Source organism: Rouxiella badensis (assembly GCF_026967515.2).
Classification (GTDB): domain Bacteria; phylum Pseudomonadota; class Gammaproteobacteria; order Enterobacterales; family Enterobacteriaceae; genus Rouxiella; species Rouxiella badensis.
In genome coordinates, this window is record NZ_CP114062.1 from 1,946,119 (window position 1) to 2,061,461 (window position 115,343).

82 protein-coding genes and 2 tRNA genes (1 of these 84 running past the window's edge) are annotated in these 115,343 nt (G+C 52.6%); 42 read left to right on the forward strand and 42 right to left on the reverse strand.

Annotated features, from left to right (window positions below):
• Positions 1-59: 59 nt before the first annotated feature.
• The 6 genes from cmoA (at position 60) to O1V65_RS09140 (ending at position 7,689) form a co-directional block, all read left to right on the forward strand.
• The gene (gene cmoA / locus O1V65_RS09115; RefSeq protein WP_017491091.1) at positions 60-815 is read left to right on the forward strand and encodes a carboxy-S-adenosyl-L-methionine synthase CmoA; all 756 of its coding nucleotides are present in this window, start codon (positions 60-62) and stop codon (positions 813-815) included.
• A complete protein-coding gene (gene cmoB / locus O1V65_RS09120; RefSeq protein WP_017491090.1) occupies positions 812-1,783 on the forward strand; it encodes a tRNA 5-methoxyuridine(34)/uridine 5-oxyacetic acid(34) synthase CmoB in 972 nt (323 codons plus the stop codon). The genes cmoA and cmoB overlap by 4 nt, the downstream gene beginning before the upstream one ends.
• A 472-nt stretch (positions 1,784-2,255) precedes the next feature.
• Positions 2,256-3,686 (forward strand): PhoPQ-activated protein PqaA family protein, encoded by a 1,431-nt coding sequence (locus O1V65_RS09125; RefSeq protein WP_192504464.1) that lies wholly within the window; start codon positions 2,256-2,258, stop codon positions 3,684-3,686.
• A gap of 93 nt (positions 3,687-3,779) precedes the next feature.
• Positions 3,780-4,028 carry a CsbD family protein gene (locus O1V65_RS09130; protein WP_017491088.1) on the forward strand — a complete coding sequence of 83 codons (249 nt, stop codon included), beginning with the start codon at positions 3,780-3,782 and terminating at the stop codon, positions 4,026-4,028.
• 824 nt (positions 4,029-4,852) lie between these two features.
• Positions 4,853-6,178, forward strand: coding sequence for an APC family permease (locus O1V65_RS09135; RefSeq protein WP_084913020.1), 1,326 nt, complete (start codon positions 4,853-4,855; stop codon positions 6,176-6,178).
• Between the two features lie 74 nt (positions 6,179-6,252).
• A complete protein-coding gene (locus O1V65_RS09140; RefSeq protein ID WP_017491086.1) occupies positions 6,253-7,689 on the forward strand; it encodes an NAD(P)/FAD-dependent oxidoreductase in 1,437 nt (478 codons plus the stop codon).
• 36 nt (positions 7,690-7,725) lie between these two features.
• On the opposite strand, the gene O1V65_RS09145 is transcribed toward O1V65_RS09140, so the two are convergent.
• Both O1V65_RS09145 and O1V65_RS09150 read right to left on the reverse strand, forming a co-directional pair.
• Entirely contained in the window at positions 7,726-8,181 is a 456-nt protein-coding gene (locus tag O1V65_RS09145; RefSeq protein ID WP_017491085.1) for a hypothetical protein, read from the reverse strand.
• A 187-nt stretch (positions 8,182-8,368) separates the two neighbouring features.
• Complete coding sequence (locus O1V65_RS09150; protein WP_269130439.1) at positions 8,369-9,637, reverse strand: PhoPQ-activated protein PqaA family protein; 1,269 nt, start codon at positions 9,635-9,637, stop codon at positions 8,369-8,371.
• Positions 9,638-10,720: 1,083 nt separating this feature from the next.
• Between O1V65_RS09150 and O1V65_RS09155 the strand changes: the two genes are divergently transcribed.
• Together O1V65_RS09155 and O1V65_RS09160 are read left to right on the forward strand one after the other, a co-directional pair.
• A complete protein-coding gene (locus O1V65_RS09155) occupies positions 10,721-11,443 on the forward strand; it encodes a gluconate 2-dehydrogenase subunit 3 family protein (RefSeq protein ID WP_269130440.1) in 723 nt (240 codons plus the stop codon).
• Positions 11,444-11,480: 37 nt separating this feature from the next.
• A complete protein-coding gene (locus O1V65_RS09160; protein ID WP_017491082.1) occupies positions 11,481-13,250 on the forward strand; it encodes a GMC family oxidoreductase in 1,770 nt (589 codons plus the stop codon).
• Positions 13,251-13,317: 67 nt separating this feature from the next.
• On the opposite strand, the gene solL is transcribed toward O1V65_RS09160, so the two are convergent.
• The 13 genes from solL to O1V65_RS09225 all read right to left on the reverse strand — a co-directional run bounded on the left by solL (position 13,318) and on the right by O1V65_RS09225 (position 55,096).
• Positions 13,318-14,706 carry a solanimycin export family MATE transporter SolL gene (solL, locus tag O1V65_RS09165; RefSeq protein ID WP_017491081.1) on the reverse strand — a complete coding sequence of 463 codons (1,389 nt, stop codon included), beginning with the start codon at positions 14,704-14,706 and terminating at the stop codon, positions 13,318-13,320.
• Positions 14,707-14,752: 46 nt separating this feature from the next.
• Positions 14,753-15,295: a MaoC family dehydratase gene (locus O1V65_RS09170; protein ID WP_017491080.1), complete on the reverse strand. Its 543-nt coding sequence runs from the start codon at positions 15,293-15,295 to the stop codon at positions 14,753-14,755.
• Between the two features lie 85 nt (positions 15,296-15,380).
• Positions 15,381-16,079 (reverse strand): solanimycin biosynthesis MBL-fold hydrolase SolJ, encoded by a 699-nt coding sequence (gene solJ, locus O1V65_RS09175; protein WP_017491079.1) that lies wholly within the window; start codon positions 16,077-16,079, stop codon positions 15,381-15,383.
• Positions 16,076-17,341, reverse strand: coding sequence for a glycosyltransferase (locus O1V65_RS09180; RefSeq protein WP_017491078.1), 1,266 nt, complete (start codon positions 17,339-17,341; stop codon positions 16,076-16,078). The genes solJ and O1V65_RS09180 overlap by 4 nt, the downstream gene beginning before the upstream one ends.
• Before the next feature lie 69 nt (positions 17,342-17,410).
• On the reverse strand, positions 17,411-18,691 hold the full coding sequence (solI, locus tag O1V65_RS09185; protein ID WP_084913155.1) for a solanimycin biosynthesis cytochrome P450 SolI: 1,281 nt from the start codon (positions 18,689-18,691) through the stop codon (positions 17,411-17,413).
• A gap of 31 nt (positions 18,692-18,722) precedes the next feature.
• Positions 18,723-24,407, reverse strand: coding sequence for a non-ribosomal peptide synthetase (locus O1V65_RS09190; protein ID WP_269130441.1), 5,685 nt, complete (start codon positions 24,405-24,407; stop codon positions 18,723-18,725).
• Positions 24,404-27,895, reverse strand: coding sequence for a solanimycin non-ribosomal peptide synthetase SolG (solG, locus tag O1V65_RS09195; RefSeq protein WP_084913153.1), 3,492 nt, complete (start codon positions 27,893-27,895; stop codon positions 24,404-24,406). The genes O1V65_RS09190 and solG overlap by 4 nt, the downstream gene beginning before the upstream one ends.
• A gap of 103 nt (positions 27,896-27,998) precedes the next feature.
• The gene (locus tag O1V65_RS09200; protein ID WP_269130442.1) at positions 27,999-34,853 is read right to left on the reverse strand and encodes a non-ribosomal peptide synthetase; all 6,855 of its coding nucleotides are present in this window, start codon (positions 34,851-34,853) and stop codon (positions 27,999-28,001) included.
• Positions 34,854-34,856: 3 nt separating this feature from the next.
• On the reverse strand, positions 34,857-36,728 hold the full coding sequence (gene fabD / locus O1V65_RS09205) for an ACP S-malonyltransferase (protein WP_269130443.1): 1,872 nt from the start codon (positions 36,726-36,728) through the stop codon (positions 34,857-34,859).
• A 38-nt stretch (positions 36,729-36,766) separates the two neighbouring features.
• On the reverse strand, positions 36,767-37,033 hold the full coding sequence (locus O1V65_RS09210) for an acyl carrier protein (RefSeq protein WP_017494070.1): 267 nt from the start codon (positions 37,031-37,033) through the stop codon (positions 36,767-36,769).
• 25 nt (positions 37,034-37,058) lie between these two features.
• Entirely contained in the window at positions 37,059-38,303 is a 1,245-nt protein-coding gene (locus O1V65_RS09215) for an aminotransferase class I/II-fold pyridoxal phosphate-dependent enzyme (protein WP_084913150.1), read from the reverse strand.
• Positions 38,304-38,324: 21 nt separating this feature from the next.
• Positions 38,325-39,344 (reverse strand): NAD-dependent epimerase/dehydratase family protein, encoded by a 1,020-nt coding sequence (locus O1V65_RS09220; protein WP_017494073.1) that lies wholly within the window; start codon positions 39,342-39,344, stop codon positions 38,325-38,327.
• On the reverse strand, positions 39,341-55,096 hold the full coding sequence (locus tag O1V65_RS09225) for an SDR family NAD(P)-dependent oxidoreductase (protein ID WP_269130444.1): 15,756 nt from the start codon (positions 55,094-55,096) through the stop codon (positions 39,341-39,343). Before O1V65_RS09225 ends, O1V65_RS09220 begins: the two co-directional genes overlap by 4 nt.
• A gap of 799 nt (positions 55,097-55,895) precedes the next feature.
• On the opposite strand from O1V65_RS09225, the gene O1V65_RS09230 reads away from it, so the two are divergent.
• The 3 genes from O1V65_RS09230 (at position 55,896) to O1V65_RS09240 (ending at position 58,332) form a co-directional block, all read left to right on the forward strand.
• Positions 55,896-56,408 carry a hypothetical protein gene (locus O1V65_RS09230; protein ID WP_038328623.1) on the forward strand — a complete coding sequence of 171 codons (513 nt, stop codon included), beginning with the start codon at positions 55,896-55,898 and terminating at the stop codon, positions 56,406-56,408.
• 429 nt (positions 56,409-56,837) lie between these two features.
• The gene (locus O1V65_RS09235) at positions 56,838-57,521 is read left to right on the forward strand and encodes an oligogalacturonate-specific porin KdgM family protein (protein WP_227989918.1); all 684 of its coding nucleotides are present in this window, start codon (positions 56,838-56,840) and stop codon (positions 57,519-57,521) included.
• Positions 57,522-57,654: 133 nt separating this feature from the next.
• Entirely contained in the window at positions 57,655-58,332 is a 678-nt protein-coding gene (locus O1V65_RS09240; RefSeq protein ID WP_165429695.1) for an SDR family oxidoreductase, read from the forward strand.
• A gap of 8 nt (positions 58,333-58,340) precedes the next feature.
• Here the strand turns inward: O1V65_RS09240 and O1V65_RS09245 are convergent, their stop codons facing one another.
• Positions 58,341-59,171 (reverse strand): helix-turn-helix domain-containing protein, encoded by an 831-nt coding sequence (locus tag O1V65_RS09245; protein WP_026110839.1) that lies wholly within the window; start codon positions 59,169-59,171, stop codon positions 58,341-58,343.
• A gap of 215 nt (positions 59,172-59,386) precedes the next feature.
• Between O1V65_RS09245 and O1V65_RS09250 the strand changes: the two genes are divergently transcribed.
• From O1V65_RS09250 to O1V65_RS09275, 6 genes are all read left to right on the forward strand, one after another.
• A complete protein-coding gene (locus O1V65_RS09250) occupies positions 59,387-60,964 on the forward strand; it encodes an alpha-L-rhamnosidase-related protein (RefSeq protein ID WP_269130445.1) in 1,578 nt (525 codons plus the stop codon).
• A 35-nt stretch (positions 60,965-60,999) separates the two neighbouring features.
• The gene (locus O1V65_RS09255) at positions 61,000-62,391 is read left to right on the forward strand and encodes an MFS transporter (protein WP_051040102.1); all 1,392 of its coding nucleotides are present in this window, start codon (positions 61,000-61,002) and stop codon (positions 62,389-62,391) included.
• A 45-nt stretch (positions 62,392-62,436) separates the two neighbouring features.
• Positions 62,437-64,080, forward strand: coding sequence for a carbohydrate porin (locus O1V65_RS09260; RefSeq protein ID WP_269130446.1), 1,644 nt, complete (start codon positions 62,437-62,439; stop codon positions 64,078-64,080).
• Between the two features lie 192 nt (positions 64,081-64,272).
• Positions 64,273-64,515 carry a regulatory protein YcgZ gene (gene ycgZ, locus O1V65_RS09265; protein ID WP_017494421.1) on the forward strand — a complete coding sequence of 81 codons (243 nt, stop codon included), beginning with the start codon at positions 64,273-64,275 and terminating at the stop codon, positions 64,513-64,515.
• Positions 64,516-64,604: 89 nt separating this feature from the next.
• Positions 64,605-64,904: a hypothetical protein gene (locus tag O1V65_RS09270; RefSeq protein WP_017494422.1), complete on the forward strand. Its 300-nt coding sequence runs from the start codon at positions 64,605-64,607 to the stop codon at positions 64,902-64,904.
• Entirely contained in the window at positions 64,885-65,274 is a 390-nt protein-coding gene (locus O1V65_RS09275) for a biofilm development regulator YmgB/AriR family protein (protein ID WP_192503606.1), read from the forward strand. Before O1V65_RS09270 ends, O1V65_RS09275 begins: the two co-directional genes overlap by 20 nt.
• A 24-nt stretch (positions 65,275-65,298) precedes the next feature.
• On the opposite strand, the gene O1V65_RS09280 is transcribed toward O1V65_RS09275, so the two are convergent.
• A complete protein-coding gene (locus O1V65_RS09280) occupies positions 65,299-66,516 on the reverse strand; it encodes a diguanylate phosphodiesterase (RefSeq protein ID WP_269130447.1) in 1,218 nt (405 codons plus the stop codon).
• A gap of 641 nt (positions 66,517-67,157) precedes the next feature.
• Here O1V65_RS09280 and O1V65_RS09285 point away from each other — a divergent pair.
• Positions 67,158-67,409 carry a biofilm development regulator YmgB/AriR family protein gene (locus O1V65_RS09285; RefSeq protein ID WP_017494528.1) on the forward strand — a complete coding sequence of 84 codons (252 nt, stop codon included), beginning with the start codon at positions 67,158-67,160 and terminating at the stop codon, positions 67,407-67,409.
• A gap of 101 nt (positions 67,410-67,510) precedes the next feature.
• Here O1V65_RS09285 and O1V65_RS09290 read toward each other — a convergent pair whose 3' ends face one another.
• Complete coding sequence (locus O1V65_RS09290; RefSeq protein WP_269130448.1) at positions 67,511-68,209, reverse strand: S24 family peptidase; 699 nt, start codon at positions 68,207-68,209, stop codon at positions 67,511-67,513.
• 890 nt (positions 68,210-69,099) lie between these two features.
• Between O1V65_RS09290 and O1V65_RS09295 the strand changes: the two genes are divergently transcribed.
• The 6 genes from O1V65_RS09295 to O1V65_RS09320 all read left to right on the forward strand — a co-directional run bounded on the left by O1V65_RS09295 (position 69,100) and on the right by O1V65_RS09320 (position 75,334).
• Positions 69,100-69,984: a hypothetical protein gene (locus O1V65_RS09295; protein WP_269130449.1), complete on the forward strand. Its 885-nt coding sequence runs from the start codon at positions 69,100-69,102 to the stop codon at positions 69,982-69,984.
• Between the two features lie 876 nt (positions 69,985-70,860).
• The gene (locus O1V65_RS09300) at positions 70,861-71,355 is read left to right on the forward strand and encodes a helix-turn-helix domain-containing protein (protein WP_165429701.1); all 495 of its coding nucleotides are present in this window, start codon (positions 70,861-70,863) and stop codon (positions 71,353-71,355) included.
• A 183-nt stretch (positions 71,356-71,538) separates the two neighbouring features.
• The gene (locus O1V65_RS09305) at positions 71,539-71,811 is read left to right on the forward strand and encodes a YdgH/BhsA/McbA-like domain containing protein (protein WP_081601490.1); all 273 of its coding nucleotides are present in this window, start codon (positions 71,539-71,541) and stop codon (positions 71,809-71,811) included.
• A gap of 382 nt (positions 71,812-72,193) precedes the next feature.
• A complete protein-coding gene (locus tag O1V65_RS09310; protein ID WP_269130450.1) occupies positions 72,194-73,060 on the forward strand; it encodes a helix-turn-helix domain-containing protein in 867 nt (288 codons plus the stop codon).
• 237 nt (positions 73,061-73,297) lie between these two features.
• The gene (locus O1V65_RS09315; RefSeq protein ID WP_017494032.1) at positions 73,298-73,915 is read left to right on the forward strand and encodes a trimeric intracellular cation channel family protein; all 618 of its coding nucleotides are present in this window, start codon (positions 73,298-73,300) and stop codon (positions 73,913-73,915) included.
• A gap of 147 nt (positions 73,916-74,062) precedes the next feature.
• Positions 74,063-75,334 (forward strand): M20 family metallopeptidase, encoded by a 1,272-nt coding sequence (locus tag O1V65_RS09320; protein ID WP_206023961.1) that lies wholly within the window; start codon positions 74,063-74,065, stop codon positions 75,332-75,334.
• 157 nt (positions 75,335-75,491) lie between these two features.
• Here the strand turns inward: O1V65_RS09320 and O1V65_RS09325 are convergent, their stop codons facing one another.
• The 3 genes from O1V65_RS09325 to O1V65_RS09335 form a co-directional block, all read right to left on the reverse strand.
• Complete coding sequence (locus O1V65_RS09325; protein WP_026110814.1) at positions 75,492-76,100, reverse strand: dTMP kinase; 609 nt, start codon at positions 76,098-76,100, stop codon at positions 75,492-75,494.
• Between the two features lie 404 nt (positions 76,101-76,504).
• A complete protein-coding gene (locus O1V65_RS09330) occupies positions 76,505-76,999 on the reverse strand; it encodes a glutathione peroxidase (protein WP_269130451.1) in 495 nt (164 codons plus the stop codon).
• 401 nt (positions 77,000-77,400) lie between these two features.
• Positions 77,401-77,985, reverse strand: a complete 585-nt coding sequence (locus O1V65_RS09335) for a hypothetical protein (RefSeq protein WP_227989912.1) — start codon at positions 77,983-77,985, stop codon at positions 77,401-77,403.
• Between the two features lie 536 nt (positions 77,986-78,521).
• Here O1V65_RS09335 and O1V65_RS09340 point away from each other — a divergent pair.
• Complete coding sequence (locus O1V65_RS09340) at positions 78,522-78,617, forward strand: hypothetical protein (RefSeq protein ID WP_416362461.1); 96 nt, start codon at positions 78,522-78,524, stop codon at positions 78,615-78,617.
• 230 nt (positions 78,618-78,847) lie between these two features.
• Here O1V65_RS09340 and cutC read toward each other — a convergent pair whose 3' ends face one another.
• Positions 78,848-79,606 carry a copper homeostasis protein CutC gene (gene cutC, locus O1V65_RS09345; RefSeq protein ID WP_017494026.1) on the reverse strand — a complete coding sequence of 253 codons (759 nt, stop codon included), beginning with the start codon at positions 79,604-79,606 and terminating at the stop codon, positions 78,848-78,850.
• 110 nt (positions 79,607-79,716) lie between these two features.
• On the opposite strand from cutC, the gene O1V65_RS09350 reads away from it, so the two are divergent.
• Positions 79,717-80,859: a MalY/PatB family protein gene (locus O1V65_RS09350; RefSeq protein WP_017494025.1), complete on the forward strand. Its 1,143-nt coding sequence runs from the start codon at positions 79,717-79,719 to the stop codon at positions 80,857-80,859.
• A gap of 2 nt (positions 80,860-80,861) precedes the next feature.
• Here O1V65_RS09350 and O1V65_RS09355 read toward each other — a convergent pair whose 3' ends face one another.
• A complete protein-coding gene (locus tag O1V65_RS09355; RefSeq protein ID WP_084912952.1) occupies positions 80,862-81,431 on the reverse strand; it encodes a VOC family protein in 570 nt (189 codons plus the stop codon).
• Positions 81,432-81,686: 255 nt separating this feature from the next.
• Here O1V65_RS09355 and argS point away from each other — a divergent pair, with 255 nt between their 5' ends.
• Positions 81,687-83,417, forward strand: a complete 1,731-nt coding sequence (argS, locus tag O1V65_RS09360; RefSeq protein ID WP_269130452.1) for an arginine--tRNA ligase — start codon at positions 81,687-81,689, stop codon at positions 83,415-83,417.
• A gap of 116 nt (positions 83,418-83,533) precedes the next feature.
• Here the strand turns inward: argS and murJ are convergent, their stop codons facing one another.
• The 4 genes from murJ to rimJ all read right to left on the reverse strand — a co-directional run bounded on the left by murJ (position 83,534) and on the right by rimJ (position 87,400).
• On the reverse strand, positions 83,534-85,063 hold the full coding sequence (murJ, locus tag O1V65_RS09365) for a murein biosynthesis integral membrane protein MurJ (protein ID WP_017493867.1): 1,530 nt from the start codon (positions 85,061-85,063) through the stop codon (positions 83,534-83,536).
• Between the two features lie 144 nt (positions 85,064-85,207).
• Positions 85,208-86,128: a Gfo/Idh/MocA family protein gene (locus O1V65_RS09370; RefSeq protein ID WP_084912950.1), complete on the reverse strand. Its 921-nt coding sequence runs from the start codon at positions 86,126-86,128 to the stop codon at positions 85,208-85,210.
• An 11-nt stretch (positions 86,129-86,139) separates the two neighbouring features.
• A complete protein-coding gene (locus O1V65_RS09375; RefSeq protein WP_017493865.1) occupies positions 86,140-86,799 on the reverse strand; it encodes a YceH family protein in 660 nt (219 codons plus the stop codon).
• Between the two features lie 16 nt (positions 86,800-86,815).
• Complete coding sequence (gene rimJ / locus O1V65_RS09380) at positions 86,816-87,400, reverse strand: ribosomal protein S5-alanine N-acetyltransferase (protein WP_017493864.1); 585 nt, start codon at positions 87,398-87,400, stop codon at positions 86,816-86,818.
• A 319-nt stretch (positions 87,401-87,719) separates the two neighbouring features.
• Between rimJ and mdtH the strand changes: the two genes are divergently transcribed.
• The 3 genes from mdtH (at position 87,720) to O1V65_RS09395 (ending at position 90,417) form a co-directional block, all read left to right on the forward strand.
• Positions 87,720-88,925, forward strand: a complete 1,206-nt coding sequence (mdtH, locus tag O1V65_RS09385) for a multidrug efflux MFS transporter MdtH (protein ID WP_017493863.1) — start codon at positions 87,720-87,722, stop codon at positions 88,923-88,925.
• A gap of 157 nt (positions 88,926-89,082) precedes the next feature.
• The gene (gene grxB, locus O1V65_RS09390) at positions 89,083-89,730 is read left to right on the forward strand and encodes a glutaredoxin 2 (RefSeq protein ID WP_017493862.1); all 648 of its coding nucleotides are present in this window, start codon (positions 89,083-89,085) and stop codon (positions 89,728-89,730) included.
• Positions 89,731-89,853: 123 nt separating this feature from the next.
• Positions 89,854-90,417 (forward strand): lipoprotein, encoded by a 564-nt coding sequence (locus O1V65_RS09395; RefSeq protein ID WP_017493861.1) that lies wholly within the window; start codon positions 89,854-89,856, stop codon positions 90,415-90,417.
• 85 nt (positions 90,418-90,502) lie between these two features.
• On the opposite strand, the gene O1V65_RS09400 is transcribed toward O1V65_RS09395, so the two are convergent.
• The 4 genes from O1V65_RS09400 to O1V65_RS09415 form a co-directional block, all read right to left on the reverse strand.
• Positions 90,503-91,087 (reverse strand): TorD/DmsD family molecular chaperone, encoded by a 585-nt coding sequence (locus tag O1V65_RS09400; RefSeq protein ID WP_017493860.1) that lies wholly within the window; start codon positions 91,085-91,087, stop codon positions 90,503-90,505.
• A 48-nt stretch (positions 91,088-91,135) separates the two neighbouring features.
• Positions 91,136-91,873 carry a phosphatase gene (locus O1V65_RS09405; RefSeq protein WP_084912949.1) on the reverse strand — a complete coding sequence of 246 codons (738 nt, stop codon included), beginning with the start codon at positions 91,871-91,873 and terminating at the stop codon, positions 91,136-91,138.
• A gap of 87 nt (positions 91,874-91,960) precedes the next feature.
• On the reverse strand, positions 91,961-92,902 hold the full coding sequence (gene ghrA, locus O1V65_RS09410) for a glyoxylate/hydroxypyruvate reductase GhrA (protein ID WP_017493858.1): 942 nt from the start codon (positions 92,900-92,902) through the stop codon (positions 91,961-91,963).
• 114 nt (positions 92,903-93,016) lie between these two features.
• A complete protein-coding gene (locus O1V65_RS09415) occupies positions 93,017-94,486 on the reverse strand; it encodes a peptide MFS transporter (protein WP_017493857.1) in 1,470 nt (489 codons plus the stop codon).
• Positions 94,487-94,881: 395 nt separating this feature from the next.
• On the opposite strand from O1V65_RS09415, the gene O1V65_RS09420 reads away from it, so the two are divergent.
• A tRNA-Ser gene (locus tag O1V65_RS09420) sits at positions 94,882-94,971 on the forward strand.
• A 197-nt stretch (positions 94,972-95,168) separates the two neighbouring features.
• A tRNA-Ser gene (locus O1V65_RS09425) sits at positions 95,169-95,258 on the forward strand.
• Between the two features lie 94 nt (positions 95,259-95,352).
• On the opposite strand, the gene O1V65_RS09430 is transcribed toward O1V65_RS09425, so the two are convergent.
• The 7 genes from O1V65_RS09430 to hemA form a co-directional block, all read right to left on the reverse strand.
• Positions 95,353-95,922 (reverse strand): RBBP9/YdeN family alpha/beta hydrolase, encoded by a 570-nt coding sequence (locus O1V65_RS09430; RefSeq protein WP_017492148.1) that lies wholly within the window; start codon positions 95,920-95,922, stop codon positions 95,353-95,355.
• A gap of 89 nt (positions 95,923-96,011) precedes the next feature.
• Positions 96,012-96,866 (reverse strand): 3-deoxy-8-phosphooctulonate synthase, encoded by an 855-nt coding sequence (kdsA, locus tag O1V65_RS09435; RefSeq protein WP_009635433.1) that lies wholly within the window; start codon positions 96,864-96,866, stop codon positions 96,012-96,014.
• A gap of 68 nt (positions 96,867-96,934) precedes the next feature.
• On the reverse strand, positions 96,935-97,744 hold the full coding sequence (gene sirB1, locus O1V65_RS09440) for an invasion regulator SirB1 (RefSeq protein ID WP_017492149.1): 810 nt from the start codon (positions 97,742-97,744) through the stop codon (positions 96,935-96,937).
• Positions 97,745-97,746: 2 nt separating this feature from the next.
• A complete protein-coding gene (locus tag O1V65_RS09445; protein WP_017492150.1) occupies positions 97,747-98,148 on the reverse strand; it encodes a SirB2 family protein in 402 nt (133 codons plus the stop codon).
• Positions 98,149-98,267: 119 nt separating this feature from the next.
• The gene (prmC, locus tag O1V65_RS09450; RefSeq protein WP_269130453.1) at positions 98,268-99,122 is read right to left on the reverse strand and encodes a peptide chain release factor N(5)-glutamine methyltransferase; all 855 of its coding nucleotides are present in this window, start codon (positions 99,120-99,122) and stop codon (positions 98,268-98,270) included.
• Positions 99,122-100,204 (reverse strand): peptide chain release factor 1, encoded by a 1,083-nt coding sequence (prfA, locus tag O1V65_RS09455; RefSeq protein ID WP_017492152.1) that lies wholly within the window; start codon positions 100,202-100,204, stop codon positions 99,122-99,124. Before prfA ends, prmC begins: the two co-directional genes overlap by 1 nt.
• Positions 100,205-100,300: 96 nt before the next feature.
• Entirely contained in the window at positions 100,301-101,578 is a 1,278-nt protein-coding gene (gene hemA / locus O1V65_RS09460) for a glutamyl-tRNA reductase (RefSeq protein WP_017492153.1), read from the reverse strand.
• A 335-nt stretch (positions 101,579-101,913) separates the two neighbouring features.
• Between hemA and lolB the strand changes: the two genes are divergently transcribed.
• The 3 genes from lolB to prs all read left to right on the forward strand — a co-directional run bounded on the left by lolB (position 101,914) and on the right by prs (position 104,586).
• Entirely contained in the window at positions 101,914-102,540 is a 627-nt protein-coding gene (lolB, locus tag O1V65_RS09465; protein ID WP_017492154.1) for a lipoprotein insertase outer membrane protein LolB, read from the forward strand.
• A gap of 1 nt (position 102,541) precedes the next feature.
• Positions 102,542-103,417, forward strand: coding sequence for a 4-(cytidine 5'-diphospho)-2-C-methyl-D-erythritol kinase (gene ispE, locus O1V65_RS09470; RefSeq protein ID WP_017492155.1), 876 nt, complete (start codon positions 102,542-102,544; stop codon positions 103,415-103,417).
• 221 nt (positions 103,418-103,638) lie between these two features.
• Positions 103,639-104,586: a ribose-phosphate diphosphokinase gene (prs, locus tag O1V65_RS09475; RefSeq protein WP_026110560.1), complete on the forward strand. Its 948-nt coding sequence runs from the start codon at positions 103,639-103,641 to the stop codon at positions 104,584-104,586.
• Positions 104,587-104,699: 113 nt separating this feature from the next.
• On the opposite strand, the gene ychH is transcribed toward prs, so the two are convergent.
• Positions 104,700-104,972, reverse strand: a complete 273-nt coding sequence (gene ychH, locus O1V65_RS09480) for a stress-induced protein YchH (RefSeq protein WP_017492157.1) — start codon at positions 104,970-104,972, stop codon at positions 104,700-104,702.
• A gap of 299 nt (positions 104,973-105,271) precedes the next feature.
• Here ychH and pth point away from each other — a divergent pair, with 299 nt between their 5' ends.
• Positions 105,272-105,862, forward strand: coding sequence for an aminoacyl-tRNA hydrolase (gene pth, locus O1V65_RS09485; protein ID WP_017492158.1), 591 nt, complete (start codon positions 105,272-105,274; stop codon positions 105,860-105,862).
• A gap of 77 nt (positions 105,863-105,939) precedes the next feature.
• On the opposite strand, the gene O1V65_RS09490 is transcribed toward pth, so the two are convergent.
• Positions 105,940-107,469, reverse strand: coding sequence for a SulP family inorganic anion transporter (locus tag O1V65_RS09490; RefSeq protein WP_017492159.1), 1,530 nt, complete (start codon positions 107,467-107,469; stop codon positions 105,940-105,942).
• Between the two features lie 190 nt (positions 107,470-107,659).
• Between O1V65_RS09490 and ychF the strand changes: the two genes are divergently transcribed.
• The 5 genes from ychF (at position 107,660) to O1V65_RS09515 (ending at position 113,538) form a co-directional block, all read left to right on the forward strand.
• Positions 107,660-108,751: a redox-regulated ATPase YchF gene (gene ychF, locus O1V65_RS09495; protein WP_017492160.1), complete on the forward strand. Its 1,092-nt coding sequence runs from the start codon at positions 107,660-107,662 to the stop codon at positions 108,749-108,751.
• A gap of 420 nt (positions 108,752-109,171) precedes the next feature.
• A complete protein-coding gene (locus tag O1V65_RS09500; RefSeq protein WP_017492161.1) occupies positions 109,172-109,900 on the forward strand; it encodes a gluconate 2-dehydrogenase subunit 3 family protein in 729 nt (242 codons plus the stop codon).
• A gap of 2 nt (positions 109,901-109,902) precedes the next feature.
• The gene (locus O1V65_RS09505; RefSeq protein WP_269130454.1) at positions 109,903-111,678 is read left to right on the forward strand and encodes a GMC family oxidoreductase; all 1,776 of its coding nucleotides are present in this window, start codon (positions 109,903-109,905) and stop codon (positions 111,676-111,678) included.
• A 16-nt stretch (positions 111,679-111,694) separates the two neighbouring features.
• Positions 111,695-112,978 carry a c-type cytochrome gene (locus tag O1V65_RS09510; protein WP_084912945.1) on the forward strand — a complete coding sequence of 428 codons (1,284 nt, stop codon included), beginning with the start codon at positions 111,695-111,697 and terminating at the stop codon, positions 112,976-112,978.
• Between the two features lie 203 nt (positions 112,979-113,181).
• Positions 113,182-113,538 carry a cupin domain-containing protein gene (locus tag O1V65_RS09515; protein ID WP_017492164.1) on the forward strand — a complete coding sequence of 119 codons (357 nt, stop codon included), beginning with the start codon at positions 113,182-113,184 and terminating at the stop codon, positions 113,536-113,538.
• Positions 113,539-113,589: 51 nt separating this feature from the next.
• On the opposite strand, the gene O1V65_RS09520 is transcribed toward O1V65_RS09515, so the two are convergent.
• A complete protein-coding gene (locus tag O1V65_RS09520; RefSeq protein ID WP_269130455.1) occupies positions 113,590-114,498 on the reverse strand; it encodes a LysR family transcriptional regulator in 909 nt (302 codons plus the stop codon).
• 108 nt (positions 114,499-114,606) lie between these two features.
• Between O1V65_RS09520 and O1V65_RS09525 the strand changes: the two genes are divergently transcribed.
• Positions 114,607-115,020, forward strand: a complete 414-nt coding sequence (locus O1V65_RS09525; protein ID WP_084912944.1) for a DoxX family protein — start codon at positions 114,607-114,609, stop codon at positions 115,018-115,020.
• A 75-nt stretch (positions 115,021-115,095) separates the two neighbouring features.
• Here O1V65_RS09525 and O1V65_RS09530 read toward each other — a convergent pair whose 3' ends face one another.
• Positions 115,096-115,343: the 3' end of a Dyp-type peroxidase gene (locus O1V65_RS09530; RefSeq protein ID WP_241528252.1), read on the reverse strand. It continues 727 nt past the right edge of the window; the window shows 248 of its 975 coding nt (coding positions 728-975); its start codon lies beyond the right edge, outside the window; its stop codon occupies positions 115,096-115,098.

Consider the following 115,343-nt stretch of genomic DNA (forward strand, 5'->3'; position numbering starts at 1 on the left):
TAGCAGCAAACCGACGATTTTTGCTCCCCTTTTTACTTTTTTTGGTCTGATTCAGCACTATGACTAACCAAGATAAACTTTTTTCTGCACCGATTGAGAAACTCGGCGACTGGACTTTTGACGAGCGCGTAGCCGAAGTCTTCCCCGATATGATCCAACGCTCGGTACCTGGCTACTCCAACATCATTTCGATGATTGGCATGCTGGCCGAACGCTTCGTGAAACCCGACAGCAACGTCTACGATCTGGGCTGCTCTCTGGGTGCAGCGACGCTTTCAATGCGCCGTAATATTCACGTCTCTGGGTGTGAAATCATCGCCGTCGACAACTCTCCGGCCATGGTCGAGCGCTGCCGCCGCCACATCGACGCCTTCCGCGCCGAGACGCCGGTGCAGGTTATCGAAGCCGATATTCTTGACGTCGAGCTGAAAAATGCCTCGATGGTGGTGCTCAACTTTACCCTGCAATTCTTGCAGCCCGACGATCGCCAGCGCCTGTTAAATCAGGTTTATCAGGGCATGCGTCCGGGGGCCGCGCTGGTCTTGTCGGAGAAATTTAGCTTTGAAGATGTCAACGTCGGCGAACTGCTGTTCAACATGCATCACGACTTTAAGCGCGCCAACGGCTACAGCGAGCTGGAAATCAGCCAGAAACGCAGCATGCTCGAAAACGTGATGCTGACTGATTCGGTTGAGACCCACAAGGCACGCCTGCAACAGGCCGGTTTTGAACACGCCGAGGTCTGGTTCCAGTGCTTCAACTTTGGCTCACTGATTGCCATCAAGGCAGATGAGACAGCAGGGGACGCGGCGTGATTGAATTTGGGGATTTTTATCAGGCTATCGCCAAGGGTCCGCTAAGCCCGTGGCTCAATACTCTGCCTTCACAGCTGACGGCCTGGCAGAAAGAGTCGCTGCACGGTAAGTTCAAAATGTGGTTCAACGCCGTAGACAGGTTGCCGTTGCTGCAACCCGAACGCCTGGATCTGCTGCACAGCGTGACGGCCAATATGCTTGAGCCGCTGCCGAAGGGTCAGCGCGAAGGCATGGAAAACCTACTGCGTAACCTCATGCCGTGGCGCAAGGGTCCATTCTCACTGTATGACATTGAAATAGAAACAGAATGGCGTTCTGACTGGAAGTGGGACCGCGTACTGCCGCACATTTCTTCGTTGGCGGGTCGTACCGTCCTCGACGTCGGCTGCGGCAGCGGTTACCACATGTGGCGCATGCTTGGCGCAGGCGCGAATTTTGTGGTCGGAATCGACCCAATGCAGCTGTTTTTATGCCAGTTTGAGGCCGTTCGCAAGCTGTTGGGCGGCTGTCAGCGCGCTCACCTGTTGCCGTTGGGCATTGAGCAGCTCCCGGAACTGAACGCCTTTGACACTCTGTTCTCGATGGGCGTGCTTTACCATCGCCGCTCCCCGCTCGACCACCTTCTACAGCTTAAAAATCAGCTGGTTAGCGGCGGTGAGTTAGTGCTTGAAACGATTGTTATCGAAGGTGACAGCAATCAAGTGCTGGTCCCGGGCGACCGCTATGCGCAGATGAATAATATCTACTTCATTCCTTCCGCCGAGGCGCTAAAAGGATGGCTCATCAAATGCGGCTTCATCAATGTGCGCATTGCCGATGTTAGCCTGACTACGGTGGAAGAACAGCATCGAACCCCGTGGATGACCAGCGAATCTCTGGCAGAGTTCCTCGACCCTAATGACAGCAGCAAGACCGTTGAAGGCTACCCTGCCCCACGCCGCGCGCTGTTAATTGCCAACAAGCCTTAATCTTTACCCCGCCCCCCTAACGTCTCCGGGGGCGGGTTTATCACCAAACTCTTCCTCTCGTTATGCACGATGATAAAACCTCTCGGTTAGATTTAAAACATTGCACATCAATGTGTTAACCGCGTAAATTGTGCACACTTAAATTTTACAGTTGCCCTTTCTGTCATTAATATTTTTGAGTCATTCAAACAAAATCAAAAATTAACGCTAAAATAGCCTCTTAGAATTCAAATAATTCGAACAATTTCACTGAGTGTTATTTCTTTAGAAATCAGAAAATAACCCATATCTTTTTTAATTTAACAGCATTTGTGTAGCAATAATCTGATTTTAAGGACGCTGACAAAGAATGATTAAAAATCAGTTAGAATATAAGTAATAGTCAAGGAGTGAGAAAATCACCCACAGTAACAATAGCATTTATTGTTAATTCGAAGATGAAACCTGCCATTCATTATATTGAGGATGAATGATGAAAAAGATTCACTATTTGATTTCTTCCTTACTTTTTTTAACCAGTGAAATTTTTGCAGCTACAAATACTCCTGATAATGCGTGTAAAGATATGAAGGCTAATGATCCTTCAGCGGTTATTTCCTGCTATCGCCAAACGCTGGCATCGCAGCCGCTTAAATATTGGTTTTTGAGCAATCAGGTATATGGCGATGTCGAAGTTAACCGCTATCAGATGATTTCTCAGTCCTGGTCTCCTGAAAATCTGGTTTCGCCTTCACAGTGGCTTGAAAATGTGGCGATTGGTATTCCCAAACACCCTAAATCAACCCGTGCGCTTATCGCCGTCGATATGGACGAGGGAACCCTGTTAAAGGTGGTGCAGGAGACAAACACTATCGTCATTTCGCTCAAGACGATCCCGAACAATAATCTGGTGTATCAGAACGACAACAAAGTGCGCGTCGAGGATGACAGCATTGCACGCACCTGGAAATTATTCACCGAAGACCCGGCGCAGCGCCAACTTCTGCCATTGCATGTCCCGATGGCGGCCACAATATCCCAAACAATAAGGCTAGCAAAAAAGGAATTGGTGCGCTGGAATATTGATCAGTTCATCGTGACCGGTGCGTCGAAACGCGGCTGGGCAACCTGGCTAAGTGCCGTTTCAGATCCCAGCGTGGTGGCAATCGTTCCCTTTGTCATTGACGTACTGGACACCGATTCGGTGATGAAGAATATCTATCGCTCGTACGGTGGAAACTGGCCTGTGGCTTTTACACCCTATTATAACCAAGGCATCGATAAGCTGGTTAATTCCTCGAACTTTATCAAATTGATGAAAATAGAGGATCCATTGCAATATATGGATACCCCCTCCGAATCACGCCTGGCTATTCCAAAGTATATCGTTAACGCCAGCGGTGATGATTTCTTTGTTCCTGATAATACAAGATATTATTACGACAAGCTGCCGGGAACCAAATCATTACGTATTGCGCCAAATACCGGCCACATCGGCATTCAGGATGATTTCGAAAAATCACTGGTGCCGTTTATCAATCGAATTCAAAACAACAAAGCATTGCCAACGCTAGCCATTGCTCCCTACCGTCAAAATAAAAGTAACAGCCTGAATATCACATTTTCCGAAAAACCGCTGAAGGTATTACGTTGGACCGCCACTAATCCTGCGGCACGTGATTTCCGCTTTGCATGCGGCATCAAATATATTGCTAGCGACATTACCATGAACGGTGGAAATAATGTCTCTGTGCCGCTGAGCTATCCAGGCCCGGGTTGGCAGGCCACCTTTGTGGAGGCGACGTTTAGCGACGGCTATATCGCCACCTCGCAGGTTTATATTACGCCTGACGATAAATACCCTACCACCCCACCGCCAGCCAACGGCGATGCATGCACTACTCTGGCAGGACGTGGTTTATAAGATGTGTCTGATAACACGCGTATTTTGTGGCAGAGGATAACAATTCTGGTTTTCTCTGCTAACCTTATCTAACCAATCAAAAGGAGATAGCGTATGTTTAATCAAGCACAAGACAAAGTAAAAGAAGTTGCGGGCGCTGCACAGGAAGCTTACGGCGATCTCACTGATTCACCCGAGCATCAGGCCAAAGGCGCAGCACGTAAATATGCCTCTCAAGCTAGCTATGTGGCTAAAGATGCAGTATCGACTGCCGTCGATCAGGTTAAAGAAAATCCTTTCGCAGGCGTTGCAGTTGCAGGCGCGGTAGGTATTCTCATCGGTTATCTGCTCGGCCGAAAATAAAAAAACGTCATGAGTTATGCTAGCCACCCTAATTAGTGTGTGGCAGAGGTTCGGAAGGCTGTGTGAAATTTCTTCAGCGGGCTTGACCTAGTGCTTATTAGGTATAGAATTTTGTCCGCATAATATTTACACACAGCACGTTCTACCCATAACTATATAGAAGTCGTTTTTATTGAGCCATCAGCGCAAGCTGATGGCTCTTTTACTCATTATGTAAAACTTTTTTCCCGCCCTTATAACCCCTCCAACAACCTGACAACCTTAAACTATTGCGAAATGTGCAGTCAGTTGAGTACGCTGATAATCACAGGGATAGAGAGAGGTGTGATATGACACATGAAATAGCAGCGTTACACGTAGCGGCCTCAAGCATTACAAATAATCTTAAGTCGGCTGACGGCATCTTCGCGCCCTGATTGCCAAGCCTGAGAGGCTAAGCGCAATCAATGCCGCCTCAGGGAGGCATTGTCATTTAAGACGCCCACCCTCCGTTTTCTCGTTTTATTCTCTGATTCAAAATCATAAGAAAAAGACATCCACCCTCCTCTCCCTCGCCCCATAAACATCAGAAAATCTCATCTTTATAGTGCATTGCTATCTTTTGGTGCGCACAGTCTCAGAAACCGCTTGTTCATTCTAATTAATGATTTAACTATAAAATTTCATATTTTTTATTTAATAAAAAATATGAGTTCGATTTAAATCCGCGTCGGATAAGGATTTAAGTCAAACATACATAAGATTATGGAATGTTTTATTTTTGGGGTGGCATGCGTTTTGCTTATATAAAATCTCCCATACAATGATGAGGCAGTATTACCACTATGAATGATTCTAGACTTCGTTCCGGGCTTTCCCTGTGGCAGGTTGTGATAATCGGCATCGCCTACATGACCCCAATGACCGTGTTTGACACCTTCGGCATCGTCTCCGGCGTGACTGAAGGACGCGTGCCGATGGCCTATTTGCTGGCGCTGGTGGCGGTTCTGCTCACCGCACTAAGCTATGGTCGCCTGGTCAAGCTTTATCCTGAGGCCGGTTCGGCCTATACCTACGCCCGAGGCACCTGCGGCAGCCAATTTGGGTTCCTGGTGGGCTGGTCCTCTCTGCTCGACTATATTCTGCTGCCGATGATCAACTCCCTGCTCTCGGGGATTTATCTGAGGTCGCTGTTTCCGCACATTCCCCCCGCCCTGTTTATCATGGCTTTTACCCTTCTGGTGGCCTTCATTAACTGCCGCAACATCAAACTGCTGGCGAATCTGAACGTTATTTTTGTCGGATTGCCGGTGATATTGATGGGCATCTTTATTTATCTGGTGATTCAGGGGGTGAGCCATCATGCAGGCAGCGGCCACGTCTGGACGTTAGCCCCACTGCTCAACGGCAACGCCAGTGTTCTTCCGCTGATAGGCGGCGCGGCGATGCTCTGTTTCTCGTTCCTGGGCTTTGATGCCGTGACCACCCTGTCTGGCGACACGCGTAATCCTGGCAAGGTTATCCCCCGCGCTATCTTCATTACCGCACTGAGCGGTGGACTGATTTTCTTCGTCGCCGCCTGGTTTATTCAGCTTTACTACCCCAACAATGCGCAGTTCAAGAATCCGGACGAAGCCATGCCGGAAATCGTACTTTACGTCGGCGGAAAATTCTTCCAGTCGGTATTTCTGGTGGCAATTCTGGTGAATACCTTTGCCTCTGCGTTGGCCTCCCACGCAAGCGCCGCGCGACTGCTCAACATCATGGGGCGAGACAACATCTTCCCGCAGAAATTCTTTGGCTATAACCATCCGCAAACCCACAGCCCTCTTTACTGCATTCTGTTCGTCAGTGGAATCTCGATGACCGCAGTTTTCTTCAATCTCGATACCGCTGTGTCATTGATTAGCTTCGGTGCGCTGGTGGCCTTTAGCTCAGTGAATATCTCGGTATTAATGCATTTTGCCGTACTGAAAAAGCAGATCAACTCGCTGCGTGAGGGAATCAATAACGTCGTCATGCCACTGTTGGGGCTACTCACCGTCGCCGTAATGTGGTTCAACCTGGATAAAGACGCGCTGGAGCTGGGCCTGACGTGGGCAGCGCTGGGTGCAGCTTATCTGGTCTATTGCAAACTGACTAACAAGGTGGTGGTGCTTTCCGAAGTGTAACCGGTAGTCATTCCCTGAAGGTGTCCTCAGCGTGTCTTCCTGAAGGACTGTGATTAACTTATTGAGAAAATGCCATGTCCCTAAAAACGGCTATTAAGAAGCCTGCGTTAACCCATGACGCAATCTGTATCCAGACCCAGAACGAGATAACTCACGGTGACTGGAACTGGGTCAACGACAAAAAACAGACCGAAAACCTGGACCCTGGAAATCCCGCTAATTACTACGAGTCGACACTTTCCCCCTGGGAAAACTTCCCACCGCTTATCGAGGACAAAGAGTGTGAACTGGTAGTGATTGGAGGAGGTCTGCTGGGCGCATCTGCCGCTCTTCACCTTTCAGAATCGGGCGTTGATACCGTACTGCTTGAAAAAGACAGGATTGGTTCTGCCGCCTCGGGGCGCAATGGCGGACAGCTCACGCCCGGGCTGGCGCGTTGGGAGGCAGAATCAATGTTGGAAAATCTCAGCTTTGAGGAAGCACGCCGCCTGTGGACCTTTACCTCGTCGGAGTCGATGTCGCTGATTGACGAGATAACGGCACGCTATGGCCTTGAGGTCGATCGCGGACGCGGCCATCTAACGGCGGCTGTTCATCCCGGGCACCTCAACTCGCTGGTCAGAGAAGCCGATGCAAGGAAGTTTCTCGGTGACGAAAACGTGACCATCCTCGGAGCTTACGAAATCAAGAGTCATATTCAGTCCGATATCTACCACGGTGGCGCGCTGGACATGCTTGGAGGACAGGTTCATTCACTGGCCCTGACGCGAGGCCTTATTTATGGTTTTGTCACCAACGGGGGTACCGTGCACGAGCAGAGCGAGGTGATTCGCCTCGAGGAAACGGACAAGGGCGTGAGAGTACACACCTCACAGGGATCGATTCTTGCCCGCCGAGGCGTGATCCTCGCCGTGCACAGTGCCACATACACTCTGCTGGCGCAGGACAACTCAACGACAATCCCTTTCTATACTTACGTCGGCACCACCTGCCCGGTCGAAGGCGGTACGCGTTCTCTGCTGCCTACCGGCAAAGCGGTCTACGATACACAGTTCCAGATAGACTATTATCGCCCGGTGAGGAACGAACGCCTGCTGTTTGGCGGTCAGGGAACCGGGATGCGCTGGCATGACGATAAAACCGTAGATTACCTTACCTCTCGCCTGCGCGCCGTATTTCCTGACCGGGATGACCTTGAGCTCGAATTTGCCTGGAGCGGTACCACCGATTTAACGCTAAATGGCGCAACCGACTGCCGAAAACTGGGAAAACGTGCGCCCATTTATGCCGTACACGGCTGGAGTGGACACGGCATTGCGCAGACGGTGAGGATAGGCAAGGCTATCCGTGATGACGTTTTGCGACTCAATAATGACTTCAACATGTTGACCACCATCAAACATCGCTCGTTGATGATAGGCCGTCAACTTGCCCCGGTGGCTATCCCGATAGCCAAAACCCTGATGGGCATTGGGACTCGCCTGTCGCCCGGAAAAATGGTCTCATTCTAGGCCTGCTCGGGCTGCCCGTGCAGGGCAGCCCGATTTTTATCGGCGGGTGGGATTAATAAAGGCCAGCGCTTTGTTGCTGGCCAACTTGAAGTCGTCATCTTCTTTATGCAGTAAAAAGATGATCATCACCACGCCCGCATTAACCGCGTTGATGTTTGACAGCGTCTCTCCGCCCAGCGAATGGCGAATCGGATTTAACGTGTTGCGTTCCCACGCTTTGAACGCCTTACCATAGCCCGCATTGCTCACGGCTCTGAAAATGTTGTGTTTCTGCGTATTGGTCAACACGTTCTGTGACGCAGCGATTTCGATGGCGTGTTTAATCAACTCTTTGGCCATCTTGTTTTTCGAGATCCGTAATGATTTCTCATAGGACTCATACCAGCTTGCAAAATTGCGCTTGAGCGACTGGCGAGACTTGATAGTGTTAAACAGCCCAACTACCGCGACCAATGCGAGCATCACCAATAAGCCTGTCATGAAATACGTCATAAAACGTTCCTGTATACGATGTGTCTGATAAAAGTGAAAAATGATGAGTTAATTGAAAACTCAGGAATTTCGTCCCGGCAGTGTCTGACAGGTTTTTCCTGCCGAGAGGGGAGCCGTAACGGGATATTTCGCATCGGGAGTGATATAAACCTGTGAGGTTGCCACGTAGCCATCGGCAAAGGTGGCCTCAATAAACCTCGCCTGCCAGCCAGCCAGCACCGGCATAGTCCAGCGAGAGATTCACCGTATTTTGCGGGCTGGGCGTAAGGCGTGTAGACGCGTAACGAATGCCGCAGGCGTAGCGGAAATCTCGGGAATCAGGATTTGTGGCGGTCCATTGCAGCACCTTCACCGGCTTCTCGGAGAAACTCACCTGTCGATCGACGTCGCTATTGGCCGAATTTGTGACGGTCACGGTTGGCAGCGGACGGGAGTCCTGCAAACGGTTGATAAACGCGACCAGCGACTGCTGCATGACGTTCACAATCCCGAGATGATCGCTGTTGGGCACGATACGCAGAGATTTTTCACCGGGCAGTGGATCAAAGTAGTAGCGCGTATCATCCGGCGGAAAGAAGTCGTCGCCGCTGGCGTTGATGATGTATTTAGGAATCGCCAGTCGAGACCTCGCGTCAGTCGCCAGATACTGCAACGGATCCTCAATCTTCATCAACTGCTCAAAGGCGGGCGTGCCGAGCTTGAGATCGATCTGATTGTCGTAATAGGGTTTAAAGGCAATGGGCCAGTTCCCGCCGTAGACCCGGTACATGTGCTTCACAATGTCTTGCGTATTCAGTGCGTCCGCCACGAAAGGCACAATGGCTTCCACCGACGGGTCTGAAATACCGGCAAGCCAGGTTGCCCAGCCGCGCTTGGACGCGCCGGTGACAATAAATTTGTCAATATGCCAGGGTCTCAGTTCTTTTTTAGCCAGCCTGATGGTTTGTGAAATAGCTTCGGCCATCGGCACATGCAGTGGCAGCAGTGCCCGGTTTTGCGGACTTTGCATCGTTAATTGCCAGCTGCGCGCAATACTGTCGTCCTCAACGCGTGAAATTCCATCGTGCTGATACTCCAGTCCGATAGCCGGAATATTATCCAGAGAAACAACAATCGTATTCGTTGATTGCGCAATTTCGGCCATCATCTTTTCGCTAAGATCGACGGCAATAAGCGCTCTGGTGCCCCTAGCGTTTTTGGGAATATAAATATTGACGTCATGATGCCATTGGCCAGGAGTGACCAAACCGTCAGGTGACCAGTGTTGTGACAGCATTTGATATCTATTGATCTGAACGGGCGGTTTGCTGGGATCAATAGCATATCGGGCGGGCACGATATCGTTTAATAAATACCGATATTCGCGCGGATACGCCTGGTTGCTGACAAAGCGGTAGTCAAGCCTTTGCTTCGCGAGCGTTTCGCGATAGCAGGCAATCATATTGGTATTACTCACCTTGCTGTCGATACTATTACAAGCATTGTCCAATAGCCGCGTTTGGGAAAAAACACACGCCGGCAGTAACAGCAAAGAAAAGAACACCAACTTAAATATGTTCATATATTACCCTGGAAAAAATTCATACAGAATTTAAATGCACACTAGAATGTTTCTAATATTTATTTATTAACCTATTGCTAGCATCATTCCTGAGAATCCTCTCGATAGCAGGGTCTGAAATGACACTTTTTTATTGATTCATTGCATGCATTACGATCATCAAGGTTATAGTCACCTGCGTAAATTATTTGAGTGAATAATTTATCTAAGCAGAGTTTATTTTTATCGATTCGCGGTAGAATCATCGTACAATAATACCTCAAAAATTGGGCCTATTTTTGAGGTCATTAAGGTGTTAATTTTGCCCATAATTTAAATTCAAATTCTCTAAGAAAATTCCCACTCAGCACTGAAGATCGGCGAATAATTATTTACCCGCGCACCTTTGCCGTTATCTAAATATGTTCTTTACAACCCTTAGACAGCCTGGGTTTAAAATGAAAAAAACCCTGCCGTCCGTCTTGAGGCGCATAAAGTTATACAATTTTCCGTGACCTGTACAATATTTTTGATCAAAAAATTTGCAATTTAGTTTAAGGAAACTAGAAAATTAAACATAACTATCTGTAAAATAAGGATTTAATAGATTTTATTGGGTTTTTTTATAATTTAAATTTTTTTTGTTTTTTAGGCCTGGGATTGACGTTAAAACAACCTATTTTCATGCGCCTGAAAAATTATCTCCCTGAAGTAGACTCGCCCCCTCTTCTCGTTATTTCCAGCCTCAGTAAAAAGATAAAAAACGTTATAAACGCCTTTTTTGATGTGATCACATCAAAACTTTGATTGACATTTCACTCGCCAAAAACGCAGAAAAATGGCTAGCACAATCTGCCGAATTATTAATGATGAACACCTTCAAAAACACACTAAATGCCACACTTAAATAAATTTTCACCATCAAAATTCACAAGAAAAATACTAAATTAACATCTAATAAAAATCCCCATCCCTGTTGCGTCAATTCAAGGAGTCAATGTGAAACGTAGAAAAGTCCTAAAAGGCGGACTGGTGCTAATTGCCAGTGCGACCGTTGCGTCTGTCTTTCGCCCCGTAGGGGCAGCAATGAAAGTATTCACCGGCGGTGAAACATGGGCTGCGCCACCTGGACGTATTCCTGAAATAGTCGATAGCAGCAAGCTGGTGTATTTCACCCCACGCGAAGCGGCGCTGGTTAAAGCTGTTTATGACCGTTTAATCCCGGCCGACGAGCTCTCCGTTAGTGCGTCGGAAGCCGGTTGCGTGACCTTTACCGATAATCAGTTAATGGGTCCCTTTGGGTCCGCACAAAATCGCTACAAGCTAGGCCCCATTGTTAAAGGTACGCCCGAACAAGGTGAGCAAACCATTATTACGCCTGCGCAGGTTTATCGAACCGGGTTGGCGGCGATGGAGGCACATTGTCAAAAAACAGTGGGCAAAAGCTTTATCGACCTTTCCGATGAGGAAAAAGATAACTATCTCGAGAAAATGGAGTCAGGAAGCTTCGACTATGGCGAATTTAACGGCAATAAATTATTTAGCCTGATGCTGACCAACGTTAAAGAGGGTTTTCTGGCCGATCCTTTGTATGGCGGCAATAAAAACATGGTCGGCTGGAGGATGATTGGTTTCCCAGGTGCGCGCTACGACTACCGTGATTATATAAATATTAAAGGTAAAAGAGTCGAATTAGAGCCTATCAGCCTGATTATGATTTGATATTTTTTTTGAATTTTTATTTTTTGGAAATATGAGCATGGAATATAAAAGACCTAAAGCAGATGTGGTTATTGTCGGACTTGGCTGGTCAGGTTCAGTGATGGCCGAGGAGCTGACCCGAGCCGGGCTTAACGTGGTTGCCATTGAACGCGGAGCCTATCGCGAAACCAGTGCAGACTTCCCGACGACCAGCGATCCTGATGAATTACGCTATTCCGTACGCAAGGAGATCCTTCAACCTGCATCGGTTGAAACATACACCATCCGAAATAATGTTAATCAAACCGCCTTACCCGGACGTGAGTGGAATAACTGGACGTTAGGGATGAACGTAGGAGGGGCTGGCACGCACTGGGCAGCCGCCTCGTGGCGCTTCCTGCCGTACGATTTGCAGGTTGCTAGCACCGTCAAAGAACGCTACGGGCTCAAGCAGCTGGTCGATGGGCTTATCGTGCAGGATTTTGGGGTGACTTATAACGAGCTGGAACCCTTCTACGATCGGTTTGAGAAAATAGCCGGCACGTCAGGCACTGCCGGGGTTATTAATGGCGTTAAACAGCCGGGCGGTAACCCTTTCGAAGGGAGCCGCAGCCATCCCTATCCGACCCCTTCACTGGTGCGCTCCCGCTGGAACGACATTTTCGACCAAACTACCACCAAAATGGGCTATCACCCGTTTCCCGTGCCCGCAGGAACAATAGGCGCAGCCTATAAAAATGCGCTAGATATCGAGCTGGCACCCTGTACCTACTGCGGCTACTGCCAGCTTTACGGTTGCGGTAACTGGTCCAAGTCTTCGCCAAACGCCTGTGTTATGCCGGCACTGATGCAGCGTAAAAACTTTACTATGCTCACCGAATGCGAAGTCCTGCGCGTTGAGAAGAGCGCGGATGGTAAAACGGCTGCCGGTGCAACCTTCATCGATTCTGACGGAAATTACGGCTTCCAGCCCGCCGATATCGTCGTTATCTCGGCCTATCAGCTCGATAACGTGCGCCTGCTGATGCTCTCCAAATTTGGTCAGATGTATAATCCTAAAACTGGCGAGGGCACGCTGGGGCGCGCTTTTAATTTCCAGACGCTTTCCTATGCGTTTCTGAATCTTGAAAATGAATTCCTGAATCCATTTATGAATACCGGCGCATTAGCCACCCAGATTGACGATTTTAACGGCGATAACTTTGACCACACCGGGCTCGGCTTTATCGGAGGTGCGGGGATACAGGCGCTGTCAAACACCGGCTTGCCTATCAGCCTCTCTGACCAGATACCGGCCGGGCATCGCCAGTGGGGCTCAAGTTGGAAAAAAGATTTTCAGTCAGGGTATCAAAACTGGGCGATGGTGCAGGGTCAAGGAACCAGCTATTCACATCGCGAACAGTTCCTCGATCTCGACCCGACCTATAAAGACCGCCACGGGCAACCTTTGCTGCGTCTGACCTACGATTACAACCTCAATGACCGTCGTTCGGGTGCCTATATTCGTGACCGCTGTCGTGAGATTGCCGAAGCCGTGGGGGGCAAAAACATTCGCGCCGTTTCTTTCGCCGACGATCATTACTCACCTTATCGCCCGTTTGACAGCTCGCATACTATGGGCGGTGCGGTAATGGGGCTGGACCCGAAAACGTCGGTCCTTAACCGTTTTCAGCAGCACTGGGACGCACACAACCTCTTCGTTACCGGCGCATCTTCCTTCCCCAACAATGGCGGCTATAACCCTACCGTCACCATTGGTGCGCTGACTATCCGCACTGCACGCGCCATTATTGAACGCTATATTAAATCACCAGGTTCACTGGTTTAAGAAAAAAGGGATGAACCGGCAACCGGTTCATCCCTGACTTTACAACCCCGTGGGTGTGATTGCGCCGCTATCCCTGACTTTTTTCTACCAGCCTCGAGCTTTGCCAATCGATACGCTCAAACAAAATGACCGTCACCACCGCCATTAACAGGTTGGTGACAGGAAACGCATACCACAGGCCGGAAACGGCGAGGGAAGTATAGTGGGACAGCCCCCATGCCAGCGGGATCTGCACCAGCCATTGCGAAACCAGCGCCAGCGTCATCGTGGTCATGGTGCGCCCCGTCGCGCGAAAAGCCCCGCTGAGTGCCATCTGTAAGCCAATCAAGCCGTAGCTAGGCGCGATAATATGCAGGAACCTTTCCCCATGACCAATGACCGGCGTCTGATTAGGAGCAAAGAAGGCCACAATATCAGGGGCAAAAGTGAAGGCGAAGACGCCCACCAACGTCAACGCGAAAAATGATATCAGCGCGCTTAAACGCCCAATCGCCCTCGCACGTTCAAAATTTCCCGCGCCAATATTCTGCCCAACCAGCGTCGCGGTGGCTATCGACACGCCAATGGCCGGAACAATCACCAGCGCATTGATGTTGTTGACCACCCCATAAGCCGCCGTGACCGCCGTTCCAAGCACCGCCACCAGCGACATCATGCCGCTTGCACTCAACGCATGGGCGCACAGTTCGATTGACGAGGGCACCCCGAGTTGAACCACCGACTTAAAAATATCCAGGCGAGGTTTCATCGCCCGAAAACTTACCTTCAGCACCACGTGACGCGAATGCAAGACCAGCAGCCCCGCTACCACGGCAATACCCTGATTGATAAGCGTTGCGATGGCCGCACCGGTCACGCCAAATGCCGGGATAATTCCCCAGCCATAAATTAGCAGCGGATCCATGACAGCGTTAAGAATCAGTGTGCCCAGCGTTATCATCAGCGGGATGCGGACTTCGCCAGAGCCCCTCATCAGGGACTGTAGCATGGAAAAACCGAAGGTAAATATCATGCCGCTGACGATGACCCGCAGGAAGCTGAGCGCCAGAGGAAATACCTCTTCCTGAGTGCCGAGCGTTCGCAGCATCCAGGGCGACAGCCAATAGGCGCCTACTGAAATCGGTAGGCCGAACAGCAGCGCCAGCATAAACACCTGTGACGCAATGTTACTCGCCTCGCGATGCAGGCGAGCCCCGATACACTGCGCAACCAGCGTTGTCCCCGCGACGCTAAGCCCGATGCCCAACGCAAAAACGAGAAAAACGATGGGCTGACTTACCGATATCGCCGCCACGGCCTTGTCGCCTAAACGCCCTACCCAAAAGGCGTCCACCATGATGTAACCTGACTGCAAGAGGTTAGCCAAAATAACGGGCACGCCAATTTTAGTCAGTGAACGTAATATCGAACCTTGCAGCAGAATATTTGCTGTGTTGTCGGAAATATCAGTGGCCAAGAATTGATCCCTTCTTCAAATAGTGACGCAACGCTTATTGTTATGTTCAAAAAGCCCCAGAGGATTGACTTACCCGAAAGATAAGCAGCTTACCGACGAGCTCTTGACGTACTTTATTATCCTGACCGACCGTAGATATATGAATATTCACCCTGGCTCTGTCCGGCCTTGCGGGGGATATTGTGATTTCGGTAATTTTGGCATTGATTCGCAATATATCTCCCGGTCGCGTCGGTCTGAGCCAGTTAATTTTCTCCACGCCGGTGCCAATAATCCCATGCGCCAGAGGCAGGCTTTTCACCAACAGATTCATGGTGATACTGACCGTATGCCAACCGCTCGCGGCCAGGCCCTTAAAGATGGAGTCTTTCGCCAGTTCGTCGTCCATATGGAAGGGTTGCGGGTCATATTTGGCCGAGAACTCGGTGATTTCATCCGCACTGACATAATATTCCGCGCTGTGAAAAACCTGCCCGACCTTAAGGCCGTCTAAATGTAATTTAGGCGCGGCAATGTCCGCGACCTCCGTTCCTGTAGAGTATTTGTCGGCGCTATCAAAATGATTGTTTGAAGAACTTTCATTATACATATTCACAAGTACCCCTTTTATTCTCCGGCGGGTAACAGCTTCGTTTCCCTGCCCGCCGTCAATTAAAAATTAGAGACAAAACCTGCTAGGAAAAGGCCATCCATCGGCTCTTGGCCTGACCAGGCCGCAGTCGAAACTTGATAAATGCTTCCACGTTGTCGAACGATAAATAGACGTTATAGCGAAATAGCCTCTCAAACGTTAATCCAGGCGGCTGAACATAACTGTGGCCGGGATAAATCTGTACCTTACCGGGCAACATCGCCTTAAGACGTTGAAGACTAGAATACATACGGCTTGCCGCGTCACTGTCAGGGCAAAGGCCGCACCCTTCGATGAACAACGTATCGCCCGTGAACAGATGGTTACCTATCCAGTAGCAGGCACTGCCCGGCGTATGGCCTGGAGTGATTATCGGGCGGACAAGCATGCCTGCGGCCTCCCACGGCTGCTCATCGAAGGTACGCAGAGCGGCAATGCTGAAGCCGGATGACGCGGCCTCCCGACGAGATATCCACACCGGGCAGCCATGCTCATTTGCCAAGGTGTCGGCAAGGTCGATGTGGTCGGCATGAGCATGGGTTAACAGAATCCCCGCCAACTGGGCGTTAGCCGCCTTTAGCGCGGAGTCGACTGTCTCCCTTTCCCACGCTGGGTCGACAAGCAGCGCCTGCCCGGTCCGCCGATTAAGCACCAGATAGTTGTTATTGATAAAGCGGCCGCCGCTGACTTTCAGCGCCGTTACCGCGACGTTGTCTGTTAAAGCCGCAAGGTGCTGATTCAAAGAAAACCCCAGTGCTGTAATTCGGAAATCGTGTTATCTACCCCATTTTCCTGATTGACCTGCTGCCAGAGCTTTTTAGCCCGGTTTACCACCTCGGTCGAGAAACTCTTGTTCAACGCGTTTTCAATGTCATCCTCTCCGACGCGCTTTATGTCGAGGCTGCCGCCGCTCACGCCAAGCTCTTCAAGCTGCCATGCCCAATAAAACTGGTCATAGATAAACGGCATGATCACCTGGGGCGTTCCCGCTCGCGCCGCGGCGGCAACGGTGCCGCCGCCGCCGTGGTGGAACACGGTTTTTACCCGAGGAAATAACCATTCATGGGACACGCTGTCTACGCAAAGCACGCCCGGCAGACGAGCCGACGCGATCATTTCCGCGCTGATGGCCCCACCGCCGCTCATGATGACAGCACGCACACCTGAACGTTTGATGACGTTGATAATTTTTTGCGTCAGCCCCTCAGGATCAGAGCTGGCCATGCTGCCGAAACCCACGTAGATAGGCGACTCCCCTTCGGCGATAAAGCGCTCCAGTTCGGGTGAAACTGTCTGCGTACTGCTGACCTCCCCGAACCAGTTGCCGGTTATCTTGATAGTCTCTTCGGGCCATTCCTTCGGCCTTGGCACCAGATGCTGGCTAAAGGCATAGAGTATCTTTCTCGAACCGTTGCTTTTATCGGACCACGGACCGCTCCAACGCCAGTCGGGGAGCTCAAGGCTGGCACGACAGGCGGTAAAGGATTTCGCCACAAAACGCCACATCACCAGGCGCAGCAGTTTCCAGACCGCGAGATTGATAAACCCCGGCAGCCTGACGATTTTTTTCAGGAAAAACGGCGGTATCGAGCTCGACGGCGTCAGGGGCGCGAAATAGGTGGTCACCACCGGAATATCGAACTTCTCGCCGACGGACATAGCCAGCGGAACCGCCTGATTTGCGGCGATGATCAAGCGGCTGTCCTTAGCCGCCGTCACGGCTTGTTCTACCCACAGCGACATCAGTTTCTCGACCACGCCCGACATCTTTTTCGCCGCCTTGCGAGCCGAGTCACCGTCCATCAGCCCCTGCTCCACCTGGCGAGCTTCTGGAAGATCGAGATCCCATCGGTCGTAACCCAGCCCCTCCTCGGTGACGATTTTTTCATTCCTCTCGCCCGACATGATGGAGCACTGATGCCCCATCTGTTGAAGTCGTTTGCCGAGCACGATAAACGGGCGAATGTCGCCCATCGAGCCGGCGGTGAAAATAGATATTTTCATCAACTCACTCCCCCACTGGCGCGGCAATCCCTTGATGTCCTTAACTTCAGCCTCCTGACTCGCATGGGCTCATCCTTTTGGAATAATGACGTTAAGATTTTCAAAGCCGTGCAAAAAGTTGGAGTAGTTTCGCTCCGGTTCGCCCAGCACGTTGATTCTGGAAAAGCGTTTGAGGATCTCTTCCCAGATAACCGAGAGCTGCATTTCTGCCACCCGGCTGCCGATACAGGCGTGGACGCCCACCCCGAAGGAGAGATGCCGACGCGCGCGGTCGCGGTCAATGCAGAAGGTATCAGGGTCTTCAATCGCCGAGGCGTCGCGGTTGCCGGACAGGTACCACATCAGGACGCGATCCCCCTGACGGATATTTTTGCCGCGGATCTCCACGTCGCGATTGGCCACGCGGCTCATAAAGCTGATAGGCGTCTGGAAACGAAGCGTTTCGGAAACCATCGACATCACCAGTTTCGGATTGGCCTTGAGCTTGGCAAACTCCTGCGGGTATTTGTCCAGCCAGTAGAGGCTGCCCGAGATAGTGTTACGCGTGGTGTCATTACCGCCGATGATCAGCAGCACTATGGTGCCGCGAAACTCGTCGAGCGTCATGTCACAGGTCTCAGGATGGTGCGCGAGCATCGAGATAAGGTCATGGGTTGGCGGCTCGTTGCGGCGTTTCTCCCACAGCGCTTCAAAAGCCTGATAACACTTGATGGTCTCCTCGGCCTTGTGTTCCCAGCTCTTCACCGGCCCGCGTCCCGGCTCGCACATCAGCATGTCTGACCAAAACGTCAGCTTGCGGCGCTCTTCAAACGGAAAATCGAACAGCGTCGCCAGCACGGTCGCGGTCAGCTCCTTGGAGACTTTATCCACCCAGTCAAAAGGTGCGCCAATCGGCAGGCCGTCGAGAATAATGCCCGCACGCTCGCGCAAGACAGGCTCCATTCGCGCCAGGCTGGCCGGCCCCATGCCCGGCGTGACCGCCTTGCGATGTTTGGTATGCTCCGGCGGGTCCATGGTAATGAAGCCGACGTTTTTACGGCGTTTATGGCCGAGCGCCTGCAACGCGGCTTCAAGATTTATCTTTTCTTCAATCGATTTGAGGTCGATGTTCTCCGTCGAGGTAAAATCGCGATGGTTACTGCCCACGGCGCGAATATCGTCCCACAACGTCAGTGACCAGTAAGGCCCAAATTCACTTTCCGGGGTGTAATGCACCGGATCCTCACGTCTCAGACGTTCAAATACAGGCAGCTCGGTCGCATTCGCGAAACGATCCCTGCGCGCAGGGTTAAGCTGTTCTAACGGGACCGCATTAATATCTTCAAAAACAACGTGTGATAGCTCAGTCATTTCCACTCACTCATTATATTTTTCGATAGTGCTACAGCACGAACTGAAGCCACCTTTGCACAAGCTCGCTGACGTGAGGCGTTTTCAACAGGGTAAAGTGCTGAGCCGGTCCCGTCAGGGTCTCAAGTTTTTCTGCCCAACGCGCCCAGCCCGCGGCATCTTCGTCACGACGCTTGAGACACTCCTCGAGGGTCATCCACGGGTCACGCACCTGAATCAGATAAAGCGGATTCGGGTAGTGCGATGTTGGGATATAATGCGTTTGCCGCGCGGCATAGAAGGTTTGCCACGGGCCTTTCAACAGCCGGGCAGAGGCGTTGGCCGGGATTTTCCCCAGACGCTGAAGATGCTGGTGCACGACGTGCAGCATCTGTTCAACGTCGCCGTTGGCGTAAAGCGCGCTGTCGATATCCAGCTCGGCGTCGAGATTAAAGCCGATGCTTTCGACGTATTCGCGCATACACGCCGCCAACGTGCGCGTTATAACGGGGTCTTCCGCGCTCCGGGGCGCTTCGCTATCGAGCAGAGTCAACGACGCCACGCGATAACCTTGCGCCTGCCATTGCCTTGCCATCTCGAATGCCACCTGCCCGCCGAAAGAGTGACCCAATAGATGAATCGGTGTCTCAGCGCCAAATCCGGCCTCATGAAGCGCGAGCAAGTTGCGGGCCGCAGCGGCTTCAACCGAACGCTCTGGTTCATTCATGCCATCGATACCCTTGTGCAGCAGGCCGTAAACCGGCCAGTGAGCGGGTAATGCCTGAATGAAAGGCAGGAAGTCGGTAACCGTTGCGCCAGCGCCAGGAACACAGAAGAGAGACGCCGCGCTGGCCGCCCCTTTTTGCAGCACTAACAGCGGATTAAAATCGGCTAGCGCAACCGCGGCTGAAGACGCTGACGACTGGCGCATTTCCGTCTGCGCATTGCCGACTTTCAGCTCGCTGACCCGAGCATCCGGAGCCGCCACCATCGCCTCAAGCGTGGCGAGATAGCCTGTCACCAGACGTTCGGCGGTTTCACGGCTAAACAAGTCGACGGCGTATTCCAGTATGCCGTCCATGCCCAGTGGCGTGCCCTCATCGCCGTAATTCTCGTACAGCATGTAGTAGAGGTCCCACTTGGTGTTGCCGCTGTGGGCCGGAAACACGCGGGCGTCGAGGCCAGGCACATCGAACATTTCCGCAGGCGTGTTTTGCAGAATCATCATCGTCTGGAACAGCGGATAGTGCGACGGTGAACGCACCGGCATAAGCTCGCTGACCAGCTTGAGATAGGGAATATCCTGATGATCGTAGGAGGTTAACGCCTGCGTACGCACCCGCTCAAGCACCTCGTTGACGCGCGGATTACCCGAGGTATCGACGCGCATCACCCACTGTGTCAGGAAACATCCCACCAGCTCGTTCAGCGCCTCGTCACTGCGTCCCGCCAAAATGGCCCCCAGCGGAATATCCTCGCCCGCACCCAGACGGGTATAGAAGATACCCAGAGCCGCCTGAAGCACCATCGATAGCGTCATGTTGCGCTCGCGCGCCAGTCCGCTTAAACGCTGGTGCAGACCGGCGTTGATTTGCAGCGGCAAGACTTCCCCACGATAGCTCGGCTTTTCCGGACGCGGAAAGTCTTGCGGCAGGGCCAGCGTAGCAGGCACGCCGTTGAGCGTTTTCTTCCAGTAGGCCAACTGTTCGGCATACAGGCTGTCCGGCTGGTTAGGATCGCCGAGCAGCTCACGATGCCACACCGCGTAGTCGGCATACTGAACCGGCAACGGAATGAATGACGGTGCTTGACCGGCGATGCGTGCCTTATAGGCCTGCGTCAGATCGCGTGTCAACGGCGCGAGTGAAAATGCGTCACAGGCAATATGGTGGAACAGCATCACCAAAATATGCTGCCGTAGACCGACGCGTAAAATCGAGGGACGGAAGGGGAAATCAACGGCGAGGTCGAAAACTCGCCTAATCGCCTCAAAAACGGTGTGATTCACCTGCTCAACGCCGACATCGATGCAAGGGACGTCGAGTTGAACGTCAGCAAGGGGTGAGACCACCTGCACCGGCTGACCATTCACTACCGCAAAACGGGTGCGCAGCGTTTCATGGCGTTCCACCAGATCGTACAGCGCGGCCCTTAACGCCGCCAGATTCAGGTCACCTTCCAGCGAGACGACGATCGGCGTGTTGAGCGAGGAGTTATCCCCGCGAGTGTTCTGACCGACCCACATCAGCTGCTGGCTGTAGGATACCGGCAGCGGCGCAGGAAGGGGCTTAATCTGGGTTAACGGTTGACGAATTCTGCCTGGCGTATCGAGATGCCTGGACAGACTCGCCACCGTTGGATTCTCAAACAGAACCCTAACCGGCAGCTCGACGCCCAGACGGGTACGGATGCGCGCAATCAAACCGGTAGCGAGAATCGAATGGCCGCCCATCGCAAAGAAATCATCATCAATGCCAATACGCGGCTGCTGGAGTAGCTCGGCGAACAGTGTGCAGAGTGTCTCTTCCTGCGGGTTACGCGGTGCACGATAGGCCGTGGTTTCGCTAAACTCCACCGCAGGCAGCGCCTTGCGATCCACCTTGCCGTTCGGCGTCAACGGGAACTGCTCAAGCGTGACGATACGGGCAGGCAGCATATAATCCGGCAGACGCTCGCCCAAATAATCCTGTAACTCCGCCTCAGGCACAGCGCTGACCGCGTAAGCGACCAGGCGCTTGCCGCTGCCACTATCGAGCGCCAGCACCCGCACTTTCTCAACCTGAGGATGCTCGGCCAGACGTGCCTCGATCTCTCCCAGTTCGATGCGAAAACCACGCAGCTTGACCTGCTGATCGTTGCGCCCCACGAACAGCAAATTGCCGTCTTCCCGATAACGCACCAGGTCGCCGGTGCGATACAGGCGCGCCCCATCGTCGGCAACAAACGGGTCAGCCACGAAGCGTTCAGCGGTCAGCTCCTCACGATTGAGATACCCCAGCGCGACGCCGTCGCCGCCAATGTACAACTCGCCGACCGCACCTAATGGCACCGGCTGCTGGTGTTTATCCAGCACATAGGTGCGGGTGTTGCCAATAGGACGCCCAATGGGAATACCGGTAGAATTGGCGGAGGCCGCATCAATCGGGTAGGTCGTCGCGAAGGTGGTGGTTTCGGTCGGGCCATAGCCGTTAACCAGCTTCGCTGCCGGAGACGCACGCAGTACCTGAGCGATAATCGTCGGGTCGAGTGCGTCTCCGCCGACAAACAGCGAGGTGAACTGCGGGATAACCGGTGCCAGCTCGCTATAAAGCTGGTTGAACAAGCCCACCGTCAACCACATCTGGTTCACGTCATGCTGCCTGAGCACGCGCACCAGCGCGGCCGGAGACAGCAAGGTATCCTGCGGGATAACCACGCAGGCCCCGCCGGTCAGGAGCGGTGCCCAAATCTCCAGCGTACTGGCGTCAAAGGCGGTGTTGGCCGCCAGCGCCATACGGTTGCCCGGCTCGAAAACGCCCACGCCGCTATTAATCACCAAACGATTCACCGCACGGTGCGGCACCATGACGCCCTTGGGTAACCCGGTCGAGCCGGAGGTGTAGATGATATAAGCCGCCTGGCTGGCAGAACTCGGGACCACGACAGGCGTGCTACTGGCACGCGCAACTTCATCGCTTTCAACGTCAATCACCGGCAGGCGCAGGCCCGCAGCCAGCGGCTGACGTGCATCGCTTATCACCAGTCGCGCCGCGCAGTCATCAATCATCCAGTTCAGACGCTCCTGCGGGGCAAGCGGGTCCAGCGGTACGTAGGTCGCGCCCGCCTTGAGAATGGCCAGCGTCGCAGCCAGCAAGGCGCTGCCGCGCGGCAGCAGCAGGGCCACACTCTCCCCCGGTTTGACGCCTCGGGCAATTAACGTTGAGGCCAGGCGGTTAGCCTGCTGGTTTAGTTCGAAGTAGCTTAGCTGCGTGTCACCGTCAATCACCGCAACGGCCGCAGGGGTACGGGCAGCCTGCTGCTCGAACAGGCGATGCACGGTCTCATTCGACGGATAAGACGCCGCGGTATTATTCCAGTCGACCAGCAGTTTACGGCGCTCACCGGCAGGCAGGATTTCCAGCGCCGACATCGGCAGCGCCGGGCTGTTGTCCAACGCCTGCGCCAGACTTTTCATAGTCTGCTGGAGATAGCCCATGATGCGTTCGGCGGAGAACTCTGGCACCGCGAGCACGTTGAGTCGCAGCGTATCGCCAAAGTCATCCACCGAGACCGTCAGCGGATAATCGGTCCGCTCCTCGAAGCCGTGCCACTCCACCGCATCGCGTTCGCCGGTCGTATCGACGTACTTATCCTCCGCCTGCTGGTTGTGGCGATAGTTAAACAGCACGTTGAACAAAGGCGTTGGCGGCGCAATCCCGCTACAGCGCTGGGCCAAACCGAGCGACGCATGCTCACACTCCAGCAAGGCAGCCAAACGTTTATGCGTTTCGCGCACGCTTTCTTCGACGCCCACGTTGCCGAGGTCAAGACGGAGGGGCAGCGTATTGATGAACGGCCCCATAATCTGATTAGCCCCCTCGCCCGCCTGCAAACGGCCCAGCAGGATGGTACCCATTACCACCGTATCGCTGTCGCTGGCGCGCGCCATGACCTGTCCCCAAACCAGATGACAGAGGCTGCCCATGCTGACGCCAAGACGGCGCGCGTGGGCACGCAGGCGGTCAACCAGGGTCGCGTCGACATTGCGGCGAAGTTCGACCACCGTCGCGTTGTCTACCGCCACGTTCGCGACGCCAAACGGCAGCGTAGGCGCGTCAATATCGCTCAGCATCGCGCGAAAGAACTGCTCGTGCTGGGCCTCGGAGGCCGATGACCGTATTTTGGCAATCAGGCGGCGGAACGGCGGTGGCGCAGGTAACAACTGCCCACGCCCGAGCATAAAGGCGCGGATATCCTGGATCATTATCTGCAACGAGGCGATATCGTCGATCAGGTGGTGTTGCAACATGATCATTTCCCAGCGCCCGCTGTGCGGGTCCTGGGCGGTAAATAGGCTCAGCAGCGGTGCCTGAGTCAAATCAACACGGTAGTGCGCCGGGTCATAGCGCTTGACCAACTGGTCCATCACTGGGCCATTGGCCGGGTCGAGCTCAACCTCGGTTAACTGCACGGGCGCATGACGCAACACCACCTGCGCCGAGGTCGACAGTCCCTGCCAGAGAAACGCGGTACGCAGAATATCGTGTCGATTAATGGTCTGCTGAACGGCCTCGACGTACTGCACCAGCACCTCACGGTTTGCCAGCGAGACCTTGGCGAACTGGAGATAGGGATCCCCTTTACCGCTCAGCCGATGCAGGAAGAGAATGCCCTCCTGCAACGGCGTCAGGGCGTAAATATCCTGCACGTTCGCTACGCCGCCTGGAATCTGGGCGACAATGTGCGCGATATCGTCCGGCGTCAGGTCAATCAGCGGCAGCATATCCGGCGTCAGGTGGGTCGTCTGTGGAGTTATCACATTCACCGGCACGTGTGAACCGCCACCTCCCCCCTGAGAGGAGAAATCTCTCCCCTGTTGCAGGGCATCGACAAGAGCCGGTTTGTGCTCTCGCAGTGCCGTCTTGATATCAGGGGTCAGAGACCCCTTGGCTGCCTTGATGACCAGAGATTCGCCATCAAGCGACAAGGCAATGTTGGCCTCGTCAAGTGCCTGCAAAAGGTCATCAAAATCCATCATATTCTCATCTCATCGAGTTCAACGGTACGCTCAGACAGCTCTGCCAGGGTCGGGCTTTCGAACAACGCGCGGATCTCGATACTTAAATCGCGCTGGCGCAGATGCTCCATCAGCTGCACGGCCAACAGAGAATGTCCCCCCAGTTCGAAGAAATTGTCGTGACGACCGATACGCTCCACGCCCAGCAGCGCCTGCCACAGCTCTGCCATAGCAATCTCGACATCGCCCTGCGGCGCGGCGTAGGTGCGGCGGAAGAAAGAGGAGTCATCGGGCAATGGCAACGCTTTGCGGTCCAGCTTGCCGTTAGCGGTGAGCGGAAGTTGATCAAGTTTGACGAAGGCGGCGGGCACCATGTAATCCGGCAACTGGGCGGCCAGGCTGTTTCGCCACTGTGCGATGCGCTCAGACGTACTCAGGCCTTCTGCGTCTGCGCGTGCGTCGAGCACCACATAAGCCACCAGACGCAGGTCGCCTTGCGCATCATCACGGGCTACCACCACGGCTTCACGAATGGCCGGCTGTTTCTGCAACGCGGCGTCGATCTCGCCCAGTTCGATGCGGAAACCGCGGATCTTGACCTGATTGTCGTTACGTCCGAGATACTCGATGTCACCGTTATGCAGGTAGCGCGCCAGGTCACCGGTGCGGTACATACGAGCGTTGGCATCCGAAGCAAACGGGTCTCTGATAAAGCGCTCAGCCGTCAGATCCGGACGGTTGAGATAGCCACGCGCTACGCCTACGCCGCCGATATACAGCTCACCCGCCACGCCGAGTGGAACCGGGCGCTGGTGCTGGTCGAGCAGGTAAATACGCAGGTTGGCGATAGGACGCCCAATCGGCACAATCGCCGTCGCCGGTAAATCTTTGGGGCAGGTCCAGGCCGTCACGTCGATAGCCGCTTCGGTCGGCCCATAAAGGTTGTGCACCGCCGTATCAGGCAGCACGCGGTGGCAGGTGGCAACGCTTGCCGAACTCAGGGCCTCACCGCTGCACACGATGCGGCGCAGATAGCGGCAGGCCGTCGCGCCGTCGCTGGCCAGGAACAGATTCAGCATCGACGGAACAAAGTGGATGGTGGTGATGTTGTTCGCCTGAATAACCTGTGCGAGCGCCTGCGTATCTTTGTGCGCGCCCGGAGGGGCTACCACCAGCGTTGCCCCGACGGAAAGCGGCCAGAAGAACTCCCACACCGAAACGTCAAAGCTGAAGGTGGTTTTCTGCAATACCGCATCGCTGCTGTCGAGCTGATAGGCATCCTGCATCCACTGCAGGCGGTTGATCAGACCACGGTGTTCGTTTTCCACACCCTTTGGCTTACCGGTCGAGCCAGAGGTGTAAATAACGTAGGCAAGATTGTGCGACGTCAGGCCCAGTTCGGCAGGCGATAACGGCTCGATGGGCAGCGAAGAGGTTGCCAGAGACTCGGCGTCAAGGTCAAAGGTCACAACACCGGTCGTATCTAGCCCGGCGGTGATTTCGCGCCCGCGTTTGTCGAGCAACAGCAGCTTCGGCGCGGAGTCTTGCAGGATATAGGATAGGCGGTCTACCGGGTAATCAGGGTCAAGCGGCACATAGGCGCCCCCGGCCTTGATAATCCCCATCAGGCCAACCACCATCTCGATGCTGCGGTCCAGACAGATAGCCACGCGATCGTCCGGTTTTACCCCTTTTTGGTGTAAGAAGTGCGCCAGTTGGTTGGACAAGGCATCCAGCTCGGCGTAGCTCAGTTTGCGATTCCCAAAGCGCAACGCAACCGCGGAAGGCGTGCGTTTTACCTGCTCCTCGAACATCTGGTGGGTATAGGCAACCTCAGGATAAACCTTGGCAGTGTCGTTCCATTCATTCAGCAACAGATGGCGTTCTGCGGCAGGCAGAATATTGATCTGCTGCATCGGCGTGTTGGGGGCTTCGTCCAGCGCTTTGGCGATATTTTCAAGCGCGTGCTGCATATAGGCAAACAGCAACTCGGGATCCAGTGAATCGACCACCTGAATATTCAGGCCGAGCGCTGTGCCATAGTCGTCAACGGAGAGCGTTATCGGATAGGTGGTACGCTCTTCAAAGCCGTCCCACTGGTCTGCCTCAGGGACCACGAAATCCAGCGATTTACTCTCTGATTCGCGGTTATGGCGATAGTTGAACAGCGTATTGAACAGCGGCGTTGAGCCGGTGATGCCGCTGCAACGCAGTGCCAGCGCCAATGACGCATGCTCGTGGCTGAGCAGTTCGGCCAAACGTTTATGCGTTGCACGCACACTTTCCTCAACGCTCGCGCCGTACATATCCAGACGCAGTGGCAGGGTGTTGATGAAAGGCCCCATGATCTGGTCTGCGCCTTCACCGGCGTGCATACGGCCAAACAAAATGGTCCCGAATACCACCGAGTCCTGACCGCTGATGCAGGCCAGCACCTGCCCCCACGCCAGATGGCAGATACTGCCGAGGCTAACGCCCAGACGACGCGCATAGCCGCGCAGCACGTCGTTGAGACGCTGTGGCACCTTGCGCGTGACCTCAATAATTTCGGAGTCATCGAGCAGATTGACTAGACCATAGAGTGCGGTCGGCTCATCGATATCACCTAAGGTCGAGCGGAAATAACGCTCGTGCTCTTCCGGGCTTTTGCCCAAACGGACCTGGGCAATCAGACGACGGAACGGCTGCGCCTCTGGCAGCGTATGGCCGCGCCCTGCCAGGAAGGTGTGGATTTCGGCAGACAGGATCAGTACCGAAGTGATGTCATCAATCAGGTGATGCAGAACGCGGAACATTTCCCAGCGCTCATTGCGCCTGTCGTAAGCCACGAAGGCGTGCAGCAGCGGCGGTTTAGCCAAATCGATGCTGTAGTGTGAGGGGTCGAAACGCGCGGCCAACTGCTCGGCAATCGGGCCGTTCGCCGGGTCCAGCTCAACGTCCAGCACGTGCAGTTTTGCGCGGCGTTGCACCACCTGACACGGCGTGGAGACGCCTTCCCAGTAAAAACCGGTACGCATGATGTCGTGACGGTCGATAACCTGCTGCACCGCCGCCAGATAGTTATCAACTTTTTCGCGGCTATCGAAGGTCATCTGACCGGTTTGCAGATACGGGTCACCCTTGCTCGCCAGCATGTGGTGGAACAAGATCCCTTCCTGCAACGGGGCCAGCGAATAGATGTCCTGAATATTGCTGACGCCGCCCGGCACCTGATCGACCACCTGATCGATGTCCTTCTGCGTAAAATCAATCAATGGCAGCAGCTCAGGCGTGATAGTGGTCGTCTCGGGGGTAATCTTGTTCGCAGGAACCACCACCTCAAAGGCGTTGGACAGGCGTTTGCCGTTGCGCAGCGCGGTCACCATCGTTGTCTTGTGCTCACGAAGCGCACTTTTAATCTCACTGGTAAGCGCACCCTTGGCTGCCGTGATAACCAAATCCTCGTTATCCAGCGAGATCGAGATTTTTGCCTCTTCCAGAGTCAGCAGTAACTGGTCGAAATCGCTCATTATTTGTTCTCCATGATAATAGCTTCTATGCGAGGGTGTTTTGCGTAATGCAAGGTGATGCAACAGGCACTGTCGTTTTGCAAAAATATCGGGAATAACGTCTTCACAGTCGGGTCTCCGCGAGCTCGATGGTTTTGGCCGCGAGGTCGGCCAAAACAGGCGTATCAAATAGTGTGCGTATTTCGATGCTGAGCCCTCTGCGGCGCAGCTGTTCAATCAGGCGTACCGCCAACAGCGAATAGCCGCCGAGTTCGAAAAAGTTGTCCTGACGGCCAATGTGCTCAATGCCCAGCAACTCTTCCCAAATGGCCGCCATGGTGATTTCCAGCGTGCCCTGCGGTGCCGCATAGGCGCGACGGGTGAAGGACATCTCATCCGGTGGCACCAGCGCATTGCGGTCAATCTTGCCGTTCGGCGTCAGCGGTAAAGCCTCAAGCATCACGAAGGCCGCGGGAACCATGTAGTCCGGCAAGGCGTCCTGCAGATGCTTACGTAACGCCTTGCGGCCAAACAGCGTCTGAACCATGCCTTTCAGCTTCGCCAGATGCTCCAGCGCCGACAGCGGATCTTGTGGCTCAATCCAGTCAATCAGGCAGGCCACCTCGTTCACCCCAATCTCCTGCAACTGCTCTGCCACTGACAGCGCAGACTCCGGCGTACCGATAAACGACAGCTCGCGGGTATAACGCTTGAACGCGAATTCCAGCATGCTGCGTTTGTCTTCGCCCGGCAGCGATTCGAGATTGATGTTCTGCTCCCTCAGCCAGCCAGAAAGCAGGCTCAGATGCCCCTCCAGGTAGTCGAAGAACGGCTGCTTAGCCTGGCTTAGCACGGCGTCAAGATGAGCCCCAAGATAGGTGTGGACCATCACCGTCACCTTGCCGCTGCGAGGATCAAATCCGGCTTTTTCTCGTGCGGCACGGTAAAGCGCGATATGGTCAGCGAGCCCATCGATACTTTGAGTGAGCAGATGAGTGAGCACGTTCGCCCCGCTGCTGCCCGCATACTCGAAGGTTTCCGGCGTACCGGCGGCGGTTAACCAAATCGGCAGCTCCTTCTGGACCGGCACGGGATAAATCGCCACCGAGACGTCGTGGCCTTGGCTGTCCTGCCGCGTCACGCTGCCGCCCTGCCACAGTGTTTTCAGCTCTTCAATGCCCTGACGCATCACGTCCCGACGGGGGCCGTAGTTTTGCGGAGCCAGCACGAAGTCCTTCTGGTTCCAGCCTGAAGCAATGCCAATCCCGACGCGACCGTTCGACAGGTTGTCGACTATCGACCAGTTTTCTGCGATGGAAACGGGGTCGTGCAGCGGCAACACCACGCTGCCGGCACGCAGCTTGATGTTGCGGGTTCTGGCCGCCAGCGAGGCCTGTAATAACGCCGGATTGGCATACAGTCCGCCGACGCTGTGGAAGTGTCGCTCCGGCGTCCACACGGCGGTGAAGCCGTGTTTATCACCAAACTCTGCCGCCTCGGCGTAATCGCGATATCCGCGCTGGGCATCGGTATGGGCACCAAAGAAGAACAGGCTAAAATCAAGGCTGGTGCTTTCAACCGGAATGTCTTCTGCTCTTTCTTCACGGGAACGTGGCACCACATAGGCCACCAGACGCGCCTCACCGGCCATGTCCTCGCGTGCAACGACCACGGCCTCACGCACCAGCGAATGGCTCACTAAATGCGCCTCGATTTCCTGCAACTCAATCCGATGCCCGCGCAGTTTGAGCTGGCTGTCGGTACGGCCAAGGTAAACCAGGCGTCCGTCGGCCAAAAACTGTGCGAAATCGCCGGTGCGATAGAGGCGCGCGGCAGAGTCACTTGAAAACGGGTCGGCAATAAAACGCTCGGCGGTCAGTTCGGGACGCGCGTGATAGCCCCGTGCAACCCCCTCACCGCCAATGTACAGCTCACCCATCGCCCCCATCGGCACCGGGTTGCCGTGTGCGTCCAGCAGATACACCTGCGTGTTGGCAATCGGGCGGCCAATCGCCTGGTTGTAGTGCGTGACGTCCTCTGCCTCGACGCGATGACAGGTTGACCAAATAGTGGTTTCGGTTGGTCCGTACAGGTTCCACAGCGACTCACCAAAAACGTGCAGACGCTGAGCCAAATCCCTTGGCAACGCTTCGCCGCCGCAGAGAATTTTCAACTGCGGATGAGGCGTTGTATCGGCATCCACCAGCGATCGCCAGGTAGTCGGTGTCGCCTGCATCAGGGTGATCGGGTGAGTGTGCAACAGCTTGAGCAGCGCATGAGGATCCATGGCCTGACTGCGGCTCGCCAGCACAATCGACGCGCCGGTCATCAGCGGCAAATAGAGCTCAAGTCCGGCGATATCAAAGGAGATACTGGTGACCGACAGCAGGCGGTCCTTCGCGGTCAGATTGAACAACGCCTGCATTCCGCTCAGGAAATTAACCACCTGACGATGCTCAACCATCACACCCTTCGGCTTGCCGGTTGACCCCGAGGTGTAAATCACGTAAGCCAGATGGCGTGGATTCAGGGTGACGACCGCAGGATTGCTGACCGGCAACGCCTCCCAGTGCGGCCCGTCGACGTCCAGATTGACCACCGTGAGAGTGTTGCCCGGCTGCTCGCCAAACAGCTCACGCCCGCGCCCGTCCACCAACAGCACTTTCGGACTGGCATCGTCGAGAATGTAGGCTAATCGTGCCGTCGGATATTCCGGGTCGAGCGGCACGTAAGCGCCGCCAGCCTTAAGCGTGGCCAACAGCGCGATAAGCATTGTTGCGCCACGTTCGGTGCACACGCCCACCCGCGTATCCGGCGTAATCCCTAATGCGACGAGATAATGGGCCAGGCGATTGGCGCGCTGGTTCAGCTCGGTATAGCTGAGACTCACCTCGCCCGCCTGGAGCGCCAGCGCCTGCGGTTGCAGCGTGACCTGCTGCTCGAACAGCTGATGTATGGACGCCGTGGTCGGGAAAGAGACCGCCGTATCGTTGCCGGTTTTGAGCAGATGCTGACGTTCTTGCGACGGCAGAATCTCGAGCTCATACAGCGGTATTTGCGCCGGGGAAGGCGGAATATCGGCCTCAAGCGCCGCCACCAGACTCAGCAGGCTTTGCTGGAAGTAGCCAAACAGGCGTTCGCTGGAGAGTGACGGCAGAGTCTGCACGCTGATGTCCATCGCCTCGCCAAAATCATCTACCGAGGCGGTGATCGGATAGTTTGTCCGCTCCTCAAAGCCGTGCCAAACCACGCCGTCGAATTCGATATCCCCCAGCACATCCACCTCGGTAGGACGGTTGTGACGGTAGTTGAATACCGAGCTGAACATCGGCGTCGGAGGCGCTATCCCACTGCCTTGCTGCGCCAGCGACAACGTCGCGTGCTCGTGTTTGATAAGCGCGGTGAGGCGCTTATGCGTCTGGCGAACGGCATCGACGGCCCCGATGCCACCCACCTCAAGACGCAGCGGCAGCGTATTGATGCAAGGACCCAGAATCTTATCGCTGTCCTTGCCCTGCATCCGCCCTGAAAGCACCGTGCCCAGCACCACCGTGTCGCGTCCACTGGCTGCGCCCAGCACGCGCGCCCAGCTTAGATGACACAGGCTGCTCAGGCTGACCCCGAGACGGCGAGCCTGATGACGTAAACGCTCTGCCAACGGTGCCGCAAGCGGTTTACGGGTTTCGGTGATGCGCTGCCCGTGAAGGTGACCGGTTTTGAGATTAAACGGCATCGTCGGTTCTTCAATGTCCGCCAGCATCTCGGCAAAAAAGGCCCGCTGCTGTTGGCCGTCGGCGTGCAGGCGCAGCTGCGCCACGTGTTGACGGAATGCGGTCGCCGGAGGCAGGCTTACGCCGCTACCGCTGAGAAACGCCTGAATATCACCGAGGATAATCTGCAACGAGGCGAGGTCTTCCACCAGATGGTGGATATACATCAAGGCTTGCCAACGCGCCTGCGTTTCATCATAAGCCACTAATATATGCAGTAACGGCGGTTGGGTCAGGTCAATGCGGTGGACGTCAGGGTCAAGACGCGCCTTCATCTGCTCTACGACGGCATCGGCATCCAGCTGAAGCTCCTGCACATGCAAACGCGCCTGACGCAGGACGACCTGCACCGGCTTCTCCAGCCCTTCCCAGATGAAGGCGGTGCGCAGGATGTCATGGCGTTCAATCACCCGTTGAAGCGCCGCAAGATAATTATCCAGCGTCTCACGATGGGTAAACGACAAATGTCCACGCTGTAGATAAGGATCGCCCTGCTCCTCGAGCAGGTGGTGGAAGAGAATGCCTTCCTGTAGCGGTGCCAGCGCATAGATATCCTGAATATTGGCGACGCCTCCCGCGACCCGCGCCACGATGTGGTCTATCTGCGATTGCGTAAGCGAGACCAACGGAAAATGCTCGGGATGCAGCGCGGTAGTCGACGGCGCAATCAGATTTGCCGGGACGGCAAACGTCGATGCGGCATCCTCTTCCCGCCTGATGTGTACCGCAAGCTCGGCCAGCACCGGATACGCGAAGACCGTCGGTACATCGGTATACAGGTTCTGCTCAAGCAGTTTCGCCTTCAGCTGCATCGCCAGCAGCGAATGGCCACCTAGCTCGAAGAAGTTGTCCTGACGACCCACCTGATTAACGCCGAGCAAGGTCTGCCACAGCTTTGCCAGTACGGTTTCCGTTCCGGCGCGTGGCGCGTCGAAGTCACGCTGCAGGTAAGCGCTGTTATCCGGCAACGGCAGCGCTTTACGGTCAATCTTGCCGTTGGCGGTCAGCGGTAACGAGTCCATCACCACGAACGCCGCCGGGATCATATAACCAGGCAGCTGGGTGGCGAGCACTTCACGCCACTGCGCAATCACCTCATTCCCGCAAGGTTTTTCCGCGACGACATAGGCCACCAGACGCGCCTCGCCCGACTCTGGCAACAGACCTATCACGGTGGCTTCCTTGATTTGCGCCAGCGCCGCAATACGCGACTCGATTTCACCGAGCTCGATACGGTAACCGCTCAGCTTGATCTGGTGGTCACGACGCCCGAGGAACTCGATGCGGCCGTCTTCAAACCAGCGCCCAATATCCCCGGTGCGATAGACCCTAGCGCCCGCCACCCAGGGGTCGGCAATAAACTGCTGGGCCGTCAGCTCAGGGCGATTAACGTAGCCCACCGCGACACCCTCGCCGCCTATCCAGATTTCGCCCGCCATCCCCGGTGCACAAAGCTGCCCGAAGTTATCGACGACGTACATCCGGGTATTGGCAATCGGTCGCCCGATGCTCAGACGACTCTCCTGAGTCTGCTCAAAGCCCCGCATCCATGCCGAGGACATAATAGTGGTTTCGGTCGGACCGTAGCCGTTGATATAGCGACAACGCTCGCTCCAGCGCTCAATCAGCGCCAGAGTGGGGGCTGAACCGGCAGTGAGCAGCGTCATGCCCTCTGGTACCTGCGTCGGGTCGAGATGCGCCAGATAAGGAGGCGGGAAGGCCGAAAAACCAATGTCGTTTTCAACCATATACACCGTCAACGCGGGAGGATTTTGGATAAGCGCATTCGACAGGAGGTGCAGTTCGCAGCCACGCGTTAGCGTGCCAAAAATCTCCCCTGCTGACGCATCGAAGGTATAAGGCGCAAACTGAGTAATGGGCTGCCCGGCGCTGAAAATGCCCAGGTGTTCGCACCAGGCGCAGAAGTTGATCAGGCTGCGCTGCGCAATCTCGACGCCTTTCGGCGTACCGGTGGTGCCCGAGGTATAGATGATGTAGGCAATGGTGCGTGAATCGATGGCGTCAACAGGTTCATCCTGGTCCTCGACCTGAACGAGATAATCATCGACGAACAGCAAAGTGCTGCTCTCTTGCTCGGCGAAGCGGGGAGCATCCGCCCGCGTCGTCAGCGTCCAGCGTACCTGCGCGTCGTTGATGATAAACGCACGGCGCTCGCTCGGGGCGTCCAGAGCAATCGGGACATAGGCCGCTCCGAGTTTGATAATCCCCAGCATGGCAGCGATCAGCTCCGGCGACTTGTCCATGCTCAGCACCAGGCGATCGCCCTGAGCGACACCCACGTGGCGCAGCCCGGCGGCAATCTGTCTGGCTCGGTCGGCCAGCTGCCGATAGCTGAGACGCACATCGTCCGCCACCAGCGCCGTTGCCTCGTTTCTGGCCGCGACTTGCTCGGCAAACAGCGTGTAGAGTGAGCGGTCCAGCGCCACGTCCAGCTCGGTGGCATTCCACTGTTCAATAACGCGGTCGATTTCATCGCGGCCGAGCAGAGACTGTTCGCCAAGGGTGCGCTTTTCGCCCTGCGTAAAGCAGGTCAATAGCTGCTGTACGCGATAGAGAAGATTCTGTGCATCGGCATCGCCGAAGTCGCTCGCCCCATAACGCAGCTCCAGCGACAGTTCGCTACCGGCATGCAAAATCAGCTGCAACGGCGCGGAGACGTATTCTGTAGACGCGGCGCGATGCACACTGATCAGCGATTCGAAAAGCGCTTCGTTGGCCTGCACACCGGCAGGCAAGGCGTCGGCATGACGCTGATGCTGCTCGAACATGTCGGCAATATCATTAAACCAGTCGCTCAGGGCGAGGTCGGCATCGAGGTGCATCCGCACGGGAAACGCCTGGCTCGCCTGCGCTTCAGCATCTGAAAGCTGTATGCCAAACAGCACGTCCTCTTCGCCGCTGTACTTGCTCAGCAGCAGACCCCATGCGGCCGACAGCAGAACCTCCAGCGACAGTGACTCACGCTGAACCTGCGACAGAAGCGCGGTGCTCAGCGCCGCCGGAACCGGCGCAACAAGCACACTGACGCGCGCCTGCGGCGACGAAGAGGCCGCGTTTGCCGCCTCAGTGTCGGCGGCATTTGCCAGATTGGCGTTCGCTGTTCTTTGCGCGCCGCTCAGGTACTGTTCCCAGTACGCCAACGCCGTCTCTTCGCGCGGCAAGAGCATATTATCCTGCACCATAGTCATTGATTACGCTCCCTCCGTGACAGCTTGCTCGGAATGTTTTTTAAGCTCATTCAGTAAGTTAGATACGCTTTCGACGTTCCTGCCGAATTGATTGATAGCCGTACCGTGCTGAATAAGCGTTGGAAAACCGTATTTGAGGAAGGTTGACAAGGTGCCGCTCGGGCTGAGATCGACAAAAAATGCGTCGCTGTTCTCGCTCAAAACCTTCATCAAACTGAAGAAATCGACCCTGTCCCGCAGGACTCGCCAGAAATACTCGTCGTCCCACCGCGCCACCGACGTTCCTGACATGGCGGAGTACACCGGCAGGGACGATGTCTGTATGGCTAACGTCCCCACCAGCGCGCGGAAATCTTGTTCGATGGCGGCTATCCCGGCGGAGTGGAAAGGCTGCTCGACCGGCAGCAGCATCGAGATAATCTGTTGTTGGGTCAGCTGTTCCTTCAGTGCAGCAAGACGCTGGAGCTCCCCGCTGACCACAAAATTTTTCTGGAAGTTGATGCTGGCTAATTCGGTGTGCTGGTACAGCGCAGAATGGGCGTGGAAGTGATCCACCGGCGCGAGCACACTCATCATGCCGCCGCCGGCGGTTTTTTCGCTCAGCAGGCGCGCCTGATTCACCAGCAGTTTCATGGCGTCGTCCAGCGTCAAAACGCCCGCAACCACCGCCGAGATGCACTCACCGAGGCTGTAGCCCACCACTGCGCCGGGTTCAACCCCTTCCGCGCCAAGCACGCGGGTCAGGCTGACGCCCACGCTCAGCAGCGCCGCATTCGACAAGACGACATCGGTGAGCGGCAGGTGGCGGCGCGTCTCGTCATACAGCGGCTCCAGCAGGCTGTGCCCCGTGTGCTGGCGATAAAGTGCATCGCACTGGTCCATCTGGCTGCGGAAAGCAGCGTTGCGTCGGTAAAGTTCAGCGCCCATGCCGTAATACTGCGCGCCCTGTCCGCCGTACATAAACACCACGCGCGGTTTGGCGGCGCTGGCCGCGTTTAGCCCCTTTGGCTCTGCCGACAGCGTCATCGGCTGGGCCTTTATTTTGGCGAACAGGCTGGTCAATACCTGCCCCGGCCCAATCTCCTGCTGACTGACCTCGCCCTGCGCCAGCAGGCGAGAAATACTCTCGTACCAGCGAACCGGATGACTTATCTGCCGGGTTAACAGAGAGAGATAATCGGTCTGTGGATAGTCGAGCGCCGTGTAGTTTGAAATAACCCGCGCATTAAGCGGGTTGAAAGTGAAGCTTTGTGCAAACTGCTTAAACTGTTGTTCGATATCGCGCATGTAGCGAGAGTGGAATGCTGCACTCACGTTCAGCTTCACGTAGCGCGCTCCCGCCTGCGTAAAAAGCGTTTCGCAGGCAACGATGTCGTCATAAAGCCCGGAAATCACGATTTGCTGCGCACAGTTGACGTTGGCGATGTCGATACCGTTAAATGCCGATCCGGCGATCAGTTCGGCCACCCGCGCCTGCGTGAGACCGACCACGGCCGCCATCGCCCCCCTCGGTGCCGTCGACATCAACCTGCCGCGCTCTTTCACCAGCGCGACACCGGTGGCGAAGTCAAACGCCCCGGCGGCAAACAGCGCGGCAAACTCTCCCAGGCTATGGCCCGCATAGCACTGCGGAGCCGCCAACCCGTCCTCACGTTGGGCCAGCAGGCCGAGCGCTGAAACCACGAACAGCGCGGGCTGGGTGAATTCCGTTTCGCCCAACACCCCGTTGAGATCCTCGATGCACAGCTCGCGAATCGAATAACCGAGAACCTCATCAGCCTCGTTGACCAGGTCTGGGAAGCGCGCAAACAGCGCCTCTCCCATCCCTTTGTGCTGCGATCCTTGACCAGGAAATACCCAAATTGAAGAAGACATAAGTCGCCTATTACTGTTTCCCAGGATTGTCATTTCGTTCAGGATTTGACGGCTTCGGCAGGAAGATGCGCTTCAATCTTGCCAATCAGGTCACCGAGCGTGTAAATCGCCCGCTTTTCGCTGTCGTTAACCTTGATGTTCAGCTTCTTCTCAATCTCGTACCAGGACTCGAGCATCTCGACGGAATCCACGCCCAATTCCCCCCCAAGAAATGCCTCTAAATCCACGACGTCAGGGGTAAAACCGGTGTTCTTGATATCGTTAATTGTGTCGAGAACCACGCTCAGAATGTCTTTTTGATCCACTGTTTTTGTCTCCCAATCCACTCGATTACAGCGCGTCAAATTCGCGCGCAACTTCGGCAATAATCTCGACAGCCCTGTCTATCTCGTCACGGGTATGAGAAGACATGACGGAAATACGCAGGCGTTCTTTGTCGGGCGGCACCATCGGGTATTCCATGATGTTGGCAAAGACACCGCGTTCAAAAAGACGGCGATTGATGTTGCCCACCACGGAGATTTTTTCGAAGAAAACAGGAATGATCCCGGACTGCCCGCGAAGGATGTTGAAGCCTTTCGCTTCGAGCTGGTCCTGCATGTAGCGCACGTTGTCATGCAGACGCTCAATGCGCTCCGGCTCTTTTTCCATCACGTCCAGCGCAGCGGAAATCGCCGCGATCGTCGGCTGGGCCAGGCCGGAGGTAAACAGGTAAGGATAAGCAAAGTGGCGCAGCATAAAGATGTACTCGCTTTTGCCGGAAACGAAGGCACCCTGTGCGCCGAGCGATTTGCTACAGGTGGACATACGCAGGTCAACCTGACCCAGCAGATCCAGATGCTCAAGCGTTCCCTTGCCGGTTGGCCCCACGGTGCCCAGACCGTGCGCGTCATCGAGGATAGTGATAATGTCGTGCGCGCGGCAGATTTCGATGTAACGCCGGAGGTCGATGATCGATCCGTCGGTCGAGCGCACGCCTTCCACCGTCGAGAAAATCTGCGTGCCCGGCTTGGTGCGCTCACGAATCTTGTGCAGCATCTGGTCGAAATCCTCCAGACGTTCCGGGTCAAAGGTGTAGAACGGCACGCTGGTCATTTTGATGGCGTTGATTACGCTGGCATGACTGTTCTGGTCGTAGACGATGATATCGTTGCGATTCATCAGGCCATTGACCCAGCACAGGTTGGCCATGTATCCGCTCGGCAACAGCACGGCATCTTCATGGCCAGCTAACGCCGCCAGACGCTTTTCCAACTCTTTGTGCTGTCGGGTATAGCCCGAAAAAGCCGGTGAACCGCCGGTGCCAATACCGAATTTCTCTACCGCCTCGACCACCTTGTTTTTCACGTAAGGATGGTTGGCCAGTCCCAGATAGCTGTTTGAGCCAAACACCAGCACGTTGTTGAAGGTGTCGCTGTGCAAATCCTTGTAGTACATCTGCGCATCGACGGGTCCGTCGCCCTGACGTCCAAACATAAAGCCTTTCTCTAGCTCTTTCAGATAGGCGCTGTAGCGCAATTTCACGCGCTCTTTGAAAGGCTTACGTTCCAGTTCTATCAGCTCATGGAAATCCATTATAAAAACCCCCTTGGTTGTCTATTCTGTCACTGCGAGAGATTCCGACGGCGCGGAAGCAATAAAACCGTTAGCCCTGTACCAGGTGGCGCACTCCTCCACCATCTGACTCAGGGAAGCAGGCTGATAGCCCAGTTCACGTTCTGCTTTGGCGCTGCTGAAGTAATAGCTTCCTTTGAACACCCGCAGGCGATAGGCGTCTAACACCGGTTCGCCGGGGATCAGTCGCGGGAATTTTTCCTGCAGCCACGTTTTGAGATAGAAATACGAATACGGGGTCTGGGGGAGAGAGACCTGACACTGGGTGACCGCCTCAATCGTCTTGATGAGCTCGGTATAACGCACATTCACACCGGCGATGATGTAACGCTCGCCTGCGGTCCCTTGGGTCAATGCGCTGACGTGTGCTTCGGCGACGGCTGCTGCGCCACAGAAGCTGGCCCCGCCCGGAGGCATAAACGGCAACTGATTGTAGGTCACCGCCAGCACCATACGGCCCCACTGCATAGAGTAGTCGTAGGCGCCCAGCACTTCGGCAGGATTGAGAATGACGGCGGACAGACCGCGATCGCAGGCGCGATAGACGCACTCCTCGGCCTGTAATTTGCTTTTGGCATAGGGATTATTGACGCGAAAACCGCGCAACGGGGTTTCCTCGGTCGACTCGACCTGAGGATTGTTGCGCGCCCCTATCGTCGAGGTGGTGCTGGTGAACACCAGGCGAGCTATCCCGGTTTCCAGCGCTGCGTCAGTCACCCGGCGAGTCCCTTCGATATTTACCGCCTCGAGAAGCGGCCAGTCGCGGGGATTGCTGCTGGTATTGCCCGCCGTATGAATGACGGCGTCCTGCCCAGCCATTGCCGCGCGTAACGCCGCACTGTCGTGCAGCTCGCCGCGTACCAGAGTGACGCCGAAAGGCACCAGAAAACTCACGTTGGAGGACGCTCGAACATAGGCGGTCACCTGATGCTGTGCGGCGACTAATGCTTTTACCACGTTAAGGCCAACGAATCCGTTTGCGCCGGTGATCAATACTTTCATGACAGTTGCTCTTGCTGGTTAAGTTGTTCAAGCGTTTTCCAGAAGGCCTTGCGTCCTTCGCCTTTGCTGCGCATCGGGAGTGCGGCAGGATTTTTGTCCAGGTGAGTGGCTAAGCCCTCAAGCAGAGTGACCCACTGTTCGAGCAGTTGATTCAGATTATCTTCCGTGGTGTCTAACCCACGACAGTCAATACGCAGACTCAGGCTGTGCGCCTCGACGCTGACCAACAGCGCCAAATGCAAATCCGGCTGCACGGCAAAGAGCACGGCGACGGCATCGTTCACGTTGACAGTCGCGCTGTCGTCGAGGATGGCCACTGCGCTGTCAAACAGCGGCGCGTCATCAACCCAGTGCTCTATCTGCCCAAGGGTGGCGGCCGCATGCTCAAGATATTTCTCCAACTGCTGCTCAACGCTGCCGAGCCATGGCCCGACCTTGTGGCGTCCTACTACCTGAACGCGTGCAGGGATGACCCGCAGCGCTTCATTGTTGAAACCGCGGATCACGCCAAACTGAGAGAGCTTGACGCGCACGTGTCGGTTAGCGAGCAGCGCCCAGCCCGCGACCACCAGCGTTTCGAGAGTTACCTGTAGGCGTTGGGTACAGATTTGCAGCGCATCAACCGTGTCCTGGCTGATTTGTCTCTCGACGTTAATGAGAGGCTGCTCTGCGTCCTCGGCGTCCAACGCCTCTGCGCCACCCAACAGTGCCGGGGCAATCAGCGAACCCACATCATCTTCGGCGTGGAGTTGTTCAGCCCAGAAAGCGTGCAGCGCCTCGTCGTCAAGCGCGGAGGCCTGGCACTCGGCAATCGTGCTGGCAAACCACGCCTGCGGTACCGCTGGGAGTACGTTCTCTGCGGCACGTTTCATGGCCTCCAACTCACTGTTGCGGGCTTTACGGCGCGAGATATCGAGCGCCAGCGCGGCGTTGAGGTCACAAGGTTGATTGGCGAACGGATAGCCTGGGAAGGCCACGCGGCGGCGTGAGGCGTTGAGGTGCAGCAGGCTCCAGTCAACCTCGCAGCCACGGCACCACAGAGTGGCCACTCGGCCAAGCTGCTGGCTTTGCAGCAGCGCCGTGATGAAATGCTTACCGGCCTCACCGGCAACAAGCTGCGAGACTTCTTTAGCGTCGTGAACGTTGCCGCTGTGAATGTCTGCATCACCGTGCGTGGCCTCAGGATGCGCAATAAAACGCTCAAGCTTCGCCAGCAGGTCGGCGGCGTCGACGGCCACAATCGCCAGGCGATTTTCAAGCATGATGCGTCCAACCTGACTGGTATAGGCAAGGTCGGCGAGACGCAGCGTACTGCCCTGTCGCTCGACAAAGTCGTGCATCTCGGCGGCGTAGGCCAGCAGACGCTCGGCGCGCTGGGCAGACAACACCACTATTTGCGGCGCATTCTCGGCGGGCGTCGGACGAGGGCTTTGCATCAACACCTGCTCCGCAGACTCGACCACCACAAACGCCGTTGAGCCTCCCATACCGTAGGAGTTGATCCCGGCGATACGCGTGCCGCGACCGTTGGTGTCCCAAGCCCGCGCCTCGTGCGGGAACAGGAACGGTGAGGTCTGGTGCTCGAACGAAGCATTGACGTTTTTAAGGTTGACGCACGGCGACAGGCGGCCATGCTGCATGCTCAACAACACCTTGATTAATGAACAGATACCCGATGCTGCTTCCATATGCCCGAGGTTAGCCTTGGTCCCCAGTGCGCAGAATTGTTGCGCCTCGGTTTGGCGGCGCAGCGCGTTGGACAACGCCTTCAGCTCAATAGGGTCCCCCAACTCGGTCGCCGCACCATGGCTCTCGATATAGGTCAGCTCATTGACATCAATGCGCGATTCTTTCAACGCCCGCGCGGCGGTTTCTTCCATCACCGCCAGATTGGGCAGATATTGCCCCGCGCCGGTTCCCGCATGACCGATGCTTGAACCGCGCAGCACGCCATAGACGGTGTCACCGTCGGCCAGCGCCGCGCTCAGGCGTTTTAGCACCACAATTCCGCTGCCTTCACTCGGGATCAGGCCGCTGGCGCGCTCGTCAAAGGTGTGTTCTTTGCCATCGGAAGACAGCACTTTCATGTCCTGCAGCAGCATGTATTTGCTGGGGTGCAGGCTCAGGTTGATGCCACCGGCCAACGCCATATCGCACTCGCCGCCGAGAATGGCTTTGCGCGCGATATGTACGCTGGTCAGCGATGAAGCACAGGTGGTCGCTACGCTAAAACTCGGGCCATGCAGGTCCATCAGGAAAGAAATACGGTTGGCGAGCTCGCTGACCACCGAGCCTGCGCCCGGATAATTCCCGGTGCGGGCATAGTATTCGGACATCACCCAGGTGAAGTCTTCATTCATCGCGCCGACGTAGACGCCAACCTGCTGGGATTTGAGCGCCGACGGCGTATATCCTGCATCTTCCAGCGCGTGCCAGGCGGAACGCAGGAGCACGCGTACCTGGGGATCGAGGCGGCTTGCCTCCTCGCTGCTCATGCGGAACATGTCAGGATCGAAGACGTTTGCCTTGTTGAGGAACCCACCGCGATTGACGTAGCGTGGATTGCCGTTGTCGTCCTCGACAGCGGCCCAGCGCGCGGGCGGAATAGCGGTCAGATTCTCTTTGCCAGCCTGAAGCGTTGACCAGAAGTCGGTCAAATTGTCGACGCCGGGGAACTCGCCCGCCAGACCGATAATCGCCACGGCGTCGCTGTCTGCATCGGCGGGCGTTGAAGAAAGCGAGGCCGCACGAGCAAAAGGCGAACCCGAGACGTTAACTGTCGCAGCGGTGAGTGCGCGTTTGAATGCCGGTGCCGCTGTCGCACTAGCCGGACGGTGATTGACCGTGGCCACCGAAGGCGTCGACTGCGTGACACCGTAACGCTCGCACAGGTATCCGGCAAGCTTGGCGGTCGTGTTGTACTCGAACGGTGCCGTTTTCGACAGTCCCGGGTACTCCTTCTCAAGCAACGCACGCAGCTCCATCAGCATGATGGAGTCCATACCGAGTTGCTCAAAGGTGGCATCCACGGCGATATCAGACGCCGGGATTTTGGTGACGGTAGAGATATGTTGCCTCAGCGCGTTCTCGCTGTGCAGATAGGCGCTGTCATTGTTTTTTGTTGGCTCAACGCGAGCGGGCGCGCTGTTCACGGGCAACGATGGCGCAACGTCGACCACGTCGTTGAACGGGATGCGCAGCGCGCGGGCCACCTTATTACGGTCTCCCACCGCCACCAGCAATTCGGGGCGCTGTTCGAGCAGAGCGCGCTCCAGGGCAATAATCCCCGCCTCTTGCTGCAAGGCCGCCATGCCCGAGAACTCAAACAGCGAAGCGTCCTCTGCGGCAATATTCATTTGGCCGCTGGCCCACAGCGGCCAGTTAACGGAGAGGCTCTGACCGGACCGCCGCCCTTTGCTGACTTGTTGATTACGCCACAGCGCATGGCTATCCATAAAGCGATTGCCCGCCGCGTAAGCCCCTGAACCCAAATCTCCGAGCACCGCAGAAACGGAGGAGAAGTTGATAAATACCGCCAGTGGCTCCTGCGCCGTGGCGCGGTCAAGCGCCACCAGCCCGTCGATTTTAGGGCCAATCAGTGCATTGAACTCAGCCTCTTGCAGCTCGGTCATCGGCGTATCGCTGGCAACACCGGCGCAGTGCAGCACGCCGTTCAACGCACCAAATGCCGCTTTCGCCTCAGCCAGCAGGGACTCTGCCTGCCCGTACAGCGCGACGTCCGCCGCGACATACAACACCTCAGCGCCTTGCTCACGCATCGCGGCAATCTGCTGTTGAACCTCATGGTTTATCTGGGCTGAACGACCACTCAATACCACCCGGGCCTGATAACGAGACGCCAGATAGTGCGCCATCAGCAGCCCCAACTTGCCCGCACCTCCGGTAATTAAATAATGCCCGCCGCGTACCAGAGGCAGTGGTTCGACAGACCCCAAGCCCTCGGCTTTCGGCGGCACGATTTCGGTGAGCTGGCGCTGGTGGCGTTGACCCTGCCGGTAAGCCAGCTCAAGTCCAGGGAGCGAGGCCAGACGCTGTACAAATTCCTGATAGACTTGCGTCGCGAGCGCCGCCGCAGTATCGGCATCGCTGCGCAGCGTGAAGAGTTCAAACCGGTGATTGATGGTCAACAGCGAACGCGCATAGCCACTGATAGCATCATGCTGTGGCTCAACCTGAGAGGACTGTGCGCGATAGACGTTCACACAGCGCATCACCTGCCTCGGCTGCGCTTTTTCCAACGCCACAAACAGATGGCGTAACGACTGTAAACCAGCGTGCAGTATGGAAGGGATCCCAGACTCCACCAAATGGTCAAAATGCAGGTCAGCGCCCACCGCATGCACGATATGCGTCGGCCACGTTTGCTGGGACTTCAGCTGTGCGCACAGTGCCTCAAGGCTCGACGGAGACTGAGTATCGACGCTAAAACGACTGACGTCATGCTGCTCAAAGGCAGCGCCGTGGGTCACGGTAATCACACTGCCCCGCTCGCCGTAAAGCTCGCGCAGGGCGTCGGCCAGTTCGCTATCATCGGCCAGTACCAGAACCCGCGCCGCCTCAACGAGCGGCGTCGAAGCCGCTAACGGTGACGGCTGCCAGTCATAGCCATAATACTGTACGTCCTGCTGCGCCGGGCGTGGGGTTGCAGTCGTTTCCTTTTCAAGACGGCGTGCCGCAAACTCTTTCAGGCGTGCCAGCACCCGTCCGTCGGTATCAACCAGCGTGATGTCATGCTTTTGAACATGGCTGTCAGTAACCGTCGACTGCGTTCGGGTCACGTAGGCGTAGCACTCTCTGCCAAGCGGATGGCGGAATTCCAGTTCGCCAAGATAAAACGGCACAATCGGGGTCGCGTATTCAACCGGCGTCAGTCCCACGGCCAGGCAGGTGCGCAGTGCGCCGTCCAGCAGTGAAGGATGCAGATAAAACGCATCGGCCGATGACACGGAGTCAGGCAGGCGCAGATAACTCAGCGCGGCGTCTGCAAAACGATAGCGTTCGTGGGTCACCTGATAGCTTGGACCATAGGCGAAGCCCATTTTCGCAAACTCGGCATACAGGGCGGCGCGATCGTTTTCCAACAGCCCCCGGCTGCGCAGCGCGTCAAGATCGATCCATTCATCGGCAATCTCGACCTGTTGCGAGCGATACACCAACTCTGCCTCGACCGACAGCACGGCGGTGTTGAGGTTGTTTACCGCGACTTTGACGCTTTCACCGTCCAGATGAACCAAGTCGATAGCTATCTCAACCGGTTCGGCGTCCACCTCGACGGAGTTCATCCACATCAGGTGGCGAATAGCGGCGACTTTCCAATCGTTTTCAATGGCTAACTGCCCTGCCGCATGGATCATTTCAACATAGGCAGAGCCTGGCAGAATCATGCGCGCTTTATCGCTGCCAATCAGGTGGTCGCGCAGATAGGTTTCCTGACCGGTCAACTGCTTGCTGAATTTCTGCTGAGACAGCGTTGAGATATTCTCGTCAATCAACGGATGCAGCGAGTTAACGCGGCCCTGCAAAGCCTGTTCGGAAGGCTGCGCCAGCCAATGACGCCGCGTCATCAGCGGCAGAGGGGGGAAAGAAACCCGACGCACGCTTCCCGCAGTTTCCGGGTTATCACAGAGCGGTCTGGCGAACTGCTGCCAATTGACATCCAGCGTGGTGGTCCACAAACGCCCCAAACGCACCAGTTGGCGTTGCTGCACCAGCCCGGACACCAGTTCATTGAGCTGCGTGCCATCGAGAATAGTATCCAGACGATCTTGACTGCCCGCGATGCGCCCACGGAAAAGCTGTTGCGCGCTTCCCTCGTCGCGGTATTGCTCAAGCTTGCCGAGCAGATCGCCCAGACTGCTTGCCACCACCGCAAGACGTTCGGTCATCGCCTCACGGCCGATTAACGAGGAGAACGCCAGAGAGGCCAGACTCGGTGCCGTCTCAGGGGTATTCACCGCCTTGTCGAGGAAGACAATCATATGTTCCACGTAGCGCGACAAACGCGTTTCGCTGTCCGCCGAGAGAACCCACAGGTAGGATTCGCCGGTAGGTAACGCGTTTGCGGATAACGTCGGCGCTTCTTCTATTAAGACCGAGGCGTTCGAACCTCCCGCGCCAAAGGCACTCAGGCCCGCACGACGGGGAGTACCCGGTGCAGAGGCCCAGTCTTCAAGCGATTGCACCACGCGGAAGGTTGAGGTCTCAAAGTTGATTCGGCTGTTTAGCGTCTGTGAATGCAGTGACGGCACAAACTGGCGATGGCGCATTTGCAGCAGAATCTTGGTCAGTCCGGCAATGCCTGCCGCAGACTCAAGATGGCCGATGTTGCTTTTCACCGACCCGATGCGGCAGTGACCCGGCGTCGGAAAGCCCTGAATACCCTTTTCGGTGTTGATGCGTGCGAAGGCTTTGGACAGGCCGGAAATCTCGATAGGATCGCCAAGCATGGTGCCGGTGCCGTGCGCCTCGATGTAATCGACCGAGGCAGGCTCCCAGCCCGCGCGCTCGAAGGCGTTGCTGATAACGTTGCTCTGCGCCGCTTGATTCGGCACCGTAAAGCCGCTGGTTTTGCCGCCGTGATTAATCGCGGTCGCCTTGATAACGCCATAGATTTGGTCACCGTCAGCGAGGGCTTGTTGCAGGGGTTTAAGCAGCACCGCGCCCATTCCCTCGCCCGGCACATAGCCGTCGCCGCCTTCACCAAAGGCGCGGCAGCGACCGTCGCTCGACAGGAACTGGCTCTGCCCGAGTTGATAGTATTTCATCGGGTGCACAATAAGATTGACGCCACCGGCGATAGCCATCTTGCAGTCGCCGCTCTGAATAGCCTGACAGGCCATGTGCAGTGCGGTGAGTGACGACGAACACATGGTGTCGAGCGCAACGCTCGGGCCATTCAGATTGAAATAGAATGACACCCGGTTCGCCACCGAGGAGTGCAACGACATTGGGAAGCCGGTTTGATACTGCTCGGCGGTGGTTTCAATAAACTGATACTGACCCCACATCACACCGACATACACCCCGACCCGCGACTGGCTCAGCGAGTGGCGCGAATAGCTCGCGTCAGACACGCACTCCCAGGCGGTCTGTAAAAACAGGCGTTCCTGAGGGTCGAGCAGCTCCGCTTCGCGCGGGGAAATATTAAAATACTGGCTGTCGAACTGCTCGATATCATCGATAAAACCGCCCCACTTGCTGTAAACCTTGTCTTTAGGCCCACGCTGCGGGGAATAATGTTTGCGGTAGTCCCAGCGGGACAGCGGGATTTCGGTGACGCTGTCTACGCCCGCGGTCAGATTGGCCCAAAACTCTTCAACGTTTTTGGCACCAGGATAACGGCCGCTTAGCCCGATAACGGCGATATCCTGCTGCGTATTTTCCGCATTCGACGCCCCCAGGGGACGGCGCTGACCGGCATCGAGACGTGACCCGTTAAGCAGGCTCGCCAACGTTGGCTGCACCGGCGGCTGTGGGTACTGCGCCATCACCGCAGGTGCCTGCGTTGCCTGAAGGGCCATGGCCCACTCGACCAGGGTGTTATAAAGGAAGACCGAACGGGCATTGACGCCATTGAAACGGGCGTCCAGCTCGTGCTGCAAACGCATCTGGCTGACGGTATCCAGCGGCCATTGATGCAGCGGCATCAGCGCAGAGCAGTTTGCCGCTGCCGCACCGATGGCGGTTACCAGACTGTCGAACAGCCTATCGCTGATTGCCGACACCTCTTGCGCATCCGCCATATTGGTAGCAGCTTGGCCGCTATCTGGCAGCAACGGTGGCGTTGCAATCACCTCAACCGTCGCTGGCTGCAAGGCTGCGGCCTGCCGCGGATAGCTCTCGCAGAGGAAATCTGCCAACGAGTCGATATCCTGATATTCGTAGAACAGGGTTTGCGACACCTCGCCAAAAGTGGCTGCCAGCTTCTCGTTGAGGGCTAAAATCATCATTGAGTCGAGGCCGTAATTCGCCAGTTCGGTGGCCGGTTGTACCTCGTCCTCGTCGAGTCGGGTCACCGCAATCACGCCAGCAATCAAGTAATCCAGCACGCCGTCACGCACCGAACGGCTGACTGGGGCATTAACGTTGCTCGGCAGCGAGGCTGTCTCCGTTAAAGGCGCGTCATATTGCGGGTGTTGTTCAAGCAAATAATCGGCCAGCGATGCGAGGTCTTGATACTCGTAGAACAGCGTCTGAGAGAGGTTTTCAAAGGCGCTCGACAACCGCTCGTTTAGGGCCAGGATCATCATCGAATCAAGACCATATTCCGCGAGCGGCGCGGTAGCGCTGACGTCGCCCGCGTCCAGCCTGGTGACATCAATAACGTGGCTAATCAGCGTGTTAATCAACGCCTCGCGTGAAGATATTGCGAGAGGCTGGGCAGAGACCGGGCTGGCGGTAAACTGAGCCGCAGGTTTGGCACTCTGCGCCATGGCGCTCACTTTCATGCCTAACTGAGGCACCGCCTGAGTTTGTAGCCGGGTGATGCTGACCACCACGTCACCGACGCTGTCCAGCAGACAGATATCGTAGCTCGCGGTCATCGCCGCCGCGCCAGGCTCGACGTTACGACGGGCATAGGCGTAGCGGATACCCGCCACCGGTTTGCAAACCTGCAAGCCCGCCAACGCGACCGGGACTTCGAGCGTTTTCACGCCAGCGTAAAGACCACCGATGCCGAGCGCGGTGCGGAATGCGCCGTCGAGCAGTGACGGAGGCAGAATAAAGGGCTGAACCAGCGGAGTGTTTTGCAGATAGTCAGGGAATTTCAACTCCGAGAGTGCCTCATCGGCCTGCGTATACAAGCGTTCAATCACCTGAAACGCCGGACCGAAGCTAAAGCCACGCTGTTTAAAAGCCGCCTCAATATCGTCACGCTCGTAAAGCTGACCGCGCGTGAGCAGGCGTTGCAGTTCGACCGGTTTTGGTGATGGCGCGGTCTCTTCACACAGGCGACCGCTGCCGAAGACATGACGCTTCTCACCCTCGTGGCGGTAGATGTCAAAATCGAGACCGCCCTGCGACGGAGTCAGCGCAATCTCAATCTCCAGCGCGTCGCCGCTCACCAGAATAGGCTGACGCCATGTCAGGTCATGGACTCGCGACAGCACAGGTTTAGCACCGGCCTGCGGCAGCGCATTCCCCAGCAGGGCAAGCTCGCTGGCGCTCAATGCCATCTCGATAAAGGCCGCAGCGGGCAGAATTCGATTATCGCCAAGACGGTGATCGTTCAATAAAAACTCGCTGGCGCGTAATGATTTGCGAAACGCCTGCGAGGCCAGCGTGGAGACATTGCTGTCGATCAGCGGGTGCAGCGCGGCGGCACCCGGCAAAAACGAATCAGTACGTTCGGCGGGCAAGGTCGGTGCCCAGCAGTCCTGACGCTGAAACGCATAGCCCGGCAATGAAACGCGGCGGCGCAGCTGTGCCGCATGCAGCTGAGCCCAGTCAACCCCGTGTCCATTGGCCCAGGCTTCGCCCAGCGCGCCGAGGCGGCCGAGCGTGATCCATTCGGCCAGCGGAGGCGTGTCCGTCGCCTGACGGGCATTGTCGCGATGGCCGGTCATGATTCCGGAAAGCTGCTGTCTGGCATAAGCCCGCAGCAGGTTAACGGCATCGGCGGCAACTTCCGCGACCAAGGCCACGCGGTATTCGTGCGCCACGCGCCCGACCTGTAGGGTGTAAGCAATGTCCTGCAACGAGAGGTCGGCGTGCTGTGCCATAAAGTCTGCCAGCTGTTCGGCCATGGTACGCAGCGCCGTTTCACGACGGGCAGAAAGCACGATTAACGCAGGTTTTCCCTCGTCGGCAGGGTCGGCCTTCGGCTCAATGTACTCCTCGACTATCAGGTGCGCGTTGCTCCCGCCCGCGCCGAACGAACTGATGCCCGCGATGCGAGGAATTTCTTTGGTCACCGTCGAGCCGCTGGACTCGGTCACGGCAAGAACCGGACGCGGCCACGGCTCCAGCGATTGCTGAATGCGGAACGGTCCGCTCTGGAAGTCAATAAACGGGTTCACGGCCTTCGACTGGATGGACGGCACCAGCGTTTGGTGTTTCATTTGCAGCAGCACTTTGGTCAGGGCCGACATGCCCGCCGCTGCCTCCAGATGACCGATATTGGCTTTCACCGAGCCGATGGCACAGTATTTGGTGCTGTCACCGGCAATCGAGAAAGCTTTGTTTAAGCCGCTGATTTCGATCGGGTCGCCGAGTTTGGTGCCGGTCCCGTGCGCCTCAACGTAGCTAATGTGACGCGGATTAACCTTGGCGGTGGTCAGCGCATCCACAATGAGGTCAGCCTGACGCTTGGCGTTGGGCACGGTAAAGCCTGACGTTTTTCCGCCGTGGTTGACCGAGGTGCCGCGAATAATGCCATAGATATGGTCACCGTCCCTTCGCGCCTGTGAAAGCGGCTTCAGCACCACGGCACCCACGCCCTCTCCCGGTACGTAGCCGGTTCCGCCCTCGCCAAAGCTGCGGCAGCGACCGTCCGAGGAGAGGAAGTGCATATTCGATAACAGGTGGTATTTGTAAGGATGCAGCGACAGATTGACGCCACCGGCGATAGCGACCGGCACATCGCCGCTACGAATGGCGTTACAGGCAACGTGAATCGCCGTCAGGGACGATGAACAGGCGGTGTCCAGTGCCATGCTCGGGCCTGAGAAGTTAAAGAAATGCGAAACGCGGTTGGCGACCGACCAATAGGATGAATGGGAGGTTGTCCATTGGTCCTCAGGGCTGGCGTGGGCGTGGAGCTGATAGTCTCCCCACATCATGCCAACATACACGCCGACGCGATTTTCACGTCCGGCCGTTGAGGGGGTCAATTTGTCTGCCGTGTAGCCAGCGTCTTCAATCGCGTGAGTGACCGTCTCGAGGAACAGCCACTCGTTGGGATCCATGATTTCCGTCTCTTTCGGCGAAATATTGAAATAACGCGGATCGAAACGTTCAACGCCGGAAAGGAATCCTCCCCAGCGGCTGTAGCTTTTCCCAGGCGTTGCGGCCCCTTCTTTATACCAACGCGCGTTCCAGCGCTCGGCAGGCACCTCGATGACGCAGTCACGCCCTTGCGCCAAATTATTCCAGAACTGTTCAAGGCTATCGGCTTCAGGATAACGTCCGGCGATACCAACAATCGCGATATCGTCATCGTTATTCTGCACACCCGACTGGCCGGGAGAAACTTCGCGCACGAAATCAACGGCAGGCGTTGCGGCACGCTGAGCCGGTACAACCCGAGAAGACGCTAAAGGTGCGCCCACCAGCCCGCGACAAACCTCATCATAGTTTTCCAGCAGGAAGCGGCTCAGTTCCTCCATGGTCTGATGTTCGAAGAACAACGTCATCGGCAAGCTGCTGCCGAACGTCTTCTTCAGCTCGTTGACCAGCTCAATCACCACCACCGAATCGAAGCCGTAATCACGGAAGAAACCATGGCGTTCAAAATGCGCCGGGATCTGTAACTTTCTGGCGAACAGCTCGGACAAATAGCGAATCACAATGTCCTGCTGCGACTGGCCGCTGTCTGAGCGCACAGCCTCTTCTGGCGGGGTAATATCGACAACGCCCAGAACCTCGTTGATGCGGGCGGCCTCTCCCGGCATCACCACCATCTGTGACGCCCCGCTTTGCAACGCATAGTTAAAGACGGCAATACCGTCGTCGGTCAGCAGGGGGACAATCCCGAATTGGTTCTTGAGGAAGCCTTCTTCTTTGTCGGTAAGACGCATGCCGCCGTCTTTCCAGTACGGCCAGTTTAGCGAAAGCGCCTTGCCGCTACGCTCGCCGCGCTGCTGTCGCGCGTTACGCTCGCGGGAGAAATCATCTTCGAACGCATTGCCAAAGGCATAATCGCACTGCCCCATATTACCCAGTACGCCGGTAACCGAGGAGAACAGCACGAAGAAGTCAAGCGGCAGGTCGCGCGTCGCCTGATCCAGCAACCAAGTCCCGAGGGTCTTCGGGGTGACGACCCGCTCAAAGGCCTCGCGGCTCTTGCGCAGAATAAAGTTATCTTCGATGACGCCAGCGGAATGGATAATCCCGTTCAGGCGATGGCCAGCTGCACGAATAGTTTCTAACAACGCCTGCACGCTGGCGGCATCGCCAATGTCACACGCGACATACAGCGCCTTACCGCCCAGTTCACTTAGCGCATCAAGCTGCTGCTGACGAGATTCATCCAGTGCAGAACGACCGCTCAGGTAAACCGTTGCGCCGTAGGTTGAACAGAGGAAGCGGGCAAAAATTAGCCCCAACGCCCCCATTCCGCCGGTGATGAGGTAAATACCCTGCGGACGCAAAGCCGCAGGCGCTGAGCCTGAAAGGTTGAGCCCGGCGGCGTTCGCAGCCGCCACAAATCGGCGCACCTGACGCGTTCCCTTGACATAGCGCACGTCGGCATCTTTCGAGACATCGGCGAATTCACGGTAGATAAGCGCCGGCAGCGGGTGAAGATTGAAGTCATTGTCGCAGTGAACCACGCGGCCGATATAATCGGGCTTTTCGACGCGCAGGGTACGGTAAAAACCGCTGATGGCAGCGACGTCTGGCAGGCTCGCGTCGGCCTGGTGGAAATGCACAAAATTCACTTTCTTGACCTTGCGCATCAGCGCCTGGGTCAGGGCAAAGAGGCTGTAAGGACCGGTACTGAGGCGAAGCGCGAAATCGTCATTGGCCAGCTCCGCACTCACCCAAAGCACCTGCCTGAAGGTGGCACCCTGTGCCAGCAGTGCGTCCACGGCGGCAACGAAATCGTCGCTGTTGCCCGGACGAACGCGCGCAGTTTGTGGGTCAGCGTTGATCTGGGGCGCGGCGGCAAACAGGATCCGCTGGATGCGCGTCGCCGCCTGCGACTGCGCGATAAGCCTGGCAAACCGCTCAACGTCCTGCTCGCTGCCTACCAGCACAATTTGCTCGACGGATGCATCGGCCTCTGGCAGCGCTTTTTCAACCCAGTGAGGCTGATAAAGGTGGGCTCCCTGCGGGGGAACGTTTGACCGCTGCACGGTTTTCGTCGGTTCTTTAGCGGCCAGACCGTCATTGAGCACGCGCAGGCATAAACCTTTGAATATCAAAGCGGTATTTTCAGGGTTGTGGGCTTCTGTCAGGTGAATATCCACTTTGATCACCTCGTCACGCAGCGTCGTCTCGCCTGCCAGCGTAACGGTCGCCGTCATCGCTGCGCTGCAAGGCTGCAACAACGCCAGTGCTTCCAGTGAGAAAGGAATGACTAAAGGCCCCTGCTCAGTCGCCTGTTGCCCGCTGCGCAGCTTTTCACTCACCCAAACCACGGCGGCCTGCACGGCACCGTCTGCCATCGAAGGATGAATGATAAAGTCGGCAGGCTGTGCGGCAGGCAGCGTCAAATTGGCGACGCCGGCATGCTCATCAAACGTCAGATGGCTTATCGACCTCATGCCTGCGCCATAGCACATCTGCAAACTTTCGAGCCGCTGATAGCAAGCCGTTTCATCAAGCGTGCGGGCGTCGTCAGCCATCGTCGCCACCGGCACTGCGGGCCTCGCCTCTGAGGAAAGACCCACCGTGCCGTGGCAGTAAATTTTGTCATCGCTGCCGAGGAGCTGGAATAACCGCTGCTCCTCCGACGGGTGTGGGTCGAGCTGGATAATGATATCCGCCGCCTTACCCTGACAGGTAAAGGGTCGCAACCAGGTCACCTGAGAGAAGGTTAATGCGCTGGCATCGGCGAGAGTCAGCGCATCGGCGAAGGCCGCGCGAACCCATTCCAGAGACATCACGCCCGGCAGTATCGCCTGACCGTCAATCTGGTGATCGGCAATAAAAAATTCATCGCTTTGCAGCACGGTCTTATAACGCGAACTGCCGACGTTTACGACCCGCTGCGGCTGGGCACGCAGTGCAGGTTGAGGACTGGCTGCATTATCCCTCGGGGTTATCCAGAAAGGTGCGTGAACAAACGGATAGGTCGGCAGCGCAACACACTGCGGGTCAGCACCCTTGAATAGCGGCGACCAATCCAACGTCGCGCCACGGGCATAGCATTCACTCATCTTGAGCAACAGCGGGGTTACCGCAGAGGCGTCCGCGGTACTGATAGCCTCAAACAGAACGGCAGCTTCGGCTGCGGCTTTTTGTGCCTGATCCGCCGCCGCAGGGTGTTCCAGACTTAGCGGCCCCTCGGCGACGGATTTTCCCAACTCACTGATAATATGATGAATATCTCGACCCACGCAGCCATAACGATAAGCAAAATGTTCGCGACGGGTTAACAGTGTCGCGCTCACATCACCGAGCGAGGCTTTAGGATTTTCGCGCAGCCATTGGATCAAATCTTTTTGACGCTGTAACAGCGCCGCCGGGCTTTTGGCAGAAAGCGCAATAAAATACCCGTTGCGCGAGGCAGATTTGCCCTTTGCTGGCCTGCGGCGCACAGGTTCTGGCGCTTCCTCCAACACAACGTGAGCGTTGGTTCCGCCAAAGCCAAATGAGCTTACGCCTGCGCGGCGCGGCGTAGCGGCGTCGATGCGTTGCCAGTCTTTTTCTTGTTCAACGAAATAGAACGGCGTTGAAGCGGCATCGATACGCGGATTTAGGGTGGTAAAATTTCTCAGCGGGGGCAGCTTGCGGTGCTTAAAGGCCTGCAAAATCTTAATAACGCCCGCGACACCGGCCGCCGCTTCGAGGTGACCAATGTTGCTTTTGACCGAGGTTAAGCCGCAAAAAGCGTCATCCAACGTCACGCCCTGCTGCTGCGCCAGTGCGTTAAATGCCTGGGTAAGACCTTCAAATTCAATCGGATCGCCCTTAGGTGTGCCTGTCCCATGCGCTTCAACCAGACCAATGGAGTTGACCGGTACGCCGGCTTGCGTATTGGCGGCCACAATAACTTCGGCCTGCGCGTCGGCGCTGGGATACGTTAACGTATACGACGTTCCGCAGTGGTTGATTGCACTGCCTTTCACCACGCCGTGAATGACATCGCCGTCGGCCAAGGCCTTTTCCAGTGGCTTCAATAATAAAACGCCGGCCCCTTCCCCACGGACATAACCATCGGCGTTGCTATCAAACGAGTGGCAGGCACCGGTAGGCGATAACATGCCCATTTTGGCAAAAGACTGATGCCGGGTTGAGGTCAAAATGAGATTAACCCCACCGCTAATGGCCATTTCACAGTCGCCTTGGTTTATTGCCTGAATAGCCGCGTGCATCGCATTTAGCGAACTTGAACAGGCGGTATCAATAGCAATGCTAGGACCATGAAAATCAAAGAAATGTGAAATACGGTTGGCAATTATGGAGGTCGCAGTTCCTGTCGAATGATGCGCCTCGACTGGATTATTAGCATTTTCCTGGAGTTCTTTATAATCGTTATTGAACACACCAATAATAACGCCGACTTTATTGCCGCGCAGGGTCGACGGCATTATCCCGGCATCTTCCAAACAGGACCACGTAAGTTCCAGCATAATCCTCTGCTGCGGATCCATTGTTTCAGCGACTTTGGGAATAATGCCAAAAAATTGGTTATCAAAACCGTCCACGGTATTAACCAAGGCCGCCCATCGATTTTCACTGGCATCAGGCCACTGTAATGACTCTCGACTCAGCGATGCCGTTTCTTTATCAACGGCGGCAACTTTAGTGACCGAATTACGGTGATTAACGATATTGCCCCAAAATTCGATGTAATTTTTGGCATCAGGGAACTGACAGGAAACGCCGATAATTGCAATATCCATATGTTTTTAATTTCTCGAAAATTGATGTAACTATCACTCCCAAATCGCTTCTTCAACGCTTGGCACATCGATAGGTTAAATAGAAATCAACAATTCATTAATATTAAACATATTAGAGTTTCTATCACAACCATAATTATGCTGACAAATTAATTTATTTTTTTGAGGGGAATCATGATGAAAATGAGTTGCATTTAGACACTCGCGAGCAGGGTTAGACAATACGGGGAAATGCCTTTAACGAATAAGAGAAAATGCGCCACGGGCCGCGCCACGGCTGGGATTATCAGTATTTTTATTGAATTTCTTTTCGACCAAAACTGCATTTTTTGCATAGAAAAACTCACTCCCCCTGGCGCCATTCCCGTTATTTATGACAACTTGCGCACAGACAAATAATAGATATACATTTGATTTTTATTCACATTGTACTAAGGATTGCCCGACGCGCTTGCGTCATAAGTTTTAGCAATGACTTTACCCTACGAAGCATAATGACAATGCCTTGCGAGACCATTATGTTCCTAAAAAGAATTATTTATTACAGAGATAAAATCGAAGTGTGATGGCTTTTTTACCCCTCCGGCACACAAAGATAGCGGTTTTTTCGCAACCTCTAAGTCTGGATTGGGAGAGGCAGGCTTGTAGTTTAAATGTCACTAAGATAGGATAAAATATATAAGCTTTACTGAATTATGGTAACTTCACATTATTCAAGACCCAGCAGTAAACACCCTTAGCGATAAGAATTTCTACACTGTAATTGATGATAAACAGCATCTTTGATATGGGAATTATTATGTTAGAAATTGTAACAGGAACACCTACGTGGGTATTTGTACTTTTAGCCGTCGTCACAGGTTATTGCTTAACGTTTTGTTTTGAAAAAGTCGTCAGTATTAAACTTTTATTACTTATACCACTCTGCTTTATGATTTTTTCTTTCGTTTCTTTGCTACAGCAAGGCGATATTTTAGCTTCAAGTTTAACGTGGGTTATTGGATGCGTGATTGGGGGGATCGTTGCTAATAAAATCTTTGGACCGCGAGTTTATCGTCTCGGGCGCAAAGAAGGCACTATCACTGTGCCAGGCACCTATTCAATTATTATCATCTTCTTAATATACTTCCCTCTTCGTTATTATATTGGCTATAGCCAGGCAACGTCCTCGACTCATCACCTCAGCGCTGCACTGATTATGCTGCTGGCTGTTTCTTCAGGCAGTGTCGTCGGGTTCTTCACCCTTCGCTCATACATTATCTATCAGCGTTATAAGCAATTAAGCGTTGAAAAAAACCGCGTCGCCTGGTAGCCCAGCGTTATCCTGCGAGTTAGCTTTAAACTCCCTCTTACAGGCAGCGTTGTTCACGCACAACGCTGCCTGATTTCGTTGTTGCCAGGATGGCGGTAACGACGTTTGCCACATACGATGTGCCTCCCGCGATCCCCTTCCCCGCTGTTTGATTTGCTTCCCACTCAGATAGTCAGACTCAGCTCTCACGGGCGACAACAATTTTTGCGCACTGCCAGTGACGTTGTCTCGCTCGGTGACTTTGTGAAAATTGGATTTTTATTTACGCTCACTTACATCTTGTAACTTATGTCAGTTTCCCGTAAGCAAATTGTTATGAGCGCACTGCAAAGAAAACGTTAAATCATAAAAAATAAGTTTTCCCGTCATTAAAAATTCATCTGCTGTGATTACTTTGCTCCCTTTTGTTTTCAGGATAGGAAATCACGGATGAAAAGGGTTTTTATTTTTTCAGCTTTACTGTTTGGATTGACTGACAACGCGCACGCTCTGGAACTGGACTACGTTCATAAATATGAAGACGTCACGCATCAGCACACGGATGAATTTGAAATAGACCATGATTTTGAGTCGGGGATAGGCATAGGTGCCAAGGCAAAGTTTCACCCGCAAGAACAAGCAGATGGCAGTTCGGGAAAGGCCTTTACCCATGCCAGACTCGATGAGAAGGAGTTTAAAACCGACGACACTTTTCATGTCACAGACCGTCTGAAAGTCGTGCCGGGCATGGAATGGGCGAAAGAAGAGAATAAAGATAAGTACAAACCCTCGCTAAAACTGAAGTACTCCCTCTTTGAACACACCAGGCTTTCGGCGCAATACCGCCGAGAGATAATCCACCGGGGTAACAAGTCGACTAAACTTACCAACAAGTATGAGGGCAAGATTGCTCAGAAATTCGGCAATTTCACGCTAGCCTATGCTTTGGTCTATTATCACAGCAATGTAGACCTTTATAACAACCAGCCTCATGACTATGAATATAAAGTTAAAATTGGCTATCAGGCGACCCGCCATCTCACGCCCTATGTTGAAGCGATGAATGAATCAGTGGATGACGAAAGTTCTCGTCGTCAGACGCAGTTCAGCGTGGGTGTCAATTATCGCTTTTAAAAAAGCACAGAAAACGGCCCAAAGCAGCTCAAGCATTGATATGAATATTATGCGGTTATAACTTCGTCGACATTGTGCTGGCATGTAAATGCCCTCCACACAACGTCTCCCGCCCTGACTATAAGGAAAAAATATGACATCTACACCTTCAGCTCTGATTATCGGCGCCTCACGGGGAATAGGTTTAGGCCTGGTTCAACAGCTTTCTGCTCGTGGCTGGCAGGTTGCGGCAACCTGTCGAGGGGAAATTCCATCAAAAAGTCCTTCTGACGTTCAGTGGCTTACCGTTGATATTAATCACAAAGACCAAAGACAGGCTCTAAAAAGCCAGCTTTCGGCGCACAAGTTCGACCTGATTTTTATCAATGCCGGAGTCTACGGCCCCGCCCATCAGGACATTAGTCAATCAAGCGATGAAGACTTGATGGCTCTCTTTATGACCAACGCCTTTTCTCCGGTGCGCTGCGCCGCAGAACTTTTGCCGCTGATAAAATCCCAAACCGGGGTAATGGCGCTGATGACTTCACAATTAGCCAGCTTAAACGAGAACGGTTCGGCGACGTATCCTTTATACGCAGCCAGTAAGGCTGCACTCAATATGTTAACGCGAGGGTTGTTGGATACGGCAAAAACGCAAAATTGTACCCTGCTCTCGGTGCATCCTGGTTGGGTACAAACCGATATGGGGGGGCAAAATGCCACCTTAACGATAGAGCAAAGCACCCAGGGTATTGTTGAACAGATCGAAGCCTGGAGCGGAAAAGGCGGCCACCATTACGTTGATTACTCGGGCCACACTCTCCAGTGGTAGGGAAAACATTACCCTGAGACTCTTCTTCGCTCCTGCGTAGGCGTTAAGCCGAAGGCCTGCTTATAGGTCGTTGTGAAGTGATTACTGTTCGAAAAACCGCACGTAAAAGCGACATCTGTAATCGAGTCTTCGGTATTTTTAAGCTTTGCTCTGGCAGAGACGAGTCGCAAACGCTTGAGGTAATTTTCAGGTGTCATGCCCGTGGTCTGCTTGATATGGCGGAACAGCGTTCTTTGGGTGAGGAGAAATTCATCCGCGATTGCCGCCCAGTCAATTTCATCCAGACAATGCTCCTGCAAGTGGGCCAACAAGCAGTGAAGTTTGTACTGGGTGTTATGGCGATAATTGGTTTTGGGGTGACTCAGTAAACTCATGATCAGCTGAAAGAACAGCCCTTCCTGTTTCAGTGAACGCAGATGCTTGTCATCATTACCTCCTGCGTTAAACATCTGGCTGACCAACTTGCTACACTCCTCTTTCACCTCCGGCAACAACCAACCGTAACGAGAACATTCACTCGCAGCAAGGCCTGCCAGAAGGCTGTCAGTATCCCGCAAGAATTTGAATTCACTGTGTGGATTAATCAATACGTTAGTGAGTTTTAGCGTCCCTAGCTCTTCATAAAAATGGTAATCGTTCTGTCGGATAAGAAAGACGTCCCCTTCCTGAATGAAAACAGGCTGGTCATTAATCACGTGCAACCCGTGGCCACTGTCAACAATCACCAGCTCATTAAAATCGTGGCAGTGTTCTTTATTATTGTCCTCGGGATCGCTCGAATAAACCGACAGCTTTTCTGTAAAGGAGGGGAAAAAGTCTTCGACTTTCAGTCTTTCCATGGTTCGAAACGTCTCACACATTTGATTATCTATTAGGTAGCTAACGTAAAGTAATGTTCGGCAAGCCGCGAATATGTTTTCAAAAATTGTGATCGGCTCAGACGTAATCACACTGTGGCTGCCAATTTCTGTTCATCGGTGGCAATCTCGGAATAGCGACCTCGGCTTGACTCACAGAGACTGATTTGCGGACCATTATCAATCAGGAAATCAGCATGTCTCAGGGAATGCAAAAAAATATCGAATTAAGGTTTACACGTAATAACGCTTTTCTTTCAACGGCCACTGGCCTCCTACCGACTTTGCAGTACCGCTGTGTCGAACCGCTCAATGTGGTTGAGACAGTTTGCGACGCGAACCTGCCTCTTGGCTGGAAAACCCTGCCGCTAGCGCCAGCCACCAGCCTGGGACAAAGGCTGCTGGGGCCGGGTGAGGAAATCATCGTTGATTTTGGCACCCACTGCGTGGGTTATTTCGGGCTGAGATGTGAAGCCGTAGGCAGTCCGCCCGATGCGCCCGCCCATCTTAAATTCACCTTTGGTGAAACCCCTGTCGAAGTCGCAGAGTCCTTTGAAAACTACACAGGCTGGTTGAGCAGCAGTTGGCTGCAACAGGAAGATCTTTACCTGGATGTATTACCCGCAGAGGTTCGCCTGCCGCGCCGTTATTGCTGCCGGTACGTCAAAATACAGGTTATCTCGACCTCGCCAAAATTCAGCCTGCGGTTAAGAGATTTACACCTCAATACCGTGACGTCCGCCAGTAGCGAACCGGCAATGTTAATGCATTCAAGCTGTCCTCTGCTCGAGAAAATAGACAGAGTCAGCCTGTTAACGCTGAAAAACTGTATGCAGGAAGTCTTTGAAGACGGTCCTAAACGCGACCGACGCCTTTGGCTTGGCGACTTAAGATTACAGGCTTTGGTTAACTATCAAACCTTCGGGCAAAATGATTTAGTGAAAAGGTGCCTGTATTTATTCGCCGCCGTCACAAGAGAGGACGGCCTTGTTTCGGCCAACCTGTTTATGAAGCCGGACATTATTGCTGACGACACTTTTTTATTAGATTACTCGCTGTTTTTTGTCGCGACTCTCGAAGATTATATTGATGTCACCCACGACCTTCAGACGTTGCATGAATTATGGCCAACCGCATGGCGACAGATTGAATTGGCGCTTGAACGTATAGGATCTAATGGCATTGTTCGAGACAGTGAAGACTGGTGGGCATTTATTGACTGGCATGAATCACTCAACAAACAGGCTCCTTCACAGGGAGTGTTTATTTATTGCCTTAAGAAAGCGCTCAGGCTGGCAGAAAGAGTGGCGGATAAACAATCACAGCAAATAATCGTATCCGAAATAACTCGCCTGAAAAAGGCGGCGATGAAAGAACTGTGGAATGAGGAAAAAGGATTTTTCACTAGCGGATCACAACTGCAAATATCCTACGCCTCACAGGTTTGGCTAGTGCTGGCAGGCGTCGGGGATGCGCTATTTCGCGCCAGCCTGATGCGTCGATTACTCGCTGAACCGCCTGAAATAAAAATGAATACCCCTTACATGATGCACCACTTTATTGATGCATTACTCAGCGTCGGGCAGAAAGAGTGTGCCATAGAGGAAATAAAAAAATATTGGGGCAGCATGGTCAAAAACGGAGCCGATACTTTTTGGGAACTTTATGACCCAAGTCACCCTGAATTCTCACCCTATGGCAGCAAATTAATAAACAGCTATTGCCACGCCTGGAGCTGTACCCCGGCTTATTTTATTCGTAAATACCAACTTTAAATAACTATAACGCTTTACCCTACAGAGAAAACATGATGCAAAATACAACTTATTCCCTATGGCGGCAGCGCCTGGGGTACGGCGTTGCCGATCTGTCCTGTAACCTGGTGTGGCAGTTAATATCGCTCTATCTGATGTTTTTTTATACCGACATAATGGGCCTACCCGCCTATTATGCTGGCTTAATGTTTTTAGTCACCCGCCTGGTTGATGGCGTCGCCGACGTGCTGATGGGGCTGGTCATTGATAATACGCACACAAGATGGGGTCGCTGCCGCCCTTATCTACTTATTGGCGCGGTGCCTTTCGGCCTGTTGTGCATGATGGCCTTTTACGTGCCGGACTTTGGGCTGGCAGGCAAGCTGTGGTACGCCTTTCTCACCTATCTCTGTTTATCATTCCTCTATACGCTGGTGAATATTCCCTTCTGCGCCATGCTGCCTTTTATTACCAATGACTCGACGGAGCGCACCACGCTTTCGGCAGTCAGGATAGTGATGGGCTCGGTAGGGTCGACGGTCGTGGCCGTTGCCACACTTCCGTTGGTACATTCATTGGGCCATGGCAATCAGCAAACAGGGTTTCTTTATACCGCGCTAATTTTTGGCAGTATTGCCATTTTCTTCCTCCTGCTGAGTTTCGCTAATGTAAAAGAGGCTATCAACCAGCAGAGTGAAAAAATGACCTTGCGTCGGGCGTGGACCAGTTTGCGTCATAATCGCCCCTGGTTTGTATTCGCGGTTAATATCTTTCTGATGTGGGGTGCATTCTTTTTCCAGACAGGAGCACTGGTCTATTTCTTTAATTATTATGTTTGTAATACCACCATTACGGCAATAGCTGCGGGAATATCGACCTTCGTCCCATTACTGGGCACATTAACCGTCCCGTTTATGGCAGCAAGAATGAAAAAGCGTCAGGTCTATTTGTTCGCCAGTACCGTTAATCTTGCAGGCATGCTGATAATGATAGTTTCCGGCACCCATATTTTAGGCTTGTTAACCGGTGCAATAATATTATCGATGGGTGCCGGTCAGCGCACGGCTATCTATTTTTCCATGCAGGCCGATCCGGTGGATTATGGTGAATGGAAAACGGGGATCAATACTGCGGGAATTTTGACCTCCGTTAACGGATTTCTGGGAAAAGTCTCTATGGCGGGTGCGGGGGCAATAAGCGGTATACTGCTGTCTACCGGAGGATATGTGGCGAATCAGGCACAGAATCCTCAGGCACTGCTGGCAATCAAGGCCTGTTATTTGTACATCCCGGCGGCACTTATTTTATTATCCATGATATGGATGGGGCGTTATTATCGTCTCGATGATACTTATGAGGAAATAAAACGCGAACTGGATGAAAGAAAATGTTCTGCGAATGAGCACTTCACCCCACCACCGATGAAAAACCCCATTAATACCGTTTAACTTAATATTGTAGCTTAATAAAAAACCAAATAATAAAGGCTCCCTATGCGTTTAAATAATATTTACGCAGGGATGTCATGCCTTTTTATTGGCATGGCATCTCCAGCAATAAGCTTGGCTGCAAAAAATACCTTAACGATTGAACAGCGCCTGACGCTGCTGGAGCAGCGATTAAACAGAGCGGAAAACGAGGCCGAACAGGCCAAAATTCGTGCCACGCGAGCAGAGCAACAGGTTCGAGATGCAGATGAACGTGCACGGATAGCAGAAAACCGCGTCCAGCAGCTAGAGAATCGCACCACGTCGGTGGAGCAAAAGACGGTGCAAACAGAGAAAAAGGTCGACGCCACGGCGCTCGCCTCTTCAGCGTCGTCCCCCGGGGACAATGGCTTTGAGTTTAGCGGTTATGCACGTTCCGGGATGTTGATTAATGGCAACGGCCACGGTGCACACGGTGGGCCAGGCGTTTCACCAGCCAGTTCAATCGGTGGAGATGCACACGTTGGTCGCCTGGGGAATGAAAAAGACAACTACGTCGAGTTAGGTTTTATCAAGCATTTACGCTTTGATGATGGCTCGAAAGCGCGCTTTAAAGCACAGCTTGCCGACGGAGCCAGTAACCCCGATCCCTGGGTGGAGGATAATGACAGCCACCATGTAAACGTGCGCCAAGTTTTTGTGGAGATGACCGATTTACCAAGCTTTAGCGGCCCCGTAAAGAATGCCACCTTATGGGCGGGTAAGCGTTTCGACCGCGACAATTTCGATATTCACTTCACCGACAGCGACATCATGTTTCTCGGCGGCACCGGCGGAGGAATTAATGACGTGCAATGGACGCCGCATTTCAAAAATGACTTCTCAATTTATGCGCGAAATTTCGGTGATTTGGGCAGCGATCGCTATAACGATAATGACGTACAGAACGTTCTCCTCACTGCCAACAGCTTTTACGACAACTGGCAGCTCATGCTCACTGGCATGGTGGCTCAGGGCAATGATGAACTAAAAGACCAAACCTCCAGCACAGGCAGCTATGCAATGCGCAGCGATAACACCGCGCAGCGCGGATACTATGCGATGCTGGCCTATCATGACAAAAATCGGTTCTACGGTCTGCTTCCCGGCGTATCCGAAAGCGCACTTCAATTCGGTCGTGGATTGGGGGCCGAGACACGACAGCCCGGCAGCGACGGCGACCTGACGAGAGATGCGAGGTCGGTGCGCTTGGCCTCTTACGGGATTGTCCCAGTTTCCAAAAATTGGGAACTGGCGCCTTCCGTGATAGCACAGCATAGTCAGGACCGTTATCGAAACGGTGACCGCTATGACTGGGCTACTTTTAACCTGCGCGCTTCTCAGGCCATCACGCAAAACTTTGCCCTGCTCTATGAGGCTTCATGGCAATACATGGACCTCGACCCCAACGGACGGACTTATCTTAACGACAGCGTAAAGTATGCTTATCAATCGGTTAAGGGTGACTTTTACAAGTTGACCTTCGCCCCGACCTTCAAGGTCGGTGACGTATTTGATATCAAGGCTCGTCCTGAGATTCGTTTCTTCGTGACCTACATGAACTGGAGCAAAGATTTAGATAAATACGCGGTCAATGACGACTTTGGCAGTGCTGGCTTTACTTCCGGGGGCAACTGGAGCTTCGGCGTACAGTCTGAAATATGGTTCTAAGATTGCGCGGTAAAGATGACGACGCCAAACCAACATAACCCCTTTAAATTCAGTTAAATAAAGAGAAATAGCGGTTTCTCCATTTACTGTATGATGATTTTTAAGCAAACAAACCTGTACACAAACCCTATTGTTGTATAAGTTTTAAAAACTAGATGAGATCATTAATCAATCAATAGATGGAGAAACATCATGCGTACTGATGCTCAAGGCGTTTTGACGTCTACACCGATTTCAACCCTGCCAAACCCGCAAAAACTCTCTGAAGACATCACCATGGGAAGAATCGTGGTCGAATTGTTGGAGGCAGGAAAAAATCTGAACCGTAAAGCACTATGTTCTAAACTATTGCAACGTATTGAGTTTGCCGCCAGTGCAGAAGAAGAAAGACACTACCAGAAGCTTCTCCACCTGGTACTTGAGCGCAATGGCTAAGGTGTCGAGTGTCGTTAATGCATTGACAGGCTTCTTGCCCTCATGCGTAGACTTTAATCAATAAGGACAATTTACCCAGAGCAGTGACTATGCAACAAATTACCGATGAACGATTGAATGACTCTCTTATTGGCGACGCTGTCCTCAGGCTTCTGAGGTCAGGTAAACCCGTAACAGTGGCTGAACTGATTAAACAACTACAAGAAATTGCGGACAGTTCTGACAGCGAAATCATCAAGCAAGCCTGCGAACGAAACATTGTGGAAATAAGGCATAGCCGTTCCTCGACTCAACAAACGAGTTACCGCAATTATGACGTTCGAGACACAAAAAACGTTCTCCACCACTTTACCGTTGAAGGGCAAACCGATGGGAAAAAGAAACACTGAATCAGAGGCTTCTGCTGTGATGTTGAATGCAGACTCATTTAGACCCCACGGACATGAAAGCTCGAAGAACTCCAGTGATGGTGGAAATATTGTTGAAAAAGTCACACCCGATAGTGATAAATACGTCAGTGAACGACAAGCGATCGGCGCAATTGTTCGGGATCTTATCGCGGCACGTGGCTCTATAACGCATAAAGATATTATTCTGCGACTCGTCATGCAGATCGAACAAGCAGGAAATACCCGGCAGCAGGAGATGCTGCGAAACGCTTTAGAATGGGTTGTCGATGTAACACGTGACGACAAGTTCTACTGTGTGTCCGCTGCACCAATGCAGCGGACATCTTCAAACGATGGTCATGATAAATAACTGTTCACAGGTTGACGGGTTATTTTACCCATCGTTCATTTCAGGCCAGCGGATAGTGGGAAAACGATTAAGCTGGGGTTCAGAGAAGAGATGCCCCTGAAAATTATTAACGCCAGCGGCCTCAAGCCACATCCATTCTTCCGTTTTCTCAACGCCCGAAGCGATAACAGAAATCTCTAAGGAAGTGCAGAATTTTATTATTGCTTGAACAATGGCTTGCTTAGGCCCCTGGCGATGAACATCACTCACTATATCTTTATCAATCGTGATTTTCTCAGGCTGGAATCGTGTTAAAACCAGTAAACCGCCTAACCCTGCCCCAAAATCATCAATCGCTAAACGCATTCCCGACTGCTTAAGACGCCTGATAGCCTTAATAAACGCCTCATCTCGGCTGATAAAACCATTTTCGGTGATGGCGATGACTACTTGTTCCGCAACCAAGCCACTTAACGCAATTTCATTAAGAAGAAATTCCACCGCATCAGGCATGGCGATAAGCGACATTGGCAGGAGTTTAACGGTAAGCGTTTTTTCACCCAGTCCTAACCTGCTAGCCTGCCGAAAAGCAATCGCCTTAGACCTAAGGTCTACCTGATACATTTCTTCATCTGATATTGCAGAAAAATATGACGATGCCGAGCCGCCATTCACAGTGCGCATTTCGGCCGCATAGGACAGGATATGTTGAGATAGTGGATCTATAATCGGCTGAAACGCAAAACTGTACTCCGTGACATTAATATCGCTATCGCTTAGAGAGGCAGCATTAGAATTATCGGCGACAAAACGCCAGTGATCTTTAGAAGGTATTTCAAGATAATTTTCCTTTTCACGCCCCTCAACGAAAGTACACATAAACTGTAAAGCGCGATCGTCGTACGTCAGTTTATAAGGTGAGGTTCCTCTTTCAAGTACCGCCTGAAGAACTGACTCTTCATCATGTTGGCGAAGATCAAAGAGTTCCATACCCACCTTGCCGAATTTTCTGCCTGGGGAAAAATCTTGCATCAGTTCGACAAGATTATCATGCCGCTTATCCTGGGAGATTTTTTTGTAGACCTGCAACACTGCATCCTCAGGCCCTTCCAGCAGCTGGAAAAAATGTGTTCCATCGAACAAAAGGATCCCGGTAACACCCACACTACTGTTGTGGTCGTTCGCCTGTGCAACCATATTAAACATCGATGAAAAGGTCACACTGCTATTAAAATGGCTTCGATAGATGAGGGTTGTAAGCATGACATGTTCCGAGTGAAGGTTGGAGGTAGCAACTAAAAGCGAAGAATGCATAATAAATGACATTATCACTATTAGATATGCAATAAATAATCAAACTGTATTTAAGACAGGTGTGATAAAAGCCCGAATTTTAAATAAAAATAACAAAATTCTTAAGAAGTTAAAATTAATCTATTCATTAAAAGCCAAGGTTTTTAATAATTAAAGAATACGGCCTCAAGATCCTGCTTTTGTGTCAAAACCCCTGGCTCGCTTTAAAATGCAGGCAGCCTCTGCGCTGATTTAAACTAACCCTGAAATGCTCAACCTCTTTACAGCTCAGGCGGTGCTCACTTTCACAACAATATAAAATTGCAGACCCTACTTTTCATGTTAGGTTTTTCTAACAAAATCATGCAATTGATTGATCTTTAATGCCATTTAAAATGGTAGCTTTACCTAAAAAAAATAGCACTTTTTGCTACATCTAAAGTTGTACAAAGATAGATATGTTGTATAAGTTTAGTGTGTCCTTCTAGTCACAAACGTAACGAAGGTGCCTTGCACCGCCCCTGAAAGGAACAAAGGATTTCATCTCTCTTCAGGGGATTTTTTCTGTTAAGCAGAAACTATTTTCAATTTAATGACTTCATGGTGAAAAAATGCTGAATAATATCGGTAGTGAATTTGAACTTCTTCAATACCTGGAAAGTACGGAATTTACATCAACCAGTGAGCAAGAGATAATTTCTGATGCGTATTATTCAATTTACCAGAAAAAAGGCGCAGTCACTAACAAAGCGATAATTTTGCTTTTGCTTGAACAGCTTGAAGTTGAAGATGATGAAGTCCGAAAAGATATTTACCGAAATGCATTAGAGATTGTAGTCGCTCGAACTTCTGACGATTTTTAACATGCATTCTATTACGAACCCTGCTCTCTCTAGCCCATTATTTAATGGGCTAAGATAAAAAAGACTCTTCACTTTAATGAGCTATAAATAGAGTGCTTTATTCAATCATTATTTTTAACGAACCGTAATTTCGTCTCAACGGCAACGCCAATAATTTCGCAGCCGTCATCAATTTGGTGCAGCGGCCAGGCAGGGTTTAATGCCTTTAGAAATTTATGTTCTCCATCCGTGACAAATTGTTTAAAAGTAATGCTTGCGGATTTATTTAACTTAGCGAGAACAAAGTCACCGTTGACCGCTTCTCTACTGAAGTCATATAGCACATAGGTGCCGACAGGAATACTGATACCCACTGGCGCGGTCATAGAATCATTATCGACCAAGGTCCAGAAACCGTCTCCCTCTAAGGGTGCGTCAGATTCGAACCACAGTTTGATGTCCTTCAGCGCATTAACATCTAATGGATCTTCCAGCCTGCTTGCCTGTAAAGAAGTAAGGACTGGATATCGAATGCAGAGCGTATTGGGTTGTACCTCGGCTTCAACAGAATCGAAATCAATACCATACATAAGCCCAGTCGGTGAGCACTCTAATGCAAAACTTAGAGCAATGAGGTTGCTTCCACTCGGCTCACTGTCTCCGCTTTCCCATTGAGATATCGTCACGTGTGAAACTCTAATGATTTTTGCTAAATCTCGCTGAGTCAGTTTACGCGTTTTTCTGAGAGCAAGCAGTCGCTCTCCAAGAGTTCCATCTATTTTAAAACGCTTAGACAGAACGTTCCTTTTTTTTGAATCCATTTTCAACCCCCACCTAATAGTATTAATTAAGACAGATTTACTCAAAATAAAAACACTATTCACAAACTAACAACAGAATAAAAAACCGTAACTTCGCCCAGTTGATAATAGTGACTATGCCAAGTCACTTTTTGTCGCCCCCAGGATTATTGGATAATTTTAAATCATTGCTTAATTTAATCAAGACCGGGAAACAAAAAAGGTGTGACCTCATTGGAACGTTACTTTTAAAGAAAACAGTGAAAACTAACTAATTGATTATTTTACATTCTGTTTGCATAAGATTTCGGCGCAATAAATGAAAGCACTTCTTACACCTGGCAACCGTTTCGCTTACTGATCAGTTCACTCGTCGTTTAAAATTAGGTAATTAGAATTGGCTTAGACACATAAATTAACTTTTTTAGCCGTAAATCTATCAAACCGAGAACGTAATCCCCCCCTTAACATTGTTAGAAACAATAAATAACCCGCGTGACCTTAACAAGGCAATTACTCAGCACAAACGCAGCCATCTCATGAAAATCATGACCGCACTGACTTCAATATTGATGTTGGCAGGGTTAAAGGACTTAAAGATCCTGTTTCTGACAGAACTCCGACATGATCAACATGCTCCCTAGCAGAGGCTGTGCAGATGAAAAATCGAACCTGACTTTGTTGATGGATTTTATCATCGATGTACTGGCCGCCGAATCGAGAGTCTGACTTACGTAAAGGATTTTACTAAGGAGTGCCTGGCGTAACCTACCTACCGGTTTCATGCCTGTGGCTGGCACTTTCCTGACACCGGTAAGGATCGATGTCGGCAATAATAGATCCAGTTAACTCGACAAATCACATGCTCTAACTATAATTTATAACATTTATTAATGTTAAAGGATCTTACAATGAGTACTTCAGCAACCACTATTGCTTTAGCAATGTTTAAGCAACGCATTGTTTTTGAATACTATAATAATTACCGCTCGCAGCTATATGATAATTATTCGAGGAATGATATAGATTACAACCTCACAAAGTTACAAGGTGAAACGCAGAAATATAAAGAATTTCTTACCAGTCCTCGAGCTTCCACTGCAACCCAGGCAAAAGCTGATATTCTTGAAATAGACCCCAATACACTTAATGAAAAATTGCATCTCGTCGGCTACAGCATAATTGAACAACTCATTGATGAAGAGACGAAATTACCGTTACAGGACGACTGGATCGAGAACGTCTACAAAGAAATTGCCTCTTACTATGACTTCCAAAATGAAGGAGATCTAGAACTGACTGATGAGGTTAAATCTTTGGCAGCCTATTTTAATCTTCAAACTGACCTTTATATGCAAAACAGTTATGAGATTAAAAAACAGTATCACTCGCTGATTGGTAGTTTTCGGGGTCGCAGCAGCACCTACATCACCGACAGCGGATATTGGTATTGGTTGTTTGTTGAGGGACTTGATGGTTTTCTGGGTATCGCCCAAAAGCAAGACTTTAAGGTCAATGAACTTTCCTCTCAACTACATAAATGTCTCGGTTCAGAGCGCTTACTGATTACTATTCAGGGACTTGATGCATCTGAAAATCAGCAGGTTGTGACCTTTGCTCAGGCCTTTGAAAAAGACGTGCAATACTTCTCAAGGACAGGCACCTTTTCCCACACCATTAGCGACGGCAAAATAGCGCTGAAGGTAACGATTCAAAACCTCGGGGACAATGAAGCCCTACTTTATAAAAATGGCCAAAGCCAATATTGGCGATTGGGCTGTCTGATAACCATTTAGTCGAACGGGCTGTTAACACGCAACTATTGAATTTTGAGGCCTAAGCGTTGGCTAAGACAGGCCTCAAAATCACGTCATTCAGCTGTAATCCGCTAAAGATTTTAGATTATCTGCTTCAGAATTATACTCATCCCCAGGCTCCTGATTGACAATAATCCCGCTATTTGCAGCGGGCACCTGAGCATGGTGTGGCTCTCAGCGAGAGTGACAAGGAGTTCAAAACAGAGCTAAATGAAGGTAATGATGCTGATTTATGACGTATTTGGACGACACATCGGGGTTAAGCGCAAAGATGATAAGTGCTCGTAATGCCCTGCCTCAGGCACTAATCAGCCCCTACAAAGCCTCATTTCAGCGGTGAGAAATGCATAAAATCAAAAGGTAGAAGTATCAATATTGCAACATAACGGTCCGTATGTTGGGTTGCGGTCAACACGAGTCACCACTTAGTTACATTTACACATAATTGCACGCAATTAAGTTACAAAAAATGCCGGGTGACGCCACCATCAAGGGTATACAATTTATTTTTAAAATTTACATGATTTGTTTAAGAGAATGATGTTGCTTATCAAAAATGCCGGCTTGTCTTCGAGTAAAACTAGCCCGGCCGTGTTTCGAGCACTATTTATCGCTTCACGATCAAAGCTTGAAAATCCAGTCTGGCGCGCGGCCTCAGTATTTATAATTCCCTGGCTTAAACCTGCATCTTCGACCTCAAAGCGCGCATTTTGCATCTTTATCGGATTATCATATGCAGTTCTTATTTCCTCTTTCCTCCGAAGCAGCAGGCGCTATATCACTTGCTCTTTAGCATGACTATTTTCGTTAAATTATTTCGCTATCATAAAATCTTTATCCCTAATGGAGGGCTAAGTGAACAGTAACATAATACGCGATATTGTGGCTTGGGTTGAATGTCATCTTGAAGACCCCTTGCCACTTGACGATATCGCGGAAAAATCTGGATATTCTAAATGGCATTTACAAAGGGCATTCAAAGAAAGAACTCAAATTACCCTGGGTACCTATGTGCGCTATCGCCGTTTATCTAGAGTAGCAATAGAATTAAGATTAACCAATAATAGTATGATTGATATTGCTGCAAAGTATTGCTTTGACTCTCCTCAATCCTTTTCCAGAGCCTTTAAGCGCCGTTTTAAAATGTCCCCCGGAGTCTATCGACGCCAAAAAAAATGGATAGTCCACGGAATTTTACCCGCTCTTTACTTAGAGGGTGATATTCCCCCCTCCCCTGAGTACATTCAATTGTCACTGACTTCAGGGTTGAACTCATTCAATTTACTAAGCTTACCCTGTTCTAAAATTCGAGCCAGCCCCTGTGACTTTACTCCTTTGAATTTTTATTAACCCAATAGTCTTCAATGGGTTAATACTTTATAAAAATAACCACACTAGCGACTTGAATGAAAGAAAGAGCCATAAGTGTTAATTTTACGATAGGAAAATCGTTGATTGCTTTTATACAGAGGCCTATGATCAACCCGCAATCATTGCACAAAATCATAGTTAATCATCGTGGTATTTTCAAAAATGAAATCTGTACGGTTTGTGGCAGTCGCAGTAGCTTTACTGACAATCAGCTCAACATCTTTTGCAGCAGCAGAAATTAGCAAAGATGAATCAACGGGTTTGAAAAGCATGGGAAGTATTAGTGTGATACAAAATATGGGGAATATTTATGACAGTGAAATTTCCCGCAAAGCAGATTCAAAAAATGCTGACTTTTATGTTATTACATCATCCGGGTCTATTGGAAATGGGTCAAATAGCGTAATTAAAGCTGATATATTTTCCAAAAACTGACCACTTGGTCGCCGCTGCACAGTAATATTGTCTCAGTAAGAATCCAGCCACCTGCGGGTGGCTTTATGTTTTATGACATTTTATTGCTGACCTGCCACTCATTATAACAACGCGCTAATGATTCTAATGTCTGCTTTTGGCTCATATCTGGCAGGAGTGAATATTTTCCGTCTGCCATGAGCGAAGAGATGACCACACATTCTGGTTTAATGAGCAATAGGGAATGGGTTACTTCATCTAATACGAGTAAAATATTTAAAATGAAAAAAATTATAATTGATTACATATCGTCTCCCGTAAACAAAGTGAAAAATCTTTCGAGACGCAGTATCATCATGTAGTATCAACTTGTAAATAAATATGAATTGGCATCGTAAATATTATGAATACAGATCAGAGCTTACGAAATAGAGTCTTTAATGAAATGCTAGTTTGGATAGAAGGAAATCTAGATAAACCGTTATCCCTTGATCTGCTTGCCAATAGATCTGGATATACTAAATGGTATCTTCATCGAATCCTCAAAGAATATACTGGTTTGTCCTTGGGTGAATATTGTAAATTGCGCAGATTATCTCGGTCTGCGGTTTTGTTAATGTTAACTCAGACACGAATTGTCGATATTGCTAATGAACTTTGCTTCACATCTACTCAGGCATTTTCGCGAGCTTTTAAATCCCAGTTTAGTAAAACTCCAAATGCTTTTAGGCTATCAGACACCTGGGATATCAGGGGATTCTGTGGACCTTATCACAATATGAGGGAACTCATGCCTACACCTCAAATTTTAGATCTAAAAAGTATTAATGTTGTAGGTATTGGATATGAGCTTTCATGTAAAGTTGAAGAAGAAACAAAGTTCGATTTTTCAATACGCGAATCCCTGCTTGAAAGAAAAACCGCCAAATCCACTAACAATATTATTATTGGTTTGGTCGATTATGTATCAAGTGGCGATAAAATTAACTACAGAATTAAATATACAGCTGCAAGTTTGATAAGCGAAAATAGTGCTAACACTAAATCTGAGAGTATTATTAATGTTAGCGGCGGAAAATATGCGAAGTTCGAGTATGTTGGTTCGAGTGAAGGCATGAAGGACTTCATTTATAAAATCTACACCGCTTATTTACCTGCTCAGCACATCATCAGAAGAAAAGGTATTGATGTTGAAATGTATCAAAGACAATCAAAAAAAATTAAGAAATCAGGAATGATAAGCCTTTGGTATTTCATCCCTATCTTATAAAAAATCTAAAAACCATAATGTTGCATTTCAAGTTGGCCTCCCAAATTTCACTCTTGTAATTTACTGTCAAAACCAGGTCAGTCATAACTTAACCCATTGAAAGTTAATAATAAAAAAAAACAAAGTTGTATCATTGCGTGTGGTTTTCATGTTAAAGAGCCCTCAGTAATTGTCATGCTTTCTCCAACGGTGCTAAGCTTTGTTGAAAGAATTTAGAATGTTTAAAAGGAGTAAAGGGTGGAAGCTGATCTATTTTTGGCAATTGACCTGATAGGTACATTTGTCTTTGCTATCAGTGGGGCATTAGCGGCAATAAACCGCCAGCTTGATATATTTGGTGTTTTTGTTGCGGCTTTTGTCACAGCATGCGGAGGTGGAGTTATCCGTGACCTGTGTATTGGTTCAACACCGCCTGCGGGCCTGATAAACATTGAATATATTGGTGTTATTTTTTTTGCTGTAATTTTATGCGCCGGGTTTCAAAATTTCTTACTCAAGTTTACGCAACCGACGCTTTTTTTTGATGCTGTAGGGTTGGGATTTTTCTCTGCATTTGGTGCTCACAAAGTTTATCAACATATTCATAATATTGAGCTGGCAATTTTATTAGGGATCGTTACAGCTGTAGGCGGAGGCCTTATTAGGGATATCCTTCTTGGCCGGGTGCCAGTGGTGTTAACTAAAGAAATATATGCCTCTGCAGCTCTACTTGGTGCGGCGGTGCAGTTGTTTGGTGAGGTGCATATCATTAATCCACGTGTAAGCCCCTGGCTTGCAATAGCACTTTGCACACTGATTAGAATGCTATCCCTTAAATACAAATGGAATCTACCGGCAATTAAAACCAATACTTAATACTCTGAAATAAAAATCAGCCAACGCTTTTTTAACCTCACACATTTTTGGCTTTATATTTTTTTGCTTATTTTTTTATAATTGCGATCTTGTCACCCTTATTAAATTAACTTATTTAAAAGAAACATCACTATAATCGGAGAATCTATGGATACGTTACCTAGAAATCAAGTGTTATCAAGAATGTCTAATGACATCATTAAATTATTGCCCTCACTTGAAGAAGTTTATAAAGATTTTCATGCTAATCCCGAGCTTTCAATGCAAGAGGTTCGCACTGCCAAGATTGCGGCAACGTTGATTAAAAAATTTGGATATGAAGTTCATGAGCAAGTCGGGGTTACGGGTGTTGTGGGCTTGCTGAAAAATGGTGAGGGCCCTACCGTTATGCTACGAGCAGACATGGATGCTCTACCGATGGCAGAGAAAACAGGCCTGCCCTACGCCAGTGATAAAAAGGGTAAGACTGCCGATGGTGAAACGGTAGACATTTCTCACATGTGCGGCCATGACCTCCATGTAACCTGGCTTATGGGAGCGGCAGAGCTTCTGGCCTCTCATCGTGACTTATGGCGCGGGACTTTGATGGTGGTATTTCAGCCAGGCGAAGAGATTGGTGCCGGTGCAAAAGCCATGATTGATGATGGAATGAAAGAACGTTTTCCCAAACCAGATATCATCCTGGGTCAACACGTTATGGTTGGAGAAGCTGGAACTGTGGGATATCGCGCCGGGGCGATTTTATCAGCCGGCGACAGTATGCACATCAAAATGTATGGCCGAGGAGCTCATGGTTCAATGCCCCAAAATGCGATTGACCCGGTCATCATCGCTGCCTCTACGGTTATGCGACTTCAAACGATTGTATCTCGAGAGCTCTCTCCACTCGAAAGCGGCGTGCTCACCGTCGGCGCCCTGCAAGCCGGTACAAAAGAGAACATTATTCCCGACGATGCAGTAATCAAACTGAATATGCGAACTTATGATGACAATGTACGTCGTCGAATGATCGATGCTGTACACAGAATCTGCTGTGCCGAATGTCAGGCTTCAAATACTGATCATCCACCAAAATTTACCACGATTGACAGTTACCCTGTCACAGAAAATGATATCAACGCTACGGCTACTCTTGCAGCTGCTTTCAAAGACCATTTTGCAGAAAGAACCTATGAAACCGCACCGGCAGCAGCCAGCGAGGATTTTAGTGTCTTTGGCAGAGAGTGGAAGGTTCCGTATGTATTTTGGTTTGTAGGATGCACAGAAAAATCAGCATGGCAAAAAGCCGTTGCAAGTGGCGACATTAACCAAATCCCTTCTAACCATTCATCTAAGTTCAGCCCGCAAATTCATCCGACATTGCAAACGGGATTAGAGACGATATTAGTTGGCGCATTGACGTGGCTTGAGAAGGCGTAAAGAGGTTGTGTTTATTAAAGTAAAAACTTTCGATGGCTTCACGCCTTAAATTGAAGCCATCGAGTATTAATTTAATGCTGATGAAAAGTGATGATTTACCCAAAATGCCCTGAAGCAGGTCGAGCTGGCTACGACAGCGCTGGATGCCTGGGCGGCATCAAATCACTTTGTAGATCTCAGAAATAACCTGCATCGTTGCGTCTTCGATAACTCCTTCATTACGGCATAAAAACCAGCCGCGATCTGCAATTTCTCGCTCGAACGCCTGGGTGCAAGCGACATGATCTTCCAGCTTATGAATCACAGTACTGCTTAGCCCACGCTTTCGGGCCGCGGCTCTTGCCCAGGAAATATCCGGCGCAGTGACAACACCGACATGCAGATCTGGCGTTTGCACGTTTCGTTCGATGTTAAGCCGTAAAATCTCGGCAAAGGAAACCCTTCGGCGAAACGCGGCATCCGACGGGTACCAACGATCGATCAAGATAATGCTGTCCGGCGGCTGTTTAGTCAGCACGTGCTGAGAAATCCAGGCACGACTATCAGCTAAGCGCGCACAAACCTCCCATTCCAAATCCAGGGAAGGATTTCTGGCAAGCTGGTTAACCAGGAGCATTGTTTCCCTTCTGTAGGGATCGCTTTTTTTCTCGCAAAGTCGGATGACCTTCTTGTTGTCAGCCCTTAGTACTTTCGTAATGGCTTCCAACAGTGTGGTTTTGCCGGCGCCCTTAGGCCCATCAAGAGAAACAAACAGTGGACGGCTCATTCTTCAAATGACGATTGATATACGGTTTTTGTAAAGCTCAAATCTGGCAAAAGCATCTTAATTCCTTCGTATGAACAGCTGCCCCCTCTTCGTTCGTTGGAGCCGCTTGACGCATCAGCGCGAAACGAATTGAGGGCGCTTATAAATAGATACTGATGAACATTCTGGCAATGTTTTTAACTCATAGTCTACAATCCAAGACTACAGCCGTTTAGGGTCATTGCTCCTATGTTATGACCTGCGCGGCGTAGTTTAAGGGATCCGTTTAGAAAACGGCAAACATCCCACCTTAAGCTTTTTTTTAGGCAGGCAGGCGTTGATGGGCAGTTGTGAGCGAAGAACAGACGTTAACCCCACGGAGACAATCAGTGTGTCGAACACTCTTTAAAGATGAAAGGTTCGGATTACAGGGACACTTTGCTTTCGAGTGCAGTAATGATTGCGGCTTCCATTTTTTCAGGGGTAGAGATCGGTGCAAAACGCTTGAGCGGTTTGCCGTCGCGTCCGATCAGAAACTTAGTGAAGTTCCATTTTATCCGCCCGCCCAGCACGCCGGGCAATTCATCCTTAAGGTAACGAAACAGCGGGTGCGTTGCGGCTCCGTTGACCTCCACTTTTTCGAACATCGGGAAACTCACACCGTAGTTGATGTAACAGGTTTGCGCGATTTCGTCGGCACCGCCGGGTTCTTGCTTACCGAACTGGTTGCATGGGAAACCCAGTACCACCAGGCCCTGGGCTGCGTACTTCCTGTAGAGCGCTTCAAGGCCTGCGTATTGTCGCGTGAACCCACAATGGCTGGCGGTATTAACCACCAGAACCAGCTTGCCAGCGTAGTCGGCCATAGAGAGGGGCTGGCCACGCAGGCTGATGGCATTAAGTTGATGAAAGGGGGACATGTCGTGATCCTCAGAGCAGAACCTGTTCGACGTCGACATTGCCACGCAGCGCATAGCTGTATGGGCAGACGGCGGTAGTGGAGGCCTTAGCCTGATAGAGGCTCTTCATAGACGAGTTCCTCTGCTGTTTTTAAGTGATTAAATCGTGTGATATACCTGTGTAAAAGTCTAACAAAAAGCACAACAAACTGGCGACTTTTGCCCATTGATTAAGTATACCCCGATGTGAGTAATGCCTTCATAAGCCAACTGAGGATGTCACGCCAGAGAACGCGAAATGCACTGACGAGCAAAGCATAGAGTCTGGTTCTATTCCAGACGACAAACTTGAATGTTTGACGATGGGCAGGGAAAATTCCCTATGAAGAACCTGACAGTAGTTAAAAAAGGGAGGCTTAAACTTAATTAGCAAGTTTGCCACACAGATATTCCGTGCGTCCGTTTTCATCCCCTGCATGCCTGCGACCAATCATGACCGAATTATCTGGGCATTCAAATTTACTACTGCTTTCTTTAACTGCATCGGACCAATTACCTATAATTATGCTGAGGATTTCACCATTTTTATTAATCGGTGTTCCGCATTCGTAGGAGGTAGTCCCATTTTCGTCACCTGTGTGTTTACGGCCAATCATTACTTTTTCTTGCGGGCAACGATAAGCGGTTCCATCTGACTCCTTAATTGAAGATGACCATTGTTTATTTTTGCTAGTAATAGTCCCCCCATTTTGCACTAAGTTTCCGCATTTATAACTAGTATTACCATTTTCATCCCCACTATGTGCACGACCGACCATGAAATTATCAGTGGGGCAGGAGAATTCTGAATAGGACTCTTTTTCTCCTTGCGACCAATGACTATTATTAACCTTTGCTTCATCGGCAAATATAGAGCCAGACCAACCAGAAATTAGCACGGCAAAAATACTTGTAGTAATTAACTTATTTTTCCAATTGCGATTTTTATTATTAGGTGATTTTTTCATTTTCTATCCTTACCTCATAGGTTTCATGTTAAGCATATTTAATAATAAAGCATGCTATACCACGAGAAAATAAATTAAAAGCTTTAGATCTTGCGGTCGTAAATACCTTAGCATGCAGACGCATACCATCAAGCAAAATCCTAATTAATAAGAGTTATATTGTAAAAAAAATAAGACCAAATAAAAAGAATTAACATCGCGCTTAATCCCCCCAGGAGACTTAAACGTGAATAGTCCATTGTTCAAGAGCGTCCTTATTTACCGTCTAAGCCAGCAGCGTCTCGATAACGTCATTCGCTCGAAGTACCGCCTGCCGTTAGATATAAACGCCGAGGTCATAAAAAGCTGATCTCATCATGCTGGAAACAGAACACCGTGATTTTGATATGGACGACAGGACGGAATGGCCAGTGCTGGAAGGGATAACCCCTGCTGATAAGCGTGAACACAACATTTATATTAATGGCTGATAATGGCTGAATTCGAAACCGCTACTGTTCCAGTTTCGGATAGGGGTGAGACAAAAGACTCCGCGAATGATCCACATAATCGACCTTGCAGAATACATCGACAAACAGCGGATGAAAGGCAGAATCCTCCCCGCATCGATGAGAAGCAGCCAGGCAACGTGATGATTTAACTGGGGTATTTTGGCCCCAATATTCTACATACCTTTACGCGGTACATTCCCGCTCACGCTATTCCTTTGTAACATCCCTAACCCCCTCAAAACCCCAACACAATGATTTAAATAAAAAAAGCCCCGCCAAAATGACGGGGCCTGGTACTTGCGCAGGGCGACGCAAAAGGGTCCGGAGACCCGTTAAATCTTTGTGCTTTAATCCGAAAGCCGAGGGGCGTTTTATGCCGTCCGACTCACCGAATCATCAAATTCCAACGCATTTTTCATTGCGGCCACTATATCGCCATCTACGCAATAACGACTGAACTCGTCAAAGTCGGTGTCGGAACTCATGGTCACACCCGCCTTTCGGTAGCGCATGGCGGAAAATACCTGACGTCCCGCTGAGCTGTGCAGCTCGGTAAGTCCGATATCAATAAACTTTTGCAGATTGGTTAAACGTACACCTGCACCTGCCATAATGATTGGACCACGCGTCAGGTTATTTAGTTCACGCAACATCGAAATACCTACCTCGGCATTTTGCTGCTGCCCTGAAGTCAGAATGCGCGCGACACCGAGCTGAGTCAATTGCTCAAGCGCAACCTTCGGATTAAGGCACATATCAAAGGCACGGTGGAAGGTCACCTGCATGTCACCACACAGCGCCATCACCTCCCACATGCGTGGAACGTCGATATGCCCTTCTGCGTCGAGCATTCCCACGACCACGCCCGGGAAACCCAAATCACGTATGCAGGCGATGTCACTTTTCAATACATCAAATTCACTCTGGTTATAGAAAAAATCGCCGCCGCGCGGACGAACAATAGGATGAACGGGAATACCTACCTTTTCTCTGGCGAGCTTTAAAGTTCCGTAGCTCGGCGTAATGCCGCCGTCCGCCTGACTGGCACAAAGCTCGACGCGATCGGCCCCGGCCGCCTCGGCCGTTAACGCACAGTCCACGCTGTAACAGCACACTTCTAACTTCGTCATGGCTCTCTCCTTAATATGACCCCATGCTACAACACTTGTTTGTGAGGGGCTATGTCGCGTAGGCTCATGCATGAGCATCCTGCCCAATTGCCTGCTTAGGAAAGCTAACTATGACATTCAATTTTGATCAATGGGTCGACCGCAGTCACAGTGATAGCGTTAAGTGGAACAAATATCGCGACGCCGACGTTATTCCTCTATGGGTCGCCGATACGGATTTTTTGTCACCGCCTGCGGTCATCAATGCGTTGCAAAAGCGTGTTGCTGAAGGGGTTTTTGGTTATGGCTCACCGCCGAAAGAATTAGTTGAGCTGATGGTAGAGCGCCTTCGCGAGCGCTATGACTGGACCATTCAACCCGAATGGATAGTCTGGCTGCCGGGTTTGGTCTGCGGGTTAAACCTCGCCGTTCGCGCCTTCACAACGACGCAGCAAACCAGCATCATGCCCTCGCCTATTTACCCTCCTTTTATGCAGGCCGCGCAGTCCGAAGGCCGCGAGTTTCGTCACGTTCACGCCAGAGTGCATCACCAGCGTTGGATAACCGACTTTAACGAAGCCGAATCTACGTTGACCGGCAGCGAAAAACTGCTGTTGCTGTGCAACCCCTACAATCCGGGCGGCACCGTTTACCGTCGTGAAGAACTCTTGGCGCAACAGGAGTTTGCCCGCCGCCATGACCTGTTGGTCTGCTCGGATGAAATTCACTGCGATTTGATTCTTGAACCCGGTCTGCGTCATATCCCATTCGCTTCTTTAAACGAAGATGCAGCGAACCGCAGCGTGACGCTGATGGCACCGTCCAAGACCTTTAATTTAGCGGGACTGGGTGCGTCGTTAGCTGTCATTCCCAATCGTGAACTGCGGGTGAAGTTTGCCCGAACCGGCCACGGTATCGTTCCGCATGTCAACATACTCGCCTACGTTGCGGCGACGGCGGCTTATCAAGACGGTGATGACTGGCTTAAGGCGCAGCTAGACTATCTGCGCGCCAATCGCGACCTGGCTTTTGAGCGCATCAACGCAATGCCCGGCCTAAAGATGCTGCCGATCGAGGGCACCTATCTCGGCTGGATAGACGCCTCCCAGGCGCAGCTGGAGTCACCTTATCGCTTCTTCCTGAAGGCCGGCGTTGGATTATCTGACGGCAGGGAGTTCGGTAACGCGAACTTTGTCAGAATTAATCTCGGATGCCAGCGCGCTTTGCTTGAAAAAGCGTTAGACCGCATGGATGCGGCGCTGGCTGCCCGTTAGATTTACTCGGCTTCACGCTCGCTGGCGACAATTTCACGCAGAGTATAAGGGTGGAATTTTAAGGTGATGGTGCCATCGGTAATCGCCAGCGTCGGGTTCGGCAATCTCTCATGCTCGCCCTTAGGCGAGCTTTGCTTGAGCTTAATGCCCGGTGCTACCAGCGCCTCGTCGGCCAGCTGCGCCAGCGCGCGGGCATAAAAACCCTCCGCACCACCGGTCAACACTAACTCAACGTGCTCCCATCCTTCATGCGGATAGCGTTTTTCGCCCGGATACGGCAGCTCAATCAGGTCAATTTCCCAAGGTCCCACGCTCAGAGGCGTAGACAGGTCGAACAGACAGATAGGGCGTCCGTTGATTTCTGTTTCATTAAGTAGTGAACCACATTGGGAAAAACCCTGACGCCAACGGTCGGCGGTGGTGTTCTGATGACAGCGTACAGAAATATGATCGGCATAAAAATCGGCCAGATTCAGACACAGTTTTTCTGCAAATGCATTTAAAAGTTGGTTAAAGCGCGGCAGGTCTGCCACCAAATCCGCCAGTTCAGGCACGGCGTTAATTGTGGTCATTATTTTTCCTCTCTCGGTGGCCGGGGGGCTTAATTTACACAACCCGCCGCCCGGTTGCCAGTTCAACGAATCCGGTGAAAGATGAAGGGGATAATGCAGCGCTCATTACTGACTCAAGTTGGCTAATATGATATAAATGCGCATCATTAAAGTCAGGGGTGAACAATGGGACAACAAGTGCTCAAAGGTCATCCATGCCAGTCAATCAAGATGGCACCTTTACGGTGTTATACGTTTAGTCATTAAGGTAATCCGGTGAACATACAGGCCCTTCTTTCAGAAAAAATTTGCCAGGCACTCTTTGCCGCAGGTGCCCCATCAGACAGCGAAGCACAGGTTCGTCAGTCTGCAAAAGCACAGTTTGGTGACTATCAGGCCAATGGCGTGATGTCCGTTGCTAAAAAATTGGCAATGCCACCACGACAGCTGGCAGAAAAAGTTGTGGCGCTGTTAGACCTTTCCGGTATCGCCTCTAAAATCGAAATCGCCGGTCCAGGCTTTATCAACATCTTCCTTGACCGCGAATTTGTTGCCGCCAACGCCGACGCCGCGCTGGCCGACGCCAAGCTGGGCATCGCGCCGGTTGAACCGCAAACCATCGTCATTGACTATTCTGCTCCTAACGTAGCAAAAGAGATGCACGTGGGCCATATCCGCTCCACCATCATCGGTGATGCTGCGGCGCGGACCAATGAGCTGCTGGGCCATAAAGTTATCCGCGCCAACCACGTCGGAGACTGGGGCACGCAGTTCGGTATGCTGATTGCCTACCTCGAAAAAGTGCAGAACGAAAGCGCCGGTGACATGAAACTGTCCGACCTCGAAGAGTTCTATCGCGCCGCGAAGAAGAACTACGACGAAGACGAAGACTTCGCCGTGCGTGCCCGTGGCTACGTAGTGAAACTTCAGGGCGGCGACGAATACTGCCTGCAGATGTGGCGCAAGCTGGTTGACGTCACCATGACGCAGAACCAGATTACCTATGACCGCATGAACGTAACGCTGACGCGCGACGACGTGATGGGTGAAAGTCTGTACAACAGCATGCTGCCGGGCATTGTCTCTGACCTGCAGGATAAAGGCCTCGCGGTAGACAGCGAAGGCGCCGTGGTTGTCTATCTTGACGAGTACAAGAACAAAGACGGCGACCCGATGGGCGTCATCATCCGTAAAAAGGATGGCGGCTATCTCTACACCACGACTGACATCGCCTGCGCAAAATATCGCTATGAAACGCTGGGTGCGGACCGTGTGCTTTACTACATCGACTCCCGTCAGCATCAGCACCTGCAACAGGCCTGGACTATCGTGCGTAAAGCCGGTTACGTGCCTGATTCAGTGACTCTAGAGCACCACGCATTCGGTATGATGCTGGGCAAAGACGGCAAGCCGTTCAAAACCCGTTCAGGCGGTACCATCAAGCTGTCCGATCTGCTGGATGAAGCCATTGTCCGCGCGCGTGAGCTTATCGTCGCCAAGAACCCGAACCTGCCGGAAGACGAGCTGAACAGCCTGGTCAACGCCGTGGGCATCGGTGCCATTAAATACGCTGACCTGTCGAAGAGCCGCACCACCGACTACATCTTCGACTGGGACAACATGCTGGCCTTCGAAGGCAACACTGCGCCGTATATGCAGTATGCCTACACCCGCGTGGCGTCAATCTTCAAACGTGCTGACATCAACGTAAACAGCCTGACGCAGCCAATGGTGCTGACCGAAGAGCGTGAAATTACTCTGGCAACGCGCCTGCTGCAGTTCGAAGAAGTGCTGACTGCCGTTGCACGCGAAGGGACACCGCACGTCATGTGTGCCTATCTGTACGACGTTGCAGGCCTGTTCTCCGGCTTCTACGAAGACTGTCCGATTCTGAACGCAGAAGACGAAACCGTGCGTAACAGCCGCCTTAAACTGGCGCTGCTGACCCAGAGAACCCTCAAGACCGGTCTTGATACCCTCGGTATTGAAACCGTTGAGCGTATGTAACTCGCTCTACCGTCAGAAATCATAAAGCCGCGAAAGCGGCTTTTTTATGGCTAAACAAAAGGCTCCGAAGCGATAACATCGATTCGGGGCCTTATTCTATTTTACCTTGGCGTCAATTAGCTGCGCGCATAGTCCCTGAGCTTGAAGCCGAGCAGACCAAGCGCACCGAAGTAGACAATCACGCCGACGACCACAACGGCCGCGAGGCGCAACAGACGCATCGCCATGCCGCCTACCGACCAGTCAGGCATCACGTACATCATACCCACCAGCGCGGCAGCCATCGCCAGAACGGCGATAATCAGGCGGATGAGGAAACTCGTCCAGCCCGGCTGAGGCTGGAAGATCTTCTGTTTACGCAGCTGCCAATAAAGCAGTGAAGCGTTCAGACAGGCCGCCAGACCGATAGAGAGCGAAAGTCCCGCGTGCTTCAACGGGCCGATAAACGCCAGGTTCATCAACTGAGTCATGATGAGTGTGATAATGGCAATCTTGACCGGAGTCTTAATGTCCTGACGCGAATAGAAGCCCGGTGCCAATACTTTGACCACGATAAGCCCCATCAGCCCTACCGAATAGGCCACCAGCGCGCGCTGGGTCATTGAGGCATCAAACGCGTTGAACTTACCGTACTGGAACAGCGCAACGGTCAGTGGCTTTGCCAGAATCCCCAACGCCACGGAGCTTGGCAGCGCGAGCAGGAAGCACAGCCGCAGGCCCCAGTCCATCAGGCGGTTGTACTCGGTATGGTTACCGCTGGAAAAGCTGCGCGCCAGCGAAGGCAACAGGATGGTGCCCAACGCCACGCCCAGCACGCCGGACGGGAACTCCATCAGGCGGTCGGCGTAGTACATCCACGACACCGAGCCAGACACCAGGAACGAGGCGAAAATGGTGTTGATTATCAGGGAAATCTGACTCACGGAAACGCCAAGAATGGCTGGGCCCATCTGGCGCATCACGCGCCATACGCCCGCATCCTTAAGGTTGAGGCGCGGCAGAACCAGCATGCCGATTTTCTTCAGGTGCGGAAGCTGATAGCCCAACTGCAAGACGCCGCCTGCCACCACCGCCCACGCCAGCGCCATCACCGGTGGATGGAAATACGGCGCGGCGAACAGCGCAAACACCAGCATGCTAACGTTCAGGAACGTCGGTGCAAATGCCGGTATCGAGAAGCGATTCCAGGTATTAAGGATAGCCCCCGCCAGAGAGGCGAGCGAAATCAGCAGGATATAAGGGAACGTCACGCGCAGCAGCGCAGTGGTCAGCGCGAACTTATCCGGCGTGTCGGCAAAACCGGGTGCAGTCACGTAAATCACCCACGGCGCGGCAAACATGCCGGCAATGGTCACCAGCGCGAGTACCAGCGTCAGCAGCCCGGAGACATAAGCCACAAAAGTGCGCGTCGCCTCCTCGCCCTGCTGGCTCTTATATTCGGCAAGAATTGGCACAAAGGCCTGAGAGAATGCGCCTTCGGCAAAAATACGGCGCAGAAGATTGGGTAGTTTGAAGGCAACGAAAAAAGCATCGGTGACCATCCCGGCCCCAAACACGCGGGCAACTACGGCATCGCGGGCAAATCCAAGTACCCGAGAAAACATCGTCATAGAACTGACGGCGGCTAAAGACTTCAGTAGATTCATGTGACTTTTTCTTGTGGCCGGTAAACTCCCTGTAGAAGCCCCGGCAAGGTTCGAAAGTGCGTATAGTCTACGTATCAAAAATACAATAGCTACAGGCAGTTGTTATATATTGTTTCCCATTGGAAATTATCGGATTAATCGTTGTTAGCGCAACAATTTTTCGATAACACGCTGCGCCAGCAACGCCTGTTCACCGCTGGTTTCGGGGGCCGTTTGGTGGCTAACACAGTCGATAAAATGCCGAATAGCCCCCTCGAACCCGCGCTGAGCCAGCGTCGTCTGCCAACCGGCGACCGGCTGCTCAACCCTGCCCGCCAGACTCTCCTGAACCCAATGGCGCATATCGTCCACCTGATACCAGGCACCGTCACAGACCGCTTGTATCGACTCGCGCTGGGTTCCGGCACGACGATGCATTGCAGTAGTCATACGCGTCTTACCCCGCGTGAACTGATGCTCGGCATAGATCAGCTGATTTTTCTCATTACAATCAATCTGTCCGCCGACCAGCAGACTGTCGCCATTGGCTAACCACAGCGCGGTATCGACCACGTGCAAATAGTCGTCCAGCAGGGTAAATGCTGCCTCATGCGGACCGATGCTGTCCGCACGGTGCTTGTCGATGCGCAGAGAAATCGGTGCATCAACCTGTGCGGCCAGCTGCACCTTGAGCTGTTGGTACAGCGGCGAAAAACGGCGATTAAACCCGACCATCAGCGTTTTGCCGCGACGTTGCGCCAACTCGACCAGCTGCTCGGCCTGTTCCAGCGTCGCCGCCAGCGGTTTATCGACGTAAACATGCACCCCGGCGTTAAGCAGGTCGCTGACCACGCTGAAATGTGAGTCGGTGCTACTGTGGACGAATACCGCATCACAGGCGCCTGCCAGCTGGTCAAGCTGCGAAAAACAGCGAAAACGGTAGCTGTCGCAGACCGCCTGCGCCCGCACCTGACTGGGTGAAAAGCCGCCCTCAAGCGTCCAGTCAGTCGCCTGACTGAGCACCGGTAAATAGGCCTTCTGCGCAATGCCGCCCAGCCCGACCACCCCAATTCGAAGTTTACTCACACTCACTCTCCTTAGTCGGCCAATCGTTCCAGCAGGTGCTCGAGACGCTCTTTCAGCTCTGCAACTTCGGTTTCAAGCACGTTGACGCGCTCTGCCAGTTCATCACGCGGGGCGCTCTGCGAACTTGCTGGGCTGAAGATTTCGTCTTCACCGGCTGCGTCACTGACTTCACCGCTGAACAGGTGCATATAGCGGCTCTCGCGCTTGCCCGGCTCGCGCGCCAGTCGCACGCAGAATGGGCCATCTTCACGGCCTGCCAACGTATTGAGAGTCAGCTCCACCTCGGCGACGTCGGCAAAGTCGTGCAGACGGTTGGTCCGGGTACGCAACTCACCCGGCGTTTGCGCGCCGCGCAGCAGCAGCGTGCTGATAACCGCCACCTCGGCAGGGGAAAACTTGAGATTGCCAAATTCGGAGTTACAGAAACGGTGCTCATACTTCATGGTACGGCTGCCGCTGAGCGAACGAATAATGTGCTTACGCAATAGCAGGTCCAGCGTCTGCTGGACCTCGGACTCGCTGAGCTCCATTACCGGCTCGCGGTTGGTTTTCTGGTTACAGGCGGTGGTAAGACTGTTGAGGCTCAGGGGATACTGTTCCGGTGTCGTAATCTGTTTTTCAAGCATACAGCCGATGACTCGCGCTTCTTTGGCGCTGAATTCATACTTCATGGTTTTCCTTTCCTTATCATCGCGGTGGCTGCCACTGTGGGTCAGTCAGCGCCATCAAAACGTGGTCCTGCCATTTTCCGTCAATCAGCAGATAATCTTTCGCATACCCCTCGCGCTCAAACCCGAGACTTTCGAGCAGGTTACCGCTGCGGTGGTTGTGCGGCATGTAGTTCGCCATAATGCGGTGGATCTTCTGCTGGCGCTGCATGTAGCGAATCAGCGACTGCAACGCCTCATACATCAGCCCCTGCCCTTGCCACTGCTCACCCAGCGAGTAGCCGAGGAAACAGGCGTGAAAAGAACCGCGCAGCACGTTGCTAAAGTTAGCGACGCCGCGAACGTGATTCTCATCGGGGTCGAGCAGGATAAAATAGTAGGCCGTCCCCTGTTTTTGCATCTCGTTAATCAAACCCAGTCGCGCCTGCCAACCGGAAGGATAGCAGTGGCTTTCGTCCCTGATAGGCTCCCAGGGCTTCAAAAAGGCGCGGTTTTCCGTGTAATAATCGGCCAGGCGATGGGCGTCGCGCTCGTACACCAGCCGCAGTACCATTCTGTCCGTAGTAAGCCGCACTTTAGGTGCCGCTGATCGATAGCCAAACATCCCTTCCCTCCACATTTTGACCGGCTCGATAAGAACATTTTATAGGAAACAGAGGCCGTTCTTTGCCGTGGACTGCTATATTGCGCACGGCTTCTCTTTGCATCATAGTCGAGCCCACCACTCTCTGTGAATCAGCCGTTAAATTATTCAGGTTTTTCAGCGCTGCGTCTTTGATTTTGCCAGTCCTAAAGCGTCTTGACGATAAAAAAATATTATCTATAGCGCCCTATCTAATTGCCTGTTTGAGGTTCAGACTAAGGCGGTTAATATCATCTCAGCATCTTTCGGAATGGATGCCAATAATCGCTCAGGGTGACGCATGTCTCTGGTATCGCAAGCGCGAAGCTTGGGAAAGTTTTTCCTCTTGTTTGACAATGCCTTGGTAATTCTCGGCTTTTTCGTCGTTTTTCCGCTTATTTCGATTCGCTTCGTTGACCAGCTTGGCTGGGCGGCGATGGCCGTGGGGCTCGCGCTTGGGCTACGCCAGCTTACCCAGCAGGGGCTAGGGATCTTTGGCGGTGCCATTGCCGACCGTTTTGGCGCCAAGCCAATGATCATCACCGGCATGCTGCTGCGTGCGGCGGGGTTCGCCACCATGGCGCTGGCAGACAGTCCGTGGATTCTCATCTGCTCATGCGTCTTATCCGGCCTTGGCGGCACATTGTTTGATCCGCCCCGCACTGCCTTGGTTATCAAGCTGATCCGCCCTCACGAACGCAGCCGCTTTTTCTCATTATTAATGATGCAAGACAGCGCCGGTGCGGTCATTGGCGCGCTGATCGGCAGTTGGCTGCTGCAATATAATTTTCATTTCGTCTGCTGGGTTGGCGCAGGACTGTTTGTGCTCGCCGCCGCATTCAACGCGGTCTTCCTGCCCGCCTACCGTATCTCGGCGGGCCGTGCGCCGATGCGACAAGGCATGATGCGAGTGATGCGCGATAAACGCTTTATCAGCTACGTCCTGACGCTTACCGGCTATTACATGCTAACCGTACAGGTCATGCTGATGCTGCCTATCGCGGTCAATGACATGGCCGGTACGCCTACCGCGGTGAAATGGATGTACGCCATTGAAGCGGCGCTGTCGCTCACTTTGCTCTACCCGATTGCCCGCTGGAGCGAAAAGCGCTTCAGCCTGGAAAAACGCCTGATGTGTGGTTTGGCCATTATGACCCTTAGCCTGTTCCCTGTCGGTATGGTCAGTGGGCTGAATCCGCTGCTGCTGTTGATTGGCCTGTTCTATATCGGTTCGATTATTGCCGAACCGGCGCGAGAAACCTTGGGCGCCTCGCTGGCTGACCCGCGTGCACGCGGCAGCTATATGGGTTTCAGCCGCCTTGGGCTGGCGATTGGTGGTGCGATTGGTTATACCGGCGGTGGCTGGATGTATGATACCGGTCGCGCACTCGCGCTGCCGGAGCTGCCTTGGATCCTGCTCGGCATCGTCGGTCTGATCACGCTGGCAGGCCTTTACTGGCAGTTTCAGCTGCGTCGTATCGAACCCGCGATGCTCGGCGAAAATTAAGTCGCCGAAAGGCCTCGGCTTTGGCTGACTGCGTTTGATCTCAGGGAGAATCTTCACCATACTCACAGATTGAAACATCTCTGGTGACAGAAGAGAAAACGGCTAATCGACCTTCCCTACACCCCGGTTAGCCGAGTATAAAAAGGAGCCAAGTATCATGAAGTTATTTGTTTATGAACACTGTCCTTACTGCGTCAAGGCCCGCATGATCTTCGGCCTTAAGAATCTGCCGGTTGAGGTGAAAGCCCTGCTGAACGATGACGAAAAAACGCCAACCTCGATGGTCGGGAAAAAAGTGGTCCCAATCCTGCAAAAACAGGACGGCAGCTTCATGCCTGAAAGCATGGATATCGTTCAATATATTGATAATTCCGACCATAAACCCCTGCTGACCGGCCCAATTAGTGCGGCGGTAGCAACCTGGTTGCGCCACGTCTCGGAATATACTGAAAAGCTGTTCATCCCGCGCTTCGCCGCCGCCCCCTTCGAAGAGTTTGCCACGCCGCAGGCACGTCAATATTTCACCGACAAGAAACAGGCAAAACTGGGCGATTTTAAGGAACATCTCCAACATTCGCCCGGTCTGGTAAAGAAAATCAATCAGGATTTGCGTGACCTTGACAAACTCATTCAAGAGCCGAATGCCGTGAATGGCGAGCTCTCCGAGGACGACATTCACCTGTTCCCGGTCCTGCGATCGCTGTCGATCGTCAAAGGCGTCGAGCTGCCTACTCGTGTTTTGGCCTATCGTGACAACATGGCGAAACAAACGCAGATAAACCTGCTGACCCGCCTCGCGAGTTAACCTTTCCTTAACCCAAGGGTTGCACTTTCGGTGCGACCCTTACCTTTCTATACGCTGTAACCCTTCCCTCACCTTTCCCAAACAGGGCATACTGTGCGCCTTGGAATTGTCATCGAGGAAGTCATGAGAAAGTTATTTTTAGGGGCCGCTGCCCTGATTTTTGCCGGCCTGCTTGCCGGATGCAACCATCTGACTCAGTACACGCTGAGTGAACAGGAAGTGAATAATTACCTGCAAAAACACAATAACTTCCAGAAGCAGCTCGGTGTGCCTGGCCTGGTAGACGCACACATTACCCTGACCAACCTCAGCAGCCAGATTGGCCGCAGCGAGCCGGGTAAAGTGACACTCTCGGGCGATGCCGACATCGACGTCAGCTCGCTGTTTGGCGCTCAGAAAGCCGACCTGACACTGACGCTGAAAGCGACGCCGGTATATAACAAAGATGAAGGTGCTATCTATCTGAAAGATATGGAAGTGGTCGACTACACCGTTAAACCGGAAAAAATGGATTCGATCGTTAAAGGCCTGATGCCTTACCTAAATCAGTCACTGAAGTCCTACTTCGACCAGAAACCGGCCTACGTGCTGAACGGCGAACACAGTGAAGGCGAAGCGATGGCGAAAAAACTGGCCAAAGGGCTGGAAGTGAAACCGGGCCAGCTGGTTATCCCGTTCACTGACTAAATTCTGCTGAAAGAAAAACGCCTGAGTGCGTGACGCCCCTTGTCGGGCATCACCTTCAGGCGTTTTTTATGTCCGAATGGCGTGATTACTGCTCGTCTTCTTCGCCGTTCTCGATGTCTTCCGGCAGTGCCTCTTCCAACTCGTCGCGCATTGCGGTGATCGCTTCGCGGCTTATCTCAGACAGCGTGCGGTAAAAACCGCTGGTCGAGTGGGCCTCTACCTTGCCGAGAAACTTGCCGCACCATGGCAGCATGTACTCGTCAAACAGCGCAATTTGCGCCGCGGCTTCGTCTTCCTGCGACTGATCTTCAAGCCATGAAGCGGCAAGCAGCATTGAACCGAAATGGTCGGCCGGAGATTCGCCCAGCGGCATACCGCGCTGCTTGAGGAAAGTCCGCACTTCCTGCTCGGAGTCGCCTTCCACATAGGCGCTGCGATAAGGCGAAACCGCACAGCCGGTACCGACGAACAAATGGTTAAACTCGGCGGCCAGCGCCTGTGGATCGGCACTTTGCTGTAGACGAAGCAGCAAGGCGTCTTGTTCCAGCGGCCAATGCTCACGCAGTTTACCTTGCTGGATCAACCCAAACAGCGGGACCAGCAGCGGGTCCTGCGGCTGGCGATAAAACAGCGTGCCCAGCACGCGGCATACAATCGAAAACTCATTCATAGTCAGAACCTGATTAACGTTGGCATAGCAAAAATTTGCGTGACAATGTCACAGTTCACTAAATTCTGCAATTGCCGGACGACCACGCCTTTGCAGAAAGTCCAGAAAACGACGTGGGCTGGCATTCAGAATGCGCTCGTGCGGGAATCCCACTTCGTCAATTATACGTTCACAGTGCTCAAAACCCCCCAACGAATAGGCAATGTGTGAATCAGAGCCCAATGCCAGCCAGCCGCCCGCCTCTTTCACTGCGGCGACAATAGCCCGACAGTTCGGCTCACTGCCCTTGCGTGAATGAGTAAAGGAGGAGTTGTTGAGCTCCAGCGCCACCTCGTATTTCGCCGCCGCAGCGGCAATCGCGGGAATATCGACCGGATACCTGGGGTTGCCCGGATGACTGATAATATGCACATCGCCACCCGCCATCGCGGCAATCATCGCCTGCGTATGGGTCTCTTTATCTACCGGCGGCATGACCGGTTCATGGAATCCGGCAATCACAAAGTCTACGGCGGTGAGCATCGGTCCGGTGCAGTCGATATCACCGTTGATGTTTTTGATGTTCGCTTCGATGCTGCGCAGAATACCCACGCCGTCAACGACGCGCGGCCAGACGTGCATATTCATAAAGTGCCAATAATGCGGTGCGTCGGCCATGTCAGGGCCGTGATCGGTGATGGCGAAAAGCTTGATGCCTTTTTGCTGAGCTTCATCAATGTAGTCGTGCAGCGTGCTGTAGGCGTGGGTGCTTGCCACGGTGTGCATATGTAAGTCGACCGGAAACATGACTTCTCCTGAATTTTTGGCCGCCTCGGTAAGGGGCCGGGCGGCAATAAAAGCTTAGCAGATCTGTGTGGCTGACTCGGCGTGGGGTTAATATCCGCGCGTGAGGTCAACCTGCCCAACCGGTTTGCGCCCTGCCTCGATAGCCTGAATGTTGGCGACAATGTTGTCCATCGCCTCGTCCGGCAGGGTATCGGCACCGATATGAGGCGTGATGCTAACACGCGGATGTGACCAAAATGGGTGCATGCGCTGAAGAGGTTCTTCAATAAATACGTCGAGCGTGGCAGCCGCGATTTGCCCGTCGTCGAGCGCCTTTAACAGGTCGCCGTCCACCAGGTGCATGCCGCGTCCCAGATTGATCAGATAGCTGCCCTTGCTCAGGTTGGAGAACAGCTTTTTATTAAGGATCCCGACCGTTTGCGGTGTATTTGGCAGCAGATTAATCAGCAGCTTGCAGCCGCTGGCGAAATCATCGAGCTGGTCATCGCCGTAGAAACTCTCCACGCCGTCGAGCACTTTTGGGCTACGGCTCCAGCTGCGTACCTTGAATTTAAGATCGATAAGCTTTTGCGCGACTGCGGTACCGAGAATACCGGCACCAAGAATACCTATCGTGAAATGGCTGTGCTGATGCGCAGGCAGCGGTTGCCACTGTTTCTGCTGCTGAAACAGCTGATACTCGTCCAGACGACGGAAGTAGCGCAGCACGCTCGCCAGCGCGTACTCCTGCATTTGCAGCGCCATGCCGGTGTCTTCGAGACGGATCAACGGCACACCCGCAGGCAAGGTACCCGGGTGGCGATGCTCCTGATTAAGAATGGCGTCGACGCCTGCGCCCAGCACGAAAATGCCTTTGAGGTCGCTGCGTGGAGCCAACATTTCCTGCGGGGGATGCCAGACTAGCGCGTAGTCGGCGGGTGCGGTATCGCCACGGTGCCAGACGCGGACGTTAGCTTCGGGAAGTCGGTGGCGAATGCCCTCAATCCATGGCTCTGAATCTGTTTTAGGGTGATAGAAGATGATGTTCATGTTGTAGCCTCCTTTGCCCTGTTAGATTTCCTCTAAAATCACCGTGATGCAACCTTTGCTTGCAAAAATTGTTTAAAAAAAAGCCCTGATTGTCAGGGCTTTCGGAAGCAGTATTTACGCAGGTACGCGCTGGATCAAGCGGCGCAGCAGCGGGACAAGCAGCATCAGCACGACGCCGGTCGCGACCGAGCCCCAGCCCAGCACGTTGAACACTTCACTGTAGCCCGGATTGGTCAGCAGCGGCGTGCTGCCGGTATTGGTGGGCATCAGGCCAGAGATATAGCTCGCCAGCACGGAAGCGACGCCGGTCACCATCATCCAGCAACCCATCATCACGCCCTGATAACGAGCCGGGGCCAGTTTGCCAATCATCGCGTAGCCGATAGGTGAAATCATCAGTTCGCCAATGCTCTGGAAAACGTAGCTAATAACGATCCATTTGAACGCCATCAGGCCGTCACTGCCGGCAAAATGAATCCCCAGCGGCAGCACCAGCATGCCCAGTCCGATGCAGAACAGCGCGCCGGAGAACTGCATCGGGATATCGATACGCCAGCCACGCTGACGCAAATGCTTGAACAGCAGTGCCATCAGCGGCCCGCCGACGACGATGACCACGGTATTGATGTCCTGGATCCACTGTGGCGCGACGCGGAAGCCGTAAACGTTGAGGTTGATGTTGTTCTCGGAGAACAACATCAGGCCCATCGGCGCGAGCTGGTAGAGCGTCCAGAACACCAGCGAACCCGCCGCCAGCAGCAGGTAAGCCTTCATGCGGCTTTTTTCATCCTGCTGACGATGGCGAGCGGTCACCCTGCCCATGATGATGAAAATAATTGCGCCAAGCACAACCACAAAATAGCTGCTAAAGGCGGCATGAGTCAGCAAAACGCGAATGACAGGTACCAGCACCACCAGAATCGCGATGCCCACCAGCATGCGCTGCATAAGCTGACGTGAATTGACCTGGTTAAGCGGCGTATTGATATCCTTGAGGATATTCCAACGCGACAGGGTCAGCACGATAGCGACCGCATTGCCCAGCGTGGCAAACAGGAACAGCGCACGATAGTTTTCCGTCAGCTGATAATAGCCCGCGACGGCAAAACCAATAAAGAACCCGAGGTTCATACCTGCATAGTTCCATAAGAACGCGGCTTCACGGCGGTCATCTTCCGGCTTGAAACGCTGAGTCAGCATCATGTTCAGGCAGGTCACGTTCAGTCCGCTGCCGGTCAGGAACATCGCCAGTCCCCAGTAAAGCCCGGTAACGCCTGCCAGGGCAATCAGCGCACAGCCAATGACTTGCAGCACCATACCAAGCACAAACAGGTTACGGTTGCTGAGGTAGCGTCCGCCAAGATAGCCGCCAAACATATGCAGGCCATAGTTAAAGGCACCGAAGACGCCCATGATGGTGTTGGCTTGGCTTTCGCTGAATCCCAGACGTTTAGTGGCATAGAGCACCAGCGTGGAATAAAGAACCGCAAAGCCCAACGTCGAGAAAGTCTGGATAAAGAACAGTGCGCCGGACCCCTCAGGTACCACCGAACGATGGTGTGATGTGTTTTCTAAATAACTCAAGTCAAACCCCTGTACTGCCTTGTTGAACAATCGAAAAATGCATGGATGATGGCTGCTCAAAAACGCGGCGGTTTTTTATGCTCTGGTTTTTAAGTGCTACGATGTTATACCGATGTCGTTAGCAAAATTCCTAGCATTTCTTTGAATAAATTGTTTCTTATAACCACACGATGCTTTTCCCGCCAAAACGGGCAAAAATAGAAGAACAAGCCGCGGCTGAAACAAGGGTAAATCACCCCGAGGCTGTCGTTATATGAGCCTTTTTGTTCTGTAAATCAGCAAATTGCTTTAAAAATCGCTAAACGAATCGGAAAAACTAAAAGAGTGTTGACGCTGGGGGCAGAATTCCCTACATTAGCGTCCGTTGAGCAAGCACAGTGTGTTTGTCCAACTACGGTGAGGTGTCTGAGTGGCTGAAGGAGCACGCCTGGAAAGTGTGTATACGCGAAAGCGTATCGAGGGTTCGAACCCCTCTCTCACCGCCATATTATGCGGAAGGGTCCAGATGAAAATCTGGACCCTTTTTCGTTTCTGCTCGCCGCAGCACCCTAAGCGAGTAATTTATCAGCAGATTGCTGAACTCCTAAGCACACAGTCAACATTTCGGAAATAATCCTTGACCCAAAATGGTTGTCTCCCTATAGTAGCGCCCCGTTGAGCTGCTACAGCAGAGCAACGCCACGGTGAGGTGTCTGAGTGGCTGAAGGAGCACGCCTGGAAAGTGTGTATACGCGAAAGCGTATCGAGGGTTCGAACCCCTCTCTCACCGCCAAATTTAAAAAAAGGCCCTGATGAAAATCAGGGCCTTTTTTTCTGCGTTTCATGACGGTAAAATTAGCAAAACACAGTGGGAAAGTTTAGGGAGTTCAGTTGCACAACGTTGCACGACTCTCGATCAGTTTTTCACCCGTGAAATTCTCGATCATTTCCTCACCTGCAATCCACTCTCCATAACCCGCTGCGGTATTCATATGCCCTGCTTTTGAGATGACGGTTATTTCGCTTCCCCACGCGGCGGCCAAGGTGTGGGCTTTGTCCAGAGAAAGATGCTCATCGTTATCACTGCAAATGAGCAGTGTCGGAAAAGCGATTCTCTGTGCCGGTAATGGCCTCTGTTGACGGATTTCTTCAAGTGCAGTGGCTGAGTCAACGTCGGCAGGCGCCACCAAAACGGCGGCCTTGACTCTCTGTTCCGAATACAAGCTTGCCCACTGCGCAACCGCGACAGCCCCACAGCTGTGGCCTACCAGCACAATATTGCCGGGTGTTTGTTTTATAAAAGCGTCCAGACAGGCAACCCACGTCTCTTTATCTGGGGTATTCCAGTCATCTTGAACAACACGGCTAACATTTGAGTATTTTCTTTCTATATAGGACTGCCAATGTTCAGGACCTGAATTGGTATAACCCGGAACGATAAGAAAGCTTGTTTCCATTTATATCTCACGAGTATCGATAACATTAAAAAGGCGACCCCAAGGTCGCCTCTCGTTAACTGACATCCATATTAAGGCGTCAGCAATGCTTATTTGCTGGTATCCAGCGCCGGGAAGCTTTTCACCAGGTCGTCAATGGCTTTCATCTGCACCAGGAACGGCTCAAGCTTGTCCAGTGGCAGCGCAGAAGGACCGTCACACTTGGCGTGAGCCGGATCTTCGTGAGCTTCGATAAACAGGCCAGCAATGCCCACCGCCATGCCCGCGCGCGCCAGCTCGGCAACCTGCGCGCGACGACCACCAGAAGCAGCACCGAACGGGTCACGGGTCTGCAATGCGTGGGTCACGTCGAAGATAACCGGATGGCCGCCAGTGGCGTTAATCATCACGTTCATGCCCAGCATATCAACGACCAGATTGTCATAACCAAAGTTGCTTCCGCGATCGCAAAGAATAACCTGATCGTTGCCGCCTTCCTTGAACTTGTCGACGATGTTACCCATCTGGCCTGGGCTAACGAACTGGGGTTTCTTGACGTTGATAACCGCGCCAGTCTTGGCCATAGCTTCAACCAGGTCAGTCTGACGAGCCAGGAAAGCAGGCAGCTGAATCACGTCAACCACGTCGGCAACCGGCTGTGCCTGCCAGCTTTCATGAACGTCGGTGATAATTTTCACGCCAAAGGCCGCTTTCAGGTCCTGGAAAATCTTCATGCCTTCATCAAGGCCAGGCCCACGGTAAGAGTGGATGGAAGAACGGTTGGCTTTGTCAAAAGAGGCTTTGAAAACATAAGGAATGCCAAGTTTGTCGGTCACTTTCACGTAGTGTTCGCAAACGCGCATCGCCATGTCACGTGATTCCAGCACGTTCATGCCGCCAAACAACACAAACGGCAAATCGTTTGCTACGTTGATGTCCTTAATGCTAACCACTTTATGTTTCATGCTTTGGCCTTAATCAATAAATTAATGGTACAAATGTAAGCGTTATCGCCCGGTTCACGCCGAGCTCATTAATGTAACGTTATCTGCTTTTGTTCAATAGAGTGAATCTGAACTTTAATCACTTCGGAAATCGGATCTTCCGGGCACTGCTCGACGAAATAATTCAAATCCGAGATGGCCACGTGATTGCAGTCGAGCTGCGCATAGATAAGCCCGCGATCGCGAATCTCATAGGGATCGTCGGGATCGAACTCGAGCACTGCTTCGCTGGTGCTAAGCGCCAGCTCCATCTGTTTCTCTTCCATCAGTGCGGCTTTGAGCGTGTCGAGCATCTTGCGGATAATCATGGTGTGGTCGGCCTCTTCGAGGTCTTCGTCCTCTATCTCGGCGCTAACGCCAAGATTGCCTTTCAGCCACACTTCTAAAACGTGCTCGCTAAGCGTTTCACCGTTGAGCGGATTGACCAGCCACATCTCTTCGTCAAGCCAGTCGGCTCGTAGGATAAGCTGGGTCGGAAAAATGACCGGCATCAGCGGCAGCTCAAGCGCATGGGCGATGTGCAGGAAAATGACCCCCAACGACACCGGCGTACCCTGACGCGAGGCCAGCACTTTGTCTATCCAGATTGCATCGGACAGGCGGTATACGCCGCCTGCTCCGCCAAAACCCCAGGTGCGATAAAACAGTTCAATCAGTACTTCCAGCTGCTGATCCTGACTCAGGTTTTCAGGTACCTTACTGCGGGCTTCGTCGATCAGCGCCTGTAACTGGCGATTGACATCGTCGGCCTTAAAATCAAAGCGGATTGCCTGCGTCACCAGGATGACACCTGCACTTAACGGCGCAGTGTTAAATTCAAAATCAGCAATGGTGCTCATAGTTATCCCATTAGCAGCGGTATTTTTGTTATGGCTAGCTTAACAATCAAATACAAACAACCCAAGGCCAGAATAAAAGCCACCCAGCGCGTCTTTTGGCTGCGCAAGCCGTCCTTGCCTGACCCTAGAGCCACAAATCCAAGAGCGATATAGATGATAACGCCAAATAGCTTTTCGGTCAGCCATGAACCTTGTGGGGAGAAAGGATAAAAGTGGGTAATGAAGACCAGCCAGATGCCGCTTAACAACATAAAGGTATCAATGATATGCGGCGCAATCTTGACCCAGCGCTTCTGCATGATGTCGGCATTCGCCCATTTCCAGAAAAAGCGCAGCACAAAGAGCGCGATACTTAACGTAATAAACACGATATGGAAATCTTTTACCCAAATATATGATGACATTACTGCTTCCTTTTTTATTAGGTTAGCCGAAAAGGCTCAATTATTGCGGGATGTCCCTCATACCTGCGACACTTTAGGACGAAATTTTCATCCAAAACAGGCCGAGGGGGTTTTCAAAATCAGGGCAACTCGGCCTGAGACAAAGCGGGCCATTGTCCAAGAGTGATGCGATCGTTATCCCCATAGTCTTTGACCGTCTCAATTGCGTTAAAACCGGCTGCCTGTAGGATAGTTCTGACAGACTCTCCCTGTTCCCAACCGTGCTCGAGCAACAGCCAGCCGCCGGGCACAAGAAATGCCGGTGCCTGAGAGACAATATAGTCAATGTCGGCGAGACCTTTATTGTCTGCAATCAAGGCAGTAGCGGGTTCAAAGCGTACGTCACCCTGCGCAAGGTGCGGGTCGGTGGCGTCAATATAGGGAGGATTACTGACGATAATCTCGAAGGATTGCTCCCCGACCGGTACAAACCAGCTGCCCTGCAAAAATTGGGCATTGGGGATAGCGAGTTTGCTGCCGTTGTACTGCGCCAGCGCCACGGCGTCGGGCTGTAAGTCAACGCCCGTTATCTGGCAGTCGGGCCTTTCGCTGGCGATAGCAAGCGCAATAGCGCCGGTGCCGGTGCCTAAATCCAGCACTCGCGCAGGGGAAGGCTCAAGGCGCAGCAACGCCTGCTCAACCAGACACTCGGTGTCGGGGCGCGGGATAAGCGTGGCGGGAGAAACGGACAGCGGCAAAGACCAGAACTCACGCTCGCCGACCAGATAGGCGACGGGTTCGCCCTTCTCGCGTCGGCTCAGCAAAGACTCGAGCTGTAGCCGTTGATCGTCGCTAAGCTCTGTTTCGCCAAAGGCCATGATATAGGTGCGGGTACGACCGGTGACGTGCCCGAGCAGGATTTCAGCATCCCGCTTCGGGCTATCACTGGCCGCCAGACGCCCAACGGCTTGGGTCAACCAGCGGCTAAAGTCCATTATTCCTGCTCGGACAGCGCGGCGAGCTGGTCGGCCTGATATTCCTGCACGATAGGTTGGATAAGCATATCCAACTTGCCTTCCATCACTTCGTCCAGACGGTAGATTGTCAGGTTGATGCGGTGGTCGGTCACCCTTCCCTGCGGGAAATTGTAGGTGCGGTTGCGGTCAGAACGGTCGCCGCTGCCCAGCAGATTGCGGCGCGTTGAGGCCTCTTCTAACTGACGCTTTGACACCTCAGCGGCACGAATACGCGCGCCCAGCACAGAGAGTGCCTTAGCCTTGTTTTTGTGCTGCGAACGTTCGTCCTGACACTCAACCACGATGCCGGTCGGCAAGTGGGTAATACGGATAGCCGAGTCGGTGGTGTTAACGTGCTGGCCGCCCGCACCCGAGGAGCGGAAGGTATCAATACGCAGGTCACCGGCGTTGATTTCAGGCATTTCGGCCTCAGGAACCTCAGGCAGCACGGCAACAGTACAGGCAGAAGTGTGGATACGACCCTGCGATTCGGTCTCGGGGACGCGTTGAACGCGGTGGCCGCCGGACTCGAATTTGAACTGACCGTAAACGCCGTCACCGGTCACCTTGGCGATCACTTCTTTATATCCGCCGTGCTCGCCGTCGTTGGCGCTCATGACTTCGACGCGCCAGCGACGCGTCTCGGCATAACGGCTGTACATACGGAACAGGTCACCGGCAAAAATCGCCGCCTCGTCACCGCCGGTTCCGGCGCGGATTTCAAGGAAGGCGCTGCGCTCGTCGTCGGGATCTTTTGGCAGCAGCAGCAGCTGGAGTTCTTTCTCGAGCTCTTCGAGCTTGGCCTCACACTGCTTGATTTCGTCCTGCGCCATCTCGCGCATCTCGGGATCGTCGAGCATCTCCTGCGCGGCGACCAGGTCTTCCTGCGCCTGACGCCAGGTCAGGAAGCAGGCGGAAACATCGCTCAACTGAGCATATTCGCGAGAAAGATTGCGGAATTTTTCCTGATCGGCAATGACAGTGGCGTCGCCGAGCATCGCCTGAACTTCTTCATGGCGCTCTTGTAACACTTCCAGTTTGGCAACGATAGAAGGCTTCATGCGTAGTGTTTTACCCTGTGATAATAAGAACTATACCCGCGTCCATCCAGACGCAGGTGTGGTGGCCGCCTTCAGGTACTCGACCTTTCGGGTATTTTACTGATCTAGACCGAGACTATCGCGTAAAATTTGCAAACGCTCAACATCACCATCGCTGGCGGCCTGTTGCAGTGAACGGGTTGGGGCATGAATAAGGCGGTTGGTGAGTTTATGGGCCAGTTCGTGAATAACGCTTTGGACGTCGGCACCCTGCGCAATTGCCGCCAGGGCTTTGGCTTCCATATCGGCGCGGACGGTATCGGCGCGGGAGCGATAATCGCGGATAACTTCAACGGCGCCCTGAGAGCGCAACCAGGCCATAAAGTTGGAGCTTTCCTGCTCGACGATAGACTCTGCCTGAATCGCGGCGGCCTTACGTTGGGCAAGATTTTTTTGAATAATGCTGTGCAGGTCATCAACGCTATAAAGGTAGGCGTTGGCGAGTTTGCCGACTTCCGGCTCGATATCACGGGGAACCGCGATATCGACCATCAGCATCGGCTGATTGCGACGCGCTTTCAGCGCACGCTCGACCATGCCTTTACCGATAATCGGCAGCGGGCTGGCGGTAGAACTGATGATAATATCGGCATCGGCCAGACGGGCGTCGATGTCTTGCAAAGAAACAACCTCAGCGCCAACTTCATCGGCAAGCACCTGCGCACGTTCGCGGGTACGGTTGGCAATCATCATATGACGGACGTTGTGTTCGCGCAGATGACGTGCGACAAGCTCGATGGTCTCACCCGCACCGACCAGCAGCACGTTGACTTCAGCGAGAGATTCGAATATTTGACGCGCCAGCGTACAGGCGGCGAAGGCAACGGAAACCGCGCTGGCCCCGATGTCGGTTTCGGTGCGCACGCGTTTTGCCACTGAGAATGACTTCTGGAATAAACGCTCAAGCTCACCCGACACCGCATGACCGTGCTGCGATTCGGCAAAGGCTTTCTTCACTTGACCGAGGATCTGCGGCTCGCCGAGCACCAGCGAATCCAAACCGCTGGCGACGCGCATCAGGTGACTGACTGCGTCGTTATCCTGGTGCCAGTAAAGGCTTTTCTTGACCTCTTCCGCGCTCAACTGATGATAATCACATAACCAGGCAACCAGCTGCTCATGCACATCGCCCTTTCCCGCCAGCTTTTCCTGCTGCTCGACGCTGAGATACAGCTCGGTGCGGTTACAGGTTGACAGCACGACGCCGCCCTGCACCAGCGGTTGCTGAAGCAGACTGGAGAGCGCCTGTTCGATAGTGTCTGGCGAGAACGTGACCTTTTCACGCAGAGATACCGGGGCGGTTTTGTGATTAATACCTAATGCAAGTAGGGTCATGGGAGCGATAGTCGAAAGAGACTTTTCTTTGTATGGGTTTACGTCTGAGGCGCATTCTACAAGATGAGTGAGATCAATAAAAGCCACACCGCACTATCTGTCCGGTTTTTGTAAAAAGCTGTGATTAACGGCACCTAGCAGTAGAGATTGATAATCATTTACACCAAAATTGGCCACTTTTCCCAGACAAAGCTGATTACATTAACCTGCTGTCAAAGGCAAAGTGATTCCCTCATCATCGCGTGATTTTTCAAACTTCAACGCTGGGCAGCCTCCGCCTGCAAGGTGTGCTAGACTCCCCGGAAGATTGTTTTAATGAAAGGACCCGACTCGTTATGCCAATGCATAAAGCCAACCTGCTTCGCCTGCTTCCTCTCGCCAGCCTGGTGCTGACCGCCTGTTCGACCTTCTCGCCGACCACCGGTCCTTCTACCAGCCCGACTTCGCCGCAGTGGCGTCAGCACGAACAGCAGGTTAAGCAACTGGATCACTACCAGACCCGCGGATCCTTCGCCTATATCTCAGACAGTCAGAAAGTGTATGCGCACTTCTTCTGGCAGCAATTCTCGCCACAGAGCTATCGCCTGCTGCTGACCAATCCGCTGGGCAGCACCGAGATGGAACTGAAAGTGCAGGACGGCAACGCGCAGCTGACTAATAATCAGGGTAAACAATACACCAGCAACAATCCTGATGACATGATTCAGAAGCTGACCGGCATGTCGATCCCGCTGTCCAATATGCGCCAGTGGATGCTGGGCCTGCCGGGCGACAGCAGCGACTTCAGCCTCGACAGCCAGTACCGTCTGCGCCAGGTCAACTATAAACAGAAAGGCCTCAACGGCAGCGTCAGCTATCAGAGCTACGACACTACCGTCACACCACCGCTGCCGAACCGCCTCGAGATGACTCAGGGCACGCAGCGCATTAAGTTAAAAATGGACAGCTGGACGCTAAACTGAGATGACGCTTTTTTGGCCATCTCCGGCTAAACTCAATTTATTCCTGTACATCACCGGGCAACGCGCCAACGGCTATCACAATCTGCAAACCCTGTTTCAGTTTGTTGACTACGGAGACAGCCTGGCGTTTACGCCCCGTGATGACGATAAAATCACGCTCAGCCCTTCCGTCGAGGGCGTGCCGGATGAGCAGAACCTGATTATACGTGCCGCGAAACTGTTGCAGGCGCGTATGGCGCAGCAAGGCCTGCCGTCGCCGTGTGGTATGGACATCCAGATAGAAAAGCGTCTGCCGATGGGCGGAGGTCTCGGTGGGGGCTCCTCCAACGCGGCAACCACGTTAGTGGCGCTCAATCTGCTGTGGAATTGCCATTTCAGCGACAGCGAGCTGGCGGAGCTGGGCGTTACCCTCGGGGCAGACGTGCCGGTGTTTGTGATGGGACACGCCGCGTTTGCCGAAGGCATCGGGGAAGTGTTACAGCCCGTTTCACCGGCAGAAAAATGGTATCTGGTCGCGCATCCTGGCGTCAGTATTCCGACACCGGCTATTTTTGGCGATCCCGAACTGATTCGAGATACGCCAAAACGCTCGATTGATGTGCTATTGCACACAACTTACACTAATGATTGTGAACCTATTGCAAGAAAACGTTTTTGCGAGGTTGAACAGCTTGTTTCATGGCTGCTAGAATACGCGCCGTCGCGCCTCACCGGAACAGGGGCCTGTGTGTTTGCCGAATTCGACACAGAGGAGTCCGCCAACGAGGTGTTGAGTAAGGCGCCGGCATGGATTAACGGTTTTGTCGCCCGAGGCGTTAACGTCTCGCCGCTGCACAAAACACGTGCCGAGCTGATGAGAGCCGCAGCCAAAGCGTAGAGAGTCACAAGTTCCCGCTATTTGTGTCTGTTCTTTGCCAGCCTCTCGGAATTTTTTAGATTTAATCTGTATACCTGACCGACTTCAGCCCGCGGAAACATCCGCCGCTCGCTGAGGGACGAAGGGTAAGTTGTACGTATGTATATTGCTGTGGTTTCGCTCACCGCCCGGTGAAATCACAAGCCGATATCTTCTCTGGACGCAAGCCTGAGGTTCTTCTCGTGCCTGATATGAAGCTTTTTGCTGGTAACGCCATCCCGGAACTAGCACAACGTATTGCCAACCGTTTATACACCAGCCTAGGTGACGCCGCCGTCAGTCGTTTTAGTGACGGTGAAGTAAGTGTGCAAATTAACGAAAATGTACGTGGCGGAGATATTTTCATTATCCAATCCACCTGCGCGCCTACTAACGACAACCTGATGGAACTCGTGGTAATGGTCGATGCACTCCGGCGCGCCTCTGCCGGCCGCATCACGGCAGTTATCCCCTACTTCGGTTATGCACGTCAGGATCGCCGCGTGCGTTCAGCGCGTGTACCGATCACCGCCAAAGTCGTTGCCGACTTCCTTTCCAGCGTAGGCGTTGACCGCGTTTTAACCGTTGATTTGCACGCAGAACAAATCCAGGGCTTCTTCGATGTCCCGGTTGATAACGTGTTCGGTAGCCCAATCCTGCTCGAAGACATGATGCAGCAAAATCTCGAAAACCCAATCGTGGTTTCTCCAGACATCGGCGGCGTTGTTCGTGCGCGTGCCGTTGCTAAACTGCTGAATGACACCGACATGGCCATCATCGATAAACGTCGCCCTCGCGCAAACGTTTCGCAGGTGATGCACATTATTGGTGACGTAAGCGGTCGTGACTGTATCCTGGTTGATGACATGATCGACACCGGCGGCACCCTGTGTAAAGCCGCTGAAGCGCTGAAAGAGCGCGGTGCCAAGCGTGTCTTCGCCTATGCGACTCACCCAATCTTCTCCGGCAACGCCGTAGAGAACATCAAGCACTCCGTGATTGATGAAGTGATCGTGTGTGATACCATCCCGCTGTCTCCTGAAATTCGCGCCCTGAAAAACGTGCGCACTTTGACGCTGTCCGGCATGCTGGCTGAAGCCATCCGCCGTATCAGCAATGAAGAATCGATTTCAGCGATGTTCGAGCATTAATCCTTTTAACCGTGCGGTATAAAAGCGATTAACAATAAAAAGCCCCGGATCCCCGGGGCTTTTTAGTTTCTAACCTTAAGTCAGCGCGCTTTCGCTTCACGCAGCGGTTAGGGTCAGGAGTGGCGATGATTTTTACGGCAGCGAGCGTCGTAATGACGTACCCAATAGTAACGATCGGCGACGGCTTCGCGTCCCCCGACCCGTGCCCCGGTTAACCACAGCAGTGCACCGATGAATATGCTCATGACGGCACCGTGGGTGAAGAAGTCAGGCATGCCAAGGTTGGACACCTGGCTGAGTACCGCATAGGCGATACCGCCAACCATGATAACCAATCCTACTCCCATCAACAGGTTACCGCACAGGGCTGCGTTTTTACGTTTCATTCGTCACCTCCTTAAATCCTTTGCATTTTCCTTTGCATTAAGCAAAGAGCGTCACTTCATCCTGTATAAATTATAGCCGTCACGTCGGGGAGGGGTTGCGGGCACGATCACAGTGTGGAGATGCAAAATGACAAATCTTTACGCTTCTTTGGGGATATCTCATTGAAAGGTGAATAATTATAAAATGTAACTATTCGATTCTGAAGTAATGGGGGGCTTTATTTACCGCACGGTTTGGCACGGCGGCAAAGCACGGGTAAACTATCGGCCAGATTATTCCCTCGAGAAGCGAAAAGAACGTGAGCAGCATTAAATTAATCGTTGGCCTGGCGAATCCCGGAGCCGAATATGCCCAGACCCGCCACAATGCCGGTGCATGGTATGTGGATCAATTGGCCCGTCAGCATAACCAACAGTTAAAAGAAGAGAGTAAATTCTTCGGCTACACGGCGCGTTTATCAATGAATGGGCAAGACGTACGTCTGTTGGTGCCGACCACCTTCATGAACCTGAGCGGCAAGGCGGTCAGCGCCATGGCGAACTTCTACCGTATTGAACCGGCCGAAATTCTGGTCGCCCACGACGAACTGGACTTCCTTCCCGGTATCGCGAAGATCAAACTGGGTGGCGGCAACGGCGGCCATAACGGTTTAAAAGATATTCAGAGCAAGCTGGGTAACAATCCAAACTTCTATCGCCTGCGCATCGGCATCGGTCATCCTGGCGATCGCAGTAAGGTCGTCGGTTTTGTGCTCGGTAAACCGCCGGCCAGCGAACAGAAGCTGATTGATGAAGCCATTGACGAGTCGTTGCGCTGTACGGATATTCTGATGAAAGACGGGTTATTGAAAGCGATGAACCGTTTGCACAGTTTTAAAGCAGAAGGTTAAGCGTTTAAGGCCGCTTCCCCCGGCGTGGGGGAAGCGTGAGAGGGGTAACTTACGCATAGCCTCTCTCACCCACGTTGTTAGGTTCTTACCCTAAACGTTTCTTTTCCCAACGATTTATCGTCAGTCTGGTAATTATCTTCCGCAACGTAATAGTCTGGGTCGTCCAGCTCGTGGCTACAGAATGGCCCCGCCTTGGCGAGTAGCCTCACGCAGTCGGCACTCAGGTGGCGTAAACGGATAGTCTTGCCCGCCTCGAGATAGCGACCGGTGATTTTATCAATCGCCTCGACGCCGCTTGAATCCATCACCCGCGTGGCCGAGAAATCCAGGATCACATTTTGCGGATCCTGCTCTGGCGTAAACAGCTCGGCGAAGGCGGCGGTTGAGCCAAAGAACAGCGGCCCTTCCAGCTTATACATCACCAAATCCCCCTTCTGCTGACGGCTGCGAATGCTGATACGCGCGTGCTGCCAGGCAAAGACCAGCGCGGAGATAATCACTCCGCTGATGACCGCCACGGCTAGATCGGTGAAAATAGTAATCAGGGTCACGGCCACCATCACCAGCGCGTCAGACTTCGGCATACGGCGCAGACGGCGGAACGAGCTCCACTCAAAGGTGTTATAGCACACCACCAGCATAATGCCCGCCAGTGCAGCGACCGGAATCAGGCCGATATAATCCGCCAGGCTCACCACGAAGAGGATCAGCAGAATAGCGCCTACCGTGCCGGAGATGCGACCGCGACCGCCCGAGGTGAAGTTGATGATCGACTGCCCAATCATCGCGCACCCGGCGAAGCAGCCAAACAGGCCGCAAAGAGTATTACCGGCACCCTGCGCAATACTCTCGCGGTTACCGTTGCCTTTCTTGCCCCCCATTTCATCGAGCACCGTCATGGTCAGCAGCGATTCGATGAGTCCCACCAGCGCGATAACCACCGCATAAGGCAGCACAACCTTCAGCATATCGAGGGTAAAGGGCGCAGCCGGCAGCGAGAAGCTCGGCAATGCGCCAGAGATATCCGCTAAATCACCGACCCGCAGCGTGTGCAGGTGAAAACCTATCGCGACCGCAGAAACGATAATCAGCGCGGCCAGCGACGAAGGAATAACGCGGGTAATTTTCGGAAAGATGACGACCACGGCAATCGCCAGCAGCACCAGCCCGTACATCAACATCCCCTGTCCGGCAATCATGTGCAGCTGCGCCAGCATAATGACTATCGCTAATCCGTTGACGAAACCGTGAATAGCGGGAAGCGGCACCAGACGAATAAATTTGCCCAGCCGGAACACGCCGATGGCAATCTGAATCAGTCCGGCAAACAGCGTAGCCCAAAGTACGTAGCCCATGCCGTGCTGCGCCGCGAGGCTCATTAATACCACCACTATCGACCCCGCCGCACCTGACACCATGCCCGGCTTACCGCCGAACAACGCGGTGACGATACCGATGATAAACGCGGTATGTAACCCGACTATTGGTGACAGGCCTGCCACCAGCGAGAAGCCCACCGCTTCAGGGATCATTGAGACAGCAACTACAAAGCCGGCCAATACGTCATTTTTGACGTCAGCCGCCCTGAAGTTCTTCAGAGTTAACATGCGAATATCCAATACTTTGAGTTAAATAAAACAAACAAGGCGACAATAACAAGAGTGGGGGCATTTTACCTTAAAAAGATGCGGATCGAGTTCAACACGCAAACTGTGTATAATAAGCGGAATTATGGTCATTACATCAGGATGATTACTTTAAGCTCCTGATTATTAAGATATTAAGGTGATATAAAACATGGGATTCAAATGCGGTATCGTCGGCCTGCCGAACGTTGGTAAATCAACTCTTTTCAATGCGCTGACCAAAGCAGGTATCGAAGCGGCCAATTTCCCGTTCTGCACCATCGAACCGAATACCGGCGTTGTACCAATGCCCGATCCACGTCTCGACAAACTGTGCGAGATAGTGAAACCTCAGCGCGTTGTCCCAACCACCATGGAATTCGTTGATATCGCCGGTCTGGTTAAAGGCGCGTCAAAAGGTGAAGGCCTGGGTAACCAGTTCCTGACCAACATCCGTGAAACCGAAGCTATTGGCCACGTTGTCCGTTGTTTCGAAAACGACAATATCATCCACGTTAACAACAGAGTTGACCCGGCTGATGACATCGACGTGATCAACACCGAGCTGGCGCTTTCTGACCTCGACACCTGTGAGCGCGCGATTCACCGCGTACAGAAGAAAGCCAAAGGCGGCGATAAAGACGCAAAAGCTGAACTGGCTGCGCTGGAAAAATGCCTGCCGCAGCTTGAACAAGCCGGTATGCTGCGTGCGCTTGACCTGTCAGACGAAGACAAAGCGGCCATCCGCTACCTCAGCTTCCTGACCCTGAAGCCGACCATGTATATCGCCAACGTTAACGAAGACGGTTTCGAAAACAACCCGTACCTCGACAAAGTTCGCGCAATCGCTGATGCCGAAGGTTCCGTTGTGGTTGCCGTTTGTGCCGCCGTTGAATCTGATATCGCCGAGCTGGAAGACGAAGACCGCGCTGAGTTCATGGCTGAACTGGGTCTGGAAGAGCCGGGCCTGAACCGCGTTATCCGCGCAGGTTACGAGCTGCTGAACCTGCAAACCTACTTCACCGCCGGTGTGAAAGAAGTTCGCGCCTGGACCATTCCAGTAGGCGCTACCGCACCTCAGGCAGCCGGTAAGATCCACACCGACTTTGAGAAAGGCTTTATCCGCGCACAGACAATCGGTTTTGACGACTTCGTCACCTACAAAGGTGAGCAAGGCGCGAAAGAAGCCGGTAAAATGCGTTCAGAAGGCAAAGACTACATCGTTAAAGATGGCGACGTAATGAACTTCCTGTTCAACGTTTAATTATCCATCTTTACGGTTGAATTTAAAAACCACGCTCCGGCGTGGTTTTTTATTATCTAGAATATAAAAATCCCTCGCCCATGACATACCCATTTTCTGCATTACCCTTAAACTAAAGTTAATCCTAACGCCAAAAACAGGCTAAATAAGCTCACTTACGTCCATTAATGCATGTAAGTATATGCAACCAAATACGTCAAGACCTGATATCTCCCCTCCCCTTCTGTTGTTATTCCGGTGCGTAAAACCCCATAAAAAGTCATTCCATTAGGCAATTCATAACCTGCTCCGTTGGCATTCATAACCAGTCAGCCTGTGTTTTTTGTGATTACCCCATGCTATAAGTCTGCCAACGCAAAATATGTAACTTTATTTTAACTTTTATTTATTTTTTATAACAATAAGTTGAGGTCGGAGATAATGAAAAAAGAAGAGGGTGAGATTGTAAACTCTCGCAGAAAATTCCTTCAACGTTCCCTTGCGATATTGCCGGTTACCGCCCTTTCAGGAACTGTTATTGCAAAAAGTGTTTCAGCCGCTGAAAAAAATAAAGAGGATGAATTCGTCTATCAATATGTACCGATATTTTTTAATCACGAGGAATGGCGCTTCATTATTTCGGCCACCGATCGGTTAATTCCTCAGGACGATAATGGTCCCGGTGCGGTGAGCGAAGGTGTGCCTGTCTATATTGATAAGCAAATGGAGCTGCCCTACGGTCACGGCGCCTTGTGGTATATGCAACCGCCGTTTGAGCAAACCATTCCAGAGCTGGGATATCAAACTAATCTGGTGCCGCGTGATATATATCGCAGGGGAATTAAAGCCACCGATCAATACTGCCAGCAAAAATATCAGAAGAAATTTGCAGACCTGGAAAATGCCGAGCGAGAGGGGGTATTACACGCGCTTGAGGCGGGTCACATCCAGCTTGCCGATATTTCTTCCAAACTGTTTTTCGGCCAGCTGTTGGAGAACACCAAAGAAGGCTATCTCGCCGACCCTATTCATGGCGGAAACCGCACCCAGGCATCGTGGAAAATGATCGGCTTCCCGGGCGCTCGCGCTGATTTTGTTCAGGTAATGGATAATCCCAATACCCATTACCCGCTGGGTCCGGTGAGTATTTCAGGTAAGAATGGCGCATAAAAATGACGATAAAAAAAGAGCAAGTTGATATTGTTATTGTCGGTTTTGGTTGGACCGGCTCTGTAATGGCAAGAGAATTATCCGAGACTGGATTAAAAATTGTTGCGTTAGAACGCGGCGAACAGCGTGATACCTACCCCGACTTTACCTATCCACGCATCGTTGATGAATTAACTTATGGGATAAGGCTTAAGTTATTCCAGAACATTTCGAAAGAAACGGTCACTATCCGCCATACCCCAGGAAGCAAAGCCTATCCCTACCGCCGTTTGGGCTCATTCTTACCCGGCGATGGCGTAGGCGGTGCTGGCGTTCACTGGAACGGTTTGTTGTGGCGTCCGCTTGAAAGCGACCTGAAAGTTAAAACCACTATCACTGAAAAATATGGCGCTAAATTTATTCCTGCTGATATGACCGTTCAGGATTATCCCTTTACCTATGCGGAAATGGAGCCCTATTTTGATAAGTTTGAGAAAATTTGTGGCGCTTCAGGCCAGGCGGGGAATATTCAGGGCAAAATTATTGAGGGAGGCAACCCCTTCGAAGCACCGCGCAGCGGCGACTATCCGAATAAACCGCTGAAAGATCAGTATGCGGGCCAGCTATTTCGCAACGTAGTCAAGAACCAGGGTTATCACGCCTTTTCCGGTCCTGCGGCCATCAGCACCGGCGGCTATACCAACCCCTACGGCGTTCAGATGGGGGCCTGTAACTACTGCGGATTCTGCGAAAGATTTGGCTGTTTCAACTATTCCAAGGCGTCACCGCAGACCTGTGTCATACCGGCGCTCAAGCAGTACAGTAATTTCGAATTGCGCCCCCACTCCCACGTACTGCGCGTACTTACCGACTCCACCGGAAAGAAAGCCACGGGCGTGACCTATATCGATGCTAATGGCGAAGAAGTTGAACAACCTGCCTCGCTGGTTATTCTCAGCGCTTTCCAGCTGCATAACGTTCGCCTGCTGTTACTTTCTGGGATTGGAAAACCTTACAACCCTGACACCGGTGAAGGCGTGGTGGGCAGAAACTATGCCTATCAAATCGATGGCGCAGCCAAATTGTTCTTTGGCAAAGAGGTGTACTTCAACCACTTTGCCGCGGCGGGCGCTTCGGGGGTCTATATCGATAATTTCAACGGTGAAAACTTCGACCACTCCGACGTAGGCTTTATCGGCGGCGGCAGTATTTCGGCCCACGCCACCGGCGCAAGACCAATTCAACAGATGGTATTACCTAAAGGTGCACCTAACTGGGGATCGGGTTGGAAGCAGTCTATAAAAGACAACTATCTGCATAATATGAGCGTCGGCTCCTCGGCCTCGGTGATGCCGTATAAGCAATGCTTCCTGGATCTCGACCCAACCTATAAGGACGCCTACGGACTCCCGCTGTTAAGGATGACCTACGACTGGCAGCAAAATGAATTAAAACTGACCCAGTTCCTGGCCGGAAAAGTCGAGAACATCGTCAAGGAACTCAACCCGCTGTCTTACAGCATGGGCTTTAAAAACCTGGATTCCCATTACGATGTCCGCCCTTATCAATCCACGCATACTACCGGCGGTGCGGTCATGGGCGATGACCCTCGTACCAGCGTTGTGAACAAGTATTTGCAAAGCTGGGATGTGCCCAATGTTTTTGTTCTCGGCGCATGCTGCTTCCCGCAAAACATTGCCTACAACCCGACTGGAATCGTTGGCGCGACCACGCTGTTTGCCGCTAACGCTATCAAGTCGCAATATCTTAAAAATCCAGGGCCTCTGGTTCAGCGTTAACTGAGGCAATAAAGACATGAAAATAAAACAACTCTCGTTATTTGTTGCTGCATTTATTTCCTGCAAATTCGCCATGGCCGCCCCGGAAAACTTTCAGGAAAAAGTCGCCAGCGGTGAATATATCGCCACCACAGGGGACTGTGCTGCCTGCCATACCGTCTCCGGTTCCGCGCCTTTTACAGGGGGGTTGAAAATGGTTACTCCGGTGGGGGCAATTTACTCGACCAATATTACGCCAGATAAAGACACCGGTATCGGTAATTACAGCTATGAAGATTTCTCACGCGCGTTACGCCAAGGGATCGCAAAAGACGGTCATCGTTTATATCCCGCCATGCCATACACGGAATATGCCAAAATAAACGATGATGATATGCACGCCCTTTATTCTTATTTGATGAATGAGGTTAAGCCGGTGCATCAGACAAACAGAAAGAGCGATATTCCATGGCCGTTAAATATGCGATGGCCACTGGCAGCGTGGGACTGGGCCTTCCACGATAGCGATGTCTATAAGCCCGACCAGACGCAAAGTGCAGAATGGAATCGCGGGGCTTACCTGGTGCAGGGCCTTACGCACTGCGGAACCTGCCATACGCCGCGCGGACTGGCTTATCAGGAAAAAGGCTTTGATCAGCACGATAAGCGCTTCCTTAGCGGCGGTCAGCTAGCCGGATGGTCCGCGCCTGATCTGACGGGCAATAGCAAAACGGGGTTGGGCAGCTGGTCGGCGCAGGAGATTGCCGAGTTCCTTAAGACAGGCCACACCGACGGGAATGCGGCATTTGGCCCCATGAGCGAAGCCATCGAGAAAAGCACGCAATATCTCACCGATGCCGATCTCAGCGCCATTGCAACTTATCTTAAATCATTGCCGTCGTCCGATGCCCCGGCCCAAGCCTCTGCAAAAGCGGATTCGACTAGCGCTGCGCTGATAAAAGGCGATATGTCTCAACCGGGATCTCTGCTTTATATGAATAACTGCTCCGCCTGTCACCGTATTGATGGCAAAGGGTATACAAAAAGCTTCCCTGCCCTTGCCGGGAATACCGCCGTGATGGGGGATGATCCGTCCTCACTGATCAACATTGTTCTGGCAGGCGCTAAAACCCCGGTAACCCGCGAGTCCATCACCGGCCTGACTATGCCAGATTTTGCATGGCGGCTGAACGACCAGCAGGTGGCAGACGTGGTAACTTTTATTCGCAGCAGTTGGGGAAATAGCGCGTCAGCCGTTAATGCCGAGGAGGTGGCAAAACTGAGGAAACAGAGCGTCGGCCAGCCTGAGGTGAAGAAATAGCCCGCGACAAGAAAAGCGCTATGGGGTGTGTTTGCACCCCTTAGCGCACTCCGACAAAACTTCCTGCCAAACCCGGGTCGATTCGCACTCTGATGTGTTAATCCAGCGCCCATAAGTTTAATAAAGTTTTTAAGGCATTCCGTAAGCTGGACAGCGTAAAACCCCCTAAAACCTGACTGCATCCACGCTGAGGAACTCACTAAATGAAGGTACAAAAAATTGGACAACCGGCCTCTATCGAGGCGTTGGAATCCTGGGGAAACGTTGAGGGACTGCCCGATACCCCTGCCGTTAAGCTTTCCGGCCTGCAGAAGGTCATTCCAGGTAAGGAAGACATCGACAGCGGTATCTTTGAATGTACGCCGGGCAGCTACCGGCGTTCGGTCAGGCAGGCGGAGATCATGCATTTTCTCGGTGGCAGCGGTTCATTTACCCCAGACGGCGAGGCAACATTGACCTTTACGGCCGGAGACTCGTTTTTCTTCGAGGCCAATACCGAGGGCACCTGGGTGGTTGAGACCACTATGCGTAAGCTGTACGTGATTTTTGACGCTGCCTGAATTGCGTTGAAAGAGTTAAGCTGAACAACCACGCGCTGCCGTGGTTGGGGTTCAGTAGGTTGAGGTAAACTTCCCAAAGCTGGCAACCAGACTGTCGATAAATACCCGGGTTCTTGAGGGCATCAAGCGCCGTCCGGGGAATACCGCCCACACGGGAACGCCGGGACACTCCCAATCTTCGAGTACCCTCACCAGTTCTCCATTTTCCAGAAATGGATGGGCGAAATGCGTCGTTACACTGGTTATCCCGGCCCCAAGCCGGGCAAGATTGATTAACACACTCGGCGAGTTGGCCACCGCGCGCATCGGAGGGCTGCCCTCCCAGGACTCGTCTCCCCGGATGAGTTGCCACGGGGAAACCTCCCCTCCACGCGTTCGAAGCCTTAGCACGGCGCGATGCATCAATTCCTGCGGATGCTTTACCGCCCCGCTCTTTTTAAGAAACTTGGGCGAGGCGTAGAGCGCCACGCGAAAGGTGCTAAGCTGTCGTGCCACCAGCGTAGAATCATTCTGCAGATTGCCCATACGTAGCGCGACGTCATAGCCCTCACTGATGATATCAACCCGCTGCTGGGAGGAGTCGATATCCAGCGTCACGTCGGGGTATTTTTCAATGAAGTCCGCCAGCAGCGCTCCAATCATGTTCTGCGAGAAATCACCCGGCATCGATATTCTCAGCAATCCGCTCGGCTTGGCCTTACGGTTTTCGGTGAGTGCCAGCATGGACTCCATTTCGGCTGAAATCTGCTGGGCATGGCGCAGCACCGCCTTACCATATTCCGTAATCACCATCTTGCGGGTGGTGCGAACCAGCAGGCGCTCACCCAGTTGGTTTTCCAGCGTTGAAATCCGTCGCGAGACGGTTGAGTTCGGGATGTCGAGACGTTCTGCTGCCCCCGAGAAACTGCCTTCCTCCACTACGCAGGCAAACAGGACCATATCCGCTGGGTCAAACTTCATGATTATGCCACTTATGGGATTATGTTGTTCATTTACGGAGTTTATGCGCAATGACGAAAGAGTTAAAGTAACTTTCAGTTTATAAATTAATTAACCAGGAAGGCACTTATGCGTTATTTTTCCGTTGCTAAATACAGCGATATTATCATTCTTGTGGCTCGTGTTCTGCTCATGCTTTTATTTGTTATTTTCGGTCTGGAGAAAATAACCGGCTTTAGCGGTACAGTGACTTATATGAGTTCGGTAGGTGCGCCGTTCCCAACCGTCGCGGCGATTATTGCCGTAGTGATGGAGTTCTTCGTCGGCATTGCACTTATTTTAGGTTTTTATACTCGTCCGCTGGCGCTGATTATGGCGGTGTATACCCTTGCAACCGGTTTAATTGGTCACCCTTTCTGGGGTCTAACCGGTGCGGCGCACTATGCCAACGAAATCAATTTCTATAAAAATATTGCCATCGTAGGGGGATTATTACTGCTCGCCGTGACCGGACCGGGTAAATTTTCTCTCGACCGTAAATAATCAACCCGTTAAATATCCCCTTATCCCGCGGCAATAACGGCCCTTCATGCCGCTTCATAGCATGAAGGGTTTATTTCATCCCCCCAGATCGCTCAAGAATTTACGCGCCGGAACAAAAAAGGTCACACCGGAAACGGCGGTAGAGAAATCCAGAATACGATCGTGCAGCGGCGGCGGATTGCCGATAAACATCCGCTCTAACATTTTCTCAATCACCCATAAATAACGGCAATAGCCAATAAAATAGGTGCCGTATTCTCCTTTGCCCGGCACGGCAAACGGCATATTGTCGCGCAAAATATCGTACTCACCCTGACTGTCCT

What these genes read in the sequence shown, in the direction of transcription:
- O1V65_RS09235 (WP_227989918.1), top strand. Translation starts at nt 56,838, where the DNA reads ATGAAAAGGGTTTTTATTTTTTCAGCTTTACTGTTTGGATTGACTGAC.
- O1V65_RS09280 (WP_269130447.1), bottom strand. Translation starts at nt 66,516, where the DNA reads ATGCTTACAACCCTCATCTATCGAAGCCATTTTAATAGCAGTGTGACC.
- prfA (WP_017492152.1), bottom strand. Translation starts at nt 100,204, where the DNA reads ATGAAGCCTTCTATCGTTGCCAAACTGGAAGTGTTACAAGAGCGCCAT.
- sirB1 (WP_017492149.1), bottom strand. Translation starts at nt 97,744, where the DNA reads ATGAGCACCATTGCTGATTTTGAATTTAACACTGCGCCGTTAAGTGCA.
- O1V65_RS09285 (WP_017494528.1), top strand. Translation starts at nt 67,158, where the DNA reads ATGCTGAATAATATCGGTAGTGAATTTGAACTTCTTCAATACCTGGAA.
- O1V65_RS09225 (WP_269130444.1), bottom strand. Translation starts at nt 55,096, where the DNA reads ATGGATATTGCAATTATCGGCGTTTCCTGTCAGTTCCCTGATGCCAAA.
- O1V65_RS09275 (WP_192503606.1), top strand. Translation starts at nt 64,885, where the DNA reads ATGGGAAAAAGAAACACTGAATCAGAGGCTTCTGCTGTGATGTTGAAT.
- O1V65_RS09220 (WP_017494073.1), bottom strand. Translation starts at nt 39,344, where the DNA reads ATGAAAGTATTGATCACCGGCGCAAACGGATTCGTTGGCCTTAACGTG.
- lolB (WP_017492154.1), top strand. Translation starts at nt 101,914, where the DNA reads ATGCCAATGCATAAAGCCAACCTGCTTCGCCTGCTTCCTCTCGCCAGC.
- O1V65_RS09145 (WP_017491085.1), bottom strand. Translation starts at nt 8,181, where the DNA reads ATGACGTATTTCATGACAGGCTTATTGGTGATGCTCGCATTGGTCGCG.
- O1V65_RS09230 (WP_038328623.1), top strand. Translation starts at nt 55,896, where the DNA reads ATGTTAGAAATTGTAACAGGAACACCTACGTGGGTATTTGTACTTTTA.
- rimJ (WP_017493864.1), bottom strand. Translation starts at nt 87,400, where the DNA reads ATGTTTGGCTATCGATCAGCGGCACCTAAAGTGCGGCTTACTACGGAC.
- O1V65_RS09260 (WP_269130446.1), top strand. Translation starts at nt 62,437, where the DNA reads ATGCGTTTAAATAATATTTACGCAGGGATGTCATGCCTTTTTATTGGC.
- O1V65_RS09335 (WP_227989912.1), bottom strand. Translation starts at nt 77,985, where the DNA reads ATGAAAAAATCACCTAATAATAAAAATCGCAATTGGAAAAATAAGTTA.
- ycgZ (WP_017494421.1), top strand. Translation starts at nt 64,273, where the DNA reads ATGCGTACTGATGCTCAAGGCGTTTTGACGTCTACACCGATTTCAACC.
- solG (WP_084913153.1), bottom strand. Translation starts at nt 27,895, where the DNA reads ATGAGCGATTTCGACCAGTTACTGCTGACTCTGGAAGAGGCAAAAATC.
- cutC (WP_017494026.1), bottom strand. Translation starts at nt 79,606, where the DNA reads ATGACGAAGTTAGAAGTGTGCTGTTACAGCGTGGACTGTGCGTTAACG.
- O1V65_RS09305 (WP_081601490.1), top strand. Translation starts at nt 71,539, where the DNA reads ATGAAATCTGTACGGTTTGTGGCAGTCGCAGTAGCTTTACTGACAATC.
- O1V65_RS09430 (WP_017492148.1), bottom strand. Translation starts at nt 95,922, where the DNA reads ATGGAAACAAGCTTTCTTATCGTTCCGGGTTATACCAATTCAGGTCCT.
- solI (WP_084913155.1), bottom strand. Translation starts at nt 18,691, where the DNA reads ATGACTGAGCTATCACACGTTGTTTTTGAAGATATTAATGCGGTCCCG.
- O1V65_RS09500 (WP_017492161.1), top strand. Translation starts at nt 109,172, where the DNA reads ATGAAAAAAGAAGAGGGTGAGATTGTAAACTCTCGCAGAAAATTCCTT.
- O1V65_RS09510 (WP_084912945.1), top strand. Translation starts at nt 111,695, where the DNA reads ATGAAAATAAAACAACTCTCGTTATTTGTTGCTGCATTTATTTCCTGC.
- ychH (WP_017492157.1), bottom strand. Translation starts at nt 104,972, where the DNA reads ATGAAACGTAAAAACGCAGCCCTGTGCGGTAACCTGTTGATGGGAGTA.
- fabD (WP_269130443.1), bottom strand. Translation starts at nt 36,728, where the DNA reads ATGTCTTCTTCAATTTGGGTATTTCCTGGTCAAGGATCGCAGCACAAA.
- O1V65_RS09445 (WP_017492150.1), bottom strand. Translation starts at nt 98,148, where the DNA reads ATGTCATCATATATTTGGGTAAAAGATTTCCATATCGTGTTTATTACG.
- O1V65_RS09170 (WP_017491080.1), bottom strand. Translation starts at nt 15,295, where the DNA reads ATGTATAATGAAAGTTCTTCAAACAATCATTTTGATAGCGCCGACAAA.
- prmC (WP_269130453.1), bottom strand. Translation starts at nt 99,122, where the DNA reads ATGGACTTTAGCCGCTGGTTGACCCAAGCCGTTGGGCGTCTGGCGGCC.
- O1V65_RS09405 (WP_084912949.1), bottom strand. Translation starts at nt 91,873, where the DNA reads ATGTTTCCGGTCGACTTACATATGCACACCGTGGCAAGCACCCACGCC.
- ychF (WP_017492160.1), top strand. Translation starts at nt 107,660, where the DNA reads ATGGGATTCAAATGCGGTATCGTCGGCCTGCCGAACGTTGGTAAATCA.
- O1V65_RS09290 (WP_269130448.1), bottom strand. Translation starts at nt 68,209, where the DNA reads ATGGATTCAAAAAAAAGGAACGTTCTGTCTAAGCGTTTTAAAATAGAT.
- O1V65_RS09310 (WP_269130450.1), top strand. Translation starts at nt 72,194, where the DNA reads ATGAATACAGATCAGAGCTTACGAAATAGAGTCTTTAATGAAATGCTA.
- O1V65_RS09350 (WP_017494025.1), top strand. Translation starts at nt 79,717, where the DNA reads ATGACATTCAATTTTGATCAATGGGTCGACCGCAGTCACAGTGATAGC.
- O1V65_RS09505 (WP_269130454.1), top strand. Translation starts at nt 109,903, where the DNA reads ATGACGATAAAAAAAGAGCAAGTTGATATTGTTATTGTCGGTTTTGGT.
- O1V65_RS09515 (WP_017492164.1), top strand. Translation starts at nt 113,182, where the DNA reads ATGAAGGTACAAAAAATTGGACAACCGGCCTCTATCGAGGCGTTGGAA.
- O1V65_RS09340 (WP_416362461.1), top strand. Translation starts at nt 78,522, where the DNA reads ATGATCCACATAATCGACCTTGCAGAATACATCGACAAACAGCGGATG.
- grxB (WP_017493862.1), top strand. Translation starts at nt 89,083, where the DNA reads ATGAAGTTATTTGTTTATGAACACTGTCCTTACTGCGTCAAGGCCCGC.
- cmoA (WP_017491091.1), top strand. Translation starts at nt 60, where the DNA reads ATGACTAACCAAGATAAACTTTTTTCTGCACCGATTGAGAAACTCGGC.
- mdtH (WP_017493863.1), top strand. Translation starts at nt 87,720, where the DNA reads ATGTCTCTGGTATCGCAAGCGCGAAGCTTGGGAAAGTTTTTCCTCTTG.
- O1V65_RS09140 (WP_017491086.1), top strand. Translation starts at nt 6,253, where the DNA reads ATGTCCCTAAAAACGGCTATTAAGAAGCCTGCGTTAACCCATGACGCA.
- O1V65_RS09180 (WP_017491078.1), bottom strand. Translation starts at nt 17,341, where the DNA reads ATGAAAATATCTATTTTCACCGCCGGCTCGATGGGCGACATTCGCCCG.
- O1V65_RS09250 (WP_269130445.1), top strand. Translation starts at nt 59,387, where the DNA reads ATGTCTCAGGGAATGCAAAAAAATATCGAATTAAGGTTTACACGTAAT.
- O1V65_RS09400 (WP_017493860.1), bottom strand. Translation starts at nt 91,087, where the DNA reads ATGAATGAGTTTTCGATTGTATGCCGCGTGCTGGGCACGCTGTTTTAT.
- O1V65_RS09160 (WP_017491082.1), top strand. Translation starts at nt 11,481, where the DNA reads ATGGAATATAAAAGACCTAAAGCAGATGTGGTTATTGTCGGACTTGGC.
- O1V65_RS09325 (WP_026110814.1), bottom strand. Translation starts at nt 76,100, where the DNA reads ATGAGCCGTCCACTGTTTGTTTCTCTTGATGGGCCTAAGGGCGCCGGC.
- O1V65_RS09395 (WP_017493861.1), top strand. Translation starts at nt 89,854, where the DNA reads ATGAGAAAGTTATTTTTAGGGGCCGCTGCCCTGATTTTTGCCGGCCTG.
- ispE (WP_017492155.1), top strand. Translation starts at nt 102,542, where the DNA reads ATGACGCTTTTTTGGCCATCTCCGGCTAAACTCAATTTATTCCTGTAC.
- O1V65_RS09330 (WP_269130451.1), bottom strand. Translation starts at nt 76,999, where the DNA reads ATGTCCCCCTTTCATCAACTTAATGCCATCAGCCTGCGTGGCCAGCCC.
- O1V65_RS09200 (WP_269130442.1), bottom strand. Translation starts at nt 34,853, where the DNA reads ATGACTATGGTGCAGGATAATATGCTCTTGCCGCGCGAAGAGACGGCG.
- murJ (WP_017493867.1), bottom strand. Translation starts at nt 85,063, where the DNA reads ATGAATCTACTGAAGTCTTTAGCCGCCGTCAGTTCTATGACGATGTTT.
- O1V65_RS09490 (WP_017492159.1), bottom strand. Translation starts at nt 107,469, where the DNA reads ATGTTAACTCTGAAGAACTTCAGGGCGGCTGACGTCAAAAATGACGTA.
- O1V65_RS09190 (WP_269130441.1), bottom strand. Translation starts at nt 24,407, where the DNA reads ATGATGGATTTTGATGACCTTTTGCAGGCACTTGACGAGGCCAACATT.
- hemA (WP_017492153.1), bottom strand. Translation starts at nt 101,578, where the DNA reads ATGACCCTACTTGCATTAGGTATTAATCACAAAACCGCCCCGGTATCT.
- O1V65_RS09215 (WP_084913150.1), bottom strand. Translation starts at nt 38,303, where the DNA reads ATGGATTTCCATGAGCTGATAGAACTGGAACGTAAGCCTTTCAAAGAG.
- ghrA (WP_017493858.1), bottom strand. Translation starts at nt 92,902, where the DNA reads ATGAACATCATCTTCTATCACCCTAAAACAGATTCAGAGCCATGGATT.
- O1V65_RS09245 (WP_026110839.1), bottom strand. Translation starts at nt 59,171, where the DNA reads ATGGAAAGACTGAAAGTCGAAGACTTTTTCCCCTCCTTTACAGAAAAG.
- O1V65_RS09355 (WP_084912952.1), bottom strand. Translation starts at nt 81,431, where the DNA reads ATGACCACAATTAACGCCGTGCCTGAACTGGCGGATTTGGTGGCAGAC.
- kdsA (WP_009635433.1), bottom strand. Translation starts at nt 96,866, where the DNA reads ATGAAACATAAAGTGGTTAGCATTAAGGACATCAACGTAGCAAACGAT.
- O1V65_RS09130 (WP_017491088.1), top strand. Translation starts at nt 3,780, where the DNA reads ATGTTTAATCAAGCACAAGACAAAGTAAAAGAAGTTGCGGGCGCTGCA.
- O1V65_RS09295 (WP_269130449.1), top strand. Translation starts at nt 69,100, where the DNA reads ATGAGTACTTCAGCAACCACTATTGCTTTAGCAATGTTTAAGCAACGC.
- O1V65_RS09525 (WP_084912944.1), top strand. Translation starts at nt 114,607, where the DNA reads ATGCGTTATTTTTCCGTTGCTAAATACAGCGATATTATCATTCTTGTG.
- O1V65_RS09375 (WP_017493865.1), bottom strand. Translation starts at nt 86,799, where the DNA reads ATGAAGTATGAATTCAGCGCCAAAGAAGCGCGAGTCATCGGCTGTATG.
- O1V65_RS09240 (WP_165429695.1), top strand. Translation starts at nt 57,655, where the DNA reads ATGACATCTACACCTTCAGCTCTGATTATCGGCGCCTCACGGGGAATA.
- O1V65_RS09255 (WP_051040102.1), top strand. Translation starts at nt 61,000, where the DNA reads ATGCAAAATACAACTTATTCCCTATGGCGGCAGCGCCTGGGGTACGGC.
- O1V65_RS09520 (WP_269130455.1), bottom strand. Translation starts at nt 114,498, where the DNA reads ATGAAGTTTGACCCAGCGGATATGGTCCTGTTTGCCTGCGTAGTGGAG.
- O1V65_RS09270 (WP_017494422.1), top strand. Translation starts at nt 64,605, where the DNA reads ATGCAACAAATTACCGATGAACGATTGAATGACTCTCTTATTGGCGAC.
- O1V65_RS09320 (WP_206023961.1), top strand. Translation starts at nt 74,063, where the DNA reads ATGGATACGTTACCTAGAAATCAAGTGTTATCAAGAATGTCTAATGAC.
- O1V65_RS09135 (WP_084913020.1), top strand. Translation starts at nt 4,853, where the DNA reads ATGAATGATTCTAGACTTCGTTCCGGGCTTTCCCTGTGGCAGGTTGTG.
- O1V65_RS09125 (WP_192504464.1), top strand. Translation starts at nt 2,256, where the DNA reads ATGAAAAAGATTCACTATTTGATTTCTTCCTTACTTTTTTTAACCAGT.